This is a genomic window from Labrys sp. HAY1-8F, from assembly GCF_056754975.1.
In genome coordinates this window covers 5346810-5462152 of sequence record NZ_JBPGWZ010000002.1, presented here as the reverse complement: position 1 = coordinate 5462152, position 115343 = coordinate 5346810, and the positions used below count along the sequence as shown (strand labels likewise).

Annotated in this window: 93 protein-coding genes, 1 tRNA gene and 2 pseudogenes (2 of these 96 cut by a window edge); 39 read left to right on the top strand and 57 right to left on the bottom strand. The window is 61.5% G+C overall.

Going from position 1 to position 115343, the window contains the following annotated elements:
- Positions 1-686: the start of a ComEC/Rec2 family competence protein gene (locus ACR9ZN_RS34325; protein WP_481274325.1), read on the bottom strand. The gene continues 1543 nt to the left of window position 1, outside the view; only the first 686 of its 2229 coding nucleotides appear in the window; its start codon is at positions 684-686; its stop codon lies off the left edge, out of view.
- Between the two features lie 218 nt (positions 687-904).
- Between ACR9ZN_RS34325 and gltX the strand changes: the two genes are divergently transcribed.
- Positions 905-2335, top strand: coding sequence for a glutamate--tRNA ligase (gltX, locus tag ACR9ZN_RS34320; RefSeq protein ID WP_441772496.1), 1431 nt, complete (start codon positions 905-907; stop codon positions 2333-2335).
- Between the two features lie 303 nt (positions 2336-2638).
- The gene (gene gltA / locus ACR9ZN_RS34315) at positions 2639-3931 is read left to right on the top strand and encodes a citrate synthase (RefSeq protein WP_434956058.1); all 1293 of its coding nucleotides are present in this window, start codon (positions 2639-2641) and stop codon (positions 3929-3931) included.
- Positions 3932-4009: 78 nt separating this feature from the next.
- Here gltA and lpxB read toward each other — a convergent pair whose 3' ends face one another.
- From lpxB to proS, 17 genes are all read right to left on the bottom strand, one after another.
- Positions 4010-5179, bottom strand: coding sequence for a lipid-A-disaccharide synthase (lpxB, locus tag ACR9ZN_RS34310; RefSeq protein ID WP_481274324.1), 1170 nt, complete (start codon positions 5177-5179; stop codon positions 4010-4012).
- A 2-nt stretch (positions 5180-5181) separates the two neighbouring features.
- Positions 5182-6072: an LpxI family protein gene (locus ACR9ZN_RS34305; protein WP_481274323.1), complete on the bottom strand. Its 891-nt coding sequence runs from the start codon at positions 6070-6072 to the stop codon at positions 5182-5184.
- Positions 6069-6905 carry an acyl-ACP--UDP-N-acetylglucosamine O-acyltransferase gene (gene lpxA / locus ACR9ZN_RS34300; protein WP_481274322.1) on the bottom strand — a complete coding sequence of 279 codons (837 nt, stop codon included), beginning with the start codon at positions 6903-6905 and terminating at the stop codon, positions 6069-6071. Before lpxA ends, ACR9ZN_RS34305 begins: the two co-directional genes overlap by 4 nt.
- Positions 6905-7369 carry a 3-hydroxyacyl-ACP dehydratase FabZ gene (gene fabZ, locus ACR9ZN_RS34295; protein ID WP_434956054.1) on the bottom strand — a complete coding sequence of 155 codons (465 nt, stop codon included), beginning with the start codon at positions 7367-7369 and terminating at the stop codon, positions 6905-6907. The genes lpxA and fabZ overlap by 1 nt, the downstream gene beginning before the upstream one ends.
- Before the next feature lie 167 nt (positions 7370-7536).
- Complete coding sequence (gene lpxD, locus ACR9ZN_RS34290; protein ID WP_481274321.1) at positions 7537-8613, bottom strand: UDP-3-O-(3-hydroxymyristoyl)glucosamine N-acyltransferase; 1077 nt, start codon at positions 8611-8613, stop codon at positions 7537-7539.
- Positions 8614-9000: 387 nt separating this feature from the next.
- Positions 9001-11205, bottom strand: a complete 2205-nt coding sequence (bamA, locus tag ACR9ZN_RS34285; RefSeq protein ID WP_481274320.1) for an outer membrane protein assembly factor BamA — start codon at positions 11203-11205, stop codon at positions 9001-9003.
- 173 nt (positions 11206-11378) lie between these two features.
- Positions 11379-12503 carry a M50 family metallopeptidase gene (locus tag ACR9ZN_RS34280; RefSeq protein ID WP_441772502.1) on the bottom strand — a complete coding sequence of 375 codons (1125 nt, stop codon included), beginning with the start codon at positions 12501-12503 and terminating at the stop codon, positions 11379-11381.
- A gap of 171 nt (positions 12504-12674) precedes the next feature.
- Positions 12675-13499: a phosphatidate cytidylyltransferase gene (locus ACR9ZN_RS34275; protein ID WP_481274319.1), complete on the bottom strand. Its 825-nt coding sequence runs from the start codon at positions 13497-13499 to the stop codon at positions 12675-12677.
- A 109-nt stretch (positions 13500-13608) separates the two neighbouring features.
- Positions 13609-14379: an isoprenyl transferase gene (locus tag ACR9ZN_RS34270; protein WP_434956049.1), complete on the bottom strand. Its 771-nt coding sequence runs from the start codon at positions 14377-14379 to the stop codon at positions 13609-13611.
- A 133-nt stretch (positions 14380-14512) separates the two neighbouring features.
- Positions 14513-15073, bottom strand: coding sequence for a ribosome recycling factor (gene frr / locus ACR9ZN_RS34265; RefSeq protein WP_434956048.1), 561 nt, complete (start codon positions 15071-15073; stop codon positions 14513-14515).
- Positions 15074-15106: 33 nt separating this feature from the next.
- On the bottom strand, positions 15107-15823 hold the full coding sequence (pyrH, locus tag ACR9ZN_RS34260) for a UMP kinase (RefSeq protein WP_434956047.1): 717 nt from the start codon (positions 15821-15823) through the stop codon (positions 15107-15109).
- A gap of 113 nt (positions 15824-15936) precedes the next feature.
- Positions 15937-16866 carry a translation elongation factor Ts gene (gene tsf / locus ACR9ZN_RS34255; RefSeq protein WP_434956046.1) on the bottom strand — a complete coding sequence of 310 codons (930 nt, stop codon included), beginning with the start codon at positions 16864-16866 and terminating at the stop codon, positions 15937-15939.
- Positions 16867-17019: 153 nt separating this feature from the next.
- Positions 17020-18030, bottom strand: a complete 1011-nt coding sequence (locus ACR9ZN_RS34250; RefSeq protein WP_434956045.1) for a 30S ribosomal protein S2 — start codon at positions 18028-18030, stop codon at positions 17020-17022.
- A 286-nt stretch (positions 18031-18316) separates the two neighbouring features.
- Entirely contained in the window at positions 18317-21784 is a 3468-nt protein-coding gene (dnaE, locus tag ACR9ZN_RS34245) for a DNA polymerase III subunit alpha (RefSeq protein WP_441772504.1), read from the bottom strand.
- 544 nt (positions 21785-22328) lie between these two features.
- Positions 22329-23024 (bottom strand): ABC transporter ATP-binding protein, encoded by a 696-nt coding sequence (locus ACR9ZN_RS34240; RefSeq protein WP_434956044.1) that lies wholly within the window; start codon positions 23022-23024, stop codon positions 22329-22331.
- 4 nt (positions 23025-23028) lie between these two features.
- Complete coding sequence (locus ACR9ZN_RS34235; RefSeq protein ID WP_434956043.1) at positions 23029-24324, bottom strand: lipoprotein-releasing ABC transporter permease subunit; 1296 nt, start codon at positions 24322-24324, stop codon at positions 23029-23031.
- 264 nt (positions 24325-24588) lie between these two features.
- A complete protein-coding gene (gene proS / locus ACR9ZN_RS34230) occupies positions 24589-25908 on the bottom strand; it encodes a proline--tRNA ligase (RefSeq protein ID WP_481274318.1) in 1320 nt (439 codons plus the stop codon).
- A 972-nt stretch (positions 25909-26880) separates the two neighbouring features.
- On the opposite strand from proS, the gene cysG reads away from it, so the two are divergent.
- Both cysG and ACR9ZN_RS34220 read left to right on the top strand, forming a co-directional pair.
- The gene (cysG, locus tag ACR9ZN_RS34225; RefSeq protein WP_481274317.1) at positions 26881-28308 is read left to right on the top strand and encodes a siroheme synthase CysG; all 1428 of its coding nucleotides are present in this window, start codon (positions 26881-26883) and stop codon (positions 28306-28308) included.
- A gap of 111 nt (positions 28309-28419) precedes the next feature.
- The gene (locus ACR9ZN_RS34220; protein WP_481274316.1) at positions 28420-28758 is read left to right on the top strand and encodes a GCG_CRPN prefix-to-repeats domain-containing protein; all 339 of its coding nucleotides are present in this window, start codon (positions 28420-28422) and stop codon (positions 28756-28758) included.
- A 161-nt stretch (positions 28759-28919) separates the two neighbouring features.
- On the opposite strand, the gene ACR9ZN_RS34215 is transcribed toward ACR9ZN_RS34220, so the two are convergent.
- On the bottom strand, positions 28920-29420 hold the full coding sequence (locus ACR9ZN_RS34215; RefSeq protein ID WP_481274315.1) for a hypothetical protein: 501 nt from the start codon (positions 29418-29420) through the stop codon (positions 28920-28922).
- Between the two features lie 151 nt (positions 29421-29571).
- On the opposite strand from ACR9ZN_RS34215, the gene ACR9ZN_RS34210 reads away from it, so the two are divergent.
- From ACR9ZN_RS34210 to ACR9ZN_RS34195, 4 genes are all read left to right on the top strand, one after another.
- A tRNA-Pro gene (locus ACR9ZN_RS34210) sits at positions 29572-29649 on the top strand.
- A 112-nt stretch (positions 29650-29761) separates the two neighbouring features.
- On the top strand, positions 29762-30052 hold the full coding sequence (locus ACR9ZN_RS34205) for a putative quinol monooxygenase (RefSeq protein ID WP_481274314.1): 291 nt from the start codon (positions 29762-29764) through the stop codon (positions 30050-30052).
- 125 nt (positions 30053-30177) lie between these two features.
- Positions 30178-30594, top strand: a complete 417-nt coding sequence (locus tag ACR9ZN_RS34200) for a hypothetical protein (protein WP_454813650.1) — start codon at positions 30178-30180, stop codon at positions 30592-30594.
- On the top strand, positions 30591-30887 hold the full coding sequence (locus ACR9ZN_RS34195) for a hypothetical protein (protein ID WP_481274313.1): 297 nt from the start codon (positions 30591-30593) through the stop codon (positions 30885-30887). The genes ACR9ZN_RS34200 and ACR9ZN_RS34195 overlap by 4 nt, the downstream gene beginning before the upstream one ends.
- A gap of 316 nt (positions 30888-31203) precedes the next feature.
- Here the strand turns inward: ACR9ZN_RS34195 and ACR9ZN_RS34190 are convergent, their stop codons facing one another.
- Positions 31204-31383 (bottom strand): hypothetical protein, encoded by a 180-nt coding sequence (locus tag ACR9ZN_RS34190; RefSeq protein ID WP_454813648.1) that lies wholly within the window; start codon positions 31381-31383, stop codon positions 31204-31206.
- Positions 31384-31624: 241 nt separating this feature from the next.
- Positions 31625-31837 carry a cold-shock protein gene (locus ACR9ZN_RS34185; protein WP_434956034.1) on the bottom strand — a complete coding sequence of 71 codons (213 nt, stop codon included), beginning with the start codon at positions 31835-31837 and terminating at the stop codon, positions 31625-31627.
- A gap of 552 nt (positions 31838-32389) precedes the next feature.
- Between ACR9ZN_RS34185 and ACR9ZN_RS34180 the strand changes: the two genes are divergently transcribed.
- Both ACR9ZN_RS34180 and ACR9ZN_RS34175 read left to right on the top strand, forming a co-directional pair.
- Positions 32390-33319: a glycosyltransferase family 2 protein gene (locus ACR9ZN_RS34180; protein ID WP_434956033.1), complete on the top strand. Its 930-nt coding sequence runs from the start codon at positions 32390-32392 to the stop codon at positions 33317-33319.
- Positions 33320-33365: 46 nt separating this feature from the next.
- Entirely contained in the window at positions 33366-33749 is a 384-nt protein-coding gene (locus ACR9ZN_RS34175; protein WP_454813646.1) for a GtrA family protein, read from the top strand.
- 86 nt (positions 33750-33835) lie between these two features.
- Here ACR9ZN_RS34175 and ACR9ZN_RS34170 read toward each other — a convergent pair whose 3' ends face one another.
- A complete protein-coding gene (locus ACR9ZN_RS34170) occupies positions 33836-34312 on the bottom strand; it encodes an outer membrane protein assembly factor BamE (protein ID WP_434956031.1) in 477 nt (158 codons plus the stop codon).
- Between the two features lie 218 nt (positions 34313-34530).
- Here ACR9ZN_RS34170 and ACR9ZN_RS34165 point away from each other — a divergent pair, with 218 nt between their 5' ends.
- From ACR9ZN_RS34165 to aat, 7 genes are all read left to right on the top strand, one after another.
- A complete protein-coding gene (locus tag ACR9ZN_RS34165) occupies positions 34531-35076 on the top strand; it encodes a ubiquinol-cytochrome C chaperone family protein (RefSeq protein ID WP_441772512.1) in 546 nt (181 codons plus the stop codon).
- Entirely contained in the window at positions 35073-35603 is a 531-nt protein-coding gene (locus ACR9ZN_RS34160) for a YceD family protein (RefSeq protein WP_434956029.1), read from the top strand. Before ACR9ZN_RS34165 ends, ACR9ZN_RS34160 begins: the two co-directional genes overlap by 4 nt.
- 220 nt (positions 35604-35823) lie before the next feature.
- Positions 35824-36588, top strand: a complete 765-nt coding sequence (locus ACR9ZN_RS34155) for a DsbA family protein (RefSeq protein ID WP_454813643.1) — start codon at positions 35824-35826, stop codon at positions 36586-36588.
- Between the two features lie 147 nt (positions 36589-36735).
- Positions 36736-37179: a type II 3-dehydroquinate dehydratase gene (gene aroQ, locus ACR9ZN_RS34150; protein ID WP_434956027.1), complete on the top strand. Its 444-nt coding sequence runs from the start codon at positions 36736-36738 to the stop codon at positions 37177-37179.
- Positions 37180-37219: 40 nt separating this feature from the next.
- Positions 37220-37684, top strand: a complete 465-nt coding sequence (accB, locus tag ACR9ZN_RS34145) for an acetyl-CoA carboxylase biotin carboxyl carrier protein (RefSeq protein ID WP_434959625.1) — start codon at positions 37220-37222, stop codon at positions 37682-37684.
- A gap of 5 nt (positions 37685-37689) precedes the next feature.
- The gene (accC, locus tag ACR9ZN_RS34140) at positions 37690-39048 is read left to right on the top strand and encodes an acetyl-CoA carboxylase biotin carboxylase subunit (protein ID WP_434956026.1); all 1359 of its coding nucleotides are present in this window, start codon (positions 37690-37692) and stop codon (positions 39046-39048) included.
- Between the two features lie 11 nt (positions 39049-39059).
- Positions 39060-39728: a leucyl/phenylalanyl-tRNA--protein transferase gene (gene aat / locus ACR9ZN_RS34135; protein ID WP_481274312.1), complete on the top strand. Its 669-nt coding sequence runs from the start codon at positions 39060-39062 to the stop codon at positions 39726-39728.
- 9 nt (positions 39729-39737) lie between these two features.
- On the opposite strand, the gene ACR9ZN_RS34130 is transcribed toward aat, so the two are convergent.
- From ACR9ZN_RS34130 to ACR9ZN_RS34110, 5 genes and pseudogenes are all read right to left on the bottom strand, one after another.
- Positions 39738-40361: a trimeric intracellular cation channel family protein gene (locus ACR9ZN_RS34130; protein ID WP_481274311.1), complete on the bottom strand. Its 624-nt coding sequence runs from the start codon at positions 40359-40361 to the stop codon at positions 39738-39740.
- Between the two features lie 313 nt (positions 40362-40674).
- A pseudogene (locus ACR9ZN_RS34125) lies at positions 40675-41115 on the bottom strand (DUF2155 domain-containing protein); the annotation flags it as partial.
- A gap of 95 nt (positions 41116-41210) precedes the next feature.
- Positions 41211-41618, bottom strand: a complete 408-nt coding sequence (locus ACR9ZN_RS34120; protein WP_434956023.1) for an NADH:ubiquinone oxidoreductase subunit NDUFA12 — start codon at positions 41616-41618, stop codon at positions 41211-41213.
- Between the two features lie 182 nt (positions 41619-41800).
- A complete protein-coding gene (locus ACR9ZN_RS34115) occupies positions 41801-42736 on the bottom strand; it encodes a nucleoside hydrolase (protein ID WP_441772515.1) in 936 nt (311 codons plus the stop codon).
- Between the two features lie 89 nt (positions 42737-42825).
- Complete coding sequence (locus ACR9ZN_RS34110; RefSeq protein WP_434956021.1) at positions 42826-43332, bottom strand: DUF1003 domain-containing protein; 507 nt, start codon at positions 43330-43332, stop codon at positions 42826-42828.
- A gap of 122 nt (positions 43333-43454) precedes the next feature.
- Between ACR9ZN_RS34110 and ACR9ZN_RS34105 the strand changes: the two genes are divergently transcribed.
- Together ACR9ZN_RS34105 and ACR9ZN_RS34100 are read left to right on the top strand one after the other, a co-directional pair.
- Positions 43455-44738 (top strand): NAD(P)/FAD-dependent oxidoreductase, encoded by a 1284-nt coding sequence (locus ACR9ZN_RS34105; RefSeq protein WP_481274310.1) that lies wholly within the window; start codon positions 43455-43457, stop codon positions 44736-44738.
- Between the two features lie 496 nt (positions 44739-45234).
- Positions 45235-48996: a vitamin B12-dependent ribonucleotide reductase gene (locus tag ACR9ZN_RS34100; protein ID WP_481274309.1), complete on the top strand. Its 3762-nt coding sequence runs from the start codon at positions 45235-45237 to the stop codon at positions 48994-48996.
- 185 nt (positions 48997-49181) lie between these two features.
- On the opposite strand, the gene ACR9ZN_RS34095 is transcribed toward ACR9ZN_RS34100, so the two are convergent.
- The 3 genes from ACR9ZN_RS34095 to ACR9ZN_RS34085 all read right to left on the bottom strand — a co-directional run bounded on the left by ACR9ZN_RS34095 (position 49182) and on the right by ACR9ZN_RS34085 (position 51741).
- A complete protein-coding gene (locus ACR9ZN_RS34095; protein ID WP_434956018.1) occupies positions 49182-50204 on the bottom strand; it encodes an LLM class flavin-dependent oxidoreductase in 1023 nt (340 codons plus the stop codon).
- A 258-nt stretch (positions 50205-50462) separates the two neighbouring features.
- Positions 50463-51116 (bottom strand): glutathione S-transferase family protein, encoded by a 654-nt coding sequence (locus tag ACR9ZN_RS34090; RefSeq protein WP_454813632.1) that lies wholly within the window; start codon positions 51114-51116, stop codon positions 50463-50465.
- A 238-nt stretch (positions 51117-51354) separates the two neighbouring features.
- Entirely contained in the window at positions 51355-51741 is a 387-nt protein-coding gene (locus ACR9ZN_RS34085; protein WP_441772520.1) for a chlorophyllide reductase, read from the bottom strand.
- 107 nt (positions 51742-51848) lie between these two features.
- Between ACR9ZN_RS34085 and ACR9ZN_RS34080 the strand changes: the two genes are divergently transcribed.
- The 3 genes from ACR9ZN_RS34080 (at position 51849) to ACR9ZN_RS34070 (ending at position 53460) form a co-directional block, all read left to right on the top strand.
- A complete protein-coding gene (locus ACR9ZN_RS34080; protein WP_454813631.1) occupies positions 51849-52409 on the top strand; it encodes a DUF2975 domain-containing protein in 561 nt (186 codons plus the stop codon).
- A gap of 10 nt (positions 52410-52419) precedes the next feature.
- Positions 52420-52626: a helix-turn-helix domain-containing protein gene (locus ACR9ZN_RS34075; protein WP_454813629.1), complete on the top strand. Its 207-nt coding sequence runs from the start codon at positions 52420-52422 to the stop codon at positions 52624-52626.
- Positions 52627-52830: 204 nt separating this feature from the next.
- Positions 52831-53460 (top strand): DMT family transporter, encoded by a 630-nt coding sequence (locus ACR9ZN_RS34070; protein ID WP_481274308.1) that lies wholly within the window; start codon positions 52831-52833, stop codon positions 53458-53460.
- Positions 53461-53475: 15 nt separating this feature from the next.
- Here the strand turns inward: ACR9ZN_RS34070 and ACR9ZN_RS34065 are convergent, their stop codons facing one another.
- From ACR9ZN_RS34065 to ACR9ZN_RS34055, 3 genes are all read right to left on the bottom strand, one after another.
- A complete protein-coding gene (locus ACR9ZN_RS34065; protein WP_481274307.1) occupies positions 53476-54294 on the bottom strand; it encodes an enoyl-CoA hydratase in 819 nt (272 codons plus the stop codon).
- 86 nt (positions 54295-54380) lie between these two features.
- A complete protein-coding gene (locus tag ACR9ZN_RS34060; RefSeq protein WP_481274306.1) occupies positions 54381-55049 on the bottom strand; it encodes a class I SAM-dependent methyltransferase in 669 nt (222 codons plus the stop codon).
- A gap of 422 nt (positions 55050-55471) precedes the next feature.
- Positions 55472-55888, bottom strand: a complete 417-nt coding sequence (locus ACR9ZN_RS34055) for a DUF2000 domain-containing protein (protein ID WP_481274305.1) — start codon at positions 55886-55888, stop codon at positions 55472-55474.
- Positions 55889-56016: 128 nt separating this feature from the next.
- Here ACR9ZN_RS34055 and ACR9ZN_RS34050 point away from each other — a divergent pair, with 128 nt between their 5' ends.
- Positions 56017-56490 carry an Lrp/AsnC family transcriptional regulator gene (locus ACR9ZN_RS34050; protein WP_454813626.1) on the top strand — a complete coding sequence of 158 codons (474 nt, stop codon included), beginning with the start codon at positions 56017-56019 and terminating at the stop codon, positions 56488-56490.
- Between the two features lie 70 nt (positions 56491-56560).
- Here ACR9ZN_RS34050 and ACR9ZN_RS34045 read toward each other — a convergent pair whose 3' ends face one another.
- The 10 genes from ACR9ZN_RS34045 to ACR9ZN_RS34000 all read right to left on the bottom strand — a co-directional run bounded on the left by ACR9ZN_RS34045 (position 56561) and on the right by ACR9ZN_RS34000 (position 69287).
- Positions 56561-56905 (bottom strand): RidA family protein, encoded by a 345-nt coding sequence (locus tag ACR9ZN_RS34045; protein ID WP_481274304.1) that lies wholly within the window; start codon positions 56903-56905, stop codon positions 56561-56563.
- A gap of 50 nt (positions 56906-56955) precedes the next feature.
- Entirely contained in the window at positions 56956-58740 is a 1785-nt protein-coding gene (locus tag ACR9ZN_RS34040; RefSeq protein ID WP_481274303.1) for an alanine racemase, read from the bottom strand.
- 4 nt (positions 58741-58744) lie between these two features.
- Entirely contained in the window at positions 58745-59992 is a 1248-nt protein-coding gene (locus ACR9ZN_RS34035; RefSeq protein WP_434956007.1) for a D-amino acid dehydrogenase, read from the bottom strand.
- A 90-nt stretch (positions 59993-60082) separates the two neighbouring features.
- Entirely contained in the window at positions 60083-61099 is a 1017-nt protein-coding gene (locus tag ACR9ZN_RS34030) for a C45 family autoproteolytic acyltransferase/hydolase (protein WP_481274302.1), read from the bottom strand.
- An 8-nt stretch (positions 61100-61107) separates the two neighbouring features.
- Positions 61108-62562 carry a biotin carboxylase gene (locus tag ACR9ZN_RS34025; protein WP_434956005.1) on the bottom strand — a complete coding sequence of 485 codons (1455 nt, stop codon included), beginning with the start codon at positions 62560-62562 and terminating at the stop codon, positions 61108-61110.
- A 193-nt stretch (positions 62563-62755) separates the two neighbouring features.
- Complete coding sequence (locus ACR9ZN_RS34020) at positions 62756-64201, bottom strand: aldehyde dehydrogenase family protein (RefSeq protein ID WP_481274301.1); 1446 nt, start codon at positions 64199-64201, stop codon at positions 62756-62758.
- Positions 64202-64209: 8 nt separating this feature from the next.
- Positions 64210-65832: a 5-guanidino-2-oxopentanoate decarboxylase gene (locus tag ACR9ZN_RS34015; protein ID WP_481274300.1), complete on the bottom strand. Its 1623-nt coding sequence runs from the start codon at positions 65830-65832 to the stop codon at positions 64210-64212.
- 21 nt (positions 65833-65853) lie between these two features.
- Entirely contained in the window at positions 65854-66807 is a 954-nt protein-coding gene (gene speB, locus ACR9ZN_RS34010) for an agmatinase (RefSeq protein WP_434956002.1), read from the bottom strand.
- Positions 66808-66912: 105 nt separating this feature from the next.
- A complete protein-coding gene (locus ACR9ZN_RS34005; RefSeq protein WP_481274299.1) occupies positions 66913-67794 on the bottom strand; it encodes a universal stress protein in 882 nt (293 codons plus the stop codon).
- A complete protein-coding gene (locus tag ACR9ZN_RS34000; RefSeq protein ID WP_481274298.1) occupies positions 67791-69287 on the bottom strand; it encodes an APC family permease in 1497 nt (498 codons plus the stop codon). Before ACR9ZN_RS34000 ends, ACR9ZN_RS34005 begins: the two co-directional genes overlap by 4 nt.
- A 261-nt stretch (positions 69288-69548) precedes the next feature.
- Here ACR9ZN_RS34000 and ACR9ZN_RS33995 point away from each other — a divergent pair, with 261 nt between their 5' ends.
- Positions 69549-70106, top strand: a complete 558-nt coding sequence (locus ACR9ZN_RS33995; protein WP_434955999.1) for an Lrp/AsnC family transcriptional regulator — start codon at positions 69549-69551, stop codon at positions 70104-70106.
- A gap of 21 nt (positions 70107-70127) precedes the next feature.
- Positions 70128-71045 carry a carbon-nitrogen hydrolase family protein gene (locus ACR9ZN_RS33990; RefSeq protein WP_441772530.1) on the top strand — a complete coding sequence of 306 codons (918 nt, stop codon included), beginning with the start codon at positions 70128-70130 and terminating at the stop codon, positions 71043-71045.
- Between the two features lie 77 nt (positions 71046-71122).
- Here ACR9ZN_RS33990 and ACR9ZN_RS33985 read toward each other — a convergent pair whose 3' ends face one another.
- Positions 71123-71959, bottom strand: a complete 837-nt coding sequence (locus tag ACR9ZN_RS33985; RefSeq protein ID WP_481274297.1) for an aldo/keto reductase — start codon at positions 71957-71959, stop codon at positions 71123-71125.
- Positions 71960-72279: 320 nt separating this feature from the next.
- Between ACR9ZN_RS33985 and ACR9ZN_RS33980 the strand changes: the two genes are divergently transcribed.
- Positions 72280-72786, top strand: coding sequence for a hypothetical protein (locus ACR9ZN_RS33980; RefSeq protein WP_441772532.1), 507 nt, complete (start codon positions 72280-72282; stop codon positions 72784-72786).
- 173 nt (positions 72787-72959) lie between these two features.
- On the top strand, positions 72960-73715 hold the full coding sequence (locus ACR9ZN_RS33975) for a 2OG-Fe(II) oxygenase (RefSeq protein ID WP_481274424.1): 756 nt from the start codon (positions 72960-72962) through the stop codon (positions 73713-73715).
- Between the two features lie 46 nt (positions 73716-73761).
- On the opposite strand, the gene ACR9ZN_RS33970 is transcribed toward ACR9ZN_RS33975, so the two are convergent.
- Together ACR9ZN_RS33970 and ACR9ZN_RS33965 are read right to left on the bottom strand one after the other, a co-directional pair.
- Positions 73762-75030 carry a polysaccharide biosynthesis/export family protein gene (locus ACR9ZN_RS33970; protein WP_434955994.1) on the bottom strand — a complete coding sequence of 423 codons (1269 nt, stop codon included), beginning with the start codon at positions 75028-75030 and terminating at the stop codon, positions 73762-73764.
- A 167-nt stretch (positions 75031-75197) separates the two neighbouring features.
- Positions 75198-76301: a glycosyltransferase gene (locus ACR9ZN_RS33965; RefSeq protein WP_454816741.1), complete on the bottom strand. Its 1104-nt coding sequence runs from the start codon at positions 76299-76301 to the stop codon at positions 75198-75200.
- Positions 76302-77143: 842 nt separating this feature from the next.
- Between ACR9ZN_RS33965 and ACR9ZN_RS33960 the strand changes: the two genes are divergently transcribed.
- The 4 genes from ACR9ZN_RS33960 (at position 77144) to ACR9ZN_RS33945 (ending at position 82548) form a co-directional block, all read left to right on the top strand.
- Entirely contained in the window at positions 77144-77857 is a 714-nt protein-coding gene (locus ACR9ZN_RS33960) for a sugar transferase (protein WP_434955993.1), read from the top strand.
- A gap of 163 nt (positions 77858-78020) precedes the next feature.
- Positions 78021-79178: a glycosyltransferase family 4 protein gene (locus ACR9ZN_RS33955; RefSeq protein WP_481274296.1), complete on the top strand. Its 1158-nt coding sequence runs from the start codon at positions 78021-78023 to the stop codon at positions 79176-79178.
- Between the two features lie 276 nt (positions 79179-79454).
- On the top strand, positions 79455-81149 hold the full coding sequence (locus tag ACR9ZN_RS33950; RefSeq protein ID WP_454813610.1) for a CpsD/CapB family tyrosine-protein kinase: 1695 nt from the start codon (positions 79455-79457) through the stop codon (positions 81147-81149).
- 610 nt (positions 81150-81759) lie between these two features.
- Entirely contained in the window at positions 81760-82548 is a 789-nt protein-coding gene (locus ACR9ZN_RS33945) for a LuxR C-terminal-related transcriptional regulator (RefSeq protein WP_441772535.1), read from the top strand.
- Positions 82549-82616: 68 nt separating this feature from the next.
- Here the strand turns inward: ACR9ZN_RS33945 and ACR9ZN_RS33940 are convergent, their stop codons facing one another.
- Entirely contained in the window at positions 82617-83567 is a 951-nt protein-coding gene (locus ACR9ZN_RS33940; protein ID WP_481274295.1) for a diguanylate cyclase domain-containing protein, read from the bottom strand.
- A gap of 20 nt (positions 83568-83587) precedes the next feature.
- A complete protein-coding gene (locus ACR9ZN_RS33935) occupies positions 83588-88153 on the bottom strand; it encodes a PAS domain S-box protein (RefSeq protein WP_481274294.1) in 4566 nt (1521 codons plus the stop codon).
- On the opposite strand from ACR9ZN_RS33935, the gene ACR9ZN_RS33930 reads away from it, so the two are divergent.
- Positions 88097-88774: a hypothetical protein gene (locus ACR9ZN_RS33930; RefSeq protein WP_481274431.1), complete on the top strand. Its 678-nt coding sequence runs from the start codon at positions 88097-88099 to the stop codon at positions 88772-88774. The genes ACR9ZN_RS33935 and ACR9ZN_RS33930 overlap by 57 nt on opposite strands.
- 167 nt (positions 88775-88941) lie before the next feature.
- On the opposite strand, the gene ACR9ZN_RS33925 is transcribed toward ACR9ZN_RS33930, so the two are convergent.
- Entirely contained in the window at positions 88942-90099 is a 1158-nt protein-coding gene (locus tag ACR9ZN_RS33925) for a helix-turn-helix domain-containing protein (RefSeq protein WP_481274293.1), read from the bottom strand.
- A gap of 647 nt (positions 90100-90746) precedes the next feature.
- On the opposite strand from ACR9ZN_RS33925, the gene ACR9ZN_RS33920 reads away from it, so the two are divergent.
- From ACR9ZN_RS33920 to ACR9ZN_RS33910, 3 genes are all read left to right on the top strand, one after another.
- Positions 90747-91487, top strand: coding sequence for a LuxR C-terminal-related transcriptional regulator (locus tag ACR9ZN_RS33920; RefSeq protein WP_481274292.1), 741 nt, complete (start codon positions 90747-90749; stop codon positions 91485-91487).
- 229 nt (positions 91488-91716) lie between these two features.
- On the top strand, positions 91717-93942 hold the full coding sequence (locus tag ACR9ZN_RS33915) for an EAL domain-containing protein (RefSeq protein ID WP_481274291.1): 2226 nt from the start codon (positions 91717-91719) through the stop codon (positions 93940-93942).
- A 257-nt stretch (positions 93943-94199) separates the two neighbouring features.
- The gene (locus tag ACR9ZN_RS33910; RefSeq protein WP_481274290.1) at positions 94200-95156 is read left to right on the top strand and encodes an IS630 family transposase; all 957 of its coding nucleotides are present in this window, start codon (positions 94200-94202) and stop codon (positions 95154-95156) included.
- 209 nt (positions 95157-95365) lie between these two features.
- Here the strand turns inward: ACR9ZN_RS33910 and ACR9ZN_RS33905 are convergent, their stop codons facing one another.
- The 6 genes and pseudogenes from ACR9ZN_RS33905 to ACR9ZN_RS33880 all read right to left on the bottom strand — a co-directional run bounded on the left by ACR9ZN_RS33905 (position 95366) and on the right by ACR9ZN_RS33880 (position 110469).
- The gene (locus tag ACR9ZN_RS33905) at positions 95366-96178 is read right to left on the bottom strand and encodes a LuxR C-terminal-related transcriptional regulator (protein ID WP_454813602.1); all 813 of its coding nucleotides are present in this window, start codon (positions 96176-96178) and stop codon (positions 95366-95368) included.
- Between the two features lie 766 nt (positions 96179-96944).
- Complete coding sequence (locus ACR9ZN_RS33900) at positions 96945-97895, bottom strand: alpha/beta hydrolase (protein ID WP_481274423.1); 951 nt, start codon at positions 97893-97895, stop codon at positions 96945-96947.
- 157 nt (positions 97896-98052) lie between these two features.
- The gene (locus ACR9ZN_RS33895) at positions 98053-98823 is read right to left on the bottom strand and encodes a thioesterase domain-containing protein (protein WP_481274422.1); all 771 of its coding nucleotides are present in this window, start codon (positions 98821-98823) and stop codon (positions 98053-98055) included.
- A gap of 332 nt (positions 98824-99155) precedes the next feature.
- Positions 99156-100508: pseudogene (locus tag ACR9ZN_RS33890) on the bottom strand (condensation domain-containing protein); the annotation flags it as partial.
- 5 nt (positions 100509-100513) lie between these two features.
- Positions 100514-108574, bottom strand: coding sequence for an amino acid adenylation domain-containing protein (locus ACR9ZN_RS33885; protein WP_481274289.1), 8061 nt, complete (start codon positions 108572-108574; stop codon positions 100514-100516).
- Positions 108571-110469: an amino acid adenylation domain-containing protein gene (locus ACR9ZN_RS33880; protein ID WP_481274288.1), complete on the bottom strand. Its 1899-nt coding sequence runs from the start codon at positions 110467-110469 to the stop codon at positions 108571-108573. The genes ACR9ZN_RS33885 and ACR9ZN_RS33880 overlap by 4 nt, the downstream gene beginning before the upstream one ends.
- An 810-nt stretch (positions 110470-111279) precedes the next feature.
- Between ACR9ZN_RS33880 and ACR9ZN_RS33875 the strand changes: the two genes are divergently transcribed.
- Positions 111280-111990 carry a 4'-phosphopantetheinyl transferase family protein gene (locus ACR9ZN_RS33875; protein WP_481274287.1) on the top strand — a complete coding sequence of 237 codons (711 nt, stop codon included), beginning with the start codon at positions 111280-111282 and terminating at the stop codon, positions 111988-111990.
- Between the two features lie 241 nt (positions 111991-112231).
- Here ACR9ZN_RS33875 and ACR9ZN_RS33870 read toward each other — a convergent pair whose 3' ends face one another.
- Positions 112232-112870: an acyl-homoserine-lactone synthase gene (locus tag ACR9ZN_RS33870; protein WP_434955977.1), complete on the bottom strand. Its 639-nt coding sequence runs from the start codon at positions 112868-112870 to the stop codon at positions 112232-112234.
- A 76-nt stretch (positions 112871-112946) separates the two neighbouring features.
- Positions 112947-113543, bottom strand: coding sequence for a LuxR family transcriptional regulator (locus tag ACR9ZN_RS33865; protein ID WP_481274421.1), 597 nt, complete (start codon positions 113541-113543; stop codon positions 112947-112949).
- Between the two features lie 456 nt (positions 113544-113999).
- On the opposite strand from ACR9ZN_RS33865, the gene ACR9ZN_RS33860 reads away from it, so the two are divergent.
- From ACR9ZN_RS33860 to ACR9ZN_RS33850, 3 genes are all read left to right on the top strand, one after another.
- Positions 114000-114194, top strand: a complete 195-nt coding sequence (locus ACR9ZN_RS33860; RefSeq protein WP_441772547.1) for a hypothetical protein — start codon at positions 114000-114002, stop codon at positions 114192-114194.
- Between the two features lie 545 nt (positions 114195-114739).
- Positions 114740-115039 carry a hypothetical protein gene (locus ACR9ZN_RS33855; protein WP_454813593.1) on the top strand — a complete coding sequence of 100 codons (300 nt, stop codon included), beginning with the start codon at positions 114740-114742 and terminating at the stop codon, positions 115037-115039.
- A 31-nt stretch (positions 115040-115070) separates the two neighbouring features.
- Positions 115071-115343 carry the start of a LuxR C-terminal-related transcriptional regulator gene (locus ACR9ZN_RS33850; RefSeq protein WP_434955974.1) on the top strand. It continues 402 nt past the right edge of the window, so 273 of the gene's 675 nt are visible here — the first part of the coding sequence; the start codon lies at positions 115071-115073; its stop codon lies off the right edge, out of view.

The following is a 115343-nucleotide window of genomic DNA, read 5'->3' as shown; positions in this document are numbered from 1 at the left end:
CGATCGATCCAGATATTGAAAGCTTCCGCCCAGCTCGCCTCGACGGGGCTGGCCGCAGGTGCAATCTTGCCCGCTGCAAAACCAACGCCACCAATGCCATCGAAGAAGGCATCGCGTGCGAAGTCGTAACCGCCGGGCAAGGCAGGAGGCGGAGGCGGTCTCATGACTGCCTTGAGGCTGATGCTGTCGCCAGCCCGGATTTCGCTGCCCTTGCGGACCGTAAGTCGGATGCGGGCCGGCATCGCAGCAGGCTCCAGCTTCTCCACCGAGACCGGCCTGATGACGATGCGCGCACTGCCACCCAGGCGCGGCTCTACCGAAAGGACGAGGCCTGTAACGGTTCCCGCCATCGAACGCGAAAGCTGTGGCGCGGCGACGCTCATCGTACGCAGCTTGGCAGAGCAAAAGCCCGCTCCCACCGCCGTCAGGCTGATCAGGCCGACATGCAACCACCAACGCCCCCGCAAGCCATAGGCAAGGCAGGCCGTCCCTACAGTAAGGAATGCGGGAACGAAAAGACCAGGCTCTTCCGGTGCGGCAAAATAAGCGATGACACCCAGGCCTAGAAAGACCGGAACGACGAGAGCAAGCTCGAAGGCCGCCATCTCCGCCGCAAGCCCGGTCGCCAGCCAGGACACCAGCCTTTGCAGCCCCTGCCCGAACAGCATGCCGCCGGGCAACGCCAATCCCAGCTGTCCCGGCCTTCCACCGAGGACACCAACCCGCGCGCGGCCTCGATCATTCTCAGGCAAAGGCGCCCCCGCCGCTACCGCCCAATGAAACCCTGTGCTAAAGCCCCAAGCTTATTGATGTGATCCGGGTTAGCCAAGGGCCTCAATACTTCCGCCTCCATGCTCCCGCGCTCTGGCTTCGCTTCCCCTGCCTTTTGGAATTGCCAACTTCGATGTCCACTCCTGTCATCACCCGCTTTGCTCCCTCCCCCACCGGCTTCCTCCATATCGGCGGCGGCCGCACGGCCTTGTTCAACTGGCTCTACGCCAGGGCCAAGGGCGGTAAGATGCTGCTGCGCATCGAGGACACCGATCGCGAGCGCTCGACCGATGCCGCCATTGCCGCCATCCTGGATGGCCTGGCCTGGCTTGGCCTCGATTGGGACGGAGACCCGATCTTCCAGTTTGCCCGCGCTGCCCGCCACCGCGAAGTTGCCGAATCCATGCTCGCCCAGGGCAAGGCGTATTATTGCTACGCCACCCAGCAGGAGTTGGAGGAGATGCGCGAGCTCGCCCGCAAGGAAGGGCGCCCGCCGCGCTATGACGGCCGCTGGCGCGACCGCGACCCGGCGACAGCCCCCAAGGACGTCAAGCCGGTGATCCGCCTGCGTGCGCCGATCGAGGGCGAAACCGTCATCCAGGACGACGTGCAGGGCACCGTGCGCTGGGCCAATAAGGACCTTGACGACCTGGTGCTGCTGCGCTCGGACGGCACGCCGACCTATATGCTGGCCGTGGTGGTCGATGACCATGACATGGGCATCACGCATATCATCCGTGGCGATGATCATCTCACCAATGCGGCCCGCCAGAAGCAGATCTACGAAGCCATGGGCTGGGAAGTGCCGCATATGGCCCATATCCCGCTCATCCACGGCTCCGACGGTGCCAAGCTCTCCAAACGTCACGGCGCGCTGGGCGTCGACGCCTATCGAGCCATGGGCTACCTGCCGGCGGCCATGCGCAATTATCTTGTGCGCCTGTCCTGGAGCCATGGCGACCAGGAAGTGTTCACCACCAAGGAGATGATCGAGCATTTCGATACCGGCGCCATCGGCAAATCGGCCGCGCGCTTCGATTTCAAGAAGCTCGAAAACCTCAATGGCATCTATATGCGCAACTCCACGGATGAGGAATTGCTCGCCGCCATCGACCAGTTGCTCCCCCATATTCCCGGTGGCCCTGCCCTCGTTGCCCAGCTCGCCGACGGCAATGGTGCCAAGCGCTCTCAGTTGCTGGCCGCCATGCCCGGCCTTAAGGAACGCGCCAAGACTTTGGTGGAATTGCTGGATGGTGCCAATTTCCTGTTCGTCTCGCGTCCCCTGCCCTTGGATGACAAGGCCAAGGCCATGCTGAACGAAGAAGCGCGGGCGACCCTCGCCATGCTGTTGCCGCGCTTCGAAGCCTTGGGCGAGTGGAGCGCCAGTGCGACCGAGGCGACGGTGCGGGCCGCAGCCGAGGAAACCGGCGCCAAGCTCGGCTCGTTGGCCCAGCCGTTGCGCGCTGCGCTCACCGGCCGTACCACCTCGCCGCCGGTCTTCGACGTGCTGGCCGTCCTCGGCCGCGAGGAAAGCCTGGCCCGGCTGAAGGATCAGGCCGGCTGAGACCAAGCGCCGCATGATTGTGTTTCCCGGACATCGGGTTTCGCGCAATAGGTGTATTTTTCGCAGCTTTGACGCGAAAGATTTGGAAAGCTTTCGCGTCAAAGTGGGGCAATCGGCCCTACCCTGGCGCGCTGCCGCCTAAGCAGTCGTCGAACCGACAGTTCACTTCTTCGTCTTTCTTGCGGCATTGCAGCAAATGGTCTACCCAACACCGACGGATCGGCGATACGTAGGCCTTACTTGAGCCGGGGGGCTCCTTTCTGGCCAAGGCGTGACCGCGTATTTCCGTACAAGGAGGATTGCATGAGCGGTAACACGGCGACTCTGACTATTGGTGACAAGGCAATCGAATTGCCAACCAAGGCCGGCTCCGTTGGTCCGACGGTTGTTGATATTGCGCCCCTTTATAAGCACACGGGCATGTTTACCTACGATCCAGGCTTCACCTCGACGGCAAGCTGTGAATCCCAGATCACCTATATTGATGGCGATGAGGGCGTGCTGCTCTATCGCGGATACCCGATCGAGCAACTCGCCGAGCATGGCGACTTCCTCGAGACCTGCTATCTCCTGCTCTATGGCGAACTGCCGACGGCTGCCCAGAAGGCTGACTTCGACTATCGCGTCACGCGCCACACCATGGTGCATGAGCAGATGGCTCGCTTCTTCCAGGGCTTCCGCCGTGACGCCCATCCGATGGCCGTGATGGTCGCCTCGGTCGGCGCCCTTTCGGCCTTCTATCACGACTCCACCGACATCTCCGACCCGCATCAGCGCATGATCTCGTCGATGCGACTGATCGCCAAGATGCCGACCCTGGCTGCGATGGCCTACAAATACACCATCGGCCAGCCCTTCGTGTATCCGCAGAACAATCTGGACTATCCGTCCAACTTCCTGCGCATGTGTTTCTCGGTCCCTTGCGAGGAATACAAGCCCAATCCGATCCTGGCCCGCGCGCTCGATCGCATCTTCATCCTGCATGCCGATCACGAGCAGAACGCGTCCACCTCGACGGTCCGCCTCGCGGGCTCCTCGGGCGCCAATCCGTTTGCCTGCATCGCCGCCGGCATCGCCTGCCTCTGGGGCCCGGCCCATGGCGGCGCCAATGAAGCTGCGCTCAAGATGTTGCAGGAAATCGGCACGGTCGATCGTATCCCGCAATATATCGCCAAGGCCAAGGACAAGAATGATCCCTTCCGCCTGATGGGCTTCGGCCACCGCGTCTACAAGAACTACGATCCGCGCGCCAAGATCATGCAGCGTACCACCCACGAGGTGCTGAACGAGCTCGGCCACAAGGACGACCCGTTGCTTGAGGTTGCGCTGGAACTCGAGCGCATCGCTCTGCACGACGAGTATTTCGTCGAAAAGAAGCTCTATCCGAACATTGACTTCTATTCGGGCATCACGCTCAAGGCGATGGGCTTCCCGACCTCGATGTTCACCGTGCTGTTCGCCCTGGCCCGTACCGTCGGCTGGATCGCACAGTGGAAGGAAATGATCGAAGATCCTTCCCAGAAGATCGGCCGCCCGCGCCAGCTCTATACCGGCGCAGCCCGTCGCGACTACGTTTCACCGGCCCAGCGCCGCTAAGATAATAAAGGGCGGATCCTCGGATCCGCCCTTCTCATTTCCAGCCCCTGCTATTTGCGGCATGAGCGCTTGAGACCCTCAACCCGCCTTGCCGGCAATGGTTTCCAGCACGATGCGGGCCGCTCGCTGCGACGGGGACTCCCCCACCACCTGCATGCGTTGATCGATCTCATCGAAGGCGTGCATCTGCGCGCGCCGTTCATCGGTATTCCCCAGCAATCCGGCCATGAGATCGGCCAGACGGTCCGGTACGACCTCTTCCTGGAAGAGTTCGGGCACAGCCTGTCGATCGAGAATCAGATTGGGCAACAGGAAAAAACGTCCCTTGACCAGGCGACGGGCCAGGAAGGCCTCCCAGGCCGGAAAGCGATAGGTTCCGATCATCGGCACCTGCGCCAAAGCCAGTTCGAGCGTCACCGTGCCCGATGCTGCCAGTGCCGCTCTCGCCCGGCGGAAGGCCGCGTATTTCTCGTCGGGATCGGTGATGATCAGGGGATTCGGCGCCCAGCCGGCGGTCGCCTGCCGCAGACGCTCGGCATGGCGCGGCACCGTTGGCAGCGCGGCATCGAAGGGCCCGATCCTGGTGGATAGGAGCTCCATCGTCCGGCCGAAATCTTCCGTCAGCAGCCCCACTTCGCTCGAACGGCTGCCGGGGAGCACCAGCACCAGCGGTCGGTCCCCCTGCCGGATCGTCTCCTCCTCGGCATTGGGGCGCAATTCATGCAGGCGCTCCATCAAAGGATGGCCGACATAGGAACAAGGGGGGCCGTTCAACCGGCGATAGGCCTCGGGTTCGAAGGGCAGCAAAGCGAGCACGTGGTCGACATAGGCCCGCATCGACACCGCCCGGCCCGGGCGCCAGGCCCAGACGCTGGGGGAGACATAGTTGATGATCGGCAGATGCGGCAGGCGCCGGCGCACGCGCTTGGCGACGGCATGGGTAAAATCCGGACTGTCGATGATCACCAGGCCATCGGGCGGATCGGCAACGATGGAGTCGATCACTTGCCAGGCGCGCCGATAGATCGTGGGGAAGCGTCCGATCACGGCAGCAAATCCCATCACCGCAATGTCGTCGAGCGGAAACAGGCTCTCCATGCCCTCGCGCGTCATGGCGGGACCGGCCGTGCCCTTGAACACCACCGAAACGCCGGCTTGCGCTCGCAGCGCCTGCATCAGCTTGAAGCCGAGCTGATCGCCGGAATGTTCTCCCACGACGATGGCGATCTTCAAAGGCCGATCCGTCATCATCACACCCCGACAAGGAATAGATTGGCGGCATCGGCTGCCGCAATCGTCGCATCCCGCTCCAGCACGAGAACGTTGCCGGCCTCGATGGCGATACCGGCAAGTCCGGCCTTCTTGGCGAGGCGTACTGTGCGCGGGCCGATGCTCGGAAGATCGGCCCTGAAATCCTGTCCCGGCTTGGCCGCCTTCACCAGCACACCGCCATCCTGCTCGGCGATGGGCGGGCGGCCATGGCGCGACAAGCGGCCAAATAGGCCAAGCCGGCGCAAAACGGCAACTCGCCGGATCATGTTATCCGTGCCCTCGGCGGCTTCGACGGCCAGTACGCGCCTTTGTGCGACCACAACGCCCTGGCCAATGTCGCTCGGCCCCATGGCGGCAAGAGCGCGCCGGCCGATGGCGATCCCTTCGAGCTCCGCCGCGCTGGGCGACAGATGGCCGAGCGTTCCCCTGGCTGCCATCAGCGACGGCGCCACATCACGAACGCCGACGACCGCATAGCCGTGCTTTTCCAGAAAGACGATGACCCCCCGCAGGAGATTGTCGTCCCCGCCCTCGAGCACGTTACGGATCTCTTCGAGATGCCGTACGGCCTGGATGCCGGACCGCACCATGCCGAGCCCCGGGCGATGCACGGCACCCGCCAGGATCACTCGGCCTGCACCGGCCCGGGCCAACTCCTGCAGAACCCCTTTTGGATCGATCAGGCTGACAGGATATTGGGCGTAACCAGCAAAATCGGCATCCGCAAAGCCTTTCAAGGGCAGGATCACGACAGCTTCGCCCCGCCCTGCCGCCTCCGCCGCAATCTCGGCCGGCAAACGCCCCGCCCCGGCGACAACCGCCAAGGCAGGCATGGCTGAGACCGTTCCGGCAGCAGGCGGCGTGCTCACGCCTCGCTGCCTGCGAGATCTCGCGCCGACGCATCGCGCGGCGTTACCAAAGCACGCTCACCGCCGGCTCTCACGAAATCGACGATCTCCATCACCGCGGCCTGATCGGCGAAGGTCTCGGCGACCCTTTCCACGCGTTCCTTCAAGGTCCCAGCGGAGGCAAACAGCATGCGATAGGCATGACGCAAGGCATGGATCTGTTCCCGCCCGAAGCCGCGGCGCTTCAGGCCGATGATGTTGAGGCCTGCCAGACTGGCGCGATCACCCAGGGCCATGCCGAAGGGGATCAGATCGTTCTCGAGCCCGGACAGCCCGCCAACGAAGGCATGCGCGCCGACGCGCGCGAACTGGATTACCGCAGCGGCTCCGCCCAGAATGGCATAGTCGCCAACCGAGACATGGCCGGCCAACAAGACACCGTTGGAGAGGATGATGTTGTTGCCGAGCTTGCAATCGTGCCCGACATGGGAATTGGCGAGAAAGGCACAGCGATCACCGACAATGGTGTGCATGCCGCCACCGCTCGTGCCGGGATTCATCGTTACCCCCTCCCGGATCAGGCAATCACTGCCGATCGTGAGGTCCGAGGGCTCATCAGCATATTTGAGGTCCTGTGGCTGATGACCCAGCGAGGCAAAGGGGAACACCTTGGTGCGCGCGCCGATGCTGGTACGTCCGGCGACGACGACATGCGAATGCAATGTGACGCCGTCAGCCAAAGTCGCCTCGGCTCCAACAACGCAGAAAGGGCCGATGCTGACGCCTTCGCCCAGTTTTGCTCCCGCTTCGACGACCGCGGACGGATGGATGATCTGGCGAGCCCCCTCCGCCATTATTCGGTGACCAGCATGGCGGAGACGATAGCCTCGGCGACCGTGACACCATCAACCTTGGCCTCTCCCTTGTACCACCACATATTGCGGCGGTTCTTCAGTTTGGTCAGGTGCAGACGCATCTGATCGCCCGGCGTGACCGGCTTACGGAAACGGCATTCGTCGATTGTCATGAAATAGACGACCTTGGGCTTGGCCTTGCCCTCGCTGCTGAGTACGCAGATCGCACCGGCCGTCTGCGCCATCGCTTCGATCACCAGCACGCCTGGCATCACCGGTTGCCCCGGGAAGTGGCCGGTAAAATGCGGCTCGTTGAAGGTGACGTTCTTGATGCCGACGGCGGAATTGTCGCCATCGATCTCGACGATGCGGTCCACGAGCAGAAAGGGATAGCGATGCGGCAGCAGGGTCAAGAGCTTGCCGATATCTGCGGTTTCCAGCGTTCCAGGGGTTGCTTCACTCATATAGGTCTCATTTCCTGAACCTGCCCGGCCTTCAGCCAGAGCGCTTAAACCAAACTCCATATCGCTCCCTAGAGCAAAGCGCGTTTCAACGAAAACGCTTTTTGCTCTAACTCCTTGTTCTGATGCGTCTTTGCGATTCCCGATGGCTCACGAAATCGCAAGACGCTTTAGGGAGCGGATCCCTCATCCGTTCCTTGGCCTGATCGAACCCGCGAATTCTTGACCAGTCTCTTGAGCAGGGCCAGTTCGCGCGCATAGTCCCCCAACGGCTGGGCGGGCGTACCGCCCATGCGAGCGCCCGGCGGCACATCGTCCTTGACGTTGGAGGCGCCCGCGATCTGGGCACCCATGCCGATGCGGATATGGCCAACCGTGGCGGAGGCACCTCCCATCACCACGAAATCCTCCAGGACGGTCGAACCGGAGATCCCGACCTTGGCCACCAGCACGCAGTGCCGCCCGACCATGACGTTGTGGGCAATCTGCACCTGATTATCGATCTTGGTACCCTCGCCGATGATGGTGTCACGATTGGCACCACGATCGATAGTGGTGCAAGCGCCGATCTCGACATCGTCCTGCACCACGACGCGACCGACCTGCGGCACTTTGAGGTGGCCGCGCGGCCCCATCGAAAAACCGAAACCATCCTGGCCAAGACAGGCACCGGCATGGATGATGACACGATTACCGATCAGGGAATGCTGGATCACCGCATTCGGGCTGATCGAGCAGTCACGCCCGATCCGAACATCCGATCCGATCACGGCGTTGGCGCCGACGATGGTCCCTGCCCCGATTTCCGCCCGCGGCCCGATGACGGCGCCCGGATCGACGGTCACACCGATCTCAAGCCTCGCTTCGGGGTGCACGACGGCACCCGGCGAAATGCCCTTGGCTCCGAAAAAGGATTGTGGGCGTGCCGCGTCCGGGAACAACGCCATGCCGATCTGGGCAAAGGCACGATAGGGCTCGCGCGCCACCAGCAAGGGCGCATTCTTCGGGGCGCGATCGGTGAATTTGGGCGAGATCAGAATCACCGCCGCCTTCGACGTTTCCAGCATCGGCAGATAATGCGGATTCTCAAGGAAGCTCAGATCGCCCTCCCCGGCATGATCGAGCGGCGCCACGCGTTCCACTGTCAAGTCCAGCGACAGGCCGGCCGCCGGTTCAGCGCCGGTGAGTTCGACGATGTCGGCAACGGTGAGGTGGTTGCGCGCGTGAAAGAATACCGGATCCGTCATCAACTCCACGCTACGGTCAGCCCCCAAATCCGGCTTCGAGTGGCTGCTCCGAAACCGGTGATCTTTTTCATTATGAATAGACCAGTCCCTTTGCAAAAGCGTTACCGGCCTGATCGTTCATCCCCAGAGCAAACCAGGTTCATGTCCGAACGCTTGTTCGCTCCAGCTCCTAGTTTCCAAACCGATCCAACGGATTGGCATGAGCGTCGCCGCGGCTCTGGTTGACTCGTCAAATCGCAAAACGCTCTAGCCCTTACACGATGAAAGGGATGCAATGCAAAACACCGAGTATTTCCGTTCATTGCGGCATGCGAAGGATGCCGCTTTGCGAACAAAAAACCGGCCGGCCCCAAAGGGACCGGCCGGCACAAACCTCAGGTCAGATCATCAATAGTTGACGATCGTGCCGAAGCGGAAAGCCTGCGTGTCGTCATGCTTGTCCTTGGTCAGGACGTAAGCGTAGTCGAAGCGCAGCGGTCCCAGAGGCGAAGCCCACAGCAAGCTGGCGCCGACGGAAGAGCGGATCTTGTGGCTGTCGACGAGATCGAACTCCCCAGGGTGCTGGATGGCAAAATTCTTACCACCATAGCCATACAGAGTACCGGCATCTGCGAATACGGCGCCACGCAGACCGACTTCACGCGGCAAACCGAAGATCGGGAACTGGAGTTCCACCGTACCGCCGAAATAAGTCGTACCGCCCAGACCGTTGCCCTTGGCGCCGCCAGCAATATCACGCGCTCCGATGCCACCTGGAGCGAAGCCACGTACCAGATCGGGGCCCGGGCTGAACTGGTCGACGATCGCCAGATTATCTTTGCCGCCAAAGCCATGCATATAGCCGCCCTGGCCGCGTACCATTACGGTGAGATCGTCGGTCAGCGAATAGTAGTAACGACCGTCGATCGACTGCTTGATGAACTTGGCGTCACCGCCCAAGCCGGCAACATCCTGCTTGAACTGGACGTAGATACCCGAACTCGGCTGCTTGAGATCATCGAGGGTGTTGTAGGTCAGCGTGTAACCCAGCATGGAGACAAGACGGCTGTGACCCGCCAACTCCTTGATCGCCCACGATGCTTCGCCATTGTCGAAGTCGCCATCGGTGTAACGCGTATCCGGAATCGATACCTTCTCCGAATAAATCGTATAATTCACGCCGACGGTGAAGTTCTCGGTGATCGGGAAGGCGGCGCGCAGCGTGCCACCCGTGGTCTGGTCCTTGTAGTAGCTGTAGTCGCTGTCATCCGTGGTCTTCGAGAACAGGTCGAAGCCGGCGGCAATGCGCTGCCCCAGGAAGTAGGGCTCGGTGAAGGATAGGCTGTAGCCCTGCGTGCGCTGGCCGTACTGCACCGACGCCTTCACATACTGGCCGCGGCCGAGGAAGTTGCGCTCGGTGAGCGAGACTTCGCCGAGGAAGCCGTCAGAGGTGGAGTAGCCGCCGCCCAGCGAGAATTCGCCGGTCGACTGATCTTCGACCTCGACATTGACGATCACGCGATCGGGCTCCGAGCCCGGCTCGTTGGTGACGCGGATGTTCTTGAAGTAGCCGAGGTTGCGCAGGCGGCGGGTCGCCCGTTCGATCAGCGCCTTGTTGTAGGGGTCGCCTTCACCAACGTCGAACTCGCGGCGGATCACATAGTCACGCGTGCGGGTGTTGCCGCGGATGTTGATGCGCTCGATATAGACCTTCGCGCCCTCTTCCACGACATAGTTGACGCTGATGATGTTGCCGCCGGCGTCACGAACGGCGCGCGGGCGGACCTGAGCGAAGGGGTGGCCGGAACCAGCCAGCTTGATCGTCATGTCCTCGACGGTCTTGTCCACGTCCTCGCCACGATAGGTCCAGTTGTTCCAGGACTGGATATCGCCGTTCAGGTCAGCGGGATTGACGTCGGAAATGGTGGATTCGACCTGCGAGGGGCCGAATTTGTAATACTGCCCCTCGTCGACCGTGACGGTCAGGACATAGGCGTCCTGCTTCTCGTTCAGCGACGGCACGATCGAGACGACGCGGAAATCGGGATAGCCGTGGTTCACATAGAACTGGCGCAGGCGCTCTTCGTCACCGGCGAGGCGATCCGGATCATACGTGTCGGTGGTGCGCAGCCAGCCGAGATAGCCGCTCTCGATCGTGGCCATCTGGCGCTTCAGGCGCCAGGCGGAGAAATTGTTGTTACCGACGAAGTTGATCGAGTCGATGCCGACCTTCGAGCCCTCAGCCACTGTGAAGACGAGGTCGACGCGATTGTTCGGCAACTGGACTTCGCGATAGGTAATCTGCACCGTCGAGCGGCCGGTCCGGTTGTAGGCCTCACGCATGCGATCGATGTCCGCATTGAGGGTGGCCTGGTTCACCTGGCTACCGGGCTTGGTCTCCATGATGGAAGACAGCTGGTCCGCTGTGACCTTCTTGTTCTTCTCGAACACGATGCGGTTGACGATCGGTGCCGAGCGCGACGCAACATGCTTCCTCGGAGCGGCTTCAGCCGTGCCCACCAAAGGAGATGCCACGAAGGCCCCGAACAACGACGGAACCGCGACAGCCGCGAGGGCAACGCCCAGCTTCAACTTGTACATTGCTGTTGCCATCGGGTCTAAATCCCACTCTTTTTACCAAACCAAGTCGAGCTCAATGCCAAACCTCACCAGCCCGCATTGCTCTCATTGGAAATGCTTCTACAGGGTTTCCGGACACATGCAAACCGACCCCCGGCCACCGTCCGTCCTTTTTTGGGAGACCGTTGCGAATCCGCCACGCCCTCTCAACCGCCCGATAATTGCTGTGACAGATCATGGCCCAACACCAAAACAGTGATTGTAATTATCAACATGAGCCCGATGCCGAAGGACAGTTCCTGCGCACGGGCTCCCACTGGCCTGCCCCGGATCGCCTCGATGGCGTAAAAGACCAGATGTCCGCCATCTAGAACCGGAATCGGCAACAGATTGATGAAGCCGACGGAAATCGACAGACCAGCCGTGAGCAGGATCAGACCGGCGAGCCCGATGGTTTCGGTAATCGTCTTGGATACGACCGCAATGCCGACAATGCCGGTCACCTGCTTGGGATCACCACGTCCGGCAAAGAGGTCGTAGATAAATTTCGCTGATGCACCAATACCTTGTCCGGTTTCCTTGGTGCCTTGCCACAGCGCCGAAACAGGGTCGAGACGCGACATGCCGCCGGGGCCGATGCCGATGATGGCCCGCGAAATGGTCTTGCCATCGGGCGTGGAGAACGTACGCGTTTCAGGTGTGACGCTGACGTCGAAACTCTCCTGTCCACGCTCGATGGTGAGGTTCACGGGGCGCCCGGGCACAGCCGAAATCAGTTCCGGAAGCTGGTCGAACAGGGTGACTTTGGTGCCGTTGACCTCGACGATCCTGTCGCCCTTGCGCAGTCCCGCCTTGGCCGCCGGTCCGTCAGCCTTGATCGGCCCGATAATGGCGTCAGAATTCGGGTAACCATAAATCGAGAATGCAGCCGCGAAGACAAAAGCGGCCAGGATGAAATTGGCCAGAGGGCCGGCCGCCACGATGGCGATGCGCTGCCAGACCGGTTTGTGGAACAGGCTGACCGCACGCTCCTCCGGCGTCATCAGCTGGTTGCGCTCTTCATCGGGCAGAGAAGCGGCATTGGCATCGCCGAAGAAGCGCACATAACCGCCGAGGGGGATTGCTGCGATACGCCAATGGGTCCCGTGCCGGTCGTCATAGCCGAACAATTCCGGCCCGAAGCCGATCGAGAAGGTCACGACTTTCACGCCGCACCAGCGCCCGACAAGGAAATGCCCAAGCTCGTGAAAGAAGATCAGGATGGAAATGATCACGATGAACGGCACGAAGCCGAGAGCACCGAGACCGAAACTATCCAGAAAACCCATCATCCATTCCTCTCACGCGCCAAAAGCCAAGCCACACCGGCCTACTCAGGTTCCTCATGATGGGGCCACAGGCACGGTCAGGAGGAACTGGCAAGATAGCAAACCAATTTGCAGAGTTTCCCGGCGAGGCTCACTCTTGGGTCTCGTCGGGAAACTCTGCCTAGCCTTTCGGCACTACCACACAATGAAGCCCTGGGCCGGATGCAGGCCAGCATGCACAAGCCCGATCAGCAAAGCAGCCAGCGCCGCCGCCAGAAAGCCGTCGAGCCTGTCCATGACGCCGCCATGGCCGGGTATCAGCTGGCTCGCGTCCTTGGCATCAAAGCGGCGCTTCAAGGCGGATTCAAGGAGATCACCACCTTGAGAGATCGCCGCCAGCGCGGCCCCTATGGGAACAAGAACAACGGAGCCGCCGACAAGGCCGGCCGCCGCCGCAGCAAACACGGTGCCGCCGATGAAGCCAGACCAGGTCTTCTTCGGGCTTACCCTCGGCCAGAGCTTGGGACCACCCAGGGTCCGACCAGTGAAATAGGCCAGTACATCCGAGCCCCAGACAATGGCAAACAGCACGAAAATGGCGCGCATGCCATGGGGCTCGTCGAGCCTCAAAAGAGTAACCGGCAAGACCACGCAGGCCGCATAGGGTATGGCGACAGCGGCCAGCAGCGGCTGCGCCAGACCTCGTCCCCACGCCAGGCCGCCCATCACCGCCGCGCCCCCGACGACGGTCAACAGAGCGATTCCGGCTTGCCCGCTCAGGGCAAACAGCGTGGACACGGCGAGCAGGCCGACACCGAGCACAACGATCAGCCAATCGCGTCGACCGGCGGCGATCAGAAACAGCCATTCGCAAAGAACCGCGGCAGCTGCGAGGAACCAGAACAGTACGAAAAGAGGGCCTCCCCACCAGGCCGTGGCCAGCGCCAACCCGGCCATCACCAGGGCGGAGGCGATGCGGATGGAAAGATCGGACCAGTTTGCCTTGGATACGCTCGCCATGTCAGAGACCGCGGACGGATGGCACCGCCCCTCGCGGCCGACTAGCCGCTGTCCCCCGACACAAAACTGCTGTCACATCATCCCCCACAGGCACGTCGACGATACCGCCCTAGCCGGAATTGGCCTGACGGGGAGGATCGGTCTCGCCCAGTCCCCCGAAACGACGGTCGCGCGCGTGATACTCGGCTAGCGCCGCTTCCAGGGCCCGGCGGTCGAAATCCGGCCAGAGCAAGGGAATAAAAACCAACTCCGCATAGGCCGCCTGCCAGAGCAGGAAATTGGAGAGCCTTTGTTCTCCCGAGGTCCGGATGACCAGATCTGGATCCGGAATATCATGCGTGTGCAGATTGGCGCCGATGGCTTCGGCCGTAATATCTGCCGGCTTGAGCAGCCCTTCCGCAACCTTCTCCGCCAAGCGCCTGGCTGCCGCAACAATCTCCTGCCGGGCGCCGTAGTTGAACGCCACGACGAGGGTCAATCCGGTATTGGCGGCCGTGAGATTCTCGACCTCGATCAGGAGCTCGGCAAGTTCGGCGTCGAGCCCTTCACGCTCGCCGATGATACGAACCCGGACATTGTTGGCATGCAGGTCGGCCAGATCGTTGCGCACAAAGCGCTTCACCAGCCCCATGAGATAGTCGACTTCAGTCCGGGGCCTCGACCAGTTCTCCGACGAGAAGGAATAGAGCGTTAGGTAACGGATGCCCAGCTCAGCAGCGGCGCGGACGGTACGCCTGAGCGCCTCCACGCCCCGACGATGCCCCTCGAAACGGGGCATCAGGCGCTTGGAGGCCCAGCGGCCATTACCATCCATGATGATGGCGACATGAGCCGGCGGGGTCGCCACAGTTGCGTCGTCGATTTCGTCCCTGCCAAACATTGGTGCCTCGAAGCTTCTCCGCCGAACCGGCTGGCACGAATTCTATCGAACGATCATCGGATAGACAGTGGATAATTGGTGTCGAATAGGGGGAGTAGAATAGTCCTTGCGGATAATCTGCACCCCTCTTCCGTCACACCTGCATGATTTCCTTCTCCTTGGAAAGGAGGGTCTTATCGATTTCGGCGATCATCGCATCAGTCGCCTTCTGCACCTGATCGGCCAGACGCTTTTCTTCGTCTTCACCAATCGTACCGTCTTTTTCCGTCTTCTTCAGAATGTCCAGGCCGTCACGGCGGACATGCCGAACCGCCACGCGCGCCGACTCGGTATATTTATGCGCGACCTTGACCAGTTCCTTACGGCGATCCTGCGTCATCTCGGGAATGCGCAGCCGGATCACCTGTCCCTCGGTCTGCGGATTGAGACCAAGATTGGAGTTCATGATCGCCTTCTCGACGGCGCCGACCATGCCACGGTCCCAGACCTGCACGCTAAGCAGGCGCGGTTCGGGCACCGAAATGGTGGCGACCTGCGACAGCTGCATGCTGGCGCCATAGGCATCGACATGCACCGGTTCGAGCAGTGAGGAAGAGGCCCGGCCGGTGCGCAGACCACCCAGTTCATGTTTCAGCGCATTGAGCGCGCCTTCCATGCGACGCTTGACCTCAGCGATATCGAATGACGCAGCCATGTTCCTGCCCTCGAATTTCTTTGACGGAAGTGGTCAGGGAGTGACCAGAGTGCAACGCCCCTCCCCGCGCAGCACGGCTGCCAGGGATCCGGGTTGTTGAATCGAAAAGACAATTATCGGCAAGCGCGCCTCGCGGGCAAGCGCAAACGCCGCCGTATCCATGATCTTGAGGTCTTTGCGGATGACCTCGTCATGGGTGATGTGATCATAGCGGGTAGCAGCGGGATCCTTCTTGGGATCGGCGGAATAGATGCCGTCGACCTGCGTGCCCTTCATCAGGACGTTGCATTCCAGCTCCGCCGCACGCAGTGCACCGCCGGTGTCGGTAGTGAAGAAGGGATTGCCGGTGCCGCCCGCCAGCAGCACGACACGGTCCTTGGCCAGATGCTCCATCGCCTGCTGGCGCGTATAGGTTTCGACCACCGACGGCATGGCGACGCCGGACATGGCGCGAGCGGATTGGCCGAGGGAAGCGAGTTGGGCCTCGAGCGCGATGACGTTCATTACGGTGGCGAGCATGCCCATCGAGTCGGCCGCAGGCCGCGACAAGCCCATACCGGCGATCTGCGAGCCGCGGAAGATATTGCCGCCGCCCACGACCACGCCGACTTCCACACCCAGCTTGACCGCTTCGATGACGTCCTCGGCTATCCGGCGCACCGTGCCGCGATCGATGCCGAAGGCCTCGCCTCCCATCAATGCCTCACCGGAAAGCTTCACCAGGACGCGCTTATAGGGAAGTACCGCCATGACTGCTCTCCGATTCGCTGGCCACTTATACAACAGGCGGCTCTAAGCCGCCTGTTGTCGATCTCGATCATCCACATGGCCGAAGTGCGGCCAAGGGTCGTTGGAATAGAAGATCAGGCGGCGTGACCAGCCTGAGCGGCAACTTCGGCTGCGAAATCGCTTTCCTGCTTCTCGATGCCCTCACCCAGAGCGTAGCGGATGAAGCCAGCCACCTTGATCGGGCCGCCGGCAGCACCTTCGCTCTCCTTGATGGCCTGGCCGACCGACTTGGAGGGATCGAAGATGAAGGGCTGCTCGAGCAGGGTTACTTCCTTGAAATAGGTCTTGATGCCGCTCTCGACGATCTTGGCGATCGCAGCTTCCGGCTTGCCCTGCTCGCGATACTTTTCGGCGAGAATGGTCTTCTCACGCTCGACAATCGCGGCATCGACGCCAGCGGCATCGACTGCGACCGGGTTCGAAGACGCGACGTGCATGGCAATCTGACGGCCGAGTTCGGCGAGCTTCTCGGTATTGCCAGCGGACTCCAGCGCGACAATCACGCCGATGCGGCCCTTGTTGGCAACGACCGGGTTGTGGATATAGGTCGCCAGGGCGCCCTGCCCGACCGAGACGATCTTGGCACGGCGAAGCGACATGTTCTCGCCGATCTTGGCAACCGTGGCGGAGATCTTCTCCTCGACCGTGCCGCCGCCCGGGAAGGCAGCCGCCTTGAGGGCCTCGACGTCCTCGCCGGTCTTCAGAGCCACTTCGGCGATACCGCCGACCAGATCCTGGAACTCGGGGTTACGGGCCACGAAGTCGGTTTCGGAATTGACTTCCACGGCAACGCCCTGGTTGCCTTCGACCAGCAGGGCGACAAGCCCTTCGGCAGCGACACGACCAGCCTTCTTGGCGGCCTTCGACAGGCCCTTCTTGCGCAGCCAGTCAACGGCGGCTTCCAGATCGCCGGCGGTCTCGGTGAGCGCTGCCTTGCAATCCATCATGCCCGCGCCGGTCTGTTCGCGCAGCTCTTTCACCATGGCGGCGGTAATGTTCGACATTGCAGGATACCTCTTTGGGAAACCGGAACAGGTCCGGTGATGGGAAGCGGCCCGGCGCTTACCACTCCAACATCACAATTGGAAGGCGAGCAACCGGGCCGTGTTCAGGGATAGATAGGGAGGCTGCAACGAAATTGCAGCCTTCAGACCGTGTCAGGCGCCGGCGACCAGATTGCGGGCCAGTTCCACCCAGCCGTCACGATCGATACGACCGTTGAGCTTGAGCTCGGCATCGACCTTGGCAACGTCGGCCGGGGTCATGGCGGCGACCTGCCAATAGTGCCACAGACCACCCTCGTTGAGCTTCTTCTCGAGCTGCGGGCCGACGCCGGTCAACTTGGTCAGATCGTCGGGCGCGCCGCGCGGAGCGGACAGGAGCTCGAAAAGCTCACCCGAAGCGGCTTCGTCGGCAACCGGCAGTTCCTCGACCAGCGGCGCTTCTTCGGCGCCGATGTCGAGACCCATGTCGCCATGGGCGCGGGAGATGCCGTCAAGAGCGGCACGGGCGACGAGATCGCAATAGAGCGACAGAGCGCGGCCAGCGTCGTCATTGGCCGGAATCGGGAAGGTAATGCCATCCGGATCGGAATTCGAATCGAGGACGGCGGCCACCGGGATGTTGAGGCGGCGGGCTTCCTTGATCGCGATGTCTTCCTTGTTGGTATCGATGATGAAGATCAGGTCGGGGGTGCCGCCCATGTCCTTGATACCGCCGAGGGCGCGCTCGAGCTTGTCGCGCTCGCGGGTGAGGTCGAGGCGCTCCTTCTTGGTGTAGCCCTGCTGGGCGCCACCGGAGAGCAGCTCGTCGAGCTTGCGCAGACGCTGGATCGAGTTGGAGATGGTCTTCCAATTGGTCAGCGTGCCGCCGAGCCAACGCGAATTGACATAATACTGGGCCGAACGGCGGGCCGCATCGGCAACCGCGTCCTGAGCCTGGCGCTTGGTGCCGACGAACAGCACGCGACCGCCACGGGCGACCGTGTCCGACACCGCCTGCAGAGCGCGATGGAACGCAGGAACCGTCTGGGCGAGGTCGATGATGTGGATGCCGTTGCGCACGCCGAAGAGATAGGGCCCCATCTTGGGGTTCCAGCGGTGCGACTGATGGCCGAAATGGGCTCCAGCTTCGAGCAGCTGGCGCATGGAAAAATCTGGCAGTGCCATAGAGTTGTAACTCCGGTTTGATAAGGCCTCCGCGGACATCTACCGTGCCTGCCTCGCCGCGCCATAGCGGACGAAACAAAACACGGCACCGGAGCGGCAGGGCCGCTTCGTCCGCGTGTGGAATGGCGCGCTCTATAAGGGGATGTGGGCGATTAGGCAAGGACAAATGCTGAAAAGGCACACGCCTCGCTCCCTCCGTTCAGCGCACAAGCTGAAATCCGCATCACGTCCTTCAAGACCGGCGCACCATATGCGCCCTACTTCGCTCACACGCCGCTTCCCGGCATTACATCTGCATGACGGTCGCTACACCCGGGATCGCCTTGATCGCACCGGCGATCTGCGGGGTCACCAGGAATTTGCCGGGCAACTTCAACTCGACCTCCCGCATGCCGCCATCCAGCTGCAGGATCAGGAAGACCTCCCCCTCCCCGCGCTGGCCCAACCGCTTGGCGACCGATTCAAGGGCCAGCTCGCCTTGCAGGAAAACCTTGATGCCGCGTTGGGTCTTGGCCGTGGCGTTGTCGAGTTTTTCGGCCGTCACGATGCGAATGCGGACATCGTCTCCTTCATGAGCGGCCTGCACGCCGACCAGCACGGCCGTGCCCGGCTCGAACAAGTCACGATATTGCGCCAGGCCTTCCGAGAAGATCACGGCCTCGAACTGGCCCGAGGCGTCGGAGAGCATGATCACGCCCATCTTGGAGCCGGTTCGGGTCTTGCGCTCGGAACGTGACAGCACGGTCGCCGCCAGGCGCCCTGCCGTGGCCCCCTGCTTCACTTTCTGGGTGAATTGTGCCCAGGACGGCACCTGCAGACGCTCCAAGGCGGTGACGTAGGCATCGAGCGGATGGCCTGAAAGGAAAAAGCCGATCGCGTCGAACTCGCGTTGCAGACGGTCGGCGGGTTCCCATGGCTCGACAACAGTACCTTTCAGTGGCTCGGGCGTCGAAGCGGAGCCGAACATGTCGGCTTGTCCATCACTCTTCTCGGCATGGGCGCGCTGCGCCTGCGCCATGATGGCATCGATGGAGGCGGTGATGCGCGCCCGATCACGGTCGAATTCGTCGAAGGCTCCCGCCGCCGCCAGATTTTCGAGAATGCGCTTGTTGATGGCCTTGGGATCGATACGCCGCGCGAAGTCGCCGAGGTCGAAGAAGGGCTGGTCACCGCGAATCTCGACCAGGCGCTCCATCGCCGCCAGGCCAACGCCCTTGACTGCACCGAGAGCATAGCGGATCGAGCCGTCATGGACCTCGAAGTCAGGCCCAGAGCGGTTGATGGAGGGCGCCTCGACCTTGATGCCGAGCCGACGCGCTTCCAGGCGGAATTCGGCGAGCTTGTCGGTGTTCGACATATCCAGCGACATCGACGCCGCCATGAACTCGACCGGGTAATTCGCCTTGAGATAGGCGGTCTGGTAGGAGACCAGCGCATAGGCGGCCGCGTGGCTCTTGTTGAAGCCGTAATCGGCGAACTTGGCGAGATAATCGAAGATCTCGTCCGCCTTGGCCTTCTGAGTGCCCCCCTCGACGGCGCCTTTGACGAAGCGCACACGCTGGGCATCCATCTCCGCCTTGATCTTCTTGCCCATGGCGCGGCGCAGCATGTCGGCCTCGCCCAGCGTATAGCCCGAGAGGATCTGCGCGATCTGCATCACCTGTTCCTGGTAGATGATGACACCATAGGTCTCTTCCAGGGCCGGCTTGAGCTGGTCGAGCATGTAGTCCGGCTCTTCAAGCCCCTTCTTACGGGCGTTGTAGACCGGGATATTGGCCATCGGGCCCGGGCGGTAGAGAGCTACCAGCGCGATAATATCCTCGAAACGGTCGGCGTTCATGTCGAGCAGCGCCTTGCGCATGCCCGCGCTTTCCACCTGGAACACACCCACCGTCTCGCCACGGCCGAGCATTTCATAGCTCTTCCTGTCATCGAGAGGCAGGCCTGCAAGATCGAGATCGATGCCGCGCTGCTTGAGGAACATCAAGGCGCGCTGCAGCACGGTGAGCGTCTTGAGGCCGAGGAAGTCGAACTTCACTAGGCCCGCCTGCTCCACCCATTTCATGTTGAACTGGGTGGCCGGCATCGGCATCGAGGTCTTCGGATCGTGATAGAGCGGCACCAGCTCCACCAGCGGACGATCCCCGATCACCACGCCGGCGGCATGGGTCGAGGCGTGACGATAGAGCCCCTCCAGCTTCTGGGCGATGCTGAGCAGGCGCTCGACGGTAGGATCGTCCTTGGCGGATTCGCGCAGCTTCGGCTCGTCCTCGATCGCCTTGGCCAGCGTTACCGGATTAGCCGGGTTCTGCGGCACCAGCTTGCACAGCTTGTCGACCTGGCCATATCCCATCTCCAGCGTACGCCCGACGTCGCGCAGCACGCCGCGCGCCTGCAGGGAGCCGAAGGTGATGATCTGCGCGACCCGATCCTCTCCATATTTCTCCTGCACATAGCGGATGACCTCGTCACGCCGCTCCTGGCAGAAGTCGATGTCGAAGTCCGGCATCGAGATACGTTCGGGATTGAGGAAGCGCTCGAACAGCAGGCTGAAGCGCAGCGGATCGAGATCGGTGATGGTGAGAGCGTAGGCAACCAGGGAGCCTGCACCCGATCCACGCCCCGGCCCGACTGGGATTCCCTTCCCCTTGGCGTGCTTGATGAAATCAGCCACGATCAGGAAGTAGCCGGGGAATTTCATGCGCTCGATGATAGAAAGCTCGAATTCCAGCCGCTTGGCGTAGCTGTCTTCGGTGTGGCCAGGAGCCGGCCCATGCGCGGCCAGCCTGGCCTTGAGGCCTTCCTCGGCCTGGCGACGCAATTCGACGGCCTCGTCGACAGGGGCGCCCGTCTCGTCAAGACCCGTGGAGAAACGCGGCAGGATCGGCTTTCTCGTACGCACGCGAAAGGCACAACGCTTGGCAATTTCAATAGTATTTTCAATAGCCTCTGGAAGATCCTTGAACAAGGATACCATTTCTGCCCGGCTCTTGAAGTAATGGTTCGGCGTCATTCGCCGCCGATCCGTCTCGGCTAGGATGCGGCCTTCGGCGATTGCCATCAGCGCATCATGCGGTTCGCTGTCGGCCCGCGCGGCGAAATAGACCTCGTTGGTCGCCACCAGCGGCACGTCGGTCGCATAGGCGAGTTCCAGAAGCGGAGCCTCGACCTGTTGCTCTTCCGCGCTGTCATGGCGCTGCACTTCGACATAGAGACGATCGGCGAACATCGCCAGCAGGCGCTGCAGCCGGATCCTCGCGAGATCGTCAAGCCCCTCGCGCAAAGCCATGTCCAGTGGACCGGAGGGGCCACCCGTCAGCGCAATCAGGCCCTCTTGGAACTCGGCCAGGCGCCCGATAGAAACATGCGCCTCCTCGCCGTTGGCGGGATCCATGTAGCAATGGGAAGACAGCGCCATCAGATGGCCATATCCCACTTCGCTCTGAGCCAGCAGAATCATGCGCGGCAAACGCCGCTGGTGCAAAGGCCGCCGGTCCGAGGCATCCTCGCGGTCGGCGAAATTGATCGCCAGCGAGATGCCCATGATCGGCTGGATGCCGCTACCGGCGAGCTTTTCGGAAAACTCCAGCGCCCCGAACAGATTGTTGGTGTCCGTCAACGCCAGGGCCGGCATGCCGTCGGCCTTGGCGAGATCGGCAAGCTTGGGGACCTTCATCGCCCCCTCGAGCAAGGAATAGGCCGAGCGGACATTCAAATGGACGAAGCCCGGACCGTTCGCCTTCCCCTCCGCCATGACACCTCCGCTTTGCTCTGGCCGGCAGCGCGACTCGCTGCCTGCCTTCCCCTATGGTTTATGGCAATCCGGCCGGGCACCAAAGCTGACTTTCTACCCCAGCCACGGATGGCCACATCAGCGTCACATCTTCGCCACTGCCCCTTGTTGAGAGCCTGTGGACAAGTGTGGACAAATCTGGCTTAAACGCCGCTCAGGAAGCTCGTCCACATGGCGAGCATGACGAGGAACAGGCTCATCGAGGCGATGGCGGCGAAATCTTCGGTGAAACGAGCAAACATAATGTTCTCCTCTCTTCGATAGAGACATCTTGTTCACGTTTTGTTCCGAGTCAAGTGCATCGTCGCCGAACCGCCATCTTATGTCGCGCTTATGTTCCCCTGACGCGAGCCATCAGTACTCGCGCCCGCATCATCTCAACGGAATTTTCTCGATATTATTCAAGGTGTTATGCGGCACGCCCCAGCTTGTCGGGGCCGATCGATTCCGGCGTTTACCATAGTGAGAAGCGCCGTTCGCAATCGGGCGTTCACCGTCACAATTGTCAGTTGAGCTCGACGATATGACCATCGCGCAGGGTGACGCGGCGGTCCATGCGCGCCGCCAGATCGAGATTGTGGGTCGCGATCAGGGCCGCCAGACCGGACGCACGCACCAGCGCCGTCAGCGTGCCGAAGACATGATCCGCCGTACCGGGGTCGAGGTTGCCCGTCGGTTCGTCGGCCAGGATGAGATGCGGCGCATTGGCGACCGCACGGGCAATGGCGACACGTTGCTGCTCGCCGCCCGACAACTCGTTGGGCCGGTGGCCGAAGCGCTGACCGAGGCCAAGGAAGGTCAGCAATTCTTCGCCACGCTGTCGCGCCTCGCGGCGTGACAGGCCCCGGATCATCTGCGGCAGAATCACATTCTCCAATGCCGAAAACTCCGGCTGGAGATGGTGGAACTGGTAGACGAAGCCGATCGAATTGCGGCGCAGGCGCGTGCGTCCGGTATCGTTCAGGTCGGCGGTGGAATCGCCGGAGATCAACACATCTCCGCCATCCGGCCTCTCGAGCAGGCCGGCGATGTGGAGCAGGGTCGATTTGCCGGCACCCGAGGGAGCGATCAGCGCTACCGACTGCCCCGGCATCACCACGAGGTCCACGCCGCGCAGGATGCGCAGTTCCGTGGGGCCCTGCTGGTAGCTCCGTTCGACTGCCCGTAGCTCGAGGGCTGGAATTTCACCCGACATGCTCATCGGCTTAGCCTCCCCTCAACGCTTCGACCGGGTCGAGCTTGGCGGCCCGCCAGGCGGGATAGAGCGTTGCCAGGAAGCACAGGATCAAAGTGGTGACGACCACCACGGTCACTTCCGTCGGATCGGTCTTGGCCGGCAGGCGCGAGAGGAAATAGATCTCGGAGGCAAAGAGCTGCGTGTTTGACAGCCAGGAGATGAATTCCTGGATGTTCTCGATGTAACGACATACCAGCAGGCCCAGCAGCAGGCCGACTATCGTGCCGAGCAGGCCGATCGCCATGCCGGTGATGAAGAAGATGCGCAGCATCGCGCCACGCGTCGCGCCCATGGTGCGCATGATGGCGATGTCGGTCTGCTTGGACTGCACCAGCATGACCATGCTGGAGACGACCCCGAGCGCCGCCATGATCACCAGGATCAACAGGATCATGAACATCACGTTGCGCTCGACCTGCAGGGCCGTAAAGAAGGCTGAATTGCGCTGGCGCCAGTCGACAAGGGAAACCGGACGTCCCGCTGCCGTCTTGATCGCCTCGCTCTCGGACTGCACGCGGTCGGGGTTCTCGATATAAACCTCGATCGCCGTGGCATCCCCGTCCCGGTTGAAATAGGCCTGCGATTCCTGCAGCGGCATGATCACGAAGCCACTGTCGATATCGGACATGCCGACCTCGAAGGTGGCGACGACCGGATAGACCTTCATGCGCGGCGTGGTACCGAAGGCTGTCTGGTCTCCCTTGGGAGAGATCAGGGTAATGCCGTCGCCGATCTGCAGGCCGAGCGAGGATGCGAGCCTGGCGCCGATCACCACGCCCTGCCCCTGGTCGAAATTGTCCAGCGTGCCGTCCTTGATATTGTTGGCAAGCCCCGGCAAGCGCTTGAGATCCTCGAGCTTCATGCCGCGCACCAGGGCGCCGCTCGCCGAGAAGGGCGACGACACCAGTACCTGTCCTTCCACGAAGGGAACAGCCAGGGTCACGCCGGGCACCTTGGCGAGGCGGCTGGTAACCGCATCATAGTCGGTCAGCGGCGTCTCATAGGGAGAGACGACGATATGCCCGTTGAATCCGAGGATCTTGGATTGCAGTTCGACACGAAAGCCGTTCATCACCGACATCACGATGATGAGAGCGGCGACGCCGATGAGGAAGCTCAAAAAGGACAGAACGGCAATCAGAGAAGCCACCCCGCCCTTGCGATGCGGCATCAGATAGCGCAGGGCCACCATCCACTCGAAGGCGGAGAAAGGCGGCGTTCCGGTCGGTTCCGACGATGTCGTGGCTGAAGCAGACGCGTTCATGGCATTCCAGGTGGGGCGCGAGGCCTCTTACTCTGCGAGAATCGCGGCGTTTGCACGGCAAAAATTCAGCGATGCCCAGCTTTGCCACGGCTTTTTGACGCTCTAATCGAGGCGCCTCTTGCGCAATGACGAAGATCTCATTGAGATTAGTCGTTACAATTCAAATGAATACAAAAATTTCTTGATAAACAGCAAAAACGCCGCGAGTGCCTCTGGCACGCGCGGCGTCGATGAGGTCAGCCTGCCGGCTGCAGCGAACCCGGCTCAGCCCACCAGGACGAGCGCGTCCGAGGGCGTCAGCAATTGGCGTTCGCCGGTGCGGCGGTTCTTCACCTCGACCTTGCCCTCCGCCAGGCTCTTGGGACCGACGATAATCTGCCAGGGCAGGCCGATCAGATCCATCTTGGCAAATTTGCCGCCGGGCCTCTCGTCGGTGTCGTCGAGCAAGACGTCGACCCCCTTGGCGCCGAGCTGGAGATAGAGATCGCCGCAGGCAGCATCCACCGCGCTGTCGCCCGGTTTGAGATTGATCAGGCCGACCTTGAACGGCGCGATCGCCTCCGGCCATATGATACCAGCCTCGTCATGGCTCGCCTCGATGGCCGCGCCGGCGACGCGGGTGGGCCCGATGCCGTAGGAACCGCCATGCACGGGAATGAGGGAACCGTCAGGACCTGCGACGACGGCCTTCATCGGCCCGGAATATTTCGTGCCGAAATAGAAGATATGCCCGACCTCGATGCCGCGCGCGGAGACCTGCTTGTCGGCCGGCAGGGCGTCGAAGGCAGGCTTGTCGTGCTTCTCCTCGGTCGCCGCATAGAGCGAAGTCCATTGATCGACGATCGCCTGCAGCCCGGCCTTGTCGTCGAAATCCGTGCCCGCCGAGGGCGGTGCCATCGACAGATAGTCGCGATGGCAGAACACTTCGCTCTCGCCCGTCGAGGCCAGGATGATGAATTCATGGCTGAGATTGCCGCCGATCGGGCCGGTATCGGCCACCATCGGAATCGCCGTCAGGCCGAGCCGCGCGAAAGTGCGCAGATAGGCCACGAACATCTTGTTGTAGGAATGCTGCGCACTGGCCTGGTCGAGATCGAAGGAATAGGCATCCTTCATCAGGAATTCGCGCCCGCGCATCAGGCCGAAACGGGGGCGGATCTCGTCCCTGAACTTCCACTGGATATGGTAGAGGTTGAGCGGCAGGTCCTTATAGCTGCGCACATAGGCACGGAAGATCTCGGTGATCATCTCCTCATTGGTCGGCCCATAGAGCATCTCGCGCTCCTGACGGTCCCGAATGCGCAGCATCTCCTTGCCATAATCGTCATAGCGCCCGCTTTCGCGCCACAGATCGGCGGATTGAATGGTCGGCATCAGCAATTCGATGGCGCCGGCACGATTCTGCTCTTCGCGAATGATCGCGTTGATCTTGTTCACCACACGCAGGCCAAGTGGCAGCAATGCGTAGATTCCGGCCGCTTCCTGACGGATCATGCCCGTGCGCAGCATCAGACGATGGGAAACAATTTCTGCTTCCTTCGGCGTCTCGCGCAGAATAGGCAGGAAATAACGGCTCAAACGCATAGGACAAACCTTCTCCAAGCAGCCGGCGACCTCTGCTGCGCCGGGTAAGACATGTGGCAAAATCGCGATTCAAGATGAAAGGACGCGCCGATCGAGACCGTGACACGCCTGTCCGGCAAATCGCTTCCGATCGCCAGCTCATGGCAGCTTGACCCGATCCCTCGTAAAAACACAAGGGTAAGACCAGCAAAACCGCCATTATTTGGCAATTTGCGCGCACAACGCGATGAGTGCGATGCTACCTGTTCGTTCATCAACTGCCCACGAGCGGCGCAGCCTGGTAAAACGACGCGCACAAATTTTAAGCAAAGATATTAATTTTGTGCCGATCGCTGCACAAAGACGTGACAAGCAAAAAAACTTCGTCTAGCGTCCGTCCCGTCAACGACAGGGCATCCGAACTCAGCAATGAGTAGAAGGAAGTCAGGGTCCAAGTCTTGGGAGGAAGCCCGCAGGCGCCGCCGGTGAACAAACCGTTGTCGAGCAGCCGTCCTGACACTTCAAACAGCACAAAGATGCGTGAAGGAAGTCTCAGGAAGATGGGTTAGGACGAGGTCTAGAATAAGGCGAGGCTCGCAAGAGCCTCGCCTTTTTTAATGCGTGTTGGCGTAACGGCATGTTGCATCATGCGGACGCATCGTGACAACCACATGACAATGTCGGATCGGCGGAAGCTCCGTCGCAATGGCGACAGCATCGCCGGGTGGAATCGGATTTTTCCCAAAGCAGATTCCTCCTGCCTGAGGCCGTGGCTCGGGCAGGAGTAATCTGCAGAATATCAAACGCTTGCAAAGTTTCCCGATTTTGCCCACGAATGGGCGGCATCGGGAAACTTTGCTTAGCTTCGCATTGTCTGCCTGATCGATTTACTTTAGCCTTTGCCGGCTGTGTGACGTGCGGCAGCACTGAGGCGAAGGCCGGCAGTTATCAGCGCCTCCCCAGACTGTATTGAGCACGTTGAGCCTGTGATCGATGAGCCGTAGCCCTGTCTCGCAACCCGCGCGGATCGCGCCGCTGGCGGTCTTGCCGGTCTTCTATCGCCTGACCGGCAAACCCGTCCTGGTCATCGGCGCGAGCCAGGCCGCCCTGTGGAAGGCCGAGCTGCTGGCGTCGACCGGCGCCGAAGTTCGCGTCGCCGCACCCGACGCGAACGACGCTCTGGCGCAATTATGCGCCCGCGAGGATGTGAGTGTCCGCCACCTCGCCCGCTCCTGGCACGAGGCCGATCTCGACGGCATTGCCCTGGTCGTCGCCGATGTCGAGGACGACGAGCAGGCCGCCCATCTCGCCGCCGCCGCGCGCCGGGCCGGTACGCCCGTGAATATCGTCGACCGACCGGCCTTCTGTGATTTTCAGTTTGGTGCAGTGGTCAACCGTTCGCCACTGGTGGTGGGCATCTCGACCGACGGGGCCGTCCCCGTCTTCGCGCAGGCGATCCGCAGCCGAATCGAAATATTGCTGCCGACCGGTTTCCAGAAATGGGCGGAGGCTGCCCGCAACTGGCGTCCCCTGGTGCAGGCGCACAACCTTTCCCTGCAGGCGCGCCGGGCGATCTGGGAGCGTTTCGTCCATGCCGCCTTCCGCCATCCGGAGCGCGTACCGGGCGAGGCCGAACGCGCCGACCTCCTCGCCACAATCGAGCAGCAGGAAAAAACCCCGGCATACGGCAGCGTCGCCTTGGTGGGCGCGGGTCCGGGGGATCCGGAGCTGCTGACCTTGAAGGCCGTGCGCGCCCTGCAATCGGCGGATGTCATCCTGCATGACGATCTCGTCTCCCAGGAAGTGCTCGATTTCGCCCGCCGCGAGGCCGAGCGCATCATCACCGGCAAACGCGGCCATCGCCCGTCCTGCAAGCAGGACGACATCAACGCTCTGATGGTTTCTCTGGCCAGGGACGGCAAGCGCGTGGTGCGGCTGAAAGGCGGCGATCCCCTGGTGTTTGGACGGGCCGGCGAGGAAATCGCCGCCTGCCGTGCCGCCGGCATTGCCGTCGAGGTCATTCCCGGCATCACTGCCGCTTCCGGAGCCGCCGCGAGCCTGGAAGTCTCCCTTACCCACCGCGACCACGCGAGGCGCCTGCAATACATCACCGCCCATGCCAAGAACGGCAAGCTGCCGGATGATCTCGATTGGAAGGCGCTTGCCGATCCCGCCGCCACCACTGCCATCTATATGGGCAAGTTGGTCGTCTCCGAAGTCGCCACGCGCCTGCTCGAGGCTGGAATGGCAGCGGATACGCCGGCCATCATCGTGGAATATGCCACCCATGCGCGCGAGCGCCGTTTCCATACCGCGATTGGCGAAATGGCCGGCGTCTTTGCCGCCAACCAGCTCGACGGCCCCTGCGTCATCCTGTTCGGCCAGGCCATGTCCGAGGCAAGGCGCGACCGCCCAAGCTGAACGGCACCCATCTCCACGGTACAGCTTCCGTTAAGGAAAGATTTGCCACCCTCCTTCCATGGTGGACCGCAGATTCGCGCCCGCCGGGTGTTTGAACGACAGGAATTCTCCATGAAAAAACTGATTCTCGCGGCCGCTCTGGCCACGATGGGCTTTGCCGGCCTTTCGACCGGTGCCTCGGCCATGCCCGCCACTCCCGGCATCGGCGCGGATGCCAGCCTCGTCGAGACCATCGCCTATGGCTGCGGCCGTGGCTTCGTACCCAATCGCTGGGGCCGTTGCGTACCCAACCAGCGCCCCGCCCCCGCCTACCGTCCCGGTCGCTTCGTTCCGGATACCCCCGCTTATCGCCGCGGCCCGGTGCCGGCCAATCGCAGCGGCTACGGACGGGCTTGCCCGCCCGGCACGCGTCTGGGTCCGCGCGGCGGCTATTGCCACCCTGCCTATTGAAATCGCACGAGACTTCACCCGTCTCACCAAGCCCGGCAAGGTCCATCCTTGCCGGTTTTTTTTTGAGCCACCGGGGACGTCCACTTCAAAACCCGCTTATGCTCTCATGCCGGCGAAGCCATTTGCGGATGATTTCGGTCAGATAGGCTGTCGAGCCAAGATCACCAATCCGACACGCAGCGACCGTACAGACCCGGATACGTGCCGGGCGGGCAGCTTCGACGCGGAACGGCCCAATAGCGTGGGCCGTCGTAATAGCCCGGCCCATCGAAGTAGCCCGGACTGTCATAATGATAGGGACGCACATAATATCTCGGTGCTTCGGCATATCCATCGCCGTAGCGCGATCCCCGATAGCCGCGGCTGTTGGGCACACAGCGTCCATAGCTGCGATAATAATTGCGCGGGCATCCATCCGCCACGGTTTGCAGTAGTGGATCTTCTACGCTAGCCGCAGGCACCACCGGCATGGCGGAAGCAGGCGCAGCAGCAAGGCCTGCCGAAGCAAAGCCCATGGCTGCTGCATAAGCGGCAATAACCCATTGTCTCATCACACGCTCCTCGAGCGAATCCAGCGCGATATAAACGCCGCGCGGGAAGCGTTCGTTCCGCGCCAGCGACGACCCCATCTTCCAGTGTATGGTGGTGGCCAGAGCATTCATAGGCAGCTTCGAATTCTTCCTCATATTTCTGGTGTGGTGCGCGCCCGCCTACCAGGCCTGTGCATTTCGCGTCTCTCATATGACGAGAAACTGAAATCGGGGCTTGCGCATCAGAGCGAAAAACCCTATTCAGCCCACGCTCAATGAGCGTCGGAGCGTAGCGCAGCCCGGTTAGCGCACTAGTCTGGGGGACTAGGGGTCGGAGGTTCAAATCCTCTCGCTCCGACCATTTTCTGAACATTTCGAATATGTCAGCCCTTCTTCGCGTGAAGTGAAGAGGCGTAGGCTTGGCACGGTCCGAACCAATATCGGCAAACGCAGCCGATGCCGTCAGGTTCCCGATGTTAAAAGTCATTGCCCAGGACTTCATCAAGCCCGACCACGTCGATACCGTGCTTCCGCTCTACAGGGAACTGGTCGCCAAGACGCGCCAGGAACAGCATTGCATCGCCTATGACCTTTTCATCGACCAGAAGGACCCCGGCCATTTCGTCTTCGTCGAGACATGGCCCGATCGCGCAGCCCTCGACGCCCATTGCCGTACCGAGCATTTCAAGCGGCTGGTGCCCCAGATCGATGCTCATCAGCGCCAGCCGGGCACCTATATTCTGATGGATTCCTTCGAGGTTTGAGCATGGTGCGGTTTATCCGTGTCTGTTTTCGATCATGGATTTGATATAGAACAAAAAGAGAACAAAATGCTGGACAAGCACATGTGTGCGGCATAGGGTCCTGCCCTCAACCGAAGGTAATCGACATGCTCGACGGTTATTTCGATGGCACGCACATGCCCGCTGCCCGACCGGAAGAAGTCGCGGAAATCGCCCGATTGGTCGATAAGGCAGGCGGCAGCGGCGCAGCCCTGCTGACGCTCTACCGTTACGCCCTGCAGGCCCAGACTTCGCTGATCAACCGGGACAGGCTGATCGCAGAATTGAAGCGCCAATCCGATCGGCTCGAGGACGAAGATCTTCACGAAAGAGTGGATGGCGACGCCCAGGGTGTCCCGATCGACTGGATCGTCAGCCGCGAACTGAAGCGGACCGACGGCAATGCCATGACGGCATTGCGACGGGCGATTCGCCGCAATGTCAGGCTCGACGACGAACTCGACCGTCTGGCAAGCCTGCTGGAGGCGGCGGGCAATCCCCTCAGCCTGTCTGGCAAGCCATGACCGAGCCTCTTACAGGGCCGAAGTCTACCCTGCGTCGGGCTGACGAGGTTGTACCGCTCGAGGTCGAGGAGGCGATCGCTGCTTGCGGTGGCGATACAGGCGCGACGGTTCGCGCCCTGCTTGTCATGATCGATCATCTGAGGGCCGAACTCGCCGCGCGGGACGGCGAGATTGCGGCGCTGGCTGCCAGCGTATCGCGCGGTTACGCGCGGGGCCTTGGTGAGCGCCACCTCCCCGGCTTGCGTGCTCTCCCCCGCTTGGATGACAAAGCGCTTCGCAAGCCCGAGGATTGAGAGATCACCGCCAAAGCAAATCGCACTTTCAGAGCATGCCGATCGGAAAAACCGACAATGGCGACACGGAACTCTAGCTTCGACGCCGCATCGAGCTATGCTTTGGCACATGCGCATGACACCAGCGGCAAGATCCCGCCAGTCAGCTGCAAAACGCACAGGCGTAATGCTGCCCCTATGTGGCTATGCCGCTGTAGCTATCAGAAAGACTGCGCACCGTAGTCCGATGAGCACACCACCCGGATCGTGCAGCACACAGCTTCCACGCTCACCACACGGCTCGCGCCTCGGTGACCGAATCACAGTGCGTGTGCGTTCAGCACCAAACGATGTCGCAGGCAATCTTCGGATCGAGGCTGTGTTTGCCGGGACTAGCCACCTGTCTCGTCTGCTTCGCAGCCATAGCCGGCGAACGCCAATCAATCACCGTATCGATAATCAAAATAGCGACCACCAGGACAACCAGAAAACCCGTGATCATTTCACTCAGATCCATGACGAACCTCCATCAGCCGGTTCCCGATCCGGCCATGAGGGACCCAGCCCTTCATTTCAACGCATGAATTCTGCGCTTGTTCCTACTATCCTTCAAGTTTAAATCGTCATCGAGTACCAAAGCTTGACGCTATTTTGCAGTGCACACATGCTGCTGCATCGCAAACAAAAGAAAAGCCGGCTGCTGGCGCGCCGGCTTTTCCTGAAAATCTGACGGTATACCGAAAGACTTTGCGGTTCGTTTAGGCTGCCGCCTGGAGCTGATCAGCGGCCAACTTGCCCGAACGCCGATCCTGGACCAGTTCATAGCTGATCTTCTGGCCTTCGCGCAGCTCATAAAGGCCGGCCCGCTCAACCGCACTGATGTGGACGAACACGTCCTTGGAGCCATCATCGGGCTGAATGAAACCGAAGCCCTTCTGGGCGTTGAACCACTTTACGGTACCTGTGCTCATCGTGAGCTATTCCTTCAACGTAGTGAGAGCCAAAGCCCGCAGCGAAGCGGACCCAGCGAGTGTCGAATTTTGGTGAGAGCTTGTCTGCGCGCATCCAGCGAGTGCCGTGACGCGAGGCCAAGTCGTTCGGCCGAAAATCGATGGCGACAGGCTGCCTCATTGAAATCGAGCGGTCAAGACAAAGCTGCGACAAAATGCGCATTTTTGCATCTGTGTCGCCTTTCTGAAACGCCAATAACAATATAGCGCCAATCCAGCCGAAATCTTCCAAGCAGAACATCAAGGCTGCAATTCCGCAGCACATGTCTGATCCTGCTCTTGCGAATTCACTACGCTTCAATTCACTTTCCTGTCACACAATCCTCTGACTTTTCGCTGGAACAGCATTCACGCGGATCAAAAATCGCACCCGGGAGCAGTGGACACCTTGCCTTTCCTCCGCACCGACACGCCGGAATGGCCTTAACCATGACGCAGGGCGGTTGGCACCCTGCTCCCGCTTGCGGCTATAAGGACGGGATCGGGAAGGCAGGCGAAGGACTGAAAAGGACGATGGATGGGGCGAAGCCAGAGATCGCGATATTGGTGCCCTGCTACAATGAGGCAGTGGCAATCCAGGCCGTCATACAAGGCTTCCACGCGCAGTTGCCCTCGGCCGTCATCTATGTCTATGACAACAATTCCTCCGACGACACCGCGCTTCTGGCGAAAGAAGCCGGTGCCGTCGTGCGCCATGAGGCTCGTCAGGGCAAGGGACATGTGATCCGCCGCATGTTCGCGGATATCGAGGCGGACATCTACATCATCGTCGACGGCGACAATACCTATGATCCCGCCAGTGCTCCGGCCCTCGTCGAGGCCTTGCGCGCCGGTCCCCTCGATCTCGTCAACGGCGTACGGGTGGCTGATGGCGAGATGGCCTACCGCCCCGGACATCGCTTCGGCAACCGGATGCTCACCCGCCTTGTCACTCGCTTCTTCGGCTCGTCTTCGCGTGACATGCTGTCGGGGTACAAGGCGATGTCCCGGCGCTTCGTCAAGACGTTTCCGGCCCTTTCGACCGGCTTCGAGATCGAGACCGAATTGCTCGTGCACGCCCTCGAAATGTCGCTTCCGCTCGGCGAGATCGAAACCTTCTATCGGGAGCGTCCGGTGGGCTCGCAGAGCAAGCTGCGTACCGTTCAGGACGGTATGCGCATTCTTAAACTCATTGCCAAACTGGTGAAGGAAGAACGGCCGCTGCTGTTCTTCAGCTGGGTCGCGGGCCTGCTTGCTCTATTGTCGCTCGCCATCGCCACACCGGTGGTGCTGGAATATCTTGAATTCGGCTCGGTGCCGCGCTTACCGACGGCTGTGCTCGCCACCGGTCTGATGCTGTCGGCCATCATCGCTTTCTTTTCCGGCATGATCCTCGACACGGTCACGCGCGGACGCAGGGAACTCAAGCGCCTGCATTATTTACGCTATGCCCCCGTCCGCTAGTCCCTCTTCCGAGCGGTCCTTGTGCTGGCGGCTATGCTGCTTTGCCTTGGCCGGCTTCGTCGGTTTCGCCTTCGATGCCGGCATTCTGACCGCCCTGGTCAATCTCGGCCTCGATGCCCGTCTGGCGCGCCTGGTCTCCTTTGCCTGCGCCATGGTGGTGACCTGGCTGATCAACCGCTCGCTTGCCTTCGGCGACCGGGCCGGCTCCGACATCGTGTCCGAGTTCCTGCGCTATTTATCCGCCAGCGTGCTGGCCGCCCTGGTCAATCTCGGCGCTTTCATGGCGCTGGTCACCCTCGGCGGGCCCTTTGCACGATGGCCGGTGCTCGCCGTGGCGGTTGCTATCGCGCTGTCGATGAGCCTCAATTTCTGGAGCTATCTCAAGGTCGTCTTCGCGCCGAAGCCGAGGACTCCAGATAGGCCGGCATAAGAGTTTCTCTCGCGATCTGATCGAATCATCCCCGATCGCAAAAAAAGCGCCTCACACGGAGACGCTTCTTCGCTCTGGCGCTGAGCCTATCGGCCGAAGCCCGGGATGCCTGCGGTCATGCCGCGCGCGAGCTGCGTGACGAAGTTGAGATCGCCACCGGCCGTCGGCGTCGTACGGGTGATCGAATCGAACACCACGCCGTCCTTCAGACCGTAATTGGCGACGCGCGACACCCGGCCATTGGCGAAGTAGACGGCCAGCACATTGCGGTCGACCAGGTGCGGCGACAGGAAGGCCACCGGGCGCGAGGTGGTCTGAGACACATAGTACCAGGCCTGGCCGTCGAGGGTGGACTGGGTGGAGGGCGTGCCGAGCGCTTCCAGCACCTGGGCCTGGGTCGTGCCGGGCTTGATCGCCGACAAGGTGCTCTCGGTCACCACGATACCGTGCACATTGGTCTCGCCGATCGAGCCGCAGCTTTGCAGCAGCCCAGCCAGCGAGATGACGACAGCGGCCGCCAGCACGGGAGACCGGAAACGGGGGGGCAACACAACTATACTCACTTTGGCCTCCATCGGGCACACAGGCTCGTTCGCCACATCGTCGCGTGGGCTCTGGCGTAACCCGCTCGCGCACGAAATTCAACCTTGGCGCTCAGGGAGCATCCACTTATATGGAGCGTCCGCTATAGAGTGCGGTCTTCGACCGGATCGTCGCCGGGCCGCGGGCATGGTCCCGCCCCCGGAACCCCTGTCGAATATCCCTGCTGGTGAAGGAGCTCATGTTCGGCCTGTTTCGCAATAGAGCGCGCGAGGCGCAGATTGCCCGCCTCTACGACCAGATCCTGGCGCAGAGCCGCGATCCCGCACTGTTCCTCGAAGGACGCGTCCCCGACACGGTGGAAGGGCGCACGGACATGATGCTGTTGCATCTGTTCCTGCTCATGCACCGGCTGAATGACGAGCAAGGTGATATCCGTGAGATCGCCCAGGGCGTATGCGACCGCTTTTTCGCCGAGCTCGACCGCGCCATGCGGGAAATGGGCGTGGGCGATCTCACCGTGCCCAAGAAGATGCGCAAGATCGCCGACATCTATACGGGATGCTCGTCTTCCTATGGCAATGCCTTGCACAAGCCCGATGACGAAGAACTCACCCAGGTCCTTCTGCGCAACGTCTATGCACGCGACGAGGCGAGACTGCCTCAGGCGCGGGCTCTCGCCGGCTATGTCCGGCGCGCCTCCAAGGCCCTTGCCGATGCATCGCTGGCGAATCTTGCCAGCAATTCCCTGCCCTTCCCCACCCCAGCCCTAGGTGAGAGCGCATGACCAATGAAACGCCCCACTTCTCGCGTCCGGTCCACCTGCGCGAGGTTCCGCCCACCGGCCGCCACTTCGTCATCGAGACGAACGAGGACGAGCGCCGGGCCATCGCGCGGCAGCTCGGTGTTCCTGATGTCGCCGCCCTCACGGCCAAGCTTCATGTCACACCCTTCCGCAAGGATGGGCTGGCGGTCGATGGCACCATTCGTGCCCGCCTGACACAGATCTGTGTCGTCACGGCCGAGCCGTTCGAGAGCGAGGTCGACGCTCCCGTCGATGTCCGCTTCTCACCGGATGGGCAGGATCCCAATGCCGAATTCGATCTGGCCGAATTGCACAACCCGGATGCCGAGGATCCGCCGGACCTGCTGTCCGGCGACACCATCGATCTGGGTGCCATCGTCTGCGAGTTCCTTGCCCTGGCGCTCGATCCCTATCCGCGCAAGCCGGGTGCGGCCTTCGAGGGCGACGAAGACGAAGCGGGCCTCTCTCCCTTCGCCGCGCTCAACAAGTTGAAGGACAAGGATTCTTAAGAGCAAAGGACGTTTTCGTTAAAATGCGCTTTGCTCCGGCTCCTTGTTTCGATGCGTCTTTGCGAAACCTGCCGTGCCCAGCAACGGGCAAAAGCCGTAGCAAACGCCTTTGATCGAACACGATTGTGTGAGATCGCACGTCCTGGAGCCGCGATTCATTGATCCGTTACGGGCCTGGACCTATCCACACCGTATGAATTTCTGCCTTTTGGAGAAGTAAATGTCGTTGAAGCGTCTGATGGCCGGGGTTGCACTCGGCGTTGGCTTGCTGGCATCCGGCCAGCCCGTCTTCGCTGCCGAACCGCTGGACAAGCCGGCGGTCGAGGCGATCGTCAAGAATTACCTGATGGAGCATCCCGAGGTCATCGTCGACGCCATCAACGCCATGCAGGCCAAACAGGAAGCGGCGGCGTCCGAGCGCCAGAAGAAGCTGCTCTCCGACAGCATGGATACCATCCTCAACGGGTCGCAGAACGCCGTACTGGGCAACCCTCAAGGCGATGTCACGCTGGTCGAATTCTTCGACTACAATTGCGGCTACTGCAAGCGCGGCCTCGCCGACATGGTCAAGCTGCTCGATACCGACAAGAAGCTCAAGGTGGTGCTGCGCGATTACCCGATCCTGAGCGAAGGCTCCAAGGAAGCCGCCGTGGTTGCCCTCGCCGTCAAGAAGCAGTTGCAGGGTGACAAGTTCATGCAGTTTCATCAGACCCTGCTGACCACCCGCGGCGCCGTCGGCAAGGATCGGGCGCTGCAGGTGGCGGAGGACTCCGGTGTCGACATGACCAAGCTGCAGGCCGACATGAAGGATCCGGCCTTGCTGCAGGGGCTCGCCAGCACCATGCGCCTCGGCGAAGCACTGGGCATCAACGGCACGCCCTCCTATGTGCTCGGCAGCGAGATCACGCCCGGCGCAGTCGGCTACGACGCCTTGAAATCCAAGATCGATTCGCTGCGCAAATGCGGCCAGACCGCCTGCGGCTGAGCCGGACAGAACCTTCTGCGTGCAAAGCAGGCGGTTTTTCACCGCCGGCTTTGCCTTCCTGGATCGAGCGCCCTATAAGGAGCGTTCGCAGCAAAAGGCCCGTTGCAGCACGCTTCGGGCTTTCAATTTATGGTCCGATTGGCAAGCATGGCGCTCGTCTACATTCTGAATGGCCCCAATCTCAATATGCTGGGTGTGCGTGAAACGTCCGTCTACGGCACGCTCGACCTCGGCGGTATCGAGACGTTGGCCCGGGCGCGCGCGGAACAATTGGGCCTGACCGTCGAATTCCGGCAGACCAACCACGAGGGCGTGCTGCTCGACTGGGTGCACGAGGCCTATCACAAGGGAGCAGTCGGATTGATCATCAATCCCGGCGCGCTCACCCACACCTCGATCGCTCTGCACGATGCGATCAAGGCTGTTAGCCTGCCGGTAATCGAACTGCATCTATCCAACGTGTTCGCGCGCGAAAGCTTCCGGCACCACTCCTGGGTCTCGCCGGCCGCCAAGGGCGTGATCTGCGGATTTGGCCCCAAGGGCTATGAACTTGCCCTCGAAGCACTGGCTTCGAGCGTATCGGCTCAATGAATGACGGGGCCTCGGCCCCGCGGAAACGCAAGGCATGACGATGTCGCGAACCAAATCGGGGATTGATCCCGAGATTATCCGGGAACTCGCCAATCTCCTCACGGAGACGGATCTTACCGAAATCGAGGTGCAGCAGGCTGACCTGCGTATCCGGGTGGCGCGGCAGATCAACGTCACGGCCACCGTGCCGGTGGGCGCGCCAGCGGTGAGCGTTGCCGCACCGGCCGCCGTCGTCGCCGCGGTGCCGGCCGCCGCCGACCCGGCCAATCATCCCGGCGTGCTGAAATCGCCGATGGTGGGTACCGCCTTTCTCGGCGCCGCACCGGGCGCCAAGGCCTTCGTGGAGATCGGCAGCAAGGTCAACCAGGGCGATCGCGTACTGATCGTGGAAGCCATGAAGACCTTCAACGACATCATCGCGCCGCGTTCTGGAACGGTGACCACCTTGTTCATCGAAGACAAGCAGCCGGTCGAATACGGCCAGCCGCTGATGATCATCGAGTGACGGGAATGTTTGACAAGATCCTGATCGCGAACCGCGGCGAGATCGCCCTGCGCGTGCTGCGCGCCTGCAAGGAACTCGGCATCAAGACGGTGGCCGTCCATTCCACCGCCGACGCCGATGCCATGCATGTCAAGCTGGCGGACGAAAGCGTCTGCATCGGCCCCCCGCCGGCACGCGAGAGCTATCTCAACATCCCCGCTCTGATTGCCGCCTGTGAGATTACCGGCGCTGAAGCAGTGCATCCGGGCTACGGCTTCCTGTCGGAAAACGCCCGCTTCGCCGATATACTCGATCAGCACAACATCGCCTTCATCGGCCCCAAGGCCGAGCATATCCGCATGATGGGCGACAAGATCGAGGCCAAGCGCACCGCCAAACGCCTCGGTATCCCCTGCGTTCCCGGCTCGGATGGAGGCGTCACCAATGACGTCGACGCGGCCCGCATCGCCGCCGAGATCGGCTATCCCGTGCTGGTCAAGGCAGCCGCCGGTGGCGGTGGCCGCGGCATGAAGGTCGCGTTGACGGCCGAGGATTTGTCCGACGCTCTCGCCACCGCCCGCGCCGAAGCTCTGGCAGCGTTTGGCGACGACGCGGTCTATCTCGAGAAATACCTGCAAAAGCCCCGCCACATCGAATTGCAGGTGCTCGGCGATGGCCAGGGCCATGCCATTCATCTGGGCGAGCGCGACTGTTCGCTGCAGCGTCGGCACCAAAAGGTGTGGGAGGAAGGCCCCTCCCCAGCCCTCAATGCCGCCCAGCGCAGCAAGATCGGCGATATCGTCGCCAAGGCGATGATCGAACTCGGCTATGTCGGCGCCGGCACGATCGAGTTCCTCTATGAGAATGGCGAGTTCTATTTCATCGAAATGAACACGCGCATCCAGGTGGAACATCCGGTGACCGAGATGATTACCGGCATCGATCTCGTCAACGAGCAGATCAAGATCGCCGCCGGTTCGCCGCTGTCGATCAAGCAGTCTGACGTACAGATCGAAGGCCATGCCATCGAGTGCCGCATCAATGCCGAGAATGCCGCGACCTTCCGGCCTTCCCCTGGCACGATCAGCTATTTCCATCCGCCGGGCGGGCTCGGCGTACGCGTCGATTCGGCGGTCTATCAAGGCTACAAGATCCCGCCCTATTATGATTCGCTGATCGGCAAGCTCATCGTGCACGGCCGCACACGCACCGAGTGCCTGATGCGTCTGCGCCGGGCTATCGACGAATTCGTGGTCGATGGCGTGGAGACCACCCTGCCCCTGTTCCGCACCCTGGTGCGCAACGCGGACATCCAGAACGGCCTCTACGACATTCACTGGCTCGAGAAGTTCCTCGAGGCCGGCGGCATGAGCGACAGCGTCTAGGCTTTTCCGCCATGTCGGGCGCCGAGACCAATCTGGAGATCACGCCGCAGGTCCTGCTCAAGGCCTATGCCTGCGGCATCTTCCCGATGGCCGAGAGCGTCGATGATCCAGGCCTCTATTGGGTCGAGCCGGAGTTTCGCGGCGTCGTTCCGCTCGATGGCCTGATCATCTCCCATCGCCTCGCCCGCACCATCCGTTCCGACCGTTTCGAGATCGTGGTGGATCGCGATTTCGAGGGGGTGATCGATGGCTGCGCGCAATCTGCGCCGGGGCGTCGCACCACTTGGATCAACGCCTCGATCCGTCGGCTCTATGGCGAATTGTTCCGGCTGGGGCATTGCCACACGGTCGAGGCCTATCGCGGCGGCCAGCTGGTTGGTGGCCTCTACGGTGTCGACCTTGGCGGCGCCTTTTTCGGCGAAAGCATGTTCCATCGCGAGAGCGACGCCTCGAAAGTCGCCTTGGCTCATCTGGTGGCAAGATTGCGCCATGGCGGCTACCAGTTGCTCGACACCCAGTTCGTCACCGACCACCTGACCAGCCTCGGCGCCATCGAACTGCCGCGCTCCCTCTATCATCAACTGTTGGATGACGCTCTCGCCGAGGATGGTGATTTTCTCGCCTGGCCAAAGGAAGAGGCCAGGAGCGGCGCTGAAATTCTGGCCGTACTGGCCGATTGAGCCTGCCGGTCAAAAGGGGCTTGTCGGGAGCTGCCAATTATAGGCGACCGCGATCATGCGCAGGCTGACGCAGAGGATAGCCGCCGCCACAGCGACATAGCGCCGGCGCCAATTTCGCCCGCGGCTGAGTGTTATCACGATAGCGCCGGCCATGCCGGCTGTCGCATAGATGTCGGTCTGCAGAATATGCGGCACCCTGTTCAGCAGCACGTCGCGCATCACACCGCCCCCGACGCCGCTGACCGTGCCGAGGAAAATCGCCACCAGAGGATGGATCTTGAAATCCAGCGCCTTGAAGGTACCGGCCACCACAAACAGAGCCAGGCCACAGGCATCGAACGCGATCAACACGTGGATCGGGATGGCTTTGACCCAAGCGTGGAACACCCAGGTGACGAAAGCGGCACTGAGCACGGCCACCGTATAGCGCCAGTCGGCCACCGCAGCCACCGGGCGGGCTCCGATCAAGACGTCGCGCATCACTCCACCGCCGAGCGCCGTCAGGAAGGCCAGCACCAGCACCCCGACCGGATCGAACCCGGCCACCACGCCGGCCAACGCCCCTTCGAGCGCGAATACGAAGGTGCCGCCGAGATCGGCGATGAGAACCAGTTGATCGACCTTGCGGGACATCGACGCGCTTCCAGCGATGCCAGGATTTCCGGTGATGTCAGGATTTCCAGGGATATCAGGACATGGCATCGCCCTATCCACGATCCCCGTACGGCAGACAATCACGCCGATCAACAAAGCTGTGCATGGACGGTGAAAAGCCGCCCGCTCAATCCTGCGGCGCGTTGGGATCCACCGGCTGGTCGAAGAAATCGGTATTGCCGTCGCCGGCCTCAGGCGGCGGAGCGGCGTCCGGTACCACCGTCTCGGGCGATGCGGCCTGCCCCTTCTTGCCCTTCGCGGGCTTGCTGCCCGGCTGAGCCGTCACCACGGGCGGCGGCGGTGGATCGCTGGTCTTGCCGCCCTTGCAGTCCTTGAGCCAGACGTCATAGACGGGATGCTCGACGCCATTGAGGCCCGGGCTGGCAGCAAACATCCAGCCATTGAACAGACGATCGACCTTCTTGCTGAGCGTGAGCTCGTCGATTTCAACGAAGCTGGTGGTTTGCGGATCCTCGCTGGCCGAACGGCTGTAGCATACGCGTGGGGTCACGCTGAGCGCCCCGAACTTCACCGTCTGTCCAACTGGCGCCTCGAAGGTACTGATTTCACCGGAAATCTTGTCGAGGCCTGTGAAGACCGCGGTGGGGTTGGTGATGCGCTCAGCCCGGGCTTCGCCGGTGCCCAAAATCACGCCGAGGCAAGCCGCACTTGCAACAGCAAGGCGCCGGGACCGGTCGGTCAGAGAAAGGAAGGCAGGCGGACGCAAAGGCAAAGGGGATCCGTGTCTGGACGAGTCGAAAAGCGATAGCGCCCCTTCGGGGCGAAAAGACGGCCACGGGCACCGCCGCAGCCGGCTATACCGATGCGTCAGTCCCCCGGCGACCAGGCCTGGTAATCGCCGGTCGCCGCCTGGCGATGGCCGTGAGAGAGCATCGAGCCCTTGGGATGATAGGCGTTCACCGTACCGGTCTGGTTCGGGCGATGCGGCTTTTGCCAATCGCGCGGCTTGTATTCGGTCTCGCTCGGAGGGGTATCGATCTGATGGTGCATCCACCCCCACCAGCCCGGCGGAATCGCCGTGGCCTCGGCATAGCCATTATACTGCACCCAGCGGCGCTGCACGCCAATGGTCGGATCCACGGCACCGCCCTTGGTGCGGTAGTAGACATTGCCGAACTCGTCCTCACCCACGCGCTCGCCCTTCCGCGAGGTCCAGAAGCGGGTTCCGATCGTGGAGCCGTTCCACCACGTGAAGATCTGCAGGAGCGTTTTCATCGAGGGCTGCCGTTTCGTATTCCGTTGCAAGTCTTATGGCCAAGCATGAAGGGGATGTCCACCATTCCGCTCCACCTTACAGGCGATTTCTAGAGCAAGACGCGTGGCAGCAGAACCTTGTTCTGCTCGAATCTGCCATCCTAACTCCGCATCCGTCCGACCCGAAGGCCACCGGCGAAGTATCAGAGCCGCGCGATCGCCTGCGCAATCAGGTCGAAATAGCCGTCGGCATCGATGCCGCCGAGGACAAAGGCGTTTTTCGGACGGTCGGTCACGCCCCACCAGTCGATCACCGTCATGCCCTGGGTAAGGTCGGATTCCGTCTCGATCTCGACATTGCAGGAACGGCCGGTGAAGAGCTCAGGCTTGATCAGCCAAGCGATCACGCAGGGATCGTGCAGAGGCCCGCCCTCCGAACCGTATTTTTGCACGTCGAAGCGCTCGAAGAAATCGAGCCAACCCACCGCCGCATCCGAAACTTTGGACCCGATCGCCCGGATCCTGTCGACGCGCGGGCGGGTGGTGAGCGCCTTGTGGGTCACGTCGAGCGGGGCCATGGTGATCGGAACGCCGGCGGCGAAAACCGCTTTGGCCGCATGGGGATCAACGAAGATGTTGAACTCGGCCGCCGGCGTCATGTTGCCGCCCTCGAAGCAGCCCCCGCCCATCAGCACGATCTCCTTGATGCGCGGGGCGATGCGCGGCTCGCGCATCAACGCCAGGGCGATGTTGGTGAGGGGGCCAAGCGGGCAAAGCGTGATGGTGCCGGAGGGGCGCGTCATCAGGGTCTCGACGATGAAATCGACGCCATGGCGCGGGCTGAGCGGCATGGCCGGCTCCGGCAGATCCGCGCCGTCGAGGCCGGTCTTGCCATGCACATGCTCGGCGGTGACGAGCGGTCGCAGCAGCGGCCGGTCCGCGCCGGCGCACACGGTGATGTCGGACCTCCCCGCCAGCTCGCAGACCACGCGCGCATTTCGGCTCGTCAAGGCCAACGGCACATTGCCGGCCACGGTGGTGATGCCCAGCACCTCGATCTCGGGACTTCCCAGCGCCAGCAACAGCGCCAGGGCATCGTCCTGGCCGGGATCGGTGTCGATGATGATGGAACGGGGCATGACAGACTCGGGAGCATTGAAGAAGGCCGGACCATGGACCGGCGCGGATCGGCGCGCAAGGCGCCGAAGACTCCTCTTCCTCGGCTGCTTCAGGCCGGTGGCGCGCGGTCGGCGGCGTCGAGTTTCTCCTCCAGCCTTTTGACCAGTTGCATCAACTCCACGACTTGAGTCTCACGCAGGAAGTCTATCTTCTCATGCAACAGCTCGATCTCCAGTTCCGCCTTGGTGTTGACGTCATAGTCATGGGTGGCGGCAGCACGGTCGATGGTGGCCTGCCGGTTCTGGCTCATCATGATGAAGGGGGCGGCATAAGCCGCCTGGAACGACAGCGCCAGATTGAGCAGGATGAAGGGATAGGGATCCCAATGCTGGACGAAGGCGATGACGTTGAGCACCACCCAGGCCGCCAGCACGGCCGATTGCACGATAATGAAAGGCCAGCTTCCCATGGTGGCGGCGACCGCATCGGCAACGCGGGCGCCGAAGGACATCGCCGCCTGATCTCCTCCTCGTCGGACGCGTCGCGACTGGCGCAACCGGTGCAGGAGTGCCAGCTCCTCGTCATGAAGCTGATGGGCTTTGGCGATGAGGCTCATCTTCCGTTCTTTCCGACTCTGCTTGCGGTGCGGGAATGCTACAAGGTTCCCTGGCTGAACGGCGGAAATTGTCGGGCGCGCATACGGGCCGCGACGCCGGACTGTAGGCAGGAGAATGGGACATGGCGGGCGAACCCCACCGTATCGTGGTCATCGGGGCAGGTTTCGGGGGCCTGGAAGCTATCCATCACCTCAAGAGGGCGCCCGTCGAGATCACGCTGGTGGATCGGCGCAATCACCATATCTTCCAGCCCCTGCTCTATCAGGTTGCCACCGCCTCGCTGGCCACCTCCGAGATTGCCTGGCCGATTCGCCATCTCATGCGCGGCCGGCCGGAGGTGACCACGCTGCTCGGTGAAGTCGGCGGCATCGACGCGCCGGCGCGGCAAGTATGCCTGAAGGACGGCGCGATGCTTGCCTATGACACGCTGATTCTGGCGACGGGCGCGCGCCACGCCTATTTCGGTCATGACGAATGGGAGCCTCACGCCCCCGGCCTGAAAGCGATCGAGGACGCCACCACCATTCGCCGGCGCATTCTCATTGCCTTCGAAAAGGCGGAACGCGAGACCGATCCCAAGGTGCAGGACGCTTTGCTCACTTTCGTGATCGTTGGCGCTGGACCAACCGGCGTAGAGCTCGCCGGCACCATCGCCGAACTGGCGCGCGACACCCTGGCTCCGGATTTTCGCCGTATCGACACGCATAAAGCACGAGTGGTGCTCGTGGAGGCTGGGCCCCGCGTGCTCGCAGGCTACCCCGACGACCTCTCCGATTACACCAAGCAGTCGCTCGAAAGCCTTGGTGTCGAGGTGGTTCTCGGCGCCGCGGTCACCGCATGCACCGCCGAGGGCGTCGTCTATGGCGGCAAGCTCCTGCCAGCACGCACCATCGTCTGGGCCGCGGGCGTGCGCGCATCCCCGGCTGCCGAATGGCTCGCTGTCCCGGCGGACCGGAACGGCCGAATCATCGTCGAGCCGGACCTGACTGTGCCGGGTCATCCCGAGATCTTCGCCATTGGGGATACCGTCAGCCTCACCGGCCCGGACGGCAAGCCCGTACCCGGCATTGCGCCGGCCGCCAAGCAAGCCGGCGTTTATGTCGCCCGGGTGATTCGGGCCCGGCTGGCGGGCGATCCTGCCCCGCCTCCTTTCCGCTATAAGCATCAGGGCAGCCTGGCGCAGATTGGCAAGAAGCGCGCGGTGATCGATTTCGGCTGGATCAAGCTGCGCGGCTCGCTCGCCTGGTGGATCTGGGGCATCGCCCACATCTATTTCCTGATCAGCGTACGCTCTCGCCTCAGCGTCGCCCTGAGCTGGTTATGGATCCACACCCGCAATCAACGCGGCGCCCGCCTGATCACCCAGGGCGGGGACGGGGACGATTCGTCGCTCGAAAAGGGGTGAGGGAATCACCCCGGCCTCGATTCGTCGGCCAACGACCTCCCGCGCTTGCCCTTACGGCAGGACTTCGGCGATCTCTCCACAAAGGCTTGTGTGCCATTTTGGGTCATCCACCGGGATGGTAAATGAAACATGACCGGAACATGGCAATTCAAAGACAGGGTGAAGGCGGCGATTTCGCCAGAGATTCCGGAGCCTTGAGGCTGCCGGCTCAAGCTTGTCCCCGTTTTCCACAGCCTCTACCATATGTAGATAGTCACTCATTTTGCCGGCACTAAATCTTGACGCCACCCCCGTCGAGTTATACCTATTGAGTCATAGTCGGAAACGTCGGCGGCGGGGGTAACCTCGCGGGATTGCGGGGCACGAGCCCGGCATTCGAACGTTGGCAGGGCCATGCACTCACCGACAAGTAAACAGGATGTCAGGCAGATTTCGAACCGAGCCGTAACGCTGGCACGGCGCGAATTTTTGCGTCTAATTTTCGGGGCAGAACGCAATGCGGATTGATCGGCTTTACACCAAGAAGGGGCAGTCCCCCTACGCGTCCATCGCGTTCCGGACCGCGACGAGCGAGATCCGGAATCCGGATGGCTCGATCGTCTTCCGGCTGGAAGGCATCGCCGTTCCGGAGGCCTGGAGCCAGGTCGCCGCCGACATCCTGGCGCAGAAATATTTCCGCAAGGCGGGCGTGCCCGCCCGTACAAAGAAGGTGGAAGAGAACGCCGTTCCATCCTGGCTCTGGCGCACGGTTCCCGACAAGAAGGCTCTGGCCGCTCTCCCCGAGGCCGAGCGTTTTGTCGGTGAGACTGATTCGCGCCAGGTCTTCGATCGCCTGGCCGGCACCTGGACCTATTGGGGCTGGAAGGGCGGCTATTTCGACAGCGAAGACGATGCGCAAGCCTTCTTCGACGAGCACCGCTACATGCTCGCCATGCAGATGGTCGCGCCCAATTCGCCGCAATGGTTCAACACCGGCCTGCATTGGGCCTATGGCATCGATGGCCCCGGCCAGGGCCATTTCTATGTCGACTACAAGACCGGCAAGCTGACCTCCTCGTCCTCGGCTTACGAGCATCCCCAGCCGCATGCCTGCTTCATCCAGTCGGTTGCCGACGACCTCGTCAACGAGGGCGGCATCATGGATCTGTGGGTGCGCGAGGCGCGCCTGTTCAAATATGGCTCGGGCACTGGCTCCAACTTCTCGGCCCTGCGCAGCGAGGGCGAAAGGCTTTCGGGCGGCGGCCGTTCCTCCGGCCTGATGTCCTTCCTCAAGATCGGCGACCGCGCCGCCGGCGCCATCAAGTCGGGCGGTACCACCCGCAGAGCCGCCAAGATGGTGGTTGTCGATGCCGATCATCCCGATATCGAGACCTATATCGATTGGAAGGTGAAGGAAGAGCAGAAGGTTGCCGCCCTCGTCACCGGCTCCAAGATCGTGCAGCGCCACCTCAAGGCTGTGATGCGCGCCTGCGTGCAATGCGAAGGCCCGGGCGAGGATTGCTTCGATCCGGAGCGCAACCCGGCCCTCAAGCGCGAAATCAAGGCGGCCCGCCGCAACCTCGTCGCCGACAATCTGGTCAAGCGCGTCATCCAATTCGCCAAGCAGGGCTACAAGGATATCTCCTTCGACACCTATGACACCGATTGGGACTCGGAGGCTTATCTCACCGTCGCCGGCCAGAATTCGAACAATTCCGTGCGCGTGGACGATGCCTTCCTCAACGCGGTCGAAAAGGACAGCGATTGGGAGCTGAAGGCCCGCATCACCGGCAAGACCATGAAGACACTGAAGGCCCGTGACCTCTGGGAGAAGATCGGCCACGCCGCCTGGGCTTCCGCCGATCCGGGCATCCAGTTCCACACCACCATCAATGACTGGCACACCTGCCCGGTCTCGGGGCCGATCCGCGCATCCAATCCGTGCTCGGAATACATGTTCCTCGACGACACGGCCTGCAACCTCGCCTCGCTGAACCTGCTGCAGTTCCGTGAGAAAGACGGCAGCTTCAACCTGGCCTCCTACGAGCATGCCGTCCGTCTGTGGACGATCGTGCTCGAAATCTCCGTGATGATGGCGCAGTTCCCCTCCAAGGCGATCGCGGAGCTGTCCTATCGCTACCGCACGCTGGGCCTGGGTTATGCCAATATCGGCGGCCTCTTGATGACCTCGGGCATCCCCTACGACTCCGATGCCGGCCGCGCGCTCGGCGGCGCCTTTTCGGCAATCATGACCGGCGTCGCCTATGCGACCTCGGCCGAGATGGCCAGGGAGCTCGGCCCCTTCCCGGGCTTCGAGCCGAACCGCGAATCCATGCTGCGCGTCATTCGCAACCATCGCCGTGCCGCCCATGGCGAGGCAACGGGCTATGAGGCGCTGGCCACCGCACCGGTCGCGCTCGATCTCGCTTCTCTCGCAGCCCTCGGCGACAACGGCAAGGCCATCGTCGAGCATGCCAAGGCCGCCTGGAACAACGCCCTGGCGCTGGGCGAGGCCCATGGCTACCGCAACGCCCAGGCGACCGTGATCGCGCCCACCGGCACGATCGGCCTGGTGATGGATTGCGACACCACTGGCATCGAGCCTGATTTCGCCCTGGTGAAGTTCAAGAAGCTCGCCGGCGGCGGCTACTTCAAGATCATCAACCGCGCCGTGCCCGAGGCCCTGCGGACGCTGGGTTATTCGGAAGCCGACATCGCCGAGATTGAGGCCCATGCCGTCGGCCATGCCTCGCTGCGCCAGGCGCCCGCGATCAACCACACCTCGCTGGCCTCCAAGGGCTTCACCGAGGAGAAGCTCGCTCTGCTCGAGAAGTCCCTAGCTTCGGCCTTCGACATCAAGTTCGTCTTCAACAAGTGGACACTCGGCGAGGACTTCATCACCGGTACGCTCGGCGTGCCGGCCGAAAAGCTCAACGAGCCTTCCTTCGACCTCCTCGCTCACCTTGGCTTCGCCAAGGCTGATATCGAGAAGGCCAACATCCATGTCTGCGGCGCCATGACCCTCGAAGGCGCGCCGCATCTGAAGGCCGAACATCTGCCGGTATTCGATTGCGCCAATCCCTGCGGACGCCTGGGCAAGCGCTTCCTCTCGGTGGAGAGCCACATCCGCATGATGGCGGCGGCGCAGCCCTTCATCTCGGGCGCGATCTCCAAGACCATCAACATGCCCAACGACGCCACGGTGGAGGACTGCAAGGCTTCCTACATGCTGTCCTGGCGCCTGGCGCTGAAGGCAAACGCCCTCTATCGCGACGGCTCCAAGCTCTCCCAGCCGCTCAACTCGCAGCTTCTGGCCGACGAGGACGAAGCCGACGCGGTGGAAGAGCATCTCGAGCGCTCGGTGCCCGCCCGTGCGGCCCAGGTCGCCGAGAAGATCGTCGAGCGTATTATCGAGCGGGTGGAAGTGGCGCGCGAGCGCGAGAAGATGCCCGACCGCCGCAAGGGCTACACCCAGAAGGCGGTGGTGGGCGGCCACAAGATCTATCTGCGCACCGGCGAGTATGACGATGGCCGCCTCGGCGAGATCTTCATCGACATGCACAAGGAAGGCGCTTCCTTCCGAGCGATGATGAACAATTTCGCCATCGCGATCTCGCTCGGCCTGCAATATGGCGTGCCGCTGGAGGAATATGTCGAGGCCTTCACCTTCACGCGTTTCGAGCCCTCTGGCTTTGTGCAGGGCAACGACTCGATCAAGAACGCCACCTCCATCCTGGACTATGTGTTCCGCGAGCTCGCCATCTCCTATGTCGGCCGCTACGACCTCGCCCATGTCGTGCCTGATGAGGATGGCCATGCTACGCTTGGCCGTGGTGACGGAGAGAGCAAGGCGCCGGCCCAGCCAGTGACCGTGCCTGTTTCGCGCGGCCTGGTGCGCTCCAAGACCGAGCGCTTCGTGGTGATGCCCGGCGGTGCCACCGCTGCGTCGAACACGCTCGCCCCGGTATCAAACGATGCTCGCGGCGCCATCACGGCCCTGTCCAGCGCCGTGAATACCGGCCTCAGCCGCGGCGTGGTCGCCGGCCCGGGTGCGCACACCGTCGGCGCCACGGCGCTGAAGGAGGAGCCCGCCCTCGACGCTCTCGCCTGGGAAGCCCCGGCCGCTCCCGCGGTCAAGCCGGCCTCCGAGCGCCGCAAGGAAGCCAGGCTGCGCGGCTATGAAGGCGAAGCTTGCCCCGAATGCGCCAACTTCACGCTGGTGCGCAACGGCACGTGCCTGAAATGCGACACATGCGGCGGCACCACCGGCTGCAGCTGAAGGTGGATGGAGAGTACTCCAAGGTGCGATGGATGCCATTGAACATCCACCGCCGTTGACGAAAATGGCGTGATTTCAAAGCCTTGGAAAATTCGAATGATGCACCCGCCAAACATGTTTGGCGGGTGCATCTTTTTTGAGTTCATCGCCCCGATTGCGGTGCCTGTAGCTGCAGATTGCCCTGCTCACCGCCAACCGAGCGCAGGCGCGATCTCGGTCAAGATCGTCTCGATGACATGGGCGTTGTAGGCGACGCCGAGCTGATTGGGGACGGTGAGGAGCAAGGTATCGGCCTCGGAGATCGCCTCATCCTGCCTGAGCTGCTCGATGAGCGCTTCGGGCTCGGCAGCATAGCTGCGTCCGAAGATCGCGCGCGTGCGCTCGTCGATGAAGCCGATCTGGTCCTCCCCATCGCCTCCCCGCCCGAAATACATGCGGTCCTCATCATTCATCAGCGCGAAGATGCTGCGGCTGACGGAGACCCGGGGCTCACGCGCATGGCCGGCCTCCTTCCACGCCGCACGATAGGCGCGGATCTGCTTGGCCTGCTGAATATGGAAGGCCTCGCCCGTCTCGTCGTTCTTCAGGGTCGAACTTTGCAGGTTCATGCCGAGCCTGGCGGCCCAGATCGCGGTTGCATCCGATGAAGCCCCCCACCAGATCCGTTCACGCAAGCCCTCGGCATGCGGCTCGAGGCGCAGCAAGCCCGGCGGATTGGGAAACATCGGCCGCGGATTGGGCTGGGCGAACCCTTCGCCGCGCAGCAGGTTCAGGAAAACCTCCGCGTGTTGGCGCCCCATATCGGCATCGCTCTTGCCTTCCGCCGGCTGGTAGCCGAAGTGGCGCCAGCCATCGATCACCTGCTCGGGCGAGCCACGGCTGATGCCGAGCTGCAGGCGGCCCTTCGAGATGAGATCGGCGGAACCCGCATCCTCGACCATGTAGAGCGGATTCTCGTACCGCATATCGATCACGGCGGTGCCGATCTCGATGCGACTGGTCCTGGCTCCCACGGCCGCCAGCAAGGGAAAAGGCGAGGCAAGCTGACGCGCGAAGTGATGGACGCGAAAATAGGCGCCATCCGCACCCAGCTCCTCCGCCGCAACGGCCAGATCGATCGACTGCAGCAGCGTATCGCCGGCAGATCGCGTTTGCGATTGAGTTGATGGTGTCCAGTGCCCGAACGAAAGAAAACCGATCTTCTTCATGCGAAATGTCTGCCTGCTGAATTCCCAAATGCGCCCCGCAGCGGGAAAGCGTGCCGGCGCGCTTCAGATATAGGGAGTGAAGTTACATTCCGGCAGGCCCCCTGAACTGGACGATCGGCTCGAAGCCCGTGACGGCAAATGGCCCTTCATCGAGAAGATCGTCCTTGATGCCCGCGTTTTGCCATTGGACGAGCTATAGGCAGTCGCAATCGCGAAACCGGCAAAGCCGATCTGGTCATCTTGAACTCGCTTTGCGCCCTAACGCTCCCAGCCTCGCGTAAATGGGAAGCGTTCGGCCCAGATGGCCGTCAGCCGAGGGTCGGCATCCACCCGGCGTATCGTCTCCGCCAGACCGGGCGCAACCTCATAGAAGCGCCGTCGCCCGGGCGACCACCGCGAGGCCGTGGCCACATAGAGATCGAGAACCGACAAATCCTCGCCGAGGAGATAGCGGCCCGGCCGCAATTGCATCTCCATCAATTCCCAGCAGTGAGCGATGCGATCGAACAAGCGGGATTTGACGGCCGCGTGATGCTCCGCTCCTTCGATGATGCGAGAAGGATTATCGGTAATCCAATAAAGGGCGTAAATGGCCGAAGATACATAGGTCATCCAGCGTAGGAATGCCGGGCGCGCAGCCTCGGTCAACGCCGGCGCGAGCCGTGCTTCGGGATAGGTATCGGCCAACCAGATCAGGATCGCGGCGCTCTCGCTGATCACGTCACCCGTAGGCAGTGCCAATGCCGGAACCTGCAACATGGGATTGATGCCAACGAGCTTGCTCGCTTCCTGTCCCCCCTCCCACGGAGCGCATTCCTCCACGCGATACGGCAATTCAAGAAGGCTAAGGGCAGCCTCGATCGGAACCGATCCCGAGCCTGCCGCTCCATAGACAACAAATGTCCCAGTCACCCCTTCTCTCCTCTGTAACACGCGGCCAGGGCTAACGATCCAACCCGCCCCATCCTTCTTCGAACTTGGCATCAGGCGACACCGGAATATCTCCACTCTCTTTCAAAAAACGACGCAATTTCAGGATTCTGCAAGTTGTAATTCATCTATCGAACACGCTTGGAAGTGTGAGCCGTTCTAAGGCCAGGTCACCCAAAACCGGCGATTTCCTGATGTGGTCACGTCAGGCGTGACGGGATCATTCCAGCCGGCAACCCGCCCGGGTCAGCATGTCGCGCAAGATCACCGGCGTCGCGGGTATCTGCGCCGCATTTGCCGCATCGGCCGCAACCGGGGCAAGCGCCTGCCTGACAGTTCGGTCATCAAGCTTCAGGCCTGTCTTGCAGGCCGCCTTCCCAGCCGCAAGACCGACAAGGACGCCGGCGCTCTCGCCCACGCCGGCAAGATAGGCGGTCAGCACTTGATGGGCGATGGCATTGCGCGGAGCCTCCTCGAGCATCTGCACCACCTGCGCGACCGAAATTTGCCCTCGCGTGGTCGAGGGAGCCGCCTGGGCAGGCGAGGACAGATGCGAGCAGAGGCAAGCGATAGTCAGGCCGACGCCGCGAATTCGAATGGTGGACATGATCCGATTTCCCATGAACAGTGAAGTCAGGGATTTCATTTCATAAAAAAATATTATTGTAAAACGATAATTTATTTCTATTATGCAGTATGTTTTAGGAGATCAAGATGTCTACCACCCATGCCATTTCAAGGATGGAGCGAACCAGGCGCATTCGGGTGACCGGCCGCTACATGGCTCCATTCTGCGCGATCCTTGCGATCGTCCTCGTCGGCCTCATGCTGCTCTATTGGGCGGTCATGCCCTCGGAACGGCTGCTCGCCGATGCGCGCCTCGCCGCGCCGGGATACGGCGATCTCAGCCTTGCTACGCGTATCCTCGCCTGCATGGTTTCGATGGCGCCGCTCGGCGCACTGGTCTGGGGCCTGATGCAGGCGCGCCGCACCTTCAGGTCCTTTTCGACCGGCTCCCTCTTCGAAGCCGATGCGATCCAGGGCCTGCGCGGCCTGGCGCTCGCACTCCTGGTTTCTGCGGCTGCAAGACCCTTTTGTGGTGCGGCCTTGTCGGTCATCTTGAGCTGGAACGGTTTGCCGGGCACACGCACTCTGGCGATCAGCCTCGATTCGAGCATGCTGATCGAGATCGTCTTCGCTGCGCTGGTGATGGTGATCGCCTGGATCTTGTCGGAGGCGGCCGCGATTGCGGATGAAAACGCCCAGTTCGTCTGAGTACCCACCCATGCCCATCCGCGTCCGTCTCAACGTCATGCTGGCAGAGCGCAACGTGAAATCGAAGGATCTCGCCGAACATATCGGTATCACGGAAGCGAATCTCTCCTTGCTCAAACAGGGCAAGGTCAAGGGCATCCGATTCGATACGCTGGAGAAGATTTGCGAGTATCTCGACTGCCAACCGGGCGACATTTTGCGTTTTGAGCCCGATTAGGGGCATTTCAGGCCGATTTTGCTGACTTTGCTCCCAAGGACTTTACAACCGCACCCTCTACCGCCATCTTGGAGATGTTCGCAACCAACGAAAGGAGGTGATCCAGTGTCTAACTTTACGAAGGTCCTGGGAATTTGCACTGGTTCAGCCAAGGCGGCGTCCGCCGCTTGACGTTCCGGCTGCTAAAGCCTGGATCATCCCCGGATGAGAGGTGAGCGCTTCGGTGCTCCCGGCATCCGCCAAGAACCGGCCGGCGCGCGAAGCAATTCGCGCGCCGTTGCTGTTTTAAAGGTTTCCTGCTCCGCTGCCAGAGGATCGGGCGCGTTGGAACGGAAGACGCGCATCGCCCTCGGGCGCATGGTCGCAGTGCGCCTCGCCGACGAGGCATATCCTTTACAGAAGATGAGGTCTTGGCTATCGCAGGTTCGCGCGCCCTGCCCCGCGCTCTCCAACGCAGCGGCGGCAAAGCGCCTTTCCGAGGACCTTCCGTTGAGCCCAGCCGTCACGACCTATGCCGCCCTGGTGATCGCCGTGGTCTTCGAGATCATCGCCACCTCGTTCCTCAAGGCCTCGGAGCAGTTCACCCGGCTGTGGCCGACGGTGATGATGGGGCTGTGCTACATGGCGGCCTTCTATTTTCTCTCCTACACGCTGCGCACCATACCGGTCGGCATCGCGTATGCGCTGTGGAGCGGAATCGGCATCGTCCTGATCTCGCTTGTCGGCCTCGTCGTCTTCCACCAATCGCTCGACCTGCCGGCCATCGTCGGCATCGGCCTGATCCTCGCGGGCGTGTTGATCATCAACCTGATGTCGAAGTCGGTCAGCCACTGAGCCGACCCAGCCAGCTTAGACACCCCAACGCGCCGGGCGCTTCTCCAGGAAGGCCTCGACGCCCTCGCCGGCATCCTCTTCCATCATGTTTTGTGCCATCACCTCGCCAGCAAAGGCGTAGGCCTCACCGATCGCCATCTGACGCTGGCGGTAAAACATCTGCTTGCCATAGCGCACCGCCACCGGGCTCTTGGCCAGGATCTCGGCCGTCTTGGCTGCTATAGCGGCATCGAGCTCGGCGTCCGGCACCGCCTGGTTGATCAGGCCCCAATCCGCTGCCGTCTCAGCATCGATGAAGCGGCCTGTGACCAGCATGTCGAAGGCGCGCTTGGTCGAGACGTTGCGCGACAATGCCACCGCCGGCGTGGAACAGAACAGCCCTACATTGATGCCCGAAACCGCAAATCGCGCTGCCTGCGAGGCGATAGCGAGGTCGCAACTCGCCACCAATTGACACCCTGCCGCTGTGGCGATGCCATGCACCCGCGCGATCACCGGCACGGGCAGCGCCTGGATCGCCTGCATCACCCGGCTGCATTGGGCGAACAACGCCTGATAATAATCGAGCCGGCGATTGGCGTGCATCTGACGCAGATCATGTCCGGCACAGAAGGCCTTGCCATTCGCCGCCAGCACCACGCAGCGCACTGTCCTGTCCCCGGCAATCGCGTCGAGAGCCTGCTGCAACGCCTCCAGCATGCCATCGGAGAGGGCGTTGAACTGCTGCGGCCGGTTGAGAGTGAGCGTCGTCACCCCCGCTTTGTCTTCACGCAGCAGGATCTGTTCGCAGGGGCGCTCCAATTGCGTGTTCTGGATCGAAACGGCGACGGTCATGGCAACACTCCGCAGCAGGACGGCCAGTCTACGCGCCCGGCCGCCACGATCGCAATATCAGGCTGGCTTGGCCAGCCCGACTTTACTCAGCCCGGCTTGCGGATGCGCAGCACCGTGAACAAGCGCGCAGGCGCCACCTCACGCCGCTCGATCAGTTCGGCCTGGGGTTTTCCCGCCAGCCACTCCGCCATCACGGCATAGGGAAAATAGGGCCGCCAGCCGAGCCAGCCGCCTGCACCGATAAGCGCCTTCTCTCCCCGCACGCGCCAGCCATCCTCGGCGGAGAAATGGTTGAGGATGATCATTTCGCCACCCGGCCTGGTCACGCGCCACATCTCGTCAAGTACCGCGTGAGGTGAAGGAGCGACGCTGAGAAGATAGGGGGCCAGCACCACGTCGAAGCGCCCTTCCTGGAATTCCAGGGCTTGCGCATCCATCACCCGCAGAGCCTTGACCTGGTCGAGGCTCTTGCGCTTGACCCGTTCGCGGGCAATGTCGAGCATCGGCCGGGCGAGATCGATGCCCACGATACGCAGATTGCTTGGCATCAGGACAAGCTCGAGCCCGGTTCCGACCCCCGCTACCAGCACCTCGCCATTGTTGCCTGCAACTTGGGCGACTGCCCGCGCCGCAGCCAGCCGCCCGGGATGGAACGGCCAATCAAAAAACAGATCGTAGAACCGAGCCCAGCGATAATAGGTGCGCGCGTATGACGGCTCCGCAGCCGTGTTGCTTTCTCTCCCAGCCCATTCCATCGGAAAAGCCCTTTCACCTTGCCGATCATGGCGCCATCCGGTTCAGCCGAAAGGCAATCATGACCCCTGGAGCAAAGTACGTCTAAGCGGAAACGCCGCCTTGCTCTCGCCCTTTGTTTCGACGCCTTGGCACTTCAGCCAAATCGCAAAACGCTTATCGTGGATGATGGCCGGTTTCGGTCCGGCGCCCGCCTCCCGAGCCGAATGCCGATTTTCGAGGCATCCGAACGGCGCCTCCTGCCCAACGACATGGCGCCTAGTCTATTTACGCCTCTTTCTTTTCAAACTATGACGCAAAGAGTCAAGGATTCGAATGCTCACATCCCAGATGTGGTGTCGCAGGCAGGCAGGTTACAGGGAAAACGCGCGGAGTCACCCCCGGTTCCCGCCATCGATCGGACGGCATAGGACGATATTCCGGTTCAGCGCAGGAGTTTCAACGATCCGGTGAGCGAGCGGATCCATTTCGAAGGGCCGGCAAGCCCGAGGCCATCGACCTCCTCCTCGTCGAGATCGCGCTCCGGCATGGACGTACCATAATCGGCAAAAACATGGAGGCTGCGGGCAAAGGCCGGAAACGGTACCACCGCCCGTTCTTCGATCGCCGGCAGAGCCTTGAGCATGATCGCACGGATGGTTTCGCCGTCTGCCTGCAGCACCGGAACGGGCCGGTTGGCGCTGACGTCGATGCGCCGTGCCTGTCGATCGGCAAGCTGGGTCCCCCCCAGCGCCGGCATCCGGGCACCGAGCCCGACGCAGACGGCGCCGACCGTATTGGCAACCAAGCCAATCGGCAGAGCGGGGTTGACGATGATGGCCAGGCGGATGTCGTCGCTCACGGATGTCTCCTCGCTGATGTCGAAGAGGCAGGGATAGCGCAGTCTCACCGGTCAATTTTGCCTTTTTATTCTCTAGTTGCGATAAATTTGGTAGGTCATACCCAATTTATCACTTCAGAAGGTAGAACATGCCTCGCCCTGGCTTCGAACCCGCCGATACGCGAATCCTGACCGCCTTGCAGGAGGATGGGCGTCTCACCAATCAGGACCTGGCCGACAAGGTCGGGCTTTCGACCTCGCCCTGCTGGCGGCGCGTACGAAAACTGGAGGAGGATGGTGTCATCCAGGGCTACAAGGCCGTGCTGGACCGCCGCAGGTTGGGGCTCGGCGTGCTCGCCTTCATCCGCGTGAAGATCGACAGTCACAGCGAGGCGGAAGCCGAAGCGTTCTCCGACGAGGTCCTGCGGCTTGAGGAGGTCGTAGCCTGCTATTCGATCGCCGGCGATGCCGACTTCCTGCTGCAGGTTGTGGCGGCGGACCTCGACGCCTATGCCCAATTCGCCATGGCCACCGTGCGCCGACTGCCCCGCATCAAGGAAATGCAGACGACCTTCGTGCTCAAGGAAATCAAGCCGTTCCGTTCCCTGCCGGTCGGGCTGTGACCGATCGCATACCGACAGGGCCGCTATGGTGAGGGGAGAAAGCCTCCCTCACCCAAGCATCGAATTCGTCTCAAACCACAGCGCTGACCTGGATCTCGACCAGCAGTTCCGGAGCGGCCAGGCGCGCCTGCACCGTGGCGCGCACCGGCAGATTGTCCTTGTCGACCCACTGGTCCCAGACCTCGTTCATCTGGTCGAAATGGGCGATGTCACGCAGCCAGATGCTGGCGCTGATCAGCTTGGACTTGGAGGTGCCAGCCTCGGCCAGCAACGCGTCGATCTGGGCGAGGATGTCGCGGGTCTGCCCGACGGTATCGGCCGCCTCGTCGCGGCCAGTGATGCCGGCAGTGGTGATGATGCCATTGACGATGACGGCTTCGCAGAACCGCTTGCCGGGATGCAGACGCTTGATCATGGAACACTCCTGTTGGGATGAAGGATAGGTGAGAGTCTGCTCCGCCGATCTCACAAGATGGTCTTGCCGAAGGCGGAGAGGATGAAATTGGCGCATTCGGCGCCGATAGTGGCCGGCAATTGCGCATCGATGCCGGCAACGCTGAGGGAGCGCAGCCTGCCGCTCAGCGCCGCCATCTCCATGGCCGAATGGGTCTCGCGCACGGTGATGCCGCCGATGCCGCCGCTCCAATCCGACATGTCGGTGGCGGTCGGCGAATAGCAAAGATGGAAGCCGCGCGTGCCGGCGCAGGCGATGGCGATTGCCTCGCGCATGGCATGGCGTAGTCCCACCGCGTCGATCTCGGCCATGGTATAAACACGCATACGCGAGGCCTTCAGGGCTTCGACCTCAGCTGGATGGGCATCGCGCAGGCCGAGCAGAACCACATTCTCCGCTGCGATATGGGGCGGCAGGCGAGCGAGCAGGCGGCCGAGCACGGCATTCTCCGCGGGTGCCCCCTCGCCGCCATCGGGCATCATCGCTGCTTCGGAGTCGATCCAGATCAGTCCCAGCGCATCGTGGCGTCGCCCCGCCGTCTCGATGAAGGACATGATATCGGCGCGCCGGGCGCCGGTAGACAGCACAACCGACGCCTCCGCCCCCGCTGGCTCGAAGCCCAGACGTTCGATGCGTTCTGCGACATGATGGCTGGCCAGCAGCGCACGCCCGACCTCATCCGTCTCGATCGCATAGCTCCGGCTCAGGCCCTGTTCCATCACGTCCCGCATCGGAACCTTCTCCACATATTCCGACGTCATCACTGTCAGCAGCGCCCCATAGTTCAGCCGGAAACTGACATCCTCCCCCACCGCAAGCGGTGGATCGGCGTCGGTGAGGTCGAGCACCAGATGGTCGCTGGAAGCACCCAGCACGCGCACGCCCGGCCGGGTCGGCATCAGGCCCTCGGCGATGACATCCTCCCGCCCGATATTGGCGATGCCCCGGAGGCGGTCGCCCTCATCGATGAAGATAGGCACATTGCCGAAGGCGTCGATGCCGGATTTGCCGATCGGCATGGAGGGCTTCACCTTCACCTCGAGCAGTTCGCCGGTGAGCTGGAAGGCGTCGCGGTCCAGTACCTCCCAAGGCTGCTCAAGGAAGGTGTCACGGCCACCTTGCAGAATGGCCTCGCCGATCCTGAGATTGTTGACGCCCGCCGGCATGCCACCCGCCAGCAGCAAAGGCAGCGAGGAGGAATTGCCGCCCGAGACCCAGTCGAGATGGCGGCCGGTGACGCTTTCCACCTTGTAGGCATGGGCAACCAGTTGATCGAGATTCTCCTTGGTGGGAATGATGGCGCCGAAACAGGTGAGATTGGTGCCGACGCCGGCAATCCGCACGCCGGGCAGTTCCATCACCGCCTCCACGGTCGGAATCAGGTCGCTCGGCCAGATCCCTTCCCGGAGATCGCCGAGGTCCACCATCAGGATGACGTCATGCACGCGCCCCAGCCGCTCGGCCACGCGCGAAATCTCGCGCATCAACTGAAGCTCGGACTGCAGGCTGATGTCGACCGTCCGCACCAGTTCCTCGACCCGCGAGGATGGCGGGCTGCGCAGCAGCATGATCGGGCAATCGATGCCGGCATCGCGCAGCCGGCGGATGTTCTCGAAACGCAACTCGGCGATGCCGGCAACGCCCCCCCGCAGCATGGCGCGCGCCACCTGGGGCATGCCGCAGGTGCCCTTGGTCACGCCGAAAGGCGTGATGCCCGATCCGGCGCAAGTCTCCACGATGGTACGGGCATTATGTTCGATCCGGGCGAGATCGATCGAAATCTGGGGATCCGGCATGGTGTCAGTTCCGGTAAAGCAGGCCTGTCGTGTCGATATCCGGGCGGCGCCCGGCGACGAGGTCGGCAGTGAGTTTTCCCGAGCCGCAGGCCATGGTCCAGCCGACATGGCCATGGCCGGTGTCGAGATAGAGATTGGCGTAGCGTGCCCGGCCATGCACCGGCACCGAGCCCGGCATCATCGGACGCAGCCCGGCCCAGAGTACGGCCTTGCTCTCGTCGACCGCGCCGGGGAAGAGGTCATGCGCCGTCCTGAACATGGTGGCGAAATCAGCCGGCTTATAGGTGCGGTCATAGCCGGCGAATTCGGCCGTGGAGGCGATGCGCAGCCGGCTGCCGAGGCGCGAATAGGCAATCAGCCTGTCCTCGTCGACCCCACCCATGGTCGGGCCCTTGTCGTCGTCGACCGGGATGGTGGCGGTATAGCCCTTCACCGGATAGACGGGCACGTCGATGCCGATCTTGCGGGCGAGCAGCGAGCTCTCGGGCCCGAGCGACACCACCACGGCATCGCAGGCGACCGGTCCCTGATCGGTCAGCACGGCCTTCACCCTGTCGCCTTCGACATCGAGGCCAGTCACAGTGGTCTTGAAGCGGAATTGCGCGCCGTGGCGCTCGCGGGCGAGCTCGGCAAGGCGGCGGGTGAACAGGCAGGAATCGCCTGTCTGGTCCATCGGCGAATAGACACCGCCGGCGATCTGATGCTTGACGGCGGCGAGCCCCGGCTCCAGCGCGACCAGGCGCTCGCGGTCGACCACCTCGATCTTCAGTCCACGCTCGGCGATATAGCCCATATGCTTGGCGCCGGCCTCCAGGCTCTGCTGGGAGCGGTAGAAATAGAGGATCCCCTTGCGCTTGTCGTCGTAGCTGAGGCCCGTCTCTTCCTGCAGCGCATTGATGCATTCGCGCGCATAGAAGGCCAGCCTGAGCTTCACCTCGGTATTGGCATTGGCGCGAGCCTGCGTGCATTGCAGCAGGAAGCGCCAGGTCCAGGCCAGGAAATTCGGATCGAGGCTGAAGCGAACCTTGATGCCCATGTCGGGCTTGTAGAGGGACTTGATGAAGGTCACCAGCGCCGCCGGCGACGCCCAGGCGGTGGAATCGCCGGGCGAGACCAGCCCGGCATTGCTCTGGCTGGTACCGCAGGCGACGTCGTCATGCCGCTCGATCAGCGTGACCTCATGGCCATCCCTGGCCAGATACCAGGCCGCAGCGGTGCCCACGACACCCCCTCCCAGAACGACAACCCTCATCGCGCCCTCCCAACGGAGCTTTATTCCGTATTATCAATCTATTATCGCGCCAGGTTCGTCTTTCTTCTTATCTGTAGCGACGCCGGCCGGTCAGCTTACCGTCCCCTGCTTGAAGGTCGGTGCAAACCCACCGGAATCGCCGTCGTTGAACCGGATGAAGCGCACCTCCTCCCGGAACTCCGCGCAGGATTGGTGCCAGATCACGCCGGGCCAGACCAGTTCGACCGAGGCATCCTGCGGCCGATAGAGCGCCGTATAGAGCGTTCCATACCCCCTGCCATACGAGGTCTGGTAGACGGGCGGGCGCAGGAAGCCCGCCAGAACGTTCTCGGTGCTCTGACGTACCGCCAGCGCCTTCTCGAGCGCCGCCTCCCGTTCCACCGATTTGGTGGTCTGGGCATGGCGAGCCCATTCCACGCCATGCTGGTGGTTGGTGCTGACGAGCTTTGCCACCACCTCGGCTGGACGGTCGGGATTGACATAGACGGTGGCGTGGTGGCCCTCGCGATCGATCAGCGCCACCGAATAGGACATGTGCACGGGGATGCGCCGCAGCATCTCGATCGCCTCGGCCGTGTTGGAGGCGAATTCCAGCACATAGCGCAGCACGATCGGAATGCCGAAGCCGGCCCCCGCCGCGGTCCGCCCGCCGAAGGAGAGCGAGACGGCAAGGCCATCCTCGTTGATGCCGTCGAGCACGCCCCATAAGCAATCGACCACTGCCACCACCCGCTTGCCGTTGAGGCGGGTGGCGAGCCACGAGCCCTCCAGGAGGCGCGGGCTATAGTCGTAATTGCGGATGAGCGCCGGCTCGGGATCGGTAATGATCGCCTGGGAGCAGCCGCCGACATAGACCGGCGGGCACCACATCGACAGGAAGCGCGCCTCCAGGTCGCCGTCGCCCGCCGCTGAGACGATTGCCTCATAGGCCGGAAGCAGTTCCGGCATATGGGCGCGCAGCGCCTTCAGGCTTGCCAGGTAGGTCGGGCGAGCCCTGATGCCGTCGCGCATGAACCAGCGGCTATAGGCATGCCAGTGCCGGTCGAACAGCTGGCGCCACTTGGCGCCGGGCTGGTCCTCTTCCACGGCTTCGAACAGGAGATCCATGATGGCACTTACAGGATCTTGAAGGAGCCGGCCGACGGCGTGTCGTCACGCTGGACCTCCGTCAGAGGCTTGGTGGCGTAGAGCCGCTTGATGCCCTTGATCCAGTTCAGCGCCCGCTCGTTCAGGTCGAACTCATCGTTCATCACCCGGCCTCGCGTGATCAGGATGCCGAGATCAGCGCCTTCATAGCGATAGTCACCGGGACCCGTGATACGCAGGAAGAAGGCCTCCTGCTCGTTCTCGATGGCCTGGCGGTGATAGTCGAAGCGGTCGTAGGACACGCTCCCATCGGGCGCCATGCGATAAATGCCCGACGAGGGCGCATGGGTGACGATATCGACGATATTGTCGGTCGCCTTGATCACCACCTGCGACCAGCTATCGATGAACTCCTTTTGCGCCCAGCGATTGTTCAGCTCTTCGACATCGATCTTGTATTTGATGCCGGAGAACTCCATCAGATGGAACATGAACAGCGGCGCGTCGGCATAGGCGAAGGCGGCGTGGTTGGTCATCGAACTGGCGCCGCAGATGCGCGGATTGAGTTCGCCCAGATAGACCTCGTTGTCCTTGACGTCGATCAGGAAGTCGAGGTCGAAATAACCGCGATAGCCTTCCTTCACCAGCTGGTTGCCGAAGCGATAGGCCATGTCGCGCGCCTTGGCGCGGATGGTCTCGGAGAAGGCGCCGGGGAAGATCTCGTTGCCGCACCAGCCGCCCTTATAGGGCGTCAACTCGGGCTGGCCGACGACTTCCGTGAGCAGCGGGCCGACCAGCGTGCCAGACTTGGTGGCGCAAGCCTCCATGGTCGCGCCACGGCACTTGATCCGCTTCATGATCTTGACCTCGTCCTCGGCCGAGATCTCCTTGGCATGCTTGTTGTATTCTTCCTCATTGGAAATGAAGAAGGTGGTGTGGCCGCTGTCGCCGAAGGCGGTCTGGATCACCAGGTCGGTGCCGATGCCGGCCTTCTTGGCGGCGGCCAGCAATTCTTCATAGCTCTTGGCACCGGCCAGCGTGTTCGGCACGGAAGGCACATTGGCCTTGTTGCCGATGCGCACCGTTTCCATCTTGTTGTCGCAGCGCTGGCGCAGCGACGCCTTGGGGAACCAGACCTCGATGCCGAGATCGTTGCAGATCTCCTCGGTCGTCTCGTCGAACATCAGGAAGGTCGCAACGGCGCGGCCGCCGCGGCGCTTGATGTAGTCGATCACTTCCTTGTGCTGGAGAAGATAGTTGTTGATGTCCTCGATGCTCTCGAATTCAGCATGAGGGATCTCGCTGGGAACGAAGACGTTGGGGTGGCGCCCATCAAAGCAATCGATATAGCTGATGAACTTGAAATTCCTGACCCATTCATCAATACCGATCAGGTTGAAATTCGTCGCCGATATGAAATAGATCGGCTGCTCGTTGCGATGCATGACAACGCGCAGATCGGCAACATTACGAATGGTCTTCATTGCGAACCCCTTATGCTTTCCTGATCTTATCTTGTGCTTTTTCTTATGCTTTTTCTTTGGCATACGGTCAGAACCTAGCAAACTCGCTCGCTACAACACCATATCCGATTCCGAAATCGGGTATGGTGCCGTAGGCCTTTGTTGTTGCATCGTTTTTTCCCGAAAACCGGCATGCACTTTTCGGCACGATGCTCTAGCGTGTCAAGCGCGTCGTGACGTGCTTCACGTCCAGATAGGACGACATCCCCCAGGGACCGAGCTCGCGCCCGATGCCGCTGGCCTTGAAGCCGCCCCATGACGTCTGGACGAAGATCGCCTGCGGGCTGTTGATCCAGACATGGCCTGATTCCAGCGCATCGGCGACGCGATTGGCCTTGTCCTCGTCGGAGCTGACGACGGTGGCCACCAAGCCGAAATCGCTGTCATTGGCGAGCCTGATGGCCTCGGCCTCGCTGTCGAAGCTGCGCATGCACAAGACCGGGCCGAAGATCTCCTCCCGCCAGAGCGGGCTGTCGGCGGGAACGTCGCCGAAGATGGTCGGCTCGACGAACCAGCCCTGATCCAATCCTGCCGGCTCGCCACCGCCGGTCAGCAGCTTCAATCCATCCGCCTTGCCGCGCTCGATATAGGACAGCACCTTGTCGTGCTGGGCCTTCATAGTGATCGGGCCTATCTCAGTCCCCTCATCAAGCGGATCGCCGGGCTTGAGAGCACGTGCCGCCGCCACGACTGCCTCGATCAGCCTGGGGGCGATCGAGCGTTCGACCAGAAGGCGCGAGGTCGCCGAGCACATCTGGCCGGCATTGAAGAAGATACCGCCCAGCACGCATTCCACCGCCTGGTCGAAATCGGCATCGTCGAAGACGACGATCGGCGACTTGCCGCCGAGTTCCAGGCTGACCGATTTGGTACCGGGCGCCCCGGCTGCCATCACCCGGGCACCCACGGCGTTGGAGCCGGTGAAGGAAATCTTCGCAACATCGGGATGCACCGTCATCGGCGCGCCCACCCGCTCGCCGGTGCCGGTGACGATGTTGAGCACGCCGGGCGGCAGGCCGATTTCGGCGGCGATCACGCCCAGCTCAAGCTCGACCACCGGCGTGATCTCGGACGGCTTTAGCACCACGGTACAGCCGGCGGCCAGCGCGGGCGCCACCTTCCAGGAGGTCGTTACCAGCGGGAAATTCCAGGGCACGATCAGGCTGGCGATCCCAGCAGGCTCGCGGCGCAGGCGCGCGCCGAAGGCCGCATCCGGCACGGGGACGTTGCGGTTCTGATTGGCTTCGAGGTCGGCGGCCAGCTCGGCATAATAGGCAAAGGACGCGGCCGCATCCGCCATATCAATGCGCGCCTCACCGAGCGGCTTGCCATTATTGCGCGAGGAGATGCGGGCCAGTTCTTCCGCCCGCTCGGTCAGTCTGTCGGCAATGGCCTTGAGATGGCGCCCGCGCTCGCGCCCGCCGGCGGCGCGCCAGGCTGGGAAAGCCGCCTTGGCCGCCTCGACGGCCTTGGCGACGTCGGCCGGACCGGCCGCCGCGACCTGATGATAGGCAATGCCCCGATAGGGATCGAAGACCGGGATCTGCCCGGGCTCGACCGGATCCTGCCAGCGACCGTCGATGAAGAGCTGGTGCTGCATGCCCAGCCTCACTGCGCCAGCGCCGAAGCCAACGGCGAGCCCGCTCGGATCTCGATCACGGTGGGCACGTCGCGTGTCGTGGAGGCAGCAAGTTCCTGCGTCAGTTCCTCGATGGAGGCGGGCAACGCCGCCGCGCATCCCAGCGCGCGCGACAGGCCAACGAAATCCGGTGTGAAGATGTCGACGCCGATCTGCGGAATGTCGCGTTCGGCCATGAAGGCCTTGATCTCGCCATAGGAGGTATTGTTCCAGATGATCACCACCGCCGCGATCTTGGCTTCAACCGCGCTGGCCAGTTCCTGCAGGGAGAATTGCAGGCCGCCATCGCCGATCAGGCAGACGGAGGGCCGGTTGGGCGCACCCAGCTTGGCCCCGAAGGCCGCCGGAAGGCCATAGCCAAGCGTGCCGTATCCGGTGGAGGAATTGAAATAGGACCGGGGCTGGGGCGCCTGGTAGAACTGGTTGACGGCATAGACCGGTTCAGTCTGATCGCCGGCGACCACCGCCTCCGGCAGCACCTTGGTTACGATCTCCATCAGCCTGGCATGCGTACGACAGGCCGGCCACAGTCCTTCCTCGACCTTGGCGCGCACCGCTTTGGCGCGCGCCTCGCCATCGCCTATCGGGCGTCCTTCGCCAAGAACTGCCAAAAGCGCTGCGGCGGCCAATTTGGCATCGGCGGCGATCGGCAGGTCACAGCGCAGGCCGGCCGCAAGCTGGAGCGGATCGATGTCGATCCGGATCAGCGGCCCGCCGAATTTGAGCGTCTGGGGTTCGGGATACATTTCCGTCTCGCCGAACTCGGTACCGATAGCGAGGATCGCATCGCTCGCCGCCAGTTCCGCCAGCAGGGGTGCCATGCCGAGATTGCCGTTGAGGGCGAGCGGATGACCGGGCTCGAGAATACCCCGGCCATTGATGGTGGTAAAAACAGGCGCATCGAGCATGCCGGCAATGGCGGTGATCTCAGCCGCCGCATCGGCGGCGCCGCCGCCTGCCACGATGAGCGGACGCCTGGCGCCCTTGAGAATTGCCGCGGCCTTCTCGATATCAGCCACACCGGCGGAGGCCTTGGCCGGCAAGGGCCAAGCCTGCGTCGACAGATGGTCGGCCGGCGCGACGATGATGTCGAGAGGGATCTCGATATGCACGGGCCGGGGACGCTGCGAGTTGAACACGGTGAAGGCGCGCGCCATCACCTCAGGAAGCTGGTTGGGATCGAGTAGCGTATGGCTGAAGGCGCTTACGCCGGCTACCAGATTGCGTTGGGAGGGCAGCTCATGCAGCCGCCCTTGCCCCATTGCCAACTGATCCCGGGCGTTCACCGCGGAGATGACCAGCATCGGCACCGAATCCGCATAGGCCTGGCCCATGGCGGTGGCGATATTGGTCATGCCAGGACCTGTCACGATGAAACACACGCCAGGCTTGCCCGTCACCCGGGCATAACCATCCGCCATGAAGCCGGCGCCCTGTTCGTGGCGCGGGGTGACATGGCGGATCTTCGTGGCCGGCAGGCCGCGATAGAGCTCCACCGTGTGCACGCCGGGTATGCCGAAGATCAGATCGACGCCATAGGACTCCAGCAGCCTGACAAGATATTCGCCGGTGGTGAGGGACGGGCCTGACATGTGATGCACCGATTGTTGGGATTATCGCCTCTGCACGCCGGGAAGCACGCAGAGCATTTCGAACAGGAGATTGGCCGCCGTGATCGCGGTATTGCCGGCCGGATCATAGGGCGGCGACACTTCGACGAGATCGCAGCCGACCAGGTTCAGTCCCCAGCAGCCACGGATGATTTCGAGCGCCTGGATGGTGGTGAGCCCGCCGATTTCCGGCGTGCCGGTGCCAGGGGCGATGCTGGGATCGAGGCTGTCGATATCGTAGGTCAGATAAACAGGCCCGTTTCCGACCTGGGCGCGGACTTCCTCCATCAACGGCGTCAGCGACTTGTGCCAGCACTCCTCGGCCTGCACCACACGGAAACCCTGTTCGCGCGGCCAGTCGAAGTCGTCGGCAGCATAGCCGGTACCGCGCACGCCGATCTGCACACAGCGCTTGGTATCAAGTACGCCTGCTTCCACAGCACGGCGGAAGGGCGTGCCGTGGGCGATGGGCTCACCGAACATGTGCTCGTTGATGTCGGCATGGGCGTCGATATGAATCAGGCCGACGGGGCCGTATTTCTCGGCCATGGCCCGCAGGATCGGGTAGCTCAGCGTATGGTCACCGCCCAGCGTCAGCGGACGGCAGCCATTCTTGATGATCTCGCGATAGGCGTTGGTGATGATGTCGACGCATTTGGGCAGGTTGAAGGTGTCGATGGCGACGTCGCCGATATCGGCGACCTGCAGGCTGTCGAACGGGGCAGCACGGGTCGCCATGTTGTAGGGGCGGATCATGCAGGATTCGGTGCGGATCTGCCGCGGCCCGAAACGCGTGCCCGGCCGATTCGAGGTGCCGATATCCATGGGAATGCCGACGAAACAGGCGTCCAGCCCATCCGTGGTCGGCTGCGTCGGCAGCCGCATCATGGTGGCGGGGCCGCCGAAACGCGGCATCTCGTTTCCACCGAGCGGCTGGTTGAAGGATCTGGCTGTCATGACTTCCTCCGATGGAGCCGGCGGCCGCCACTCCTGCGATCGCCCGCTTCCTGAACTTCGAGTAACTGGAGCCCGAGGCCCCAGTTTCTGGTAGCCGGTAATGCCCTACTCGTCCACGCGCGGCAGGATGAGGCAGGGCACCGGCGAATTATGCGCGATCTTGCTGGAATTGGAGCCGAGGAACACCCGCATCAGCGGCCCAAGACTGCTCGATCCCACCACCAGCAATTCGGCATTCGCCCACAGCAGCGAATCGAAGGCGGCCTTCCAGTTCTTGCCGTCGCCGATCTCCGCCGAGATCGCGACCGGCCCGTCCCAATGATCGAGGACGGCGGCCTGTGCGGCGCTCGCCTGTTCGCGCAAGGTGTTGGAGACGATGTTCTCGGCATCGTAGCCCGCCCCGGTCGGATACATCTGCTTGTCGCGCACCACCAGTGTCACCAGCCGAAGCGGCACACCGAGCAACTGGGCAAGATCAGCACTGCGCCGGGCCAGCCCCGGCGAAGTGGCGCTGCCGGCAAAGGCGCAGCTCAGCCGCCGCACCTGCGTCCTCCCATCGGCCGAATAGCCCCTCGGCGCCACGGCGACAGGCAGATGGGCCGAGCGCAGCACATCCGTGGTGACGTGCCCCTCCCCAAAGCGCCCGAGCGGGGCGGCACGGGTCGACCCCAGCACCAGGCAATCGGCGCCGATATCGGAAGCGACCTGCAACAGCCCTTCACGCGCGGACGAGGCGGAGACGATGACGAACTCGGCCTGGACGTCGGGAGGCAGGCTCGCCTTGGCTTTCTCCTGCGCCTTCATGGCATGCTGGCGCAGGAAATCACCATATTCACCGTCGACACGGGCCGGAGACGGCGGGCCCCAGGTATCGGGCGTGACGGTACAGACCACGAGCGAGGCGTTGCAGGAGCGCGACAGCACCGCGCCAAGGGCGAGAGCCTCGCGCCCGCCTTGATCGGCGGAAAGACCAACGAGATATTTCATTGGGCCGCCTCGCCAACAGCGTTGTCGGGGGTTTCCAGCCGCGAATGGCGAGCAGAATAGCTGAAGTAGAGCAGAGCCGCGATGGCGATCCACACGCCGGTGATGGCGAAAACGATGCCGCTCAGCCGCAGGATGAGATAGATGCAGGCGATAATGGAGAGCACCGGCAGAACCGGGCCGAACGGGACGCGATAGCCGCGCACCATGTCGGGCTGGGTGTAGCGCAGAATGAGCACGCCGGCCGAGACCACGGTAAAGGCCACCAGCGTGCCCATGCTGGTGAGATCCCACAGCAGGCCTGATGGCACGAAGGCAGCGATGACAGCTACGAAGACCGAAACGATGATGGTGCAGGCGACCGGGGTCATCGTACGCGGGTTCACGTCGTGGAAGATAGCCGGCAGCATGCCGTCACGGGAAACCGCGAACAGGATGCGCGACTGGCCGTAGAGCACGATCAGCGTCACCGAGAAGATCGAAATCACCGCGCCGGCGGCCAGGAGATTGGCGGGCCAGGCGGCACCGGTGATGTTCTGCAGGATGGTGGCGAGGCCCGCTTCCTGCCCGTTGAACTGGTTGGCAGGCTGGACGCCGAGGGCGGCGATGGCCACCAGCACATAGAAGGTGGTAACGATGATCAGGGCTGAAATGATGGCGAGCGGCAGATTGCGCTTGGGATTGACCACTTCCTCACCCGCCGTCGACACCGCATCGAGGCCGACGAAGGTGAAGAAGATCGAGGCGGCCGCCGCCTGCACGCCGTTGAATCCCTTCTCGCCGAAGAAGGGCGTGAAATTAGTGGCGTTGAAGGCACTGCCGGCAATCACGATGAACAGCGTCAGCACCGCCAGCTTGATCAGCACCATGATGGCATTGGTGCGTGCCGATTCCTTGGAACCGCGCAGCAGCAGCATGCAGCACAGCGCCACCAGGATCACGGCCGGCAGGTTGATCAGGCCGGAGCCCTCCGCGAAGAAGGCCATGGCAAAAGGGTTGTCGCTATCGGGAAGCGTAATCGGTCCCTTGATCATCCAGCTGGGCAGCACGATGCCCGTCATGTTGCTCAGGAGTTTCTCGACATATTCGGCCCAGCCGACCGCCACCGCGGCGGCGGAGATGCCATATTCAAGCACCAGGCAGGCCGCCACGAAGAAGGCGACGCCCTCGCCCAGGGTGGCGTAGGCGTAGGAATAGGAGGAGCCGGAGACCGGGATCATCGAGCTCATCTCGGCGTAGCATAGCGCCGCCAGCCCCGCCGCAACGGCGGCGATGATGAAGGAGATCACCACGGCCGGGCCGGCCACGGGCACCTGCTCGCTGAGCACGAAGAAGATACCGGTACCGATGGTGGCGCCAACGCCGAACATGGTGAGCTGGAACAAGGTGATGGAGCGACCAAGATGGCCGTGGCCATCACCACTATCGGCGGTATCGGCAACCAGTCGATTGGCCGGCTTCTTGCGGGTGAGCCGCTCGATGAGGGATGACGCCATGGTTTCACTTCCCCTGGATTGCCCTTTCGGGTGCCTTCTTATTGTGCGCCAGTGTAGCGTCGGGCCTAGCAAAAGTGCTGCCAAATTTCCGTCACATTCCAACACTTGCTGCTGCCGGAACATGGCTGCACGCAAGTTTGTGCCGCGGGCCATTGCGGCTCCGTCTTGACGAGAACACGCGCAAGGTATCCTCATGCCGCCTTGAAAAGGCTGGCCCCACTGGAGTCGCAGCGGGAGGTCGAGCGGCAGGGAGCGAAGCGAATGAAAGACGATGATGGCTCGATCCGGCTCGATCAGGTCGATCTGCGTATCCTGGCACGCCTGCAGTCCGATGCCCGGGCCACCAACCAGGAACTTGCCGACGCCGTGGGCCTGTCGCCCAGCCCCTGCCTGCAGCGCGTCAAACGTCTCGAGAAGGCCGGCGTGATTTCGAGCTATCATGCCAGTATCGACATCGCCAAGGTCTGCCGACATGTCGACGTCATCGCCGCGGTGACCTTGAACAGCCACGGTCTCGACGATTTCCTCACTTTCGAGAAGATGGTGATGGGCATGCGCTATGTGGTGGAGTGCACCAAGGTGAGCGGCCCGATCGACTATCTGGTGCGCTTCGTCTGCCCCGATATCGGTTCCTACCAGATGCTGTCCGACGAGTTGCTGAAGCTCGGCCCCAAGATCGGCAACCTGTCGAGCTATATCGTGTTGAAGTCGACCAAGCCTTTCAAAGGCGTGGCCCTCGACGATCTCGTCGCTCCACAACCTCGCTCCATGCTCCGCTTGGATTCCACCGCGAAAACCGCTACCCGGCAAGTGGAGTGAGTCCGTGAGAACTGGAAAAACATGTCAGGCATTCACCCCGAGGTGAACGACACATCGGCCCCGCCTCCACGGCGGGACAATTCCCGCTTCCTGATTGCCGGTATCCAGATGCCCGTGCCGGTCACCGGCCAGAACATCGCGGCGATGGCGGCGCAGTTGGAAAAAGCGGTCGCGCTCTATCCCGGCGTCGACATGGTGGTGTTCAGCGAACTGGCCGCGCACGGCCCGCTGCACGCCTGCGCTTCCCCCGATCCCTCGGCCGACGAGGCCGTCTTCCAGGCCTTGGCGGCCAAGCATCGCATCTGGATCATTCCGGGCAGCGTCTTCGTCGAGCGCGACGGCAAGACCTACAACCACGCAGTGGTGATCAATCCCGCCGGCGAAATCGTCGGACGCTACGACAAGATGTTCCCCTTCATGCCGTTCGAGGCGGGCGTCACGGGGGGCAGCGAGTTCCTGATCTTCGACGTGCCGGAGGTCGGTCGTTTCGGCCTGTCGATCTGCTACGACATCTGGTTCCCGGAAACCACCCGCACCCTGACCTCGGCGGGCGTCGAGGTGCTGATCCACCCGGTGCTCACAGGCACCACCGATCGCCAGGCCGAGCTTGCCATCGTCCAGGCCACTGCGGTGATGTTCTCCTGCTATGTTTTCGACGTGAACGGCCTGGACGGCGGCGGCGTCGGCCGTTCGCTCGTCGTCGATCCGACCGGCGTGGTGCTGCATCAATGCGGCCAGGCCACCGAGATCTTCCCGATCAACATCGATCTCGGCCTGGTCAGGCAGGTCCGTACCGAAGGAGCAAACGGCCTCGGACAGGTCCTGAAATCGTTCCGCGACAAGAATGTCGTGCTGTCTACCTATGCCGATAATGGCGGCTCGGCCTATCTCGACAGCCTTGGTCCGCTGGTTCCGATGCGCAAGCGCGACTGGTCCTGACCACGGCGGATGGTCGAGGCTGGCATCCGCCGGCAGCAGGCACGGCACGCTCCAAGAGCCGCGCTCCCCGCCCTCGTTCAGAGCATCTCGAGAGCCTGTTTGCGACGTGGCGGCTGGAAGGCGGCGTCGAGGCTGGCACGATCGGCATCGGTGAGCCTGATCGCCAGCGAGCCCAGATTCTCCTTCACGCGTTCGGGACGGCGGCTCTTGGGAATGGCGACGATGCCGGGCTTGTCGAGGACCCAGGCGAGCGCAATCTGCGCGGGCGTCGCCCGATGGTCCCGCGCCATCGCGTCCAGCACCCGGTTCCTGGCCAGCGCCCCCTGTTCGATGGGGGAATAGGCCATGATCGGCATGGAATGTTCGCGACAATGGCCGACCAGATCGTATTCGATCCCGCGGCGCGTCAGATTATAGAGCACCTGGTTGGCCTGGCAGTCGGGACTGATCGCCTCGACCTCCTCCATGTCCTCCACGTCGAAATTGGAAACGCCCCAGCGCAGGATCTTGCCGGCCCGTTTTAATTCGTCGAAGGCCGCAATCGTCTCTTCGAGCGGTACCGAGCTTCGCCAATGCAGGAGATAGAGATCGAGGCGATCGGTGCCCAACCGCTTGAGGCTTTCTTCGCAGGAGCGCATTGCCTGATGGCGGCCGGCATTCGAAGGCAGCACCTTGGATACGAGATAGACCTGATCGCGCCGCCCCGAGATCGCCTGCCCGACCACCTGTTCGGCACCGCCGCTACCATACATCTCGGCCGTATCGATCAAGCGGATGCCAAGATCGAGTCCGGTACGCAAGGCGGCGACCTCTGCTCCGGCCTCCTGCCTCGCCTCCCCCATGCCCCAGGTGCCGAGCCCGAATACGGGCATGGACGAGCCATCAGGCAGCGTGGTGGTGGAAATCGTCGTCATGGCGTTACCCCTCGAATCGGCGTTAGGGAAAGCAAAGTCCCCATCGCTGTAACAATCCTATCGTCCGTCTCGCCCAAGTTCGACCCTTGCCCGCGGATCACAGGCTGCCAACAGTCTGGAGACAGGAAATCGAGGCGAAACGTGGTGGTTACCCTGCAATACGCGACAAATTCCGGCTCTCGCCTTGTTTTCCCCCTACCTCTTTGCGGTAGATGAGGAGGAAAAAAGGTCTAAGGAAAGGCCATGTCGGCAACCGAAGCCGACGGGTGCCGGCAGCATCCAGGACGCTCAATGCCTCTCCTTAGGTCATCCGAGAGTGTATGAGCGGCATGACAGGCGCCGCCTTTATCCGCATGGCGGAATGCATTGCTACTTTCGGCCGAGGCGGAAACCGTTTTTGCCGCACCACCCCAAAAATACCCCGCAAATTTGCCGGTCTGCATTTTGAGATCGATTTCATTAAGTTGTCTGGGAACAAACTGTCTTCCATTCGAACGACCCCAGTGAGTCAGGCATCCATGAAAGAGCCGAAAGACCCGGCCATCGCAGCGGCACTCGAATATGAGTTCGCGACGCATGACGCGATAGCCAATCTCAGGGACCGCAGATCCCCGGCGAAGGTCCAGGCCTGCCTTCGCTGGGCCGACGCCCTGCTGCAACTTGAAGCCCTGCCCGATTCCGATCATCGCCGCGCCGGCGATTTCCTGGCCATGCGCGGCAAGATTCCGATCGAGGCTCGCCGGATCATCACCGATGCCATGGTGCGGCTGGATGCAGCCGCCATGGCTGCCGAGTGCCGCTTCGCCAAGACCCAGACGAAGCACTGATCGCGGTGTTGCAGATCCGTCTCTGAACGCACCGCGTGCGCCTCGCCCGCGGTGTTGTCATGTTTGATGATCCGTGACTGTGCTGCAGGACAGGCAGCAGAGATCGGAATGCCAGGAGGGCCGAGCGGGCCTAGACTCATCGTGAGCCAATCATGATGACGAAAGGACGAGCCATGCCCGGCCAGCCGCGCCCCCAACCTGTTTCCTTGCCTGTTCCTGCCTCTTCCGGCGCGGACCGGATCGCTGCCTATCCCTGGCAAGGGCTGACGCAGGAACTCGATGATCATGGCTGTGCCGTATTGGAGGGCCTGCTCTCGCCGGACGAATGCCGGGGCATTGCCGATCTCTACGGCCAGGAACGGCAATTCCGCAGTCATATCCATATGGCGAGACACGGCTTCGGCCGCGGTGAATATCGCTACTTCGCCTATCCCCTGCCAGCGCTGATCGGCGATCTCAGAACGGCGCTCTATCCCCGCCTTGCCGCCACTGCCAATGCCTGGAACCAGCGCATGGGAATCGAGGCGGCTTATCCGGCCAACCATGTCGATTTTCTAAAGGCATGCCACTCAGCCGGCCAGAACCGGCCGACCCCGTTGCTGCTGCAATATGGGCCGGGAGATTTCAACTGTCTCCACCAGGATCTCTATGGCGACCTGGCCTTTCCGATCCAGGTGGCCATTCTCCTCTCGCAGCCTGGCCGCGATTTCGCCGGCGGCGAGTTCGTCCTTACCGAACAGCGCCCCCGCATGCAGAGCCGCGTGGAGGTCGTGCCCCTGCGCCAGGGCGATGCCGTCGCCTTCGCCGTGCACAACCGGCCGGTCCGGGGCAGCAGAGGATCCTATCGCGTCAATCTGCGCCACGGCGTCAGCCGGGTCCGCTCGGGACAGAGACACACATTGGGTCTCATCTTCCACGACGCCCGATAGGGCACCAAAGGAAAGGCAGACTGCTACGCCTTCCGGCAGACTGCCGTCAGGGTTGTGCCGAAGCAGAAGAGCGCGGCACGATTTCCTGGCCATTGGGTGATGCCCCGACGCGATCCACTCTCACGACATCGCCGGGATAGACCGGGTCGGCTTCCGCCGCCTCGATGGTCTGCGTCTTGTCACCGACCCGCCGGATAATGGCAAAGGTGAGCTTGCTGTTGATATTGCCGATCTGGGAGACGACCGCCTGCGGCGCCTGCACTTCGGCGTTGTAGATGAGCCCCTGCGTCGTGGTCGTCTTCTCGGCATTCATGGAGATCTTGCCCCGGACATCCGAGATCTCGGTCAGAATGTCGTTGCGGCGCTTGTTGTGCAGGTCAACGATATCGCGTTCCGCCTTGGAGACATCCTGTTGGGCACGCAAGCTCAGCAGATCGATATCCAGGCGGTTGCTTTCGAACTGCGAGACGTTCTGGTCAAGCGCCAACTTGCGCGAGGCGACGGCTAGCCCCTTGGATACCAGGCTGTTGACATTGTCCAATTCCTGCTTGGCCAATTCGAGCTGGCGCTGCAGGGATTGGCTCTTGGCCTTGAGGGATTCGATTTCCGAGCCAAGCAGCTTCTTGGTCTGGTTGATCGCATCCTCCTGCGAGCGTAATGCCTGCTTGCGCGCTTCGAACAGGAGTTGCTCCTCCTTCATCATCTGAGCGATCTGCGGCGTGTCAGCCTGGCTCATCAGCTCCTTGGGGAAGGTAATGGTGTCGTTGCCCTGCAACTCGGCGTCGAGGCGCGCCTCGCGCGCCAACAGCCCCAGCCGTTCCACCCCCAGGGTCCGCAGATCGCCGCGATTGACCAGGCTCTCGCGCTGGAAGCTGAGAAGCCCGAAATCGGACACCCTCAGCACGCCGCCCGCCGTACTGACGGCCTGGAGCACGGTAAGGCCGGGCTTGTAGGGATACTGGCCGGGCGTGGTCACCATGCCCAATATATAGAAAGGCCGGTAGGTCGACACTTCCACCGAGGCATCGGGCCGATTGGAAAGGCCGATGCTGGCCTGCAGCTTCTCGCCGATCAGGACCGACAGGTCGCCCGTGCTCCTGCCTGCCGCCGGCACCTCGCCAATGAGCGGCAGGGATACGTTGCCGGATGCACCCACCACGAATTCGCCGGTCAGCGCACCCCATTCATGCACCTCGCTCGAGGAAGCACGCCAGTCATAGACCCTGATCTTGAGTTTGTCCTCCGGACCGAGCAGGTAGGGCTCGGCCAGCGCCGTCGTCGCAACACCCATCGTGGCAACAACCGCGGTCAGCAAGCCTGTCATCAAGCGACGAAGGCCTGCGCGCCGTGATTTGCGGGAAAATGGGGCCCTGTGAAATGCTTCGAAACTCATGAGGCTCAATACCGTCCTTCAATGAACCGGCCTTGCGTGAGGGCCGGATCCGGTCTGCTTGAAATAACGTAGCGCTGCCGCTTCATCGACTATGCCTGAGCGCTCTTTTCATGCACGCGCCGTTCGACATAGGCGCGCATTTTCTCGGTGAAGACTTCCTTGCCGAAGCCTGCCGCATGGGCCGAGATGGCCGACGGGTCGATCTCCATCTTCTCCAGACGCTCGATAGCATCAATGATGGCTTCCACGCTCTGGGTCAGGAAGAACACCCCGGTCCTGTCAGCGACCACGGTTTCCGTTGCCCCTCCCCGCCCATAGGCGATCACGGGACGTCCGCTGGCCATCGCCTCCACCGGTACGATGCCGAAATCCTCCTCTCCAGGGAACACCAAAGCGCGGCAGCGGGCATAATTGTGCTGCAACACGCTGAAAGGCTGCGGTCCCAGGACCGAAACGGTCGGCCCAGCCATGGCTTTGACTTTGGCGAACATCTCTCCGCCGCCAATGATGACGAGTTTCTTGCCGGTTCGGTTGAAGGCCTCCACCGCCAGATCTGGCCGCTTGTAGCGGACCAGCTCTCCCACCATCAGATAGTAATCCTCGAGTTCGGACGCCTCTACAGGACGAAATGCTGTTGTATCGACGGGCGGGAATATGACATCTGAATCGCGTCGATAATAAGACTGGACGCGTCGGGCCACCGTCTTTGAGTTCGACACGAAATGATCGACGCGTGACGCAGAGGCCGCATCCCAATTGCGAATATAATGCGCAATCGGGGGCATCATCATGCGAGTCACGAAGCCACTACGCTCCCGATAATCATGGAACATGTTCCAGATGTAGCGCATCGGCGAGTGGCAATAGCAGATATGGGTCGCATCCGCGGGTGGCACAATTCCCTTGGCCGGTCCGGACTCGCTGCTGATCACCAAGTCGTAACCGCGAAGGTCGAGGTTCTCGAGGGCCATCGGCATCAAGGGCAAATAGGACTTGTAGAAACGATGGGCGGCGGGCAGCCGGTCGATGAAGGAGGTCGACACCTTATGCCGGCGGATCACCGGGGACACGGCGTCGGCCCGATAGACATGGGTAAAGATGTCGGCCTGCGGAAAAAGCTCGCAGAGCGCCTCGATAACCTTTTCGCCGCCACGCATGCCGACGAACCAGTAATGTACGATTGCAACTCGCATTGCACCAATTCTTCCTGCGGGCCCCAAGTCGATCGCCCAATTCAAAGCACACATACAGTTTTCGCCACCCGCGCCGAAGCATTCGGGCGTACGACGAAGGGGGTAATTCGCCCCATCCCACCAATGCACGAAACGCCGGCAAACTGCGACGGGATGACCGCAAGCCTCGCAGATTAGCAGGTGCCGGCTGGCCACGATGTGCGTTCTAGCACACATCCCCCCAGGGTGGGGTATTCGGCCATTTTTGGCCTGAAACCCGCCAAATTCCTAGTGAGTCCCGCCAGGATTCCGCTTTCGGTACTATCCCTTCCCTCCCTTTGAAGACGCACCGCGGGCTAATTGGCAGCCTCCCGGCGATGCCGAAAGCATGGCGTTCCTATTCGAGAGTCTAGGTTAGAGTATCGATGCCCCCCTCCGGGATAGGGGAAAATATGGCGAAGATGCAGAGCATTACCTCATCCAGCCTTCCAAAGAGATAGATCCAACGCCTTTCTACGATGCAGCGCACCCCATCCCTACCTCCTAAACGGTATGCAACCATCCAAATTCTATCCTTTTTGGATAGGGGTATGCCTCCAACTCGACGCAACGGTAGGTACCAACCCCCCCAAATTCCAATAGCTCTAATCCTTGATTTCCAACACAAAATTCAGCAATTCAGGGTCAATAAGTTCATCCAAATCAAAACACGTATCGGCTTGTGTTTACGAACGTCGGCAAAAACTTCCAAACGCCGCACCAAGTCCGAGTTTGTTTTGGCTGCTGCAGCGCAACATGCTGGACGGCAGCTCCACCCGAGATGAATGACATAACGTAATATAGCACTCTGACCGAGGCGAGAGATGGAAAACTTGGCTAGCTCGAACAGTCTTAGCCGTATATCCGGCAAGGACGATGCTTCCTTGTTCAAATCGAATAAGCAAAGAAGCGGCTTGTCCCTAGAATTGGCAAGGGGGAGCAAGCGCGTGCTGGATATCGTCACGGCTTCGGCCGCACTCGTTTTCCTGCTCCCACTTTTCCTGCTGCTGCTGGGCGCGCTGCTCGTCCTTCAGGGCCGACCGATCTTCATCCGGCACAACCGCGTCGGACGTGGCGGCGCGCTCTTCCCCTGCCTGAAGTTCCGCTCGATGGTGACGAACTCGGACGAGGTGCTGCGTGAGCACCTGGCCAGCAACAATGTCGCTCGTGAGGAATGGGAAGAAACTCACAAGCTCAAGAACGACCCGCGCATCACGCCGCTCGGCCAATTCCTGCGCAAGTCCAGCGTCGATGAACTGCCCCAGCTCCTCAACGTGATCCGCGGCGACATGAGCCTCGTCGGGCCCCGGCCGATCGTCCGCGACGAAATGGTGCGCTACGGCGCCCATATCGATGACTATCTCAAGGTGCGGCCCGGTCTCACCGGGTTGTGGCAGGTCAGCGGCCGCAGCGACGTATCCTATCAGCACCGTGTCAGTCTCGATGTCCGCTATGTGCGTGAATGGAGCCTGTGGAGCGATATCGTCATCATCCTGAAGACGATCCCCGCTGTGCTGCGTCCCTCTGGGTCTTATTGAGTTCGGTTCAAGAGTCGGTCGCAGTTCAAGCGATCGAGCAAATGTCAACCTTGCGCCCGAAGTACCACCGACTTCGGGCGCTCTTTTTTGACCGCGGTGGCTTGTCTCAGCGAACCGCGCGCGCCGGCCCTCAGGTCGCTTGCATCGAAAGGGAATGCCTGCGATGAACGTCGACACATTGCCGCAATCGAGCGCGATTGCCCTGGCTCCTGCCCCACAAGCCCCTTCGTCTACGATGACCGAGCCGCTTTCCTTTGCGATCAATGGGCGCTTCTTCACTCAACCAGTCACCGGCGTGCAGCGCTACGCACGGGAGATCACCGCCCATCTCGACGAGCTTCTGCACGAGCAAGGAGGCCAGGCCAGCCTCTATTTGCCTGATAGCAGCGACGTTCCGGCATATCGCGCCATTCAGACCAGGCGGTCCCAACGCCTGCGCGGGCATCTTTGGGAGCAGATGACGCTGCCCACCCTCGATCGGCGCTTCCTCTTGAATCTGTGCAATCTGGGACCGGTTGCTCGAAGCAGGCAGATCGTCTGCATCCATGATGCCAATGTCGCCAATATGCCGGCGAGCTACAGCCTCGCCTTTCGCGCCGTTTACGGAACGCTCATTCCCCTGCTGGTCCGACGCGCCGCCGCGATCACCACCGTCTCGCATTTCTCGGCGGGAGAGCTTGCCCGCCATTTGCCGATCGCCCGCGAAGACATCGTCGTTCTGCCCAACGGCCATGAACACGTCTTTCGCTGGAATGCGTCCCGCTCCTCGATTCGCGCCAAGCATCGCTTGGAACGGCCTTACGTCTTCATTATCGGCAGTCGCGCCCGCCATAAGAACGTCGCCATGGTGCTCGGCCTCGCCAAGGCCCTGGACGAACGCGGCATCGACATTGTCGTCACCGGGGGTCAATCCAGCATTTTTACCGCGGAAGAACACGGGACGCCCGCCCCGAACGTGCGCTTCATGGGCTTTGTCGACGATGACGACCTGGCAGCCCTGCTGCAAGGCGCGTTGTGCCTGCTGTTTCCTTCCCTCACCGAAGGCTTCGGCCTGCCGATCATCGAGGCGATGGCACTTGGCTGTCCCGTGATCTCGTCCGATCAGGCCAGCATGCCGGAAGTATGCGGCGATGCGGCGATGCTGGCCCCACCCGACCAGCCTACCATCTGGTTCCGCCATATCGAGAGCCTGGCTGCATCGGACACATTGCGCGCCACCTTCGCCGAACGAGGGCGCAAGCGCGTCGGAGCCTATTCATGGCGGAAATCGGCCCAAGGCTATCTCGACATCATTCGCGAGAGGCACGCCGGAAATGCATGACGCGTTCTTGGAAGTCATGCCTTCATCGTAACCTGTTTTCAGCCCCTGATTTGAGCTTGGCGCGTCGCGAACCGAGATGAGCCAAACCTTCCGCCATTATTGCCAATAGTATTGCGAGCCAAGCATTGCGACTTGCCTTCCCTAACTCTATAAGCCCGATATTCGATCTGAATTCTGCATTGCCTGGGCGGAACAGGCCGCGTGGCAGCGCCTTGTCTCCTGGCTTTCCAATGTCGCCCTGTTCATGGATTTTGTTGAAGGTTCGAGGCCGCTGACATGCTTTATCTCAGGCCGCTGAATGATCAGCCCACGAGTTTCGGCTTGCGCGACATTCTTGTCGAGATCATGCGCTATGCCCGCGGCCTGGTGCTGTGGTTCATCCTCTGCGTCGTCGCCGCGATCATCTATATCGTCAGCACACCGCCGGAATATTATGCGGCCTCCTTCGTAATTCTGGAGCCCAGAAGTTCGTTCTCGAGTTCCCAGGGGGTAGACCCTGGCCTTCTGCAGACCAATCTCGATAATTCGCAGATCGAGAGTCAGATTCAGATCGTGAAGTCGGAGCGGGTTCTGCGCTTGGTGTTCCAGACGCTGAATCTGCAGAACGATCCCGAATTCGTTGGCCCGCTGCCCTCGCAGAATGTGACGCCGGACCTGGTCAAACGCCACGACGCAGCCGCTTTCACTACCTTCAGCGACCGAGTCTCGGTACGCCGAATCGGGCAATCCCTGGTGCTGGAGATCGGCTATCGCTCGAAATCCGCTACCAAGGCCGCCTCGATTGCCAACTCGGTCACCGCCGCCTTCATCCGCGACCAGATCGATGCCAGATCGCTGTCCATGCAGCGCAACAACGAATGGCTGCAAGGGCGTATCGACGAAATCAAGGGGCAGCAGCTGGCCATTGAGGACGCGGTACGCAGGGGTGTCCTGCCTGACCGCCAGTTCTCCGCCTCCGACGCCCGCATCATCAGTTCCGCGACGGAGCCGCTTTCGAAAAGCTATCCGCAAACGAAACTGATTCTGCTGCTGGCTGCTTCCTTCTCCCTGCTGACTGGCCTTGGTGCGGTCAGTGTTTTTCACACGCTCAACCGCACGCTGCGCGCCAAGCGGCATGTGCAGCGTGAGCTCGGTCTCAATTGCATCGGCATCATCCCCTTTGCGACCGACGAGCGCGGCTCCGGCCTGCCACACAACCTCGCCGATCTCCGCCGGGATCTGGTCAAGCTGCCGAAAACGCTGATGGAAGCGATCAAATCGCTACGGCTGTTCAAGCGGCGCCAAGCCAAGTCGGGCGAGAGCTACTTCGCCTACAGCACCTCTCAAGCGGGCATGCTCTCGCCCTTCGCCGAAAGCCTGAGGGCCGTGCGCACGGCAATCATGGGCAAGGAACAGAATTCCGGCGCGCGCGTCATCGGCATCGCATCGTGCCTGCCTCATGAAGGCAAGTCCACCATCGCCGCCAATCTGGCCCATCTGTTTGCCGCGAGCGGCCACCACACCATGTTGATCGACTGCGACCTGCGCGACGACGCGCTAAGCCGTCACTACGCCCCGGACGCCCGTTACGGCCTGAGCGAGGTCCTGCAACAGCGCGGCAAGCAGATCACCGCTTCCGCGATCAACCTGGCTCCTCGTCTCGATTTCATTCCTGCGAACAGGGCTGGGAGTTCGGCCGATATCGATCTCTTCATCGGTTCGTCCACCATGCAAGAACAATTCAACGCGCTGAACGCCTATGATTGCGTCATCGTCGATCTGCCAGCGATGAGCCTGTCCTCCGATGTCAAGGCGGTGGCACCACTCCTCGATACGATGATCTTTGTCATCGAAGCAGGCCGAACCACCAGTGACGATGTGACCGAGGCGCTCGATACCTTGCAGCAAGCCAATGGCAAGGTCATGGGTGCCGTGCTCAACAAAGTACCCCGGCGTGACTGGCCGGTACTTCTGCGCCGCCCTCGCCACTAAGCCGGCACGCATCGTTTATCGGCGCCACCCCCTTCAACATTGCACCTTCCGCAGAGCCCGGCCGCGTGCCTCGGTGCCTCCCTCGATTCGGGCCGAATTACCCCTTGGAGGGAATCCGTGCCCGGTCCGACGAGGTCGGTGAAGACTGTAGCCGACCTCCGGGCAAAGCCCGCGGATGCCGTCGGTAGTGTCGTTTGGCCACGTAACGAGGCCAATTGGCATTCCGTCTACCCAACGTTCTCTCTCGTCCAATTTAGGGTACCGCCTTTGAGTTAGATAGTACCTAAATCGGTTCCGGCTTCCGCTTGCTTCCTATCAACATTGCTAGATTGAATTAGAGCAGGCCTTGCAACATTCTGCAGGGGCTCATGATGGCATTGCAGTGCTCTAGACCAAGGAAATACCAGACTGAATCGTCGAGGTGGCGGCAATTCACAAGTCTTTCCTTCGCGGAACATCCTACTCTTGCCAGGCATGACCAACGGACATCGGTCGAATTCATGATCCAGGGGACAGATTGTTCATTCTGTCACGCGCAAGAGTAGCTGTTTGTCTCTTGACCAGAATTCAGTCTTACCTTGTCCGTTTAACGTTATGTGAAGTGTTTGAATTGAATCCTGCAGATATATCCTCCTCGATGCCCTTGAGGCAACTTGGTCAATCATATGGCACCACCATGGTAGTAAACAGTCCATCAGGACAAATCGCTCTCGTCAATCCCAGGACATTACAGAGAGACTGCATCGGCCGTGTCCTGGAAGTAGAGTTTCCTGATCGAAAAATCTTGCCATTCGCTCGACTGGAGGAATGGAATGCTGCTGCCGATGTGCATGAGGATGTTTCGCTCGTCATCATCTGTGAAGGCGAGGATCCGAGTGATTTGACCTCTCTGGCCGCGGCGGCCGCACATACCCCCTCCGCAGCGGTCATCATCCTGTCGGACTCCGAGGATCCAGCCAGCATTTTCAGAGCTCTCGACCTCGGCGTGAAAGGCTATATTCCCAGCACGCTCGGCGCCGAGGTGGCAATCGAGGCGACGCGGCTCGTCATTGCCGGGGGTGTCTTTGTGCCTGCTGCCAGTTTGATCCGGGCCACGGCCGAGCCTTCCCTTGGCCGCCAGGAGCAGACTGACCGACACTATCCGCGCATTTCTCCCCGACAATTGTCGATCATCGCGGCCGTCAGCCGCGGCAAGTCCAATGCCGCCATTGCGACGGAACTCAACCTGCGCGAGAGCACGGTGAAGGTCCATATTCGCAACATCATGAAGAAACTGAAGGTGAAAAGCCGGACGGCAATTGCCCATAAGTCCCGCGACATCCTGCGCGCCGAGGGCTATGAGCTTCATAGCGCCTCGGATATGCAGCGCCTCACATTGGATATCGCCAGGACCTCCTGACAAGAAGGTACTTGCCCCCTTTCATTCCCGGCTGTCTTACAGGTGGCTTCGTTCGCCGAGCCCGGCGATCACGCCGGCTTTACCGGCGGCTTGCCGGCTCCGTTCTGCCCGACAGGAAGGAACAGTCCCTCCTTTTGCCCCTGCCAAACCAGCACCCGGTTTCGTCCCTGCTGCTTGGCCCGGTACAGCAATTTATCGGCCCAGCCCAGCAAGGCAGAAGGCTTATCCGTCTGCGATATGAAAGCCACCACCCCGCCGCAGCTGATGGTCACCGCCTCGGCGGTGCGTGAACGGGCGTGCGGTAGATTAAGGTCGAGCACGGCCAACCTCAATCTCTCCAGCAGCGGCTCCAGCTCGTACAGGCCCGGCAACAGCAGGACGAATTCCTCGCCGCCATAACGAGCTGAAACATCGTAGGGGCGCCCGGCCCCAAGTGTGAGGGCCTGGGCGACTTGCCGCAGGGCCTCGTCGCCAGCGCCATGACCGTAATGGTCGTTGTATTCCTTGAAGTGGTCGACATCGATCATGGCGACGCTAAGCGGATCGCCGGAGCGAATGGCATGCCGCCAGGACAGCTCGAATGCCTTGTCGAAATAGCGCCGGTTCGCGATTCCTGTCAGGCCATCCCTTTCGGACAGGCGCTCCAGCTCATTGCGTTGCGCCACCAATTTGAGATGGTTGCGCACGCGCGCCCTCACGATCGCGGGGCTGATCGGCTTGAAGACATAGTCGGCAGCACCCAGCGACAGCCCACGCTCCTCGTCCTGTTCATCCGTGAGAGAGGTGATGAAGATCACGGCGATATTGGCAGTCTGGGGGTCGGAGCGCAGCCGACGCAGCACTTCGTAGCCGTCCATGCCCGGCATCGAGACATCGAGCAGAATTAAGTCGATGCTTCTTTCATCCCGTGCACGCTGGAGGGCAGTTTCCCCATCCTTCGCCAGGAAAATCCTGCATTCGCGTTGCAGCAGCTCAGCCAGCACGCTCCGATTGATCCGGTCATCGTCGACGATCAGCACCGTCTGCAGAAGAGCATCACTCACTCTGGAGATCTTTCAAACACCCGTTGATCCAAATCGGCGTTCAACTGCTGCAATAGGGTTGTTGCTTCGGCCAGCTCAAGTTCCTCGAAATGGCTCAGGATCGCTCTTGCTCTTTCGACTTCGACAGTTCCGGAGAGCTCGGCGATGATCTGATCCAATATGGCATAAGCGGCATAGTCGCCGCTTTGCAACAGGGGTTCGGCTGCCGCGATGAGTTCCAGAACCTTATGCAGACCGTCGCGTCCCGTCTCTCCCCTCTGCTCCACGGATATTACGGCAGGACGGTCGAGCTGACTAAGCAGCATTGCCAAGCCGTCACGAAACGGGGGTAAGAGAACCTGGAGTTCGTCGAGGTCACCGCGACGGGAAATCTCCTCGATGTCGGCTGCGGCCGCACACAAATCATGAGCGTCCAGATAAGAGGCCGCGCCTCTGACGGCGTGGGCGAGCGCCGCGATGGCTCCGGCGTCCCGCCGCGACATGTATTGATCAAGCTGTGCGGGTGCTTGTCTGAAGTCGCGAACGAAACCCTGAAGGAGGCGTTGCAACCGCTCACGGCTACCACCGAGACGTTTCTGGGCTGCGGATAGATCCACACCACTCAACCCAGCGAAAACGTCCTCTATATCGCCCCCCTCCGCAATCCTGGTCGGCGTCCCCTCGTCAACCCCTTGCGCTATGGATGCGGGTGAGAGCAATTCCATCAACGTCTGATACAGGGCGATCTCATCGATTGGCTTGGTCAAATGCGCGTTCATGCCCGCCGCAAGGCTGGCCTCGCGATCCTTGGTAAGGGCCTGTGCCGTCAGCGCAATCAGGGGCAGCGACGCCCAGCGCTCTTGCGCGCGTATCCTGCGCGTCGCGGTCAGGCCGTCCATCTCCGGCATGTGGACATCCATCAAGACGGCGTCGTAGGTGGCTGTTTCCAGCTTGGCTAGGGCATCGCTGCCATTCACTGCCGTGTCCACCTGCATACCTGCCAACTGCAGGAAATCGCCAACGACTTCCCGATTTAAAGCATTGTCATCAACCACCAGAATGTGCCGGCCGGAGAGTGTTGCCAAGATCTCGTCCTGGGCCTGGGGGAGCGCGATCTCGGGCGTTCCCCCGCTCGTTGCGGCAGAGGCCGTGCTTGCCGCGTCATGAAAGACCCCGACGATGGTGTTGAACATCACCGACACGGTGACTGGCTTGATGAGCACGCCATGCAGACCGAGCTGCTCCGCACGTCGGAGCACTTCCTCGCGGCCGTAGGCCGTCACCATCAGCACGGCCGGCGTGCTCTTCAGCTTCGCATCCGTCCTGATCCGCCCAGCGGTTTCCAGGCCGTCCATTCCGGGCATGCGCCAGTCCATCAGAACGACTTCGAAGGGCCGCTCCTGCTCGCAGGCCTGATTCAGTGCCACCAGCGCAGCCTTGCCGGAACCGACGGCATGGCTCTCCATACCGAAATCCCGCACCATCCCCGCCAATGTCTCACGCGCGCTGGCATTGTCATCGACGATCAGGACCCTTTTTCCCTTCAACTCCCCGCTGCGCAGAGCTCCATCATGCGAAGCGGAGCGCTGGGGTGACCTGAGCTCGACGGTGAAATAGAAGGTGCTGCCCTTGCCCAGCGTGCTCGAAACCCAGATCTGTCCATTCATGCCCTCGACGAGTCGTTTGCAGATGGCCAGACCGAGGCCTGTGCCGCCATATTTGCGCGAGACATGCTTCTCGGCCTGGGCGAAGGCTTGGAAGAGGCCGGCGACCTGATCGGCATCGAGGCCGATCCCCGTATCCTGCACGGCGAACTGCAGCCGGACGGCATTGGAAACTCCGACCTGCTTGGCGTCTACCGACACCACGATCTCGCCCTTATGGGTGAACTTGACGGCATTGTTCACCAGATTGATCAGCACCTGTCCGAGGCGGAGCGAGTCGCCGACGAGGCGCGAGGGCACATGCGGCGCCACGGCATAGATGATCTCGATACCCTTCTCCTCGGCCTTCATGGCCGTCACGGCGGAGACCGATTCCAGGACCGCCTCCAGCCTGAATTCGCTTTCCTCCATTTCCAGCTTGCCGGCTTCGATCTTGGAATAGTCGAGAATGTCATTGAGGATGGAGGTCAGCGTCTGTGCCGATGCACTGATCTTGTCGAGATAATTGCGCTGCCTGGGATTTCGCTCCGCCTGAAGCGCCAGCCGGGTCATGCCGAGTACCGTGTTCATCGGCGTGCGGATCTCATGACTCATCACGGCCAGGAATTCGCCCTTGGCTGCTTGCGCGGCTTCCGCGGCCTTGCGCGCCTGGATCAGGGCCTGGGCCGTACGCCTTTCCTCGGTGACGTCCTGGTTGATGCCCAGGGCGCGCAAGATCGACCCATTCTCGGCACGAAAAACCTCGGCCTGACCTCGAATGTGCCGGATAGCGCCATCGGGATGCACAATTCTGAATTCGCTTTCGAATGTCCCCGTCTTGCCGATGGCTTCCTGCCATTGCTTCAGCACGCGGTCGACGTCGTCGGAATGAAGCAAGGAAAGCCAGCGCTCGAGGCTGCCGTCGAAAGCATCGTGTTCCAACCCGTAGAGGGCATACATCTGCTCGTCCCAAATATATTTCTGCTCCCGAGCATTCATGTCCCATATGCCGACGCCGCCGACTTTGATCGCAAGCTCCATGCGCTCCTTGAGGGCGACGATGAGATCCTCCGCCTGTTTGCGGGCGGTGATGTCCTGCATGACACCATCCCAGATCACCGTCCCATCACCCTGATAGCGGGGAGCGGAGCGGCAATGGAGCCAGAGAATGCGGCCATCGCGCATGCGGGATCTGAACTGGCAATCGAATACGCTGCCACGCGAGAGCGAATCTTCGAGCATCGCGTTGTAGCCGGGCAAATCGTCTTCATGGATCGTCTGAATGAAGGCTTCTCGCCGTTCCATGATCTCGCTGGCTGGTACGCCGGTCAGAGCCAGGATGCCGGCACTTACATAGGGCAACGACAATTTGCCGTCCGGCGTCTGCACCAGGCGATAGACAGCGCCATGGGGCAGGTTGTCGACAAGCGAGCTGAGTTGGGCTTCCAGTTCCTTGTTCTCGGTGATGTCACGCATGAGCCAGATTGCGTGATCTCCGACTTGGGCTGCAGCCACTTCGGCGAGGCGTAACGCCCCGTCCCTGCGAAAGAAACTATGCTGTCCAGTGCGATAGGTCCTATCCACCTGACCGCCGGACGAACCCGAGGTGAGAGCGTCAAACAGATCGCCGCCAAAATGCCTGGACCATGCATCGGGCTTCGACAACTCTTCCCGCCCGTAGCCGGTGAGTTCCTCGGCCGCCCGGTTGACCAGGATGCCATCGTCCGTCACGAAAACCGCACCAATCGGCAGGTTTTCCATCATTTCGGACAACCACCGAACGCGCGCCGACAATTCCATTTCGACCTGCTTGCGCGCGGTAATGTCGGTATGGGTTCCGATGACGCGCAGAGGCGAACCATCCTCATCGCGCTCGATGGCTTTACCGCGATCGAGAATCGTGCGCCAGGATCCGTCCTTGGCCCGCATGCGCAGCTCAATGACGAAATCCGGAGCCTCGCCGCATATATGCCGTTCCACCGCCTCCCAACCCGCCTGCAGGTCGTCCGGATGGATGCGATCAACGAACTCTTGGAGTGTCGGCCCAATCTCGTTCTCGGCATGCCCCAGCATCGCCTTCCACTGCCGGGAGTAGAAGACATGCCCGGTGCGCAGGTCCCAGTCCCACAATCCATCGCCCGCGCCATTGAGCGCAAATTCCCAACGCGCCTCGCTGTGACGCAAGGCTGCCTCCGTGGCGCGGATCTCCGTCACGTCGCGTGAAACGCCGATCAGGCCGATCACGTCGCCATTTTCATCGCGCCTTGGAACCTTGGTGACGAAGAAATAGCGCCTGGTGCCATTGACGATGAAGGTCTCCTCCATGGTCACGGCTTTGCCGCCCGCCATGATCTCCCGATCCGTCCGCAGGATTCGGGCAGCATTTTCCGGATCGACCACTGCCGTAAGATCCCGATCCAGAATCTCGGGCGCGGGCCGGCCCAGGAACCGGGCCGTCGCCTGATTGAGCATTACGAAGCGGCCGTCGAGGTCCTTCAGAAAAATGGCATCCGTGGTGCCATCGAAAACCGTCTGCAGCAAATTGGTGGTCTTGCGCAGTTCGGCCGTGCGCTCGGCGACCCTGATCTCGAGCCCGGCGTTGAGCCGGCGAATAGCATTCTCGGCCTCCACGCGCTCGCTGATGTTGCGCACGGTGGCAAAGAACGTCTTCCTGGCCTGATAGAGATGACAGGAGAGGCGAACCTCGACCGGAAAGATCGAGCCATCCTTGCGGCGATGCTTGGCGTAGAGCGTCTTCGTAACGCCGGGTTCGGCCGCCGCCCACACCTGCTTGGCCCATTCCAGGTCGAAATCCTCGACGATGTCCGGCACCGACATCTGCAGGAGTTCTTCCCGTGTGAAACCGGTGCTGAGGGTCACGTGATGGTTGACGTCCAGGAATCTGCCCTGATCGTCATGGACGAAGAAATCGTCGGCCACATGTTCCAGGAGCAAGCTGAAACGATTGTCGCCAAGTCGCTTTTCGGTTTCGATCCGTTTGCCGTCGCGCTGCACGTCGCTGCCACTCAGGAACAGCAGCCTCACATCATGCTCGATCTCGTTCCGAAAACGGATGACCAAGCTCTGGTAGGCAGGCGAGAACTCGGCCCCACCCTCCTTTTGAACCATCAGCACGCCGAAGATTTCACCCTTCGATCCATAGATCGGCGTCCCGAGGAGGACCTGCCCCGCCGCGGTGTCGATAGTGATGCCTGCTTGCCGATCTCCCTCGCCGGAGATGCTGAGCGCTTGTTTGCCGGCATCGCGTATAACCGCCTCGCTGAAGTGCTGCAGGGTGGTCTGGCCTGGCATTGGGCCGGGACGATAGGCATTGACCGCCCCTTGGCTGACGACGACGATCTCACCGTCTTGGCCAACTCCTCGCGTGACAAGTGCGACTGCATTCTCAAAAAGCCCTGCCAAGGTATCGGCCGCAGCGGCCCATCCATCGACCACAGCGGCGGGAATGACGGGCTTGATGTTGCCCGCGCCATCCTCTTGCTGACCGCCACTTCGCACATTCGAAGACATGCCTGCTTCCCTCTGAAACGCACGGCGTAGAGAAAGCTGCCCATCACGCGGGAACGGTATCATTGCCAAGCGATCATGACACCGTGCCATCGTCACCTAGAGCAAAGCGCGTTCAAGCCTGAACGCGCTTTGCTCTAGCTTCTTGTCTGGAAGGGTCCTTGCGATTCTAGGCCACTCCTTCAAATCGCAAAAACACTTTAGCTTCCCAAAGCCCTGAGCCAGCGCTCGAACGAGGGCAGGCCATCCGCATCCTGAGCCCTGTCTTTCACCAGACGGCTCGGCGCGGGGGCGCTGCGCGCCTGCCGTGGACTGTAGCCGAACTCCCGGCTGAAAGCGCGGCTGAAATCAGCCGCCGATGCGAAGCCGAAACTCTCGGCAATATCGGCGATCAAGCGGCGGTCCGAGGGATCGCTGAGCGCGGCGTGAGCGGCGAGCAGCCGTTGTTTCTGGATGTAGTGAACCACACCGCCGCTCGGCTCGAACAACTGGTAGAGATGAGTCCGCGATATGCCGAGTTCCCGGCATAACAGGTCGGGCGTAATGGCGGTTGTTTGTAGATTATTGCGGATGAAGCGCCGGGCACGTTCCATGGGTGCCACCGTTCCGTGCTTGCTGGCCGCCACCACCCGCTCTTCGGTGGAAGCCACACAGGCCAGGACCATATCCCTGGTGGCATTGACCACACCGGGTAGATCATCCTTGCTGAACTCGCTCAGCCGTGCCTCCACGGTGTCGACGTGGCTGACCAGCAGGCCGGCAAGGTTACGCGACAGAATCCGATTGTTGTCGGCATCGAGAATCGCAGTCGAATCGGCAAAGAGATCGCGCGGCAAATAAAACGTCAGGCTCTGCGATTCGAGCATTCTGCCGCGGAAAGCGTGGCCGAGAGAGCGGATCTCGACCGTTCCCGGCTGGCTCTCGACGACACGTCCGCCAACCTCTGTCCATGCCTTTCCCTCGCGCCTGAGAATGACCACCCAATGATCGATGAGACTGGAGCGAAGCTTAGCCGCGGAACGATGATAACTGTGGGCAGACGCCTTCTGCTGCACGACCAGCATGCCGCCGAGATTCCACGCGATCTGACGCGCTGCAAATCCCTGCTCCGCCGTCACGCCATCGGGAAGCGTCAGATCGGCAAGCGGCGCATTGAGCGCTTGCCAGGCTTCGAACTGCTCGCGCGGCGGGAATGTTTCTGTCGAAAAAACCAGAGGCGCCAGAGCTGGAGGTGGAGGTGGATTGTCGTTTTGCTGAGAACCGGATTGTCGCGACCAACGGCGGCGCTCCTTGCCAGGGCGCTGGGCCGGGGTACCGGAGACCGGCTTCTGATCGTTGCGGGACGCGCCATCGTCCATTCTGTTTTCCTCGCTTTCGCGGCAGGCTCACGCAAATCGGGAGCTCATATATCTTGCCGACGGCACCTCGAGGTGGCGACCGCACCTGTTATTATGAACAACAAAGGAAATCTTCAAAAGAGACTTTTCAACGCGTCCAGCCCCTCCTCCTTTACCTTATGCACAAGTGGATTGCCGATTCCTGCCTGTTGCGCAAACCAACGTGTCGCACGGTAAGGTTGCGCCATGCCCAAGGGGATATTTCATAAAATCATACCGTTCAACGGATATATCGTAGAGGTTATTACCAATTATACAGAGGCATATCTCCATCGCAAATTCCGCCCTTCGCCGCCGTCCCCTCACGCGTGCGTACTCAGGCAGTAACAATATATACGGCAAAAGAGCTCAAATCCCCGCCCCCGGCACAGCTCCCGCGAGGGCAAGGGGTATGAGGCCATACGCCCTTGGAGACATTTTGCTACCACGTCCGGACCAGATTGCCTCGGAATTTGTACTCATTGCTATGTCTGCGGACTCCAAGCTAACGACCAAATCATCGATCTCGCATAACTTGCCCCTTAGTCAGCATAGTACCAACACGTTGCGGATTGATCATGAACATCGCCTTCCCAGACGCTTCCACCATCCTCGACAGGCGGCGGCCCTTGCAGTACCAGCGCGACAGACGGGCCTTCGACGAGGCCAGCGATGAGGCCTCGCCCGTCCGCAAGGACAAGGACAGCGTGGCAGAAAAAGCCACGATCAGCATCATCAACGACAACACCTTCACGCGTGACTGCCTGAGCCGTTGCCTTGGTGACGCCGTGAGCGAGTTCGAAATCCGCGCTTATGAAAGCATCCGAGAATGGCAGGATGCGGCAACGAAGTCCGCCATGCCAATCATTCTCCTGTGCGCAACCGGGCGCCAGGCGACCGAAACCGCCCTCCACCAGGGTTTGGATGCCATTCTGCAGACGACGGCCGACGCGAGGGTCATCGTAATCTCTGACGTCGAGGACCCCGCCGGCATGGTCGCCGCGCTGGAGCGCGGCGCCAAGGGTTATGTGCCGATGAGCCTGGATCTCGACGTGACCATCGGTGCCGTCAATCTGGTGAATGTCGGCGGCACGTTCATTCCTGCCAGCAGCCTGCTTTCCGTGCGCGGCGCCAGTTCGCCTGCTGCCGAAGTCAAGCCGCAGAGGCGCGCTTCCGCCTTGCTGACCGAACGGCAGCTGACCGTGCTTGAAAATCTTCGCAAGGGTGATCCGAACAAGGTCATCGCTCACAAGCTCAACATGAGCGAATGCACCGTGAAGGTCCACGTGCGGAACATGATGAAGAAGATTCAAGCTCGCAACAGAACTGAACTCGTCTGCATGACCAGCGAGCTCTTTCAGTCACAATAGCGCGCCAAAGGGCTGTTGAAACCAAATGACCACCGGTGCGAGAAGAATCGAATAGCCTGACAAACGTTGCTCCGACCTCAGATTCTGATGCGTCGAATGTCGACCCCGATGAAATCTTAACAAGACCACTGGAGTGCTGTAGCATCGTTGGCGATCTCAATTGCGATGTCTGCTTCACCGAGGCGCGCCAATGATCGTCAGGCACGACAAGGATACATTGGAAAGAAGCATGCCACTTACGCGTGACAGAGGCATTCAGCTCCTCGGCCGTTCGGTTCAGGAGAGCGACAAGGCAGTTGCGGTCCTCAACGCCCGGCGCGAAATAGTCTGGATCAACCCCAGCTTCACCAAGATGCTCGGATATCGGTCCGAGGACGTGATCGGCCGCCCGCTCGTTTCGGTGCTCATCAGCAAGGCCATCCCTTCGGCGGCCCGCCTCAGCCTCGAGCGTCTCGTCAACGCCAAGCGCGGCAGCCTGGAAGAGATCAATGGCCGCGACAAATTCGGCAATGAAATCACGTTGCTGATCTATACCGATCATATTCGTGACATTGACGAGAACGTCACTGAGACGATTGTCACCATCCATAGCAATACCCCTGCGCGAATGATCCAGACGCTCCAGAACAATGTGCTGGAGGAGTTGGTATCCGGCGCCTCGCTGGAGAGCGTGTCGGAATTCATCTGCAAGAAGGCCGAGTTCATCACGCGAGACGTCATCTCGACGATTCTGAGGGTAGACCAGAACGGCCTCCTCCACCCCCTCGCCGCCCCAAGCCTGCCGCAATATTATTCGGACGCCTTGGATGGGATCGCGATCGGTCCCAGCGTCGGCTCCTGCGGGACGGCAGCCTATTTCGGTGAGCCTGTGCTCGTCGACGATATCGAGACCAATCCGCTTTGGACACCTTACAAGGGGCTGGCCTTGCCGCTGGGTCTGCGGGCCTGCTGGTCCGTCCCCATCAAGCTGCGGGATGGCCGGGTTGCCGGCACCTTCGCCTTCTATTTCCGCGAAAAACGCGGCCCCAGCTATCTGCATGAGGAAATCGTCACAGCCTGCGTTCATCTGTGCGCCCTGGCGATCGAGCAGCACGAGGCCAAGGAGCATATCAACCGGCTTGCCTATTTCGATATGCTGACCGGCCTGCCCAATCGCCGCCAGATTTATCAAAAGGCCGGTCAGGCGATCGTGGAAGCCAGTGAGAAGCAAGGCACGATGGCGCTGCTGCGCCTCGACGTCAAACGCTTCAAGGACATCAACGATACATTCGGCCATTCCACAGCCGATCAGATCCTCAGCCAGGTCGCCACCCGCTTGCAGAACCAGCTTCGCCCCATCGACATTGTCGGGCGCTTCGGCGGCGATGTCTTCGTGATCATGCTGCCGGAGGCCGACAGTGCCTATGCCAGCATGGTTGCCAGAAAGCTGGTGGACGCCGTCGCCAAACCTTTTGCGATCGCGGATCTGTTGCTGCCGATCTCGATCAGCATCGGTATCAGCCTTTATCCAGATAATGGCACCGATGTCGAAACCCTGTTGAAACGGGCCGATTCCGCCGCCTGCAAAGCCAAGGCAGCCGGACAGGAAGCCGTTTGCCTGTATGAACATGAGGTTGTCGACGGCGCGCAGGAGCGGGTGATCTTGGGCGCAGCTCTGCGTGAAGCCGTCTCGCAGGGGCAGTTGCGATTGCTCTATCAGCCGCAAGTCAACCTCGCGGATGGTACCCTGCACGGTGTCGAGGCCCTCATTCGTTGGGCTCATCCCGTTTTGGGCGATATTTCCACCAGCCGCTTCATCATGATCGCCGAGCAGATCGGCCTGATCGATGAAATCGGCATCTGGGCGCTCAGCGAGGCCTGCCGCCAGATGGCCGTCTGGCGAGCGGCTGGCAAGCACATTCCGGCGATTTCAGTGAATCTCTCGCCCCTGCATTTCCGTAACCGCAATCTGCCCGATGTCGTGGCTCATCTGCTGCGCCAATACGATATTCCCAAGCACACCTTGATGCTGGAGATCACCGAAGGCGTGATGATGGACGATCATCCGACCACCTTAGCCACCATCGCCGCCATCCAGGCCCTCGGCGTCGGACTGTCCATGGATGATTTCGGCACCGGCTATTCGAGCTTGAGCCGCCTGACCCATGTTCCTTTCTCGGAGCTGAAGATCGATCGCAGCTTCATCGAGGGGATGGTAACCGACCCCAGCGCGCTTGCCGTGGTGACGGCAATCAACAGCATCGGTCAGAGCCTCAACATCGTGGTCGTCGCGGAAGGCGTGGAAACCGAAACGCAGCAACAAATGCTGCGGGAACTGGGCTGCGAGATCGTGCAGGGATATCTGCTGAGCCGCCCCCTGAATGCAGCCGATCTCGAACTTTGGCTACGGGAGAGGCAGCATGGTAACCCCTCGCCTGCTTCTCGAAAGACGAAGGCAGAGATTTTGACTGCCTGACCCATCTCCGCTCCGGGAGGTGGAATTTCAAGCCGACGAAAAGCCAGCAGCGCACTCGGGCATCCAGATGGGATCGCCGCCCCCCGGTCGTGTGCAACTTCCGCCCCCAATCATCGCGAGAGCGTTTTGCGATTTGACGAAGTCACTTCGAATCGCAAAGACGCGTCGAAACAAGGACTTAGAGCGTCGGATCTGAAACTGGAATCGGCGATTCCCTTGGAGGGCAATTTGTGATTCACCGTTATTGGAGGTGGATCATGGGCAGGAGCTATTCTCAGGATCTTCGCGATCGGATTGTCAGCTTTGTTGAGAACGGCCATTCGCGCCGAGCTGCGGCTCGTCATTTTGAAGTGAGCGAGAGCTTCGCTGTGAAGCTGCTGCAGCGTGTGGTTGCCTATGGATCAGGGGCACCCGCGCGTCAGGGGCGTCCCCCTGGTGGAGGTAAACTGGCTGGAGTTGCCGGTTTCCTGATCGGTGTTGTGGAAGCAAGACCCGACATCACCATGCCGGAACTGGCCGCACGGCTCGGAGAAGTCCACAATTTGCGGGCTGCTCCTGCTGTGCTGTCGCGCTTTTTGTGCCGAAACGGCTTCACATATAAAAAAGCGCTGATGGCGTCGGAACGCGCACGCGCACACATCCAGGCCGAACGTCATCTGTGGATTGACTATCGCCAGCCGCGCATGCGGCTGGAACCGCATCGGCTGGTGTTCGTGGACGAGACGAGCGTGAACACCAAAATGGTGCGGTTACGCGGCCGCTGCCCGCGCGGCGAACGGCTCCATGCCCAAGCACCGTTCGGCCATTGGCAAACCCAGACCTTCATCGCGGGCTTGCGCTGTCATGGGCTGACCGCACCCTGGGTGGTCGACAAGGCGATGGACCGGCAAGCCTTCGACGTCTGGATTGAAACCCAACTGGCGCCCACACTCTCCAGGGGCGATGTCGTCATTCTCGACAATCTCGCCGTCCACAAAAGCACCAATGCCGCACAATGCCTGAAGCAGGCCGGCGCCTGGTTCCTCTTCCTGCCGCCCTACTCCCCCGACCTCAATCCCATCGAGATGGCCTTTGCCAAACTCAAAGCCCATCTGAGGGCGGCTGCCGCTCGAACTTTCGAACAACTCTGGAACGCAATCGGCGATATCTGCGATCTCTTCACCCCAAAAGAATGCTGGAACTATCTTAACGCCGCTGGATATGCGTACGATTAAATGTCCGATGCTCTAGAGCAAACAAGCGTTCAGTCATGAAAGCGTTTTGCTCCAGAGCACCGGACCTGATGTTGGAATCGGGCTTGGCGCCGTAGGGCCCCGTGCTCATAGTTCTATTACAACCGGCAACCTGCCCGCTAAAACAAAACCGCCCCAATACCAGGTGGCATCGGGGCGGTGGATCGGCGCCGACGGCTAGGTGTAGCGTCTCAGAACAGCTCATTGGTCAGGAAAGCGATCTCGGTGCGGTTCCGCGCCTTGATCTTGCGCATAATGTTACGGACATGCACCTTGACGGTGCATTCGCCCATATTGAGCTTGTAGGCGATGAGCTTGTTCGACTCGCCCTGGCGCAAGCGGTCGATCACCTCGAGCTGCCTCTGCGTAAAGACAGTCTGCCGGGACCTGCCGTTGGTTTCACCTTCCTCGATCGCCTGGGCGCCCTGAGAACGCGACGAAAGCAGGCCACTGGCCGGCACGAAAGTGCCGCCGGCGCGCACTAGGCGAATAGCGGCAATCGCGACGTCGAGATTGGAGCTCATGGCGATGTAGCCTCTTGCTCCCCGTTCCAAAGCTGCAACGATCTCCGCCGGCTCCTCATTATCGGAGACGAGGATAACCCTCGCGTCCGGCGCCGCCTGGATAACAAGATCCAAATCGCGTCGTATCGCGGTTTCCGTCGCCTTCCGCCCTGTCGCACACAAAAGCACGATAGGCATCGTCGTAGTCGGCCCAGCGGCCTCCCAATCGGCGATACGCGAATAGCCCTCCGCAACGAAATTTCCCTCACTCGCAGCAAGACAACGCATCAGGCAGCTACGCGAAAGAGCATTCTCATCGACGATGACGATCCGTGTCTGCAAATCCTGGTCGAGCTTGCCAGAAGTGGGGTCATCTTGAGGACTGTCATCCATGCGGCGCTCCCGCTTAAGCTCAACGACAGAGGAAGATGACTTCAACGGCAGCACTGAACCTACCGCAAATGGCATCAAAGCTTGGCTACTCGCGGAATAATCAGTCACAGTCTCAATCTCCAAACAAGTCGTCCGACAAATACCACACGCGTGCTTGGGACAGCAGCTCCGTGGCAGTCAAAATTCTGGCAACCAACATGCTCAATTCCGAGCATTTTTATTCTATGCTTGGGTTATAATAACCATATACCGCATCTCAATGCAGCAACAGCCAAGCATAATTTATCAAGCTACTTTACTACTACGTATCAGCCTCTTTGTAAACTCCATAAGAATATGAAGTAGCACATGGAGTTTTGTATGATGCGTTACGTTAGACCCCAGCCCCCGTGACACCGACGTGATACTTTTAGGCGGTCAATCGGTCCAAAGTACGGCGCCGACGTATTAGCTCGCTTTATGCCGTTGGGGAAGCACTGTGTTACCTATCGAACGGATGAAGCTGCACGCATCGGTCACAAAAGATTCTTACTTATCCGAGGCATATGAACTCCTACCGGAACAACCTGAAGTTACAGGCCGGCCTCACCAATTCTCGAGAAACACCCTTTCATTTCAACAGTTTAGAAAGAACATCGCGTGAAAGCGCTGCGACAGCTTCCCTTCTTTGCTCGTTTAATTGCACACATTGGCCGGAGATCTTTGGAAGAAGCTTGCCCTCCATCCCAGCCGTCGGCGAGCTTGACATCGACAAAGAAGACGCTCTCGAATCGGAATATGTCGCTTCGTGGCGATTTCGTGACTCCCGAACACTGATGGCGAATCACGTTCGCGCGTCGATCGTGAACCCTGCAACCCGCGGTGAAGCTCTCTCTCATCGAGTCGCCTCCATCGAAGGCGACTTGGCGAATACCACCCTGACGCCATCATCGGGCGAAGCGATGAGCTTACTGAGATCGGAACTTCCGCCAGCAACATATCGGTCGAGAAAAGCGCCGACATAGATGTTCACCGCCTCGATCGTGCGTCTGCTGCTTGGCAACAGGGAGGCCATCCGCGCCAGGAGCGATCGTTGGGAGATATCAACGAAGCTCTGATGCCGGCTCCCGACCATGACTAGGAAATATCCGCCATATCGGTCCATATTGACCAGAACCTGCTTGTAATCTCCGTCCGTCAATCTGGACGTCAGGCGATGTACTGTGTCGTTCGAATTGAGGTCGGCCGTCGTCGGCAGCTCGCTATCGTCGCTGATCTCAAGAAATGGGCGTTTCAAGCCAAGCCTGCCGACATCTCCGAACAACCAGCCATCGAGGTTGACGGCAGCCTTGAAACGCGGGTCCTGCCTGCTGGTTTCGGCGGCAACCGCACCACCAAATGAATAACCCACGATTCCGACCCGCTCGAAATCGAGCCTCTTCAGCACTGAGGCGACATCGCGATCGTCAGCGCAGGGAACGGCTGCCCGTAGGAGATCGAAGACAGCGATATTGTCCTTGGCAAACTCGCCTGCCTTGAGGTCGACGGCCGCCCGGGTACGCGCGAACGCCGCCTCGCCCGAGAAGTCGACGAACTCCCTGTAGGCATCGGGACCTTTCTGATCGATTCCGATCACCACATAGCCGCGCTGAACCAGGGCATCGATCTGGTTCATATGGCCTTCGACGCTGCCGCCCCAGCCGGCATTGAAGAATATGACGGGCGACCGAGCCAAGGCGCCGATGCCATCCGTCTGCTTGGTATACCAGGCCCTGACCGCAAGGCGCCCAGCGACATCGCGCGGCAGCGTGGCGGAATTGTCGCCACACAGCCCTGACAGCGGCACCGGCGTAACTGCAACCTCGGGATCTCCAGCCCTCGCCAGGCCGGCGACACCGAGACCCGCCCCCAGCAATGCCGCTCCCAGGCAAAGCACCCCCACGAGCCCCTTTTTTTGCTCGACCACATCGGCGATCGGATCTGAGAGGCTGACATGAAGATCCTCAATGGCCGGATTGCTGTTTAAGTGTTGCCCTGATGACGTCACCGATCATCCTGGAGGCATTACGGCGGATGAGTTCCTCATGGGTCGCGGCCACTGAAACCATAGTGACGTCCTTCGAGGTAAGGGCGCTCCAGCCCATGGTTCTGTCGAGGAAGTAGCCGAGCGGCATGTTCTCGTTGTGGAAGGTGAGGATTGGCATGGGCAAGGGCCTGCCGTCTTCATTCCGACCAGCTTCGGACACCCAATGACCTATCCGCGCATCCTCGTCCGGTCCCCCCCCGAACGACGTGCGGCCGAATACAGCCTGCAGGAAGAGGCGGATGCGCCTGAGGGCATGTCGGCGCTGTTCCGCGCCGCCGAGAAGACAGCGGGCATAATAGAGCCCCGATTGGATCTGATAGGAGAATCGTCCCAGCTTCCCCTTCAGCCGTGACTGACGCTTCGAGTAACCGGGAGCCCAGGCATCGAGCGTCACGAACAGCTCTATTGCGTGTCCCCTCTCGATAAGACGGCGTGCGATAGCGACATTGAGCCGGGCCGCAGCACAAAAGCCGAGCAGGATGTAGGGCCCGTTCGGGCGCTCTTCCTCGATGATGCGCACACAGTGCTCCACCATCTCCGCCTGGCTGACTTCCGCCTCGCCCTCGACGAAGGTCGGCAACGGGACCGAAATGAAGGGCTGTTCCTGCCCTAAATGATTGACCAACTCCTGAAAGATGAAGGTGTCGTGCAAGGCGAAGATGGGTGTGCTCGCGCCGTGCGGCTGCATGACCACCGCGCCCTTCGCCTCGGGGGCCACCGGTCCGCCCAGGAGTTTTGCCAACTCGCCGATAGTAGGATGGCTCTGCAGATCGTCAAAGGAAATGCGCTTGCCGAAGACTTTCTCAAGGCGTGAGAGCATCCGGAACGCCGAGAGAGATGCCCACCGAGCGCGAAGAAATTGTCCTTCACGCTCAGGATCGGCACCTTGAGGATATTGACCCAGATCTCCGCAAGCTCGGCCTCCACCCGAACACGACTGTCGAGGGCCTCGGATGCACGCACGGATGGGGACTGCTGCGCAGATGCGGGAAGCGGTGCGTGGCTGCCGACCTCACCGACCGGTCGATCCAGATCGGCAACGAAGCCGCCAAGCAGGTCCTGCAGCTGCGCCAGATATCCTTCCACCGTCGCCTTGTTGTAGAGTGAGGTGTCGTATTCGCAGGATATGCGCCAGCCGTCGGGACGCTCGACGAAGAAAAAGTTCAGGTCGTAGAGCGCGCCCGGCGAGACGGACGGCATGTCGATCAGGCTGAGCTCCGGGCGTTCATCGGTGGAGATGAACGAGCGCTGGCAGATCAGATTGACGGAGAACAGCGGATTGCGGCCGGGCTCGCGCACGGGCTTGGCGATAGCGATGATGTCCTCGATCGGCATACGCTGATTGAGCAACGCCCCCTCGATGACGTCATGCATCTGGGCAAGCAATTGCCGGAAGCTCGGATTGCCTGTGATCCTGGCGCGCAACGGCACGGTATTGATGAAGGGACCGACAATGTCGTTGAGTTCGACGCGATCCCGCCCGGCGATCTGCGTACCGACCGTAATATCCTCACATCCGCTGCGGCGATGCAGGAGACACATCAGCGCCGCGGCTCCGACCATGAAGAAGGTGCAGCCTTCCGCCGTGGCCAGCGCCGACACAGAATCAGTCAACGTACGGGGCAACTGACGCCCCAGGATGAAGGCCGACGCGGTGCCAGTCCCCTCAAGCACCTTGTCTGCAGGAAGATCGAAGCGCTTGAACCCGGCCAATTGCGAGGTCCAGTAAATCCGTTCGTTCTTCAGCGCATCCGCCTTCATCCATTCGCTCTGCCACACCGCAAAGTCGGCATATTGCAAAGGAAGGTCGGCCAGTTTCGGCGTCCGGGCGCGCAGCCGGGCCTGGTAGAATTCCATCATGTCACGCGCGATGATCCCCATCGACCAACCGTCGCTGGCGATGTGGTGAACAGTGACCAGGACGATGTGCTCTTCGGCCTCGACTTTGAGCAGGGTCGCGCGAAGATTGGGCACCTGCGTCAGGTCGAAAGGCTTGCGAGCCTCGATCTGGCTGATGCGGTCCCTTTCCTCATGGCGCCCCGCTTCCGGCAGCAATGTCAGGTCGATGACCGGGAGCTGGATCGGTGCCGCGGGATGAACGAGTTGCTCGGGCTCGCCATCGACGTCGCGATAGCTGGTGCGCAGGATCTCGTGACGGTCGATCACCGCGTTCAGCGCTTGCTGGAGCACACCGGCATCGAGCCGACCGCGCAGGCGCCACCGCACCGCAACGTTCAGCGCGGGGTCTTCCGGCGTGATCTGGTCCAGGATCCAGAAGCGGGCCTGGGCCAATGAACAGGGAAAGGCATAAAGGTCCGTATCGGCTTCTTGCGAGCCGATGCCGATATCGTTGTCTGTTTCAGAGCCAGCCATCGACTTCACCGTTCCGGAGATTGCAGGGCGCTGGCGGCGACTCGACGGCTGCTCCTGGCAACGCGAACGAGTTGCGGGAGCTCGGGAGGTTCCGTGACGGGCGCTACCCCAGCAAGCGTGGCCGCCGCCTTGGTGATGCTGCGTTGCTGCAGCAGGGTTTTGGCCGACAGGCTCAGCCCCGCCTGGTTTGCCCGTGCCACGATCTGGAAGATATGGATCGAGTCCGCACCGAGCGTGAGCAGGTCGTCCGCCACGCTGATCCTCGGCTGGCCGAGAACCTCGGCGCAGATTTCAGCCAGGACCGTCTCGGCCTGGTTTCCGGGCGCGACATAGGTGGCCGACAGCTCGTTGGCGGCCGACTCGCTCGGCTTGGGTAGAGAGCGGCGGTCGAGCTTGCCGCTCGAACCGCGCGGCATGGCGTCCAGGCGGACCCACTGGCCGGGTATCATATAGTCGGGCAGGTCCCGGCCGAGGGCATTGCGAAGAGCCTCTATGCTCGGCACGGTGGAAGCGGGAGCTTCATAATACGCCACGAGCCTGGGATCACCCGGAATGTCCTCGCGCAGGATCACTGCATTGACGTCGAGGCCCGCCTTGGCGATCGCCGCCTCGATCTCGCCGAGCTCGATGCGAAAGCCACGCAGCTTCACCTGGTGATCATTGCGCCCAAGGAGCTGGAGACGGCCACCCGGCATGAGGCGGGCAAGATCTCCCGTACGATAGAGCCGTGCACCGGGCGTGCCGGAAACACTGTCTTCAATGAACTTCTCAGCCGTCAGATCCGGGCGGCGGAAATAGCCGCGGGCGACGCCATCGCCACCGATATGGAGCTCGCCCACCACGCCGAGCGGCTGCACGCGATCGAACTTGTCGAGCACATGGAACTGGGTATTGGCGATGGGGTGGCCGACCGTGATCGGATCCGGCCCTGGACGGATATGGGCGACCGACGACCAGATCGTGGTCTCGGTCGGGCCATACATGTTCCAAAGCTGCCCGCCATTCTGGACCAATTGATCCGCAAGGCTGCGCGGCAGTGCTTCCCCGCCGCAGAGCATTTTCAGCTTCGGCGATGGCTTGAAACCGGATTCGAGCAGGATCACCCAGGTGATCGGGGTCGCCTGCATGACGGTGGCACCGCAATTCTCCAGACGCTTGAGCAAGGCATGGCCATCCGCCGTCTCGCTTTGGGGCGCGATGACCACACTGCCTCCGCAAGCCAGCGGCAGATAGAGTTCGAGCGCCGCAATGTCGAAGGAGATCGTGGTGACAGCCAGCAGCCGGTCCTCGGCGGTGAAGCCCGGTACCTGACGCATCGATGCGAGGAAATTGGCGACGCAGCCATGGGTTACTTCGACCCCTTTGGGCTTGCCCGTCGAGCCGGAGGTGAAGATGACATAAGCAAGATCCTCGCTGCTCGCCTTGATGCCCGGCGTCGGCAAGGGCTGACATGCGGCGATCGCGTCGCGGTCGCGATCGACCAGGATCGTCACGGCGGCAGCCGAAGCAATGTCGTCATAGGCCGCCTGGCTCAACACGGCCGCGACCTCGGCCTCCGCCAGAATGCCATTGAGCCGGGATGCCGGGTGATTGGTGGCAAGAGGAACATAGGCACAGCCCGCCTTCAGCACGGCCAGCAGGGAAACGAGCATGTCGAGCGAACGATCGACCAGCACGGCAACACGCGCGCCCTTGCCGAGGCCGCGATCGCGCAAATGCGCTGCAAGCTGGCCAGCTCGACGGTCGAGCTCGCCATAGGTGAGCTGTTGATCCTCGAAGAGTGCAGCCGCGGCCTGCGGATTGGCAGAGGCCTGGGCCTCGATCAGTCCGTGAATGGTGAGCAGGCTCGGGTCGGAAGGCGCGGGCATGGACGGTCCGGCCAGAGTGGCAGTCAAATCACCGGCAGCCAGTAACGGCAAACGCTCGATCGGCGTCGTGATGTCGTCGGCGATCGCCTGCAGCAAGGTGCGGTAATGCCCCAGCCAACGGCGGATCGTCTCCTCGTCGAAGAGATCGGCATTATAGTCGCAATCGATGCGCAAGCCGTTGGCGGATTCCGTCACATTCGCAAAGAGATCAAAGGTCGAGAAGCTCTTCGGGTTGGGGACGACTTCGGTCGTCAGCCCCGGAAAGGCCAGATCCCCGCCCAGGCGCTCCAGATTGAACTGGACTTCGGCAAGCGGCAGCCGGCTGGCATCGCGCGGGAGAGTCAGCTTGCGCAGGATGGTGCCGAGCGTGCAGCTGCGATGGTCATAGGCCTCCAGCACGCTCTGCTTGGTGGCGGCCAGAAAATCAGCAAAGCTCATGCCGTCCTGCCAGGACGCATGCAGCGGCAGCAGGTTGACGCAATGGCCGACCAGAGCCCTGTCGTCCTCGACCAGGGATTGACCGGCGGCCGGAATACCGACCACCACTTCGTTCTGGCCAGCAAGGCGACCCATCAGGATCTCGAAGGCAGCGAGCAGCGTGGCGAACAAGGTGCTGCCGCGTTTGGCCCCGGCCTTGCGGACCGCTTCATAGAGCGGCCTTTCGATGGCAAACTGGGCCGAACCGCCGTTGAACGTCTTGATCGGCGGTCGCGCGCGGTCGCAGGGCAGCTCGAGAGGCGGTGGCGCTGTACGGAACTGGCCGACCCAATAGGTTTCGTCATCAGCCACTTCCCGCAAGGTCTGCGCATAGCGGCTGAAGGGGAGCGGATCGGCCAGCACGGGCTTGCTGTTCTCGACCCTGGCCCGATAGAACTCCGAGAGTTCGCCAATCAGCACATTGACCGACCAGCCGTCGCAGACGATGTGATGAGCGGTAAAGACAAGGACGTGCCGATCCGGCGCCAGCCGGACTAGTTCGCCGCGCACCAACGGGCCACCCACGAGATCGAAGGCAGTCCTGGCATCCAGCTCGATCCGCGCCTTCAGAGCCTGTTGCGGCGAGGCTTCTCCTGAAACATCCACGAGTGGCAGGTCCAGGCGGAGCTCGGGTGCGAAGCTCATGCGGGTCCCGGTCGTGTCGAAGTGGATGCGCAGCGCATCGTGACGCGCGATCACGTCGTTGAGGGAATCGCGCAGGGCCGCCGCATTGAGAGCGCCATCAAAACTCAGGCTGATGGACTCGTTGAAGGCACAGGAAGCCTCGTCGCCAAGCTGCGCGGAGAGCCAAACTTCGGTCTGGGAGGCTGTCGGCGCGATCGGCCCCGTCGGAGTGGTCGCCTTCGGCGCCGCCCCGGTCTTGCTGTCACCGCCCGCAACCGGAGGACCACCGGGCAGCATGCCGTCGGCCTGCATCGCTTCGATGCTGTCGCGGAAAGCCTGGACGATGCGGGTGACGTCCTCGTCCGTATGCTCCGTGGTCAGGAAGCAGGGGAAGCCCTCATGCACATAGATGCCGCGGGCACGCAGATGATAGTAAAGCAGGCTGCCAAAGCGGTAGTCATGGCTCGGATTGATATAGAACAGGCTGCCATAGGTCGGGACCGGCAGTGACAAGCCACATTCGGCGAAACAGGCCGACAACTGCTCGACCAGGCGCGCCATGCGGGCCGAGACCTCCTCCTGCAGGGCCGGCCCCCTGGATTTCAGATGCTCGAGCACGGCCTCGAGCGCGGCCAGGACCAGCGGATGGCGAACGAAGGTGCCGGCAAAAAAGGTGACACCGACCTCCGGATAGGAATCGTCGCCATAGCGCCAGTCGCCGCCGTCAAGCGCATCCATGAAGCTGGCCTTGCCGGCAAGAACTCCCACCGGCAGCCCACCGCCAACCACCTTGCCGTAGCAGGCCAGATCCGCCTTGATGTCGAACAGATGCTGCATGCCCCCGGGATGCATGCGGAAGCCGGTCACCACTTCGTCGAACACCAGCGCGGTGCCGGAGGTTTCGGTGACAGCGCGAACCTGCTTGAGAAACTCGACGGGACGCAGGTCCGGGCGCCGGCTCTGTACAGGCTCGACCACGACGGCGGCAAGCTCACCGGCATGCTCGCGGATCCAAGCAAGCGCGTCGTCCGAGCCATATTCAAGCACGGTGACGTTCTCGACCGACTGCGGCGGAATTCCTGGCGCCACCGGCAGTGTGCGATGCTCGCCCTGCCGGACCTGCCCCTTGACCAACACCTCGTCGAACTGGCCGTGATAGTCACCGGCGAAGGTGACGACGCGCTTGCGGCCGGTGACCGTACGCGCCACCCGCATGGCCGCCATCACGGCTTCCGAACCGGTGTTGCAGAAGGTGGCGCGCTCATTACCGGTCATCTCGCAGAAGAGAGCCGCAACCTTGCCCGCCCTGGCAGATTGCGGGCCGATGGCGAAACCTTCGTGCAACTGCCTGTCGACCGCCTCGACCACGAAATCAGGCGCATGGCCGAACATGGTCTGACCGTAGCCATTGACCAAGTCGACATATTCGTTGCCGTCGACATCCCAAATGCGCGAGCCCTTCGAGCGGGCCGCGATCACGGGATAGACCATCTCCTTCCAATCGGGATTGAAGCCCGAGGCAGCGCGCGGATCGGCCAGGACGTTGCGATAATCCTGCGTCAACTGCTTGGAGCCGGGGCTATGGGCATTCCAACGCGCCACGAGTGCTTCGATATGACCACGCTGGCGGGCATCGAGCCCCTGATCCTGCGACTTCTGGGTGTTCTTGGCGACGGCGAAGCGCGAAGGCAATTCCCTCACCGGCGCGCCATCGGCCGGGGCGGCCGGGGCAGGCTGTGAGGCGACGGGAGCCTGGCCCTGCGATGTAGCCGGCACGGCGGGAGGGGCAGCCATCACGGCCTGGACGGCAGGAGCCTGCAATACCGCCCCGCCGCGCAGCACCTCGAGCTGCTGCTGCATCAGCTGGCCCATGACCTGCAACTGGTCACGCATCAAGCCCTCGACGCCAGCCCCTGCGCCGGCAAGCGGCAACACCGCCGAAAGAAGCGGCGCGGGCTGGCTGATCGTCGAAACGCCCCCCGGAACCGTCGCGACGGCAGATACCGCGGCCATCGGGACCGGCGTTGGTTCGGCTGGAGCAGGTGCGAATTTTTCGGGCGGCAACGCCGCTGCGACATGCTCCGTCAGGGCCTCGATGCTGCCGAGATCTCCCAGGAGCGCACGGAAGGTGATCTTGAGGCCGAACTTGTTCAGGAGCTCCTGAGCAGCCTGGGTCAGGAACAGGGAGTCGAAGCCCATCTCCAGGAAGGTCGTGCCGGGTTCGGCGGAAGCCACGTCCTCGCCGGAAAGGTCGGCGAAGATCGAGATGATGGCGGCCTTGATGGTATCTGTGCGGGCGGTCATGTCGGACATCACGGTTTGCTCGAGGAGCGGCATTGCGAGGATTTCGGCAGGCGGTGCAATTTCCGCAGATGCCGGTTCGGATCGTGGGGCGGCGTGCGGGTTGGCCGCGGCCACGGGAGTGCTCTGGCGCATGGGTGACTCGACCCAGTGGCGCGTGCGTTCGAAAGGATAGGTCGGCAAAGGCACCCTGCGACGCGTCGCCTCGGTCGGCTGCAACGCCCAGTCGACGGCCACGCCGGCAGTCCACAAGCGACCCATGGCCTCGGCCATGGTGTCCTGGTCGGGCCGCTCGCGCGCGGCGTCGGGCAGGCAGGAAACCACGGCCCTGCCCCTCGCTGCGCCTTGCAGTGACAGCGTGGTCAGTGTGTTGCCGGCGCCGACTTCGAGCAGGACCGTCGCCGCATCGCCGAGCAGGAGGCCCAAGCCGTCGGCAAAGCGAACCGGCTCACGGAAATGTCGGGCCCAGTAGTCGGGCGATGTCGCAGCTTCACCCGTGATCCATTGACCCGTGACGCCGGAGACGTAGGGAATGGTCGGCGGCTTCAGGCCGATCCTACACACTTCCTCGGTAAAGGGCGCGATGATTGGATCCATCATGGGGGAGTGGAAGGCGTGCGAGGTGTGAAGCCGGCGGCTGACGACGCCACGCGCCTTCAACTGCGCTTCCAGCGCATCGATGGCGGCGTCCGGCCCGGACGCGACACACAATGCAGGACCATTAATCGCTGCGATGGCAAGATTAGCGCCGAGTAAAGGCGCAAGCTCCACCTCGGGAAGCCTTACCGCCAGCATGCCCCCCGACGGAAGGTTCTGCATCAGGCGGCCGCGGGCGGCTACGAGCGGCAACACCTCTTCGAGCGTAAAGACCCCAGCAAGGCAGGCTGCGACGAATTCGCCAACGCTATGCCCGATCATCGCGCGTGGCACGATTCCCCGGCTGATCCACAATCGGGCCAATGCATATTCGACCGCAAAGATCGCGGGCTGGGCATAGCAGGTGGCGGCCAAGCGCTTGTGATCATCGGCCTCGCGCTTGGCCGGATAAAGCAGTTCCTTGAGATCGCGCTCCAGATGAGGGCGCAGGATCGCCGCGCAACGGTCGATGTCGGCCCGGAAACCTGCCTCGGCTTCATAGAGGCCGCGCCCCATGTCGGGATATTGCGACCCCTGCCCCGGGAACATGAACACGACGCCCGGATCACCGGCGGCCTTGAAGGCGCGTGCCGCCGGATCGTTCAGGGCTGCGACAGCGGCCGGGATATCATTGCAGGCCGCCGACCAGCGATGGTCGAATGCCTTGCGCCCCACCTGCAGCGTATGGGCGACATCCGCAAGCTCCAGCGTCGGATTGGCACTCAACCGGCCGGCCAGGGCGGCACGAGCCTTGGCCAGAGCTGTCTCGCTCCGCGCCGACAGCGTGAGGATTTCGACAGTCCTGCCGGCCGCACGCGGCTCCAGCGAGGGGGCCTCTTCGAGCACGACATGCACGTTGGTGCCACCGACGCCGAAGGCGCTGACGCCCGCACGGCGCGGCTCAGGCCCCTCCTGCCATTCCGTCAGCGCCGCATTGACGAAGAACGGGCTGTTCTCGATGTCGAGACGCGGATTGGGTTTCTTGAAGTGCAGCGTCGCCGGCAGTTGGCGGTTCTCGAGGCTGAGCGCCGTCTTGATGAAGCCGACCACGCCGGCCGCCGCATCGAGATGGCCGACATTGCTCTTTACCGAGCCGATGGCGCAATATTGGCGGCCCTCATCTCCGGTCGCCCGGAATGCCTTGGTCAGGCCCGCGAGCTCGATCGGGTCGCCGAGCGGCGTCGCGGTGCCGTGGCATTCGACATAGCTGATCGACGTAGGATCGATGCCGGCATTGGCATGCGCCATCATGATGGCGGCTGCCTGGCCATCGGAGCTCGGCGCGGTATAGCCGACCTTGGCCGCACCGTCATTGTTGACGCCGCTACCCCGAACCACGGCATAGATATGATCGCCGTCGGCGAGCGCGTCTTCCAGTCGCTTCAGCAGCACGGCACCAGCGCCGCTACCGAACACGGTGCCCTTGGCATCGGCGTCGAAGCTGCGGCAGTGCCCATCCTCCGATACCATGCCGCCTTCCTGGGTCAGATAGCCTCGCTTCTGCGGGAAAGTGATGGAAACGCCGCCAGCAACGACCATGTCGCATTGGAACAGCAGCAATTGCTGGCAGGCCTGCGCGATCGCCATCAACGAGGTCGAGCAGGCCGTGTTCACGCTGAAGCTCGGCCCGGTCAGGTTGAACTTGTAGGACACCCGCGTCGCCAGGAATTCGCGGCTGGCGCCGAGCAGCATCGGGTATTGTGCGACCTGGAAGGCATTGGTGAAATCCTCCGACACGTTACGATTGCCGACGACGTGGTGGAGGAAATAGGTGTTCATGCTACAGCCGGCGATGACGCCGATGCTGCCTGGGAACGTGGCCGGATCATAGCCACCGTCTTCCAGGGCTTCCCAGGCACATTCGAGAAAGATGCGATGCTGCGGGTCGGTCAGTTCCGCCTCGCGCGGATACATGCCGAAGAACTCAGCATCGAAAAACTCGACATCGGGCAGGATCGGCCGGGCCCGTACGAAATTGGGCGCGCGCCGGACTTCGGGGCCAAACGTATCTTCGAGCTCGCTGTCCTCGAAACGCGTGATCGATTCAACGCCATTGCGCAGGTTCTGCCAGAACTCGCCGACAGAGCGGGCGCCGGGAAAGCGGCCCGCCATGCCGATCACCGCGATGGCGTTGAGCGGAAGGTCGGAGATGGAGCTCACCTGCCCGCTCCCATCTGGCGCTGGCGCAGGCGCTGGAGCGCCTCGGCCTGCTGGCGGGCCCGGAGATTCTCGGGCCGAGCGGCGGGCGCCGTAGCAGGTGCGGCGCTCGAACGGATGAAATTGGCCAGCGCCGTGATGGTGGGGCGCTCGAACACGTCGCTCAGGCGAAGCTGAGGATGGATGCTTTCCTGGATTTCACCGAGAACGGTGAGAATCTGCAGCGAACTCCCGCCCTGATCGAAGAAATTGATCTTGGTACTGACGTCGGGCACGGACAGAACACGCGCCCAGATGGCCGCAATCTTCTGTTCGAGCTCATCGCGCGCCTCCGGCACGATCGGGCTGGCGGTGAAAGTCGGGATCGGCAGCGCCTTGCGGTCGAGCTTGCCGTTCTCCGTCATCGGCAATTCGCTCAGATCGACGAAGGCGAAGGGAAGCATGTAGTCCGGCAGGGTCTGCGACAGATGCGCCTTCAGGGTGGCGGCATCGGCCGGAGTTGCCGAAGGCACGATGTAGGCGACCAGCTTCGCTTCACCGGGCCCGTCCGTGCGAGCAATCACGGCGCAAGCCGTGACGGCCGGATGGCGCATAAGCTGGTTTTCGATTTCTCCCGTCTCGATGCGGAAGCCGCGGATCTTCACCTGGTGATCGCTGCGCCCAAGATATTCGAGATCGCCATCCGCCGTACGCCGGACGAGGTCGCCGGTCTTGTACAGCTTCTCGGCAACCTGATCTTCCGAGGGCTGCCAGTCGATGAAACGCTCCGCCGTCAGCTCGGGACGGTTCAGATAGCCGAGGCAGACCCCCTCCCCGCCGACATAGATTTCACCTTCCTCGCCCACCGGGACAGGCTTGCGGTTCTCGTCGAGTACATGGATGCTCAGATCGGGGATGGGCACGCCGATCAGGCTTGCCCGGTTGCCGTCGAGTTCGGCCGCAGATACGGGGCGATAGGTCACGAAGACGGTGGTTTCGGTGATGCCATACATATTGATGATGCGTGGCTTGGCATCGCCATAACGATTGAACCAGGGCCGCAACATCTGGAACTCGAGGGCTTCGCCACCGAGGATCACGTAGCGCAGGGCCAGGGCAGAAGCCTCCGGACGGCGCCTGTCGACCTCGATCAAGGTGCGGAAAGCGGACGGTGTCTGGTTGAGCACGGTCACTTTTTCATGGACGAGCAGGTCCAGGAAATCCTCGGGCGAACGGCTGATGCGATGAGGCACCACCACCACGCGGCCCCCATAGACCAGTGCTCCCCAGATCTCCCACACGGAGAAGTCGAAGGCGTGCGAATGGAAGAAGGTCCAAACATCCTCAGGCCCGAAACCGAACCAGTGATCGGTTGCGTGGAACAGCCGCACGACATTGTGGTGCGACAGCTTGCATCCCTTCGGCCGGCCAGTGGAACCAGAGGTATAGATGACATAGATGAGCGACTGCGGATCGATGGCAATATCCGGATTCGTGACCGGTTCGGCGCTAAGGCTATTGGCGTCCTGATCCAGCAAAATCATCGGCAGATCGCTCGGCGGCAGCGTCGGGCGGCCACTGGTCGTGGTCACGAATGCCAGGGGTCGGGCATCCTCCAGTGTGAAGGTCAGTCGCTCGCGCGGATAGCTCGGATCGAGCGGCAGATAGGCGGCGCCCGATTTCATGATGCCCAGCATGCCCACGACCATATCGATCGATCGCTCCAGGCCGATGGCGACCAATGTATTGGGCTTCACGCCCATCTTGAGCAGGCGATGGGCGAGCTGGTTGGCGCGGGCGTTCAATTCGCCGAAGGTGATCGAAACGCCGTCGCAGGTTACGGCAAGGCTGTCGGGGCGAAGCGCGGCCTGCTCGCTGATCAGTTGATGGACAGACAAGTTGGTTTGAAACGTGCTCACGCAGCCCCCATGCAAAAATCGTGTGATAGTCGCCCCGGAAGATCGTTCTGCCGCAGGCCGTGCCGCCGAGCCGCCGTTGCCGACACCCTCCAGCACCGATGTAATACCCATTGCTTTCCTTCGACCCATCGGGGCGGCGAGAGGTGCTGAACTCAAGGCTGGTCGCAAGCCGGAGTACCCCGGCTCTCGGATGCCTCGTGTGCGCTTTCACACACTCCCCAGCAAACAAACCCCACAATCGTGTCGAACATTCCCAGACTAGCTTTTGCCTTCCTCACTCCAGATATGCGTGAGCAATACTTTAATATCGACGCGATCTTATGTTTCGAAACCATGCGTGAATTTACCGTGAAATGGCAAAATCTTCGCAAGAAAACCTAAAAACTTACGAGGTACATTACATTCGACGAAGGAATTATTAGAGTGGTAGGCTTCTTTCGCTTTCATGGCCCCAGCAAAACAAAATGACCTTTGCGGCAATCAAGAAAACCGGCGAAGCTCGATGCAAACTCAAAGAACCCATCCAACGAAACACTGCGATTATTGTAGAGTTCGAAGATCACAGTCTCAATTCGGGAAATTGAATGCCCTCCCCCCACCCGATAGGCAAAGTCGGACCAAAAGGAGTAGGTTTCATCAACCCCGGAGCCTAGCGCCCATACTCCGATAGCCTTACGGCGCGAGATTAAAAGTGGAGGTACCGGTCGAAGCCCCGCCGCCGCCGATCGCCCCGGGAGAGCTTGCGCGCCGGCCTCGATGCTGATCCTGTAGAATCAGTCAATCGCCACGCCAGTTGAATCCAAGCTTTCGATGCCCCTTCCTTCGCCCATACCGCCCACCCCTCAGGACGTTCATGTCTGGCAATGGGATCTCGACGCCAGCGAGAGCGGCTTCGATCGGAGCTGGAAAGTCCTATCGGGGGAGGAGCGCGGTCGCGCTGACAAATTCCGCTTCGAACGGCATCGGCGCCGCTTCGTGGCAGCGCGGGGAGAACTCAGGCGGATTCTCGGCAATTATCTCGCGACACCGCCGCAGGAGGTCGGATTCGGCTATGGCGCCGAAGGCAAACCCTTCTGCACGACCCAGCCTGTGGGATGGCGGATCTGCTTCAATCTGAGCCATAGCGAGAACGCGGCGGCACTTGCCGTCGCAAACGGTTTCGAAATCGGCATCGACATCGAGCATATCCGCCCGATCGAAGACGGCGTCGCACTGCAGGTGTTCTCACCTGGCGAACGCGCGCAATTCGACGCATTGCCGTCCGGGGCGCAGCAAAGCACCTTCTTCGAGAGTTGGGCCCGTAAAGAGGCCTGCCTGAAAGCGCTCGGCACCGGCTTTGCTCATCCGCCAACTCATTTCGAATTCGATCTTGCCATCGGAGGCGACACGGCACCTCGCTTCGTCGGCGGCGACTCCGAAGAAGCGAAATGTTGGCGCATTCGCGCTCTGCGATCCGAATTGAACCGCGCCGGCTCGGTGGCGGCACGGCGCCTCGATTGGTCGATCGTCGAAATGAACTGACGGACAGCATCGGCCGCGCTGCCGATACGCGCAACAGACAACGCACAGAGTTGTCCGAACCCTGGCGCCTATGTAACGCCTCAGAAGGCGATACCGGATCCTGGCGACGGCTTCCGGCCCGCACCTACGAGACGATCAAGATGAACCCGGGACCTTCAACCGGTCTCGGGCTCATGGATTGATGCCACCACAGCCTTGCGCGCAGTGGCTGATTGAACGAATGTCCAACCGCGGTTGCGGCTTAAGCCGCAACGGCGTGGACTTGCGTCTCGGAACGCAGAACCGAGCCGGTGATCTGGCCAGCAGCGGCAATCCCGGCACGCATCTCCTCGCTGATCTCGAAAAGACCAGCATAGGTCATCACGCGGCCGATTCTGGTGGGCACGCCGATCACGTCAGCCGGACAATTGGCGAGTTTGAAGATGCGGGCCATGCGTGCATCGTAGACTGACACCACGAAATCGATACCGGCCAACATGCCGACCTCGACAATGCCGCACAGCAGCTCCGTCGTCACCGAATGCAGGCGACGGTTGCCGTCAGTGGCAAGATCGGGATCGATCGCAAACCGGGAGCTTTCCCAGATGAGCGGGCTTTCTACAATTTCGCCGTCCGGCAACAGTACAGAGAACACATCGCGCAGCATATTCGGGCCAGTCGTCGGCAACAAGCGCAGACCACCTTCCACACGCCCCGTGTATTGATTTCGCGATATCAAGTAAACAGGGTCGCAATCGTCGAAATAATCGATTTCGCGGCCGTTGGAAACATTAACGTCCCAATCCAGCCTGTCTTTAAAGACCCTCGCACGCATCTCGTAAAGTGCATCAAGGGTTTCAGTATGTAAATGACGCTCGTAACTTTGAATGACTTCAATCATCGAACAGACCCTCCGTCGGAATCTGCTCGAATTTATTAGTCACTTATTCCCTTAGAAATACGGCGTATTTGACGGGTTACCTCGTTCCGAAAAAAATGCTCATATTCATTGCCTTGGCGACGGCATGAGTAACATTGGTTGCATTCAGTTTTGCTCGAGCCAGGTCGAGGTAAAACCGCACCGTTCGATCCGAAAGGGAGAGTATCGTCGCAGTTTCCGAGACCGTCTTGCCGCGGGCAACCCACTTCAGGCATTCGATCTCACGCGGAGAAAGATGGACTTCCTCTTCTTCAACCGCCTCTGTTCGCAGGATGGCATTGTGGATGTGGTAGGCCAAAACCTGGAAGTCGCGCTGGAAAGCCCCCAACGTCTGATCCCATTCCTGATCGGGGACGTCGCTGGTGATGGTGAAGAGAGCGCGCTCGCCATGGCGACCGCGGATAGGAAAAGTCAGGCCTTGGCGCCCCAGCCCAAATTCGGCAGCTTCGCCGAAAAAGGCACGGAGCTTTGACCCTTTCAGGTCGAATTTGCGCCAGTCAATAGGCAGGACAGCCGAGAACCCCTCTCTTAGAACGGGATCTATTCTAACGTAGTTTTCGCTCTTATAGTGCTCAACCCAGTCATCGGAGTAGGTAACAGCCAGATAGGGATCGTCGCTCGTAGAGCTTGGAATATTTACAGCAAAATAGGCAGCCGTACGCAGCCCGTAACTCTGAACAACTCAATTCAACATCCCTTTTACGTCTCGGGACGTCGGTACACTGCCAATTTCATCGACAATATCATAATATATCTTGTCGAGCGCTCTCATATGCCGCCCCCTAAACCACGGACGGTATGATAATGCAAAACCTAGCGGGATGCTAGTTCCTAGATTACTTCGCAGGCGCTTGCCGGGATGGGATGAAGACTTGAATTATATACTTCAATGTCTCTTTAGACCTCGAAAGAAAAATGGCAGAAGTCTGAGTTCATTCCAGTCTGATGCCAGTTAGTAGCTAACCAACAAAGGTTGATCGGTTGAATATTCGTCAAGAAACGGCAATCGATTGAACCTCCGATATGACGATGTTTCGCCATTCTCACGAACGGTGGGGTCGAACCGATGATTAATAAGGGTCACGACGTAATGCCTGAAGTTCAACAAGGTCAATCGATGGTCACCATCGATGACGACACCGGCACGATCACCATCGATCTGGTGGCTTATGGGCCGGTGCGAATCGTGATGACGGCCGATGGCGATATTGAAGTCGAGGGTCGTAGTATCTTGAATACGGCTCACTGGACGAGTTTCGGCAACGAGTTCCCCAAGCGGGCCTGACACAGAAGCGAGCCTGACACTCAAGGGAGCTGACGATCGCTGGACTGGACGATCGTTGCCGGACACTTGGTTCTCGGGCGCATCCAGATCCGCTGAATGACATGAAGCCCGGGTGGTTATGCCGCCACGGGCCTCATTTGCATGGCCATTTTCCAGCCGCCGCGATGACGCGCGCTCTGTGCGCTCCATCTTCTTCAGCCCCAAGCCAGATCACATGGCCAGATCATATGGCAAGACCACCTGCGCGGGCGCGTGAAAGCTGCCGCCACACCGCGGCGACATATCAATGGCCGCTATCCGATCATATCGCCTTTGCGCTGTGTCCTATCCCATCTTGGAACCGGGCACTGAGCCCAGATCCGCGCCTCTCCGATCGTGCCCGCCCCGCCATTGTCACATATTTGCGCGAGGCATGATTCTGTGAGCAGAGGTGATAAAGCCTCATGGCATCCGCATTGCGATATGGCAGCAGCATGCTCGCACTGCCTAAGAAATGGCCTGGCTCTCGGAGATGCCCGCCGCTTCCCTCCATGACTGGTGCCGTCTTGCCGATCGTCACCTGGCCGGCACGGCCAGACCGCGTTGTGCAAAATCGCACATCGCAGTCCCGCGCCATGGTGTTTCTCACCTCAAGGGTGGCATCCACAGGCGTTATCAAGGAAGACGTCGAATCCAGGCTACGCTGGGCCAATTTCTCGGCCCACGGTCACGGCACGTTCAATATTTCCCCAAAAAGGAAACTATCTTCTTCCTGGATTGCGATAACATGGAAGTTTGACATTTCGCTGAAAGTCCTTGCCTATTTCGCAACTGAGGGAGGGGAAGCAGGTGAGATCGATCGGTGAGAGTGGCCTCACACACGAGGGAGAGCGTTACTTGAAGATCCCCGTTTGTGTAATCGACAAGCGTGCCTTCTGGCGCGATTGTCTGACGATGTGCTTGACGGCCTCTTCTGCAAATCTTGCTGCCGTCGGCTATGACACCATCGACGATTGGCTGACAGCCTCCACGCACGCCCCTTCATCGATCATCCTGCTATGTGCCACCGGTGAGGAAGGTACGGCCCGCGCCATTCAGTCCGGGCTGGATCGTATCCTCTCCAGCGTACCGGGCGCACGCGTGGTCATCCTATCCGATATCGACAATCCG

Excerpts from the sequence above, each read along its gene's own strand:
- ACR9ZN_RS34005 (WP_481274299.1), bottom strand. The coding sequence starts at position 67,794 with ATGAAATATCTCGTTGGTCTTTCCGCCGATCAAGGCGGGCGCGAGGCT.
- ACR9ZN_RS34180 (WP_434956033.1), top strand. The coding sequence starts at position 32,390 with ATGGATGGGGCGAAGCCAGAGATCGCGATATTGGTGCCCTGCTACAAT.
- ACR9ZN_RS34025 (WP_434956005.1), bottom strand. The coding sequence starts at position 62,562 with ATGAAGACCATTCGTAATGTTGCCGATCTGCGCGTTGTCATGCATCGC.
- ACR9ZN_RS33975 (WP_481274424.1), top strand. The coding sequence starts at position 72,960 with ATGCCCGGCCAGCCGCGCCCCCAACCTGTTTCCTTGCCTGTTCCTGCC.
- ACR9ZN_RS33955 (WP_481274296.1), top strand. The coding sequence starts at position 78,021 with ATGAACGTCGACACATTGCCGCAATCGAGCGCGATTGCCCTGGCTCCT.
- aat (WP_481274312.1), top strand. The coding sequence starts at position 39,060 with ATGTCGGGCGCCGAGACCAATCTGGAGATCACGCCGCAGGTCCTGCTC.
- ACR9ZN_RS33895 (WP_481274422.1), bottom strand. The coding sequence starts at position 98,823 with ATGCAGCCGCACGGCGCGAGCACACCCATCTTCGCCTTGCACGACACC.
- ACR9ZN_RS34030 (WP_481274302.1), bottom strand. The coding sequence starts at position 61,099 with ATGGATCTCCTGTTCGAAGCCGTGGAAGAGGACCAGCCCGGCGCCAAG.
- ACR9ZN_RS34160 (WP_434956029.1), top strand. The coding sequence starts at position 35,073 with ATGACCAATGAAACGCCCCACTTCTCGCGTCCGGTCCACCTGCGCGAG.
- ACR9ZN_RS33960 (WP_434955993.1), top strand. The coding sequence starts at position 77,144 with ATGGAAAACTTGGCTAGCTCGAACAGTCTTAGCCGTATATCCGGCAAG.
- ACR9ZN_RS34075 (WP_454813629.1), top strand. The coding sequence starts at position 52,420 with ATGCCCATCCGCGTCCGTCTCAACGTCATGCTGGCAGAGCGCAACGTG.
- bamA (WP_481274320.1), bottom strand. The coding sequence starts at position 11,205 with ATGGCAACAGCAATGTACAAGTTGAAGCTGGGCGTTGCCCTCGCGGCT.
- tsf (WP_434956046.1), bottom strand. The coding sequence starts at position 16,866 with ATGTCGAACATTACCGCCGCCATGGTGAAAGAGCTGCGCGAACAGACC.
- ACR9ZN_RS33995 (WP_434955999.1), top strand. The coding sequence starts at position 69,549 with ATGAAAGACGATGATGGCTCGATCCGGCTCGATCAGGTCGATCTGCGT.
- ACR9ZN_RS34095 (WP_434956018.1), bottom strand. The coding sequence starts at position 50,204 with ATGAAGAAGATCGGTTTTCTTTCGTTCGGGCACTGGACACCATCAACT.
- ACR9ZN_RS34205 (WP_481274314.1), top strand. The coding sequence starts at position 29,762 with ATGTTAAAAGTCATTGCCCAGGACTTCATCAAGCCCGACCACGTCGAT.
- ACR9ZN_RS34215 (WP_481274315.1), bottom strand. The coding sequence starts at position 29,420 with ATGAATGCTCTGGCCACCACCATACACTGGAAGATGGGGTCGTCGCTG.
- ACR9ZN_RS34240 (WP_434956044.1), bottom strand. The coding sequence starts at position 23,024 with ATGAGCATGTCGGGTGAAATTCCAGCCCTCGAGCTACGGGCAGTCGAA.
- ACR9ZN_RS34065 (WP_481274307.1), bottom strand. The coding sequence starts at position 54,294 with ATGACCGTCGCCGTTTCGATCCAGAACACGCAATTGGAGCGCCCCTGC.
- dnaE (WP_441772504.1), bottom strand. The coding sequence starts at position 21,784 with ATGGCGGAGGGGAAGGCGAACGGTCCGGGCTTCGTCCATTTGAATGTC.
- ACR9ZN_RS34250 (WP_434956045.1), bottom strand. The coding sequence starts at position 18,030 with ATGGCACTGCCAGATTTTTCCATGCGCCAGCTGCTCGAAGCTGGAGCC.
- ACR9ZN_RS34200 (WP_454813650.1), top strand. The coding sequence starts at position 30,178 with ATGCTCGACGGTTATTTCGATGGCACGCACATGCCCGCTGCCCGACCG.
- ACR9ZN_RS33930 (WP_481274431.1), top strand. The coding sequence starts at position 88,097 with ATGGTTGACGTCCAGGAATCTGCCCTGATCGTCATGGACGAAGAAATC.
- ACR9ZN_RS34235 (WP_434956043.1), bottom strand. The coding sequence starts at position 24,324 with ATGAACGCGTCTGCTTCAGCCACGACATCGTCGGAACCGACCGGAACG.
- ACR9ZN_RS34155 (WP_454813643.1), top strand. The coding sequence starts at position 35,824 with ATGTCGTTGAAGCGTCTGATGGCCGGGGTTGCACTCGGCGTTGGCTTG.
- ACR9ZN_RS33990 (WP_441772530.1), top strand. The coding sequence starts at position 70,128 with ATGTCAGGCATTCACCCCGAGGTGAACGACACATCGGCCCCGCCTCCA.
- gltX (WP_441772496.1), top strand. The coding sequence starts at position 905 with ATGTCCACTCCTGTCATCACCCGCTTTGCTCCCTCCCCCACCGGCTTC.
- ACR9ZN_RS33925 (WP_481274293.1), bottom strand. The coding sequence starts at position 90,099 with ATGGACGATGGCGCGTCCCGCAACGATCAGAAGCCGGTCTCCGGTACC.
- speB (WP_434956002.1), bottom strand. The coding sequence starts at position 66,807 with ATGACAGCCAGATCCTTCAACCAGCCGCTCGGTGGAAACGAGATGCCG.
- ACR9ZN_RS33860 (WP_441772547.1), top strand. The coding sequence starts at position 114,000 with ATGCCTGAAGTTCAACAAGGTCAATCGATGGTCACCATCGATGACGAC.
- ACR9ZN_RS33915 (WP_481274291.1), top strand. The coding sequence starts at position 91,717 with ATGCCACTTACGCGTGACAGAGGCATTCAGCTCCTCGGCCGTTCGGTT.
- ACR9ZN_RS34185 (WP_434956034.1), bottom strand. The coding sequence starts at position 31,837 with ATGAGCACAGGTACCGTAAAGTGGTTCAACGCCCAGAAGGGCTTCGGT.
- ACR9ZN_RS34015 (WP_481274300.1), bottom strand. The coding sequence starts at position 65,832 with ATGTCAGGCCCGTCCCTCACCACCGGCGAATATCTTGTCAGGCTGCTG.
- proS (WP_481274318.1), bottom strand. The coding sequence starts at position 25,908 with ATGCGTTTGAGCCGTTATTTCCTGCCTATTCTGCGCGAGACGCCGAAG.
- aroQ (WP_434956027.1), top strand. The coding sequence starts at position 36,736 with ATGGCGCTCGTCTACATTCTGAATGGCCCCAATCTCAATATGCTGGGT.
- gltA (WP_434956058.1), top strand. The coding sequence starts at position 2,639 with ATGAGCGGTAACACGGCGACTCTGACTATTGGTGACAAGGCAATCGAA.
- ACR9ZN_RS33965 (WP_454816741.1), bottom strand. The coding sequence starts at position 76,301 with ATGCGAGTTGCAATCGTACATTACTGGTTCGTCGGCATGCGTGGCGGC.
- ACR9ZN_RS34045 (WP_481274304.1), bottom strand. The coding sequence starts at position 56,905 with ATGATCAAGCGTCTGCATCCCGGCAAGCGGTTCTGCGAAGCCGTCATC.
- ACR9ZN_RS33980 (WP_441772532.1), top strand. The coding sequence starts at position 72,280 with ATGAGCGGCATGACAGGCGCCGCCTTTATCCGCATGGCGGAATGCATT.
- ACR9ZN_RS34130 (WP_481274311.1), bottom strand. The coding sequence starts at position 40,361 with ATGTCCCGCAAGGTCGATCAACTGGTTCTCATCGCCGATCTCGGCGGC.
- ACR9ZN_RS33950 (WP_454813610.1), top strand. The coding sequence starts at position 79,455 with ATGCTTTATCTCAGGCCGCTGAATGATCAGCCCACGAGTTTCGGCTTG.
- ACR9ZN_RS34040 (WP_481274303.1), bottom strand. The coding sequence starts at position 58,740 with ATGCCGGATCCCCAGATTTCGATCGATCTCGCCCGGATCGAACATAAT.
- accB (WP_434959625.1), top strand. The coding sequence starts at position 37,220 with ATGTCGCGAACCAAATCGGGGATTGATCCCGAGATTATCCGGGAACTC.
- ACR9ZN_RS34275 (WP_481274319.1), bottom strand. The coding sequence starts at position 13,499 with ATGGCGAGCGTATCCAAGGCAAACTGGTCCGATCTTTCCATCCGCATC.
- ACR9ZN_RS33910 (WP_481274290.1), top strand. The coding sequence starts at position 94,200 with ATGGGCAGGAGCTATTCTCAGGATCTTCGCGATCGGATTGTCAGCTTT.
- lpxB (WP_481274324.1), bottom strand. The coding sequence starts at position 5,179 with ATGACGGATCGGCCTTTGAAGATCGCCATCGTCGTGGGAGAACATTCC.
- ACR9ZN_RS34080 (WP_454813631.1), top strand. The coding sequence starts at position 51,849 with ATGTCTACCACCCATGCCATTTCAAGGATGGAGCGAACCAGGCGCATT.
- ACR9ZN_RS34050 (WP_454813626.1), top strand. The coding sequence starts at position 56,017 with ATGCCTCGCCCTGGCTTCGAACCCGCCGATACGCGAATCCTGACCGCC.
- fabZ (WP_434956054.1), bottom strand. The coding sequence starts at position 7,369 with ATGAGTGAAGCAACCCCTGGAACGCTGGAAACCGCAGATATCGGCAAG.
- ACR9ZN_RS34115 (WP_441772515.1), bottom strand. The coding sequence starts at position 42,736 with ATGCCCCGTTCCATCATCATCGACACCGATCCCGGCCAGGACGATGCC.
- ACR9ZN_RS34020 (WP_481274301.1), bottom strand. The coding sequence starts at position 64,201 with ATGCAGCACCAGCTCTTCATCGACGGTCGCTGGCAGGATCCGGTCGAG.
- ACR9ZN_RS34105 (WP_481274310.1), top strand. The coding sequence starts at position 43,455 with ATGGCGGGCGAACCCCACCGTATCGTGGTCATCGGGGCAGGTTTCGGG.
- ACR9ZN_RS34110 (WP_434956021.1), bottom strand. The coding sequence starts at position 43,332 with ATGAGCCTCATCGCCAAAGCCCATCAGCTTCATGACGAGGAGCTGGCA.
- ACR9ZN_RS33985 (WP_481274297.1), bottom strand. The coding sequence starts at position 71,959 with ATGACGACGATTTCCACCACCACGCTGCCTGATGGCTCGTCCATGCCC.
- ACR9ZN_RS34000 (WP_481274298.1), bottom strand. The coding sequence starts at position 69,287 with ATGGCGTCATCCCTCATCGAGCGGCTCACCCGCAAGAAGCCGGCCAAT.
- ACR9ZN_RS34220 (WP_481274316.1), top strand. The coding sequence starts at position 28,420 with ATGAAAAAACTGATTCTCGCGGCCGCTCTGGCCACGATGGGCTTTGCC.
- ACR9ZN_RS34190 (WP_454813648.1), bottom strand. The coding sequence starts at position 31,383 with ATGGATCTGAGTGAAATGATCACGGGTTTTCTGGTTGTCCTGGTGGTC.
- ACR9ZN_RS34100 (WP_481274309.1), top strand. The coding sequence starts at position 45,235 with ATGCGGATTGATCGGCTTTACACCAAGAAGGGGCAGTCCCCCTACGCG.
- ACR9ZN_RS34270 (WP_434956049.1), bottom strand. The coding sequence starts at position 14,379 with ATGTTTGGCAGGGACGAAATCGACGACGCAACTGTGGCGACCCCGCCG.
- frr (WP_434956048.1), bottom strand. The coding sequence starts at position 15,073 with ATGGCTGCGTCATTCGATATCGCTGAGGTCAAGCGTCGCATGGAAGGC.
- lpxA (WP_481274322.1), bottom strand. The coding sequence starts at position 6,905 with ATGGCGGAGGGGGCTCGCCAGATCATCCATCCGTCCGCGGTCGTCGAA.
- ACR9ZN_RS34060 (WP_481274306.1), bottom strand. The coding sequence starts at position 55,049 with ATGGAATGGGCTGGGAGAGAAAGCAACACGGCTGCGGAGCCGTCATAC.
- ACR9ZN_RS34085 (WP_441772520.1), bottom strand. The coding sequence starts at position 51,741 with ATGTCCACCATTCGAATTCGCGGCGTCGGCCTGACTATCGCTTGCCTC.
- ACR9ZN_RS33870 (WP_434955977.1), bottom strand. The coding sequence starts at position 112,870 with ATGATTGAAGTCATTCAAAGTTACGAGCGTCATTTACATACTGAAACC.
- ACR9ZN_RS34195 (WP_481274313.1), top strand. The coding sequence starts at position 30,591 with ATGACCGAGCCTCTTACAGGGCCGAAGTCTACCCTGCGTCGGGCTGAC.
- ACR9ZN_RS34120 (WP_434956023.1), bottom strand. The coding sequence starts at position 41,618 with ATGAAAACGCTCCTGCAGATCTTCACGTGGTGGAACGGCTCCACGATC.
- pyrH (WP_434956047.1), bottom strand. The coding sequence starts at position 15,823 with ATGGCGGTACTTCCCTATAAGCGCGTCCTGGTGAAGCTTTCCGGTGAG.
- ACR9ZN_RS34165 (WP_441772512.1), top strand. The coding sequence starts at position 34,531 with ATGTTCGGCCTGTTTCGCAATAGAGCGCGCGAGGCGCAGATTGCCCGC.
- lpxD (WP_481274321.1), bottom strand. The coding sequence starts at position 8,613 with ATGACGGATCCGGTATTCTTTCACGCGCGCAACCACCTCACCGTTGCC.
- ACR9ZN_RS34280 (WP_441772502.1), bottom strand. The coding sequence starts at position 12,503 with ATGATGGGTTTTCTGGATAGTTTCGGTCTCGGTGCTCTCGGCTTCGTG.
- ACR9ZN_RS33875 (WP_481274287.1), top strand. The coding sequence starts at position 111,280 with ATGCCCCTTCCTTCGCCCATACCGCCCACCCCTCAGGACGTTCATGTC.
- ACR9ZN_RS34070 (WP_481274308.1), top strand. The coding sequence starts at position 52,831 with ATGAGAGGTGAGCGCTTCGGTGCTCCCGGCATCCGCCAAGAACCGGCC.
- cysG (WP_481274317.1), top strand. The coding sequence starts at position 26,881 with ATGAGCCGTAGCCCTGTCTCGCAACCCGCGCGGATCGCGCCGCTGGCG.
- ACR9ZN_RS34035 (WP_434956007.1), bottom strand. The coding sequence starts at position 59,992 with ATGAGGGTTGTCGTTCTGGGAGGGGGTGTCGTGGGCACCGCTGCGGCC.
- accC (WP_434956026.1), top strand. The coding sequence starts at position 37,690 with ATGTTTGACAAGATCCTGATCGCGAACCGCGGCGAGATCGCCCTGCGC.